The sequence below is a fragment of the Streptomyces iakyrus genome (assembly GCF_000717055.1).
GTDB classification, from domain to species: Bacteria; Actinomycetota; Actinomycetes; order Streptomycetales; family Streptomycetaceae; genus Streptomyces; species Streptomyces iakyrus.
Genome location: NZ_JNXI01000025.1, coordinates 1 through 98,464 on the forward strand (window position 1 = coordinate 1; position 98,464 = coordinate 98,464).

The window sequence follows — 98,464 nt, forward strand, 5'->3', positions numbered from 1 at the left end:
AGGTACTTGAGCCGGTCACGGACCGCGATCCCGGAAGGGCCGGGCACCACGAACGGCGCTCCGATCTTCCGCAGGCCGCTCAAACCCTCACCCCCGTCCTGCGCCGGTCGACCCATCCCTCAGCGCGTTCAACGACCCCCACGCGCAAAGGTCACACATTCGACAGAGGAACTCTCGTTCACACGCATGAGGCCGCACCTTCCGCAGCCCGGACACTCACTCATGCGCACCTGAACACGCCTACGCACAGTCAGCCGCCAGCAGTTCACAACCCCGTTCCGCCCGCTGGCACTCTGAGTCAGGGCTGCCGCTGCCCCGCCGGGTCGTCGTCGCCGACGACGGGATGCGGGCCGCCGTCGCCCACCGGCTGGCCTGTGAGGGCACCGCGCTGCTGTGGCGCGGAGATTTCCACAACGCCCGTCAACTGCTGCGTGCCCTGGATCGCCGTGTCGGGCGGAGCGCGCCCGATGGGGCGGGCCCTCCGGCCGAGGTGTTTCACGCGCGACGCCGCTTCCGTGCCCACCGCGCCCGCGTGCTCGGCAAGCTGCTCGTCCTGCTGGAGGACGACCACACCCTGGCGCTGCGCCGCGCCCCGGATGTCCGCCGGGCGTGCGACGAGGCATACGGGGCGCCGTCCGGGCGGCCGGTCGCCGTCGCCCTCACGGAACTGCTGGGCGTGATCGGCGCCCGGGAGTGGCGGGAGAAGGGCGTGCACGTCCCGGCCCTGGGGGCGCGGATCCACCCGCACTACGGGGTGTTCGCGCCGACCAGGAGCGAGTACGTCGATCTCGTCGCCCGGGCGCCCCTGCCGTGCGGCGGTGCCGTGCGGACGGCGTTCGACCTGGGCCCCGGCACCGGCGTGCTCGCCGCCGTGCTGACCCGACGCGGGGTGGGGCAGGTGGTGGCCACGGACGTCAGCGCCCGGGCGCGGGAGGGCGCCCGGGCGAACCTGCGGCGGCTGGGGCTCGCGGAGACGGTCCGCGTCACCGGTCCCGGGCTTTACCCCGAGGGGAGGGCCGGCCTCGTCGTCTGCAACCCGCCCTGGGTTCCCGCCCGGCCCGCCTCCGACCTCGACCTCGGGGTCTACGACGCGGGCGGCGGCATGCTGCGCGGCTTCCTGGGCGGGCTCGCGGGCCGGCTGGAACCCGGCGGTGAGGGCTGGCTCGTCCTGTCCGACCTCGCCGAACGGCTCGGGCTGCGCGGCCGGGAGGAGCTGATGGCCGCCGTGGCGGAGGCCGGGTTACGGGGCGCCGGCCGGATGGACACCCGGCCGCGGCACGCACGGGTGCGGGACACCGGCGATCCGCTGCACGCCGTACGGGCCGCCGAGGTCACGTCACTGTGGCGGCTGGCGGCGGTGTGAGCCCTCTACGGGTGCGCCGGCCGGGTGAAGCGCCCCCGGTGGAAGAGCAGCGGCTCGGACGGATCGTCCGCCGTGCCGAGGGCGTTCACCCGGCCGACCACGATGAGGTGGTCGCCGCCGGTGTGGACGGCGTGGATCGCGCAGTCGATCCACGCCACGGCGCCCGCCAGCCGGGGCGAGCCCGACACCGGCGCGGCGTCGTAGGCCACGCCCGCGAACTTGTCCGCGCCGCTCACCGCGAAGGCGCGGCACAACTCGCTCTGGCCTGCGCCCAGGACGTTCACGCAGAACACCCCCGCCCGCGCGATCCGCGGCCACGTCGACGACGTACGGCCGACCATGAAGGCCACCAGGGGCGGGGCGAGGGAAAGGGACGTGAAGGACTGGCAGGCGAAGCCGGCGGGGGAGCCGCCGTCGGCGTCGGGCGGTGCGGTGACGACCGCCACGCCCGTCGCGAAGGTGCCGAGGACGCGTCGGAACTCACGCGGGTCGAGTGGTGCGCGCTCGTCCTCGGCGACGCAGCGCAGATCGGGGCGAGGCAGCGCTTCGACGGGCGCCGGGGCGGGTGTGCGGTTCGACCTGAGGTAGCGGACGGCGGCTTCCGCCATCCCTGCTTGTCCCATCACATCCGTCATTGAAGCTGACGGCCCGTCAGATAGGAAGGGTCAGCGTCCCTCGAACTCCGCGCTCCGCCGCTCCACGAAGCTCCGTACGCCCTCCTGGGCGTCCGCCGTCGTCATGTTGATCTCCTGCGCGGCGGCCTCGGCGGCGAAGGCGGCGGCGCGGTCGCTGTCGAGGGAGGCGTTGACGAGCTGCTTGGTCAGGGCGAGGGCCCGGGTGGGGCCGGAGGCGAGGCGCTCGGCCCAGGCGTGTGCCGTCTTCTCCAGCTCCTCGTCGCGGACGACCCGGTTGACGAGCCCGAGGCGTTCGGCGTCCGGTGCGGTGAGCGCGTCGCCGAAGAACATCAGCTCCTTCGCGCGCTGCGGGCCGATGAGGCGGGGCAGGAGGTAGGCGCCGCCGCCGTCGGGGACCAGTCCGCGCCGTACGAACACCTCGATGAAGCGGGCGGATTCGGCCGCGAGGACCAGATCGCAGGCGAACGCCAGCTGCGCGCCGAGACCGGCCGCCGTGCCGTTCACCGCCGCGATCACCGGCTTCTCGCAGTCGAGCACGGCGCTGATCAGCTGTTGGGCGCCGGTGCGGAGGGTGCGGGCGACATCGCCCGCGAGGCGTTCTCGGGACGTCCCGGTGCCCCGGAGGTCCGCTCCGGCGCAGAAGCCACGGCCCGACCCCGTGATCACGACGGCTCGTACCGCAGGGTCCGCCGACGCCTCGGACAGCAGCCGGACGATCTCGTCCCGCTGGTCCGGCGTGAGGGCGTTGAGCGCCTCGGGCCGGTTGAGGGTGAGGCGGAGGACCTGGCCGGCTGTCGCGTGCAGAACGGCCGGCATCAGCGGCACACCGCCAGCGCGTCCAGCGCCACCGCGCCCTGCCCCTGCGGCAGGACCATCAGCGGGTTGATGTCCAGCTCGGCCAGCTGGTCGCCCAGTTCCAGGGCCATGCGCTGCACGCGCAGGACGACCTCGACCAGTGCGTCCAGGTCCGCCGCCGGGCGCCCCCGGACGCCGTGGAGCAGGGCCCGCCCGCGCAGCCCGGCGATCATGTCCCGGGCCTGATCCTCCCCGAAGGGCGGCACCCCCACGGCGGTGTCGCGCAGCACCTCGACGAGCACGCCGCCGAGTCCGACGGTCACGGTCGGCCCGAACAGGTCGTCGTGGGCGACACCGACGACCATCTCGACGCCCTGCTCCACCATCTGGCAGACCAGGACACCGTCCAGGGCGACGTCCTCGTAGCGGGCGATGTCGGTCAGCTCCCGGTAGGCGTCGCGGACCTGGCTGGCCGAGGTCAGCCCGACCTTCACCAGGCCCAGTTCGGTCTTGTGGGCGATCCGGGCCCCGGAGGCCTTCATCACCACCGGGTAGCCCACGAGCCCGGCCGCGCGGACGGCCGCCGCCGCGCTGGTCACCAGCTGCTCGCGCGGGACGCGGATGCCGTACGCCCGCAGCAGCTGCTTCGCCGCGTGCTCGCTGAGCTGCCGGCCGGGCTGCATCAGGGCCTGCGCCTTGCGGTAGGACGGCGACGGGGTGCGCGGGGCCTCGTCGAAGGGGGAGCGGTAGCGGGACGTGAAGCGGTGGTGGGCGAGGTAGGCGCGGACGGCGGTGAGGCAGTTGCCGACCGTGCGGAACGTGGCCACCCGGGAGGAGCCGAGCAGGACCTCGCGGTAGGCGGCCTCGGTGCCGACCGGCGAGCCCCACACCACGCAGACCAGCTTGTCGGTCTGCTCGGCCGCGTCCACCAGGTCCCGGACGAGCCGGTCGCTGAGCGGGGGGAACGGCCCGGTGACCGGGCAGATCAGCACGCCGACCTCGGGATCGCCGAGGATCGCGTCGATGATCTTCCGGCCGCGTTCGTCCCCCACCGGATGCCCGCCGTTGTCGACCGGGTTGGCGACGCTCAGGTACTGGGGTATCCACTGGTGCAGCTCGGCCTGCCTGGCCTCGGACAGCACCGGCAGGCTCAGGCCCGCGGCGGTCGCCAGGTCGGCGACGTGCGCGCCCGTGCCGCCCGAGATCGAGTAGACGACGACCCCGTCCGCGCGCGGCGGCCGGGCCCGGGCCAGCAGGGCGGCCGTGTCCTGGAGTTCGTCCAGCCCGTCGACCCGGATCACGCCGTACTGGCGCAGCGCCGCGTCCACCACGGCGTCCGCGCCGGTGAGTCTGCCGGTGTGGGAGGCGGCCGTGCGGGCGCCGGTCTCGGTACGGCCCACCTTGACGGCCACGACCGGGACTCCACGCCGGGCGGCGCGGTCGGCGGCGAGCAGGAAGGAACGTCCGTCCTTCAGCCCTTCCAGGTAGCAGGCGATGGCGCCGACCTCGGGCTGCTCGGCGAACCAGGAGAGGAAGTCGGCGCTGTCCAGGTCGGCCTCGTTGCCGGTGGGGGCCCAGTGGGAGACGCGGATGCCCAGCTCCTGGAGGGCGAAGACCGGGCGGCCCTGGTGGCCGGACTGGGTGATCAGCGCGATCGCCGGCCCCTGAAGGTCGTCACGGAACCGCTCGAAGGCGTTGAGATTGGTGTTGGGCCCCAGCAGCCGCAGCCCCGACCGCTCGACGGCGGCGGCCAGTCGCAGCTGGGCGGCCTCGCCCTCCGGCCCGGTCTCGGCGAACCCGGAGGCGAAGACCACCGCGAACCGCGTCTTGGCCTCGGCCAGTTCCTCGATCACCGGGAGGGGGTCGCCGACCAGCACCACCGCAAGATCGACCTGCTCGGGCAGGCCGGCGACGGACGGGGAGCAGGGGATGCCGAAGACGGACGGCCGAGTGGGGTGCACCGGGTGGAGCCGGGCACCGACCCGCTCCGCCCAGTCGAGGAGCTGCCGCGTGATGCCGGTGCTGGGGCGGCCCTCGGCGTCCGAGGCGCCGATCACGGCGACGGACCGGGGGTGGAAGAAGCGGTCCAGGTCGGGTACTCCGGCGTGCAGCGGCCGGCCGCTGACGTCCAGGTCGCCGTCCTGGGCGGGCCTGCCGTGCACGACGGGCCCGGACCGCTCGCCACAGGCGATGGCCCGGGCCCGGCGGGAGTCGGTGGTGAGGGTGCCGTGGGTCGATCCAAGCATCGTTTCCGCCCGCTCCTGTGAGACAGCCGCTAACTGACGCACTGTCAGATTACTGAACTGATGCGACGTCAGGAACTGGGCGGACGAGCGAAGTTGTGCGGCCGCCTCACCGGGCGGGGTGGTTTGTCAGCCCGGCAGCCGGGACACGCTCCCCGGGCCGGACCTCGCGACGGCCTTGGCGATCTTCACCGCGTCCAGTGCCATCTCACGGAGGTTGCCGCTGATCGGGTTGGTGAAGCCGGTGAAGTGCAGACCGGGGGCGGCGGGTGGGGTGCGGGCGCCGTGGACGACGGGCCTGCCGCGGTCGTCGAGCACGCCGAGGTGACCGACCAGGCCCTCCAGGGCACGGACGTAGCCGGTGGCGGCGATCACCACGTCCGGGGAGATCCGGGTGCCGTCGGCCAGGGCGATCTTGCCGCCGTCCTCGAAACCGTCCACAGCCGCCACGATCTCCACCCTGCCCTTGCGCACGGCGTCGATCAGGCCGACGTCCTGCACCGGGACGGCCCCCTCCTTCACCCGCGTGTACAGCCCGGTGTCCGGACGCGGCAGCCCGTGCGCCGACAGGTCGGGCAGGGCCACCCTGGCCTGCACCCGGGAGATCCGGTCGACCAGGCCGACCGGCAGCCGGCGGACCAGGACGCCGCTGTACTGGGCGGCCCAGCCGGCGGTGGAACGGCGCACGATGTGGGGGACCGTGCGCACCGCGAGCCGGACCCGCGAGGCGCCGCTCTCCACCAGGTCGACGGCGATCTCGGCGCCGGTGTTGCCGACCCCGACGACGAGGACGTCCCGGCCGGCGTAGGGCGTGCCGCTGCGGTAGTCGCGGGCGTGCAGGAACTCGCCGGTGAAGGCGGACCGGCCGGGCCAGTCCGGCACGCGCGGGGTGTGGTTGTAGCCGGTGGCGACGACCACCGCAGCGCCGGTCAGCTCCCGGCCGCCGGTGGCGTGCAGCAGCCAGCCCGTGCCGTCGGGGGTGCGCTCGACGCGGGACACCTCGACGCCGGTGACGATCTCCAGGCGGTGGTGCTCGGCGTACTTCTCCAGGTAGCGCACCACGTCGTCCCGGGACACCCACCGCCCGAACCGGCGCGGCATCGGCAGCCCGGGCAGGGCCGAGAGGCGTCGGGTGGTGTGCAGGTGCAGCCGGTCGTAGTGGCGGCGCCAGGACGCCCCGACGCGGTCGGACTTCTCCAGGACGACGGCCCGTATGCCCCGGGCGCGCAGCGCGTACGCGACGGCGAGCCCTCCGGGGCCGCCGCCGATGACGTAGACGGGGCGGTCGGGTGGGGGCTGCGCGGAGGCGTGTGTGGGGGGTGTGGAGTCGGCCATGAGCGGGAGCGTAATCACGGGACCGGTTGATGGGTCTCGGTCAAGACCGGAATTGGTTTCGGATTGATCACGGCTGTAGGGGGACGGGGTGGGGCTCGTGGCGCAGCGGGTCCGGTTGTGGCGGGGTGGTGATCGTTCCTGGCGGGGGCGGGTGGGGCGGCTGTGATGATCCACCGGAGGAAGCGCGTCCGCGGGCCTTGCGGTCCCCAAAAACTGACGTACCGTCAGATTGTATGGACACGATCTGGCTCACCGGAGCGCAATGGCTGGCCGTGCTGCGGATCGGGCTCGGGCTGTGGTGGCTGGAGAGCTGGCGGCACAAGGACCGCAAGGCCTGGTTCGAGCGGGGCACCGGCATCGCCTGGGCGGCCGGCATAGCCGCCGAGCACCGCTGGAGCGCCGTCCGTTCCGGTTTCGAGGCGGTCGTCGCGCCGCGCCCGCGCGTGATGGCGTACGTCGTCGTCTACGCGGAACTGGCGCTCGGCCTGGGCCTGATCACCGGCTTCCTCACCCCGGTCGCCCTGGCCGGCGGGCTGCTCCTCAACGCCCTCTACTTCACGCTCATGATCCACGACGTCGCCGAACAGGGGCAGAACGCGATGATGGCGCTGATGTCGGTGGTCGCGCTGTTCGGGATGTCCTGGCAGACCTGGTCGCTGGACAGCGCACTGGGGCTCTTCTGATGGCCGGCCGCTTCGACCTGCCCGAGCCCGACGCCTTCACGCGGACGTACTGGGACGCGGCCGCCGGGGGCAGACTGCTGATCCGCCGCTGCGGGGCCTGCGGCCGGGCCCACCACTACCCGCGCGAGTTCTGCCCCCACTGCTGGAGCGAGGACGTGACCTGGGAGACGGCGAGCGGCCGCGCCACGCTCTACACCTGGTCCGTCGTCCACCGCAACGACCTGCCGCCGTTCGCGGACCGCGTGCCGTACGTCGCCGCCGTGGTCGAACTCGCCGAGGGCCCGCGGATGATGACGCAGATCGTGGGGGCGGCGGTCCACCGGGCCGGGCACGCTCCGGACCTGTCGGGCGGAGCAGAGCTGGAGGTGGTGTTCCGGGAGGGGATCCCGGTGTTCCGGCCGGTGCCGACGGACTGAAGAGCCGGCGTCCGGGGATCCAGGCGCCCAGGAGTCCGGGCCCGCAGGGGCAACCGTGTTCTTCCCGGCAGGGCATCCCGGATCGCGCCCCAGGGGATTGAATGGGACCCATGGCCCCCATACGCGACCACTCGATGACCGGCCCCCACCCGGAACTCCGCGGCCACGGCCTCCTCCTGCGCCCCTGGGACGCGGGGTCCGGTGCCGACGTCGACACGTGGCTGCGCGGGCTGCGGGATCCGGAGTTCCGGCGCTGGAACACCCCGCTGCGGCCGGTCACGGACCGGGCGAGTGCGCGCGAGTCGCTGCTCGCGCGGGCGCAGGCCGCCATGGAGGGGACATCGGTGTCGTTCCGGGTCGCGGACGCGCGCAACGACGCCCCGCTGGGCCACATCGGCGTCAACGAGATCAAGTACCACCTGAAGGTCGCCCGGGTCGGCTACTGGGTCCTCCCCGAGGCCCGCGGCCGGGGTGTCGCCACCCGGGCGCTCCTGCTCGCCGCCCGCTGGGCCCTGACGGAACTCGGCATGCACCGGCTGGAGCTGGACCACGCGGTCGGTCACGACGCGTCGTGCCGGATCGCCGAGAGATGCGGGTTCCCGTACGAGGGGACCCTGCGCGGCGCGATCTTCCAGGAGGAGCGGCACGACGCGTTCCGGGACGCCCACCTGCACGCCCGCCTGGCCACGGATCCGGAGCCGGCGGACCCGTGGGGAGAACCGGGTGGACGGGACGCGAACATGTGACGTGCGTCACCGCCGATGGGCGATCAGTCCGTCCCGCACCGCAGGTCTACCTGTTGACCGCAACATCACCGCGGCACCACCGCAGAGCAGAAGGGACCGGCCGGCATGACCGCACCCGTGAAGGGCCCCGCCAGTTACTTCCCCTCGATCGAGAAGAAGTACGGCCGTCCGATCGCCGAGTGGCAGGAGCTCATCCGCACCTCGCCGCTGACCCGGCACATGGAGCTCGTCAACTGGCTCAAGACCGAACACGGCCTGGGGCACGGCCACGCCAACGCGCTGGTGGCGCACACGCTCGCCGGGGGCGAATCCGCGTGAGCCGAGCGGCCCGCCGAAAATTCGGGAGAGCCCGGGCGGCCCTGGACGGCACCATGAACCATGGACACCGACACCGACACCGACACCGAAGGCAACGCCCCTACAGATAAGGGCCGTTGGTACGTCAGCCGTGACCTCGACGACTTCCTGACCCGCGCGGGCGCCTTCCTCCGGTCCCGGCCGGCGCTGCACACCGTGCCGTTGACGGTCACGGAGAACCTGCGGACGCGCGGCCGGAGCGTGTACGGGGAGGGACCACCGGAGTTCGGCGTGCTGGAACGGGGCGGAGAGGTCCGGGCGGCCTTCTTCCGAACCCCGCCCCACTGGCTGAACGTCACGGCCCTCACCCCCGGGGAAGCCGACGCCCTCGCCGCGCGACTGGCCGCCCTCGGCCGGAACCTGCCCGGGGTGAACGCGGAGTGCGGCACCGCGGGCGCCTTCACGGAGGCCTGGCAGCGGCACACGGGCGCGACGGCGGCCCTCCGCCAGCACCAGCGGCTCTACCGGCTCGGCACCCTGACCGTGCCCGGACCCGTGCCGCCCGGCCGCCCCCGGGTCGCCGTCGAGTCCGACCGTGAGCGACTTGGGCGCTGGCACGACGAGTTCAGTGAGGCCGTCGGCCTGGGTACCGTCCGCGACTCCGCCGAGTGGGCGGACGCCCGTATCGACAGCGGCGGCATCACCTTCTGGGAGACCCCCGACGGCACTCCCGTCGCCATGGCCGGCACGAGCCCCCGGGTCGCCGGCCAGGTCCGCGTCACCACGGTCTACACCCCGCCCCACTTCCGCGGGCGTGGCTATGCGGGCGCGGCGACGGCCGAGGTCAGCCGTGCCGCACTGGCCGCCGGGGCGGACGAGGTCCTCCTCTTCACGGACCTGGCCAACCCGACCAGCAACGGCCTCTACCAGCGCATCGGGTACCGGCCGGTGGCGGACTTCGAGGTGTACGACTTCATGCAGGGGGAGGGGGGACGTGACGCTGAATGAGCGCGCTGTGCTGCTCAACGAGCTGGCCCAGGGCCTGCGCCCGCAGCCCCTGGGGCTCGCATGGTTCGAGGGCCTGGCCGAGGACGAGCAGAGCGAGGCGCTGATGCTGCTCCGCGAGTTCTGCGTCCAGGCCCGTGCCACCGCTGAAGACGCCGCGGAAGCGATCCGGGGCTCGGGCCTCCGGCCGACCCACACCCCGTCGGTGCTGATCCTGGCCGGGCGTATCGACCAGCAGCTGGGAAAGGTCGCCGCCTTGCGGCCGCGGCATGAGCGGATCAAGGCGTTCCGTCTGCTGGTCCACATCCTGGGCCTGGCGGACGCGCGGCGCCGGGAGCAGTACTGCGCCGACGGGTGCGGTCACGACTGGCATCGGCTGGGCGGAGACGCCGGCGGAGGTGCCCTTCAGGCAGCCGCCCGGGGCACCACCCGGATGTTGAACGTGTGGGAGCCCAGGCCGTTCGCGATGCCCATGAAGAGCAGGGCGAAGTGCTCCTGGCCGCGGGCCGTGGTGATGCCGCCGATGTCCAGCTGGGACGAGGCGGGCCAGCCGAGGTCGGTGAGCAGGCGGCCGGTGGTCCGTTTGGCCTCGGGATCGTCGCCGGAGAGGAAGACGGTGGTCGGGCCGGCCAGGCCGTCGGGCGCGGTCATCGCCGTCGAGTCCATGGTGCACAGGGTCTTGACGACAGGGGTCTGCGGGAAGGCCCGCTGGATCTGTTCGGCCAGGCTGCTGTTGAGGTGCGACAGCTCTGTGTAGTCGTCGGAGAGACCGACCCCGACGTCGATCAGCAGCGTGCCGGCCAGTGCCGGTGCCCCGAGGGAGCGGAGCAGGTCCAGGGAGACGGTCCCCGGGGTCGCGTTGACCAGTACCTCCGCATGGGCCGCCGTCTCGTCCAGGCCTGCCACGGGCAGCCCCAGGTCCGTTCGTTCTCCGGGCTTGCGCGAACCGAGGAGGACGTCGTGTCCTGCCGCGCGCCAGCCGTGGGCCAGGGCGCGGGCGACGTTACCGGTGCCGAGAAGTCCTATACGCATGGTTCGACGCTAACCGGCACCGCGGTCCCGAGAATCGGACCGCGGGACCAACCCGCCGGAACCAACGGCCTAGGCCTCAAGTCCTCGTCGAACGCCGCCCGTTGGCGGATGCCTCACGGCCACAGCAGCTCCCGCGACCACGCCTCGCCCCGCTCACCCTCCCGCCGGTAGCGGAGCCGGACGTGCCGCCGTCGCGCGTCGCCCTGGAAGAACTCCACCTCATCGGCCCGCAGCCGGTACAGCGTCCAGGACGGCACCGGCGCCTCCGGTTCCCGAGACGCCCGTTCCCACGCCGACTCCGAGGCCCGGGTCAGGTCGTCCAGCGAGGGGAGGACCTCGCTCTGCCGCCCGGTCAGCGCCGCCGCCAGCGCCCCGGTCGAGCGGGCGTGCAGGTCGCCCTGGGCGTCCTCGGAGGGGGCCGCCGTCACGGGGCCGCGCACCCGCACCTGGCGGCCCAGCACCGGCCAGTAGAAGCCGAGCGCGGCGTACGGGCGTCCGGCGAGGTGCCGGCCCTTGCGGCTCCCGGCGTGGGACGCGAAGGACCAGCCGTCGGCGTCCGCGCCGTGCAGCATCACGATCCGTACGTCGGGCAGGCCCGACTCGTCCGAGGTCGCCAGCGACATGGTGTGCGGTTCCGTCTGGCCGGCCGCCACCGCCGCCGCGAACCACTCGGTGAACAGGGGCAGGGGAGCGGCCGGGGCAGCGGCGGGCTCGAAGGCGGGCAGGTCCGTGACCTCCGGGTCCCAGACCCGGAGTGACCTCAGCAGCTCGTGAAGATCGGTTGCCATGCATCGATTGTCACCGGTTGCGGCGACCCCGGGGGTATGCGCGTGTCACGCCTGCCCGGGTATGGCTCTGTTCACGATTTTCGACAGCGGTTGTTCACCATCTCGGGAGGCATCCGGATGGGCCCTGGGGCCGATGTTTACGAGAACGGGAGTCACCTCCTGAGCCCGCCTGCCAGCCGGGCCGAGGTGAGCGTCGGCCGGCCTCACGTCCGACGTCATCGCGCCCCGTAGGGTGGTCTGATGTTCGATCGTTTGGAGATCAGGGTGTTGCCGCCGGGACCCCGGTTCGCTGCCCAGTTGCGGCTCTGGGTCAACGGCGAGGACGTGGTCAAGGCGGTGGTCGGCGAGGGCGGCCGCGGACCGTACGCGGCTGATGCGCTGCCGGCCGGCACTCCCAGCCCTCTCCGGGCGACCAGCGACGCGCGCCGCCTGGAGCTGGGGGAACCGGACTGCACCGGCGGCTGCTGCGGCTTCCTGACTGTGGTTGTGCAGCGGTTCGGGGAGATCGTGCAGTGGTCGGACTGGGAGGTTCCGTTGGAGACGGGGATGACAGCGCCCTACCCGCCGCCGGAGCTCCACTTCGATGCGCGTCAGTACAACGCCGAAGTGGCCCGCGTCGAGGCGGGCCGTTGGTGGCAGGGGCACCCGTAGCTCAGCCCGGCGCGACCCGTCCGGCTGGGGGCTCACCGGCCTCGCGTCCTTGATCAACGGGGACCGCGCCAGCAGGCCCAAGTGCTGTCGAAACTCGTGAGCATTCCGGTCAGGCTGCTAGCGCCAACCGCCTCCCAAACCGATGTACAAGCGCTGTCCCTTCTCGTGAACAAAGCCATGAGGGGTGGACGCCAGTGCCCACCCCTCACATGTGTGACACGCCCGCCCTCTCGCCACGAGGGCTGCGGTGCAGAGGACGGCCGGGCATCTGTGGGACGGGCCCGGCGGGTAGTCAACCGGGTTGTGGGTCGCCGGTTGTCGCCGGCGTGGCGTGCAGATGGCTCAGCCGTGCCGCTTCGTCGTCGCGGAAGGCCGTTACCTCGCGGCAGCGCTGGCTCATCACGAACTCGCCGAGCGGCACGCACAGGTCCATGCGCTGGATGCACACGCCGACCATGAACGGGCCGTCCACGGCGCGGTACAGCCGGACCCCGTAGTACCCCTCCTGGCAGTCGTCGGGGTTGTTGAAGCGGCAGTCGGTGCACGTCTCGGGTAGGCGCACGGGCCGGATGCTCTTCGCGTACAGCGTGCGTCCGTCGGGCAGGCGGTAACGCACCCGCTGGTCCGATGCCCCGGCCGTGATGATGCGGCGGACCGGCACGGCGCCCAGGTGGTCGACGACATCCTGCATGGCAGCCAGGGAGGCGCCTCCGTCTTCCAGCGATACGAGCATCCGGACCACGACGGATCGGCCGTGCTGCTCGATGGTGCGGAGTACGCGGTCGACGTGGCCACGGTCGGGGATCACGATGTTGGCCGAGACCTTGATGCCGTGGGCGGTCGCGGTCTCGATCGTCGCGTCGAGGGCGGCCAGCTTGCGCTCGGCGAGCTTCGGCGAGGCGAGACGTGGGGCTTGGACGGCAGTGAGTTCCGCCGGTGTGGTGCCGAATACGGACAGGTTGATGCGGTCGAGGCCAGCGGCCGCGGCGGCGGGCAGGACCGCGGCGCCGTTCTCTCCGTTCGAAGTGAGCCCGACGGTGAGGCCGAGGCGCCGGGCGATGGTGATCAGGCCGGGCAAGTCGGGGTGCAGCGTCGGCTCACCGCCGGTGAAGTGGACTTCGTTCGTCGGGAGGCTGCCGCGCACGGTGGCGAGGGCCAGGGCGAAGTCCGTGTCCGCGGCGATCCGGTCGGGCAGGAAGTCCGCGCCGTTGGTGCGGAGGTAGATGGACACGCGTCCGGTGCTACCCGGTGCGGCAACCGGTGTTCCTTCGTTGTGGCAGAACGAGCAGGCCAGGCCGCATGCGTCGATGATCTTCACGCGTACGGTGCGGTCGGGTTTCACTTCCACCGGCACGTCGTTCAGGTCGTGCATGGTGCCCCCCTTCTCCGGGCCGGTCGGGGCGCGGTGCCCCGGCCGGTGTCGCAGGCGCCGGCCTACTCGAAGCGCAGGTCGGCCATGGAGTCCAGGTCGATTCCGTACAGGCTGTAGACCTTGGTGGTGTTGATCGAAGTGAGCCGGCCGTGGCCGATGCCCAGCGTGGTGGCGGCCGTCCACACCTGGGCTTCGTCGTCGGCCTCGATCTCCAAATACGGCGGGATGCGGGGCCATTCGTCGACCTCCAGGCGGACGGCGCCGAGGGTGTACGAGGTGCGCCGGTTCTCCTGGTAGCTGCGCGGCGTCAGGCCGGTGAGCCGCAGCAGTGCGGCGGCTTCCTCGAAGCTGTCGACGGTGACCTCGGTCTCGTGGGTCCCGTCGACGGCGTCCGTGGTGATCTGCTTGACGCAGAGGGTGGTGTCGGTTCCGGTGTCGCGGAGCCGCACCCAGCGGCCGGGGACGGCCGGGATGGTGTCGTACACGTATCGCCGCATGAGGCGCGTGCCGGTCGTGCAGGTGCCGCCGGCCTCGGTGATGAGCTGCGCGATCTTCGCCGGGTCGACGTCGAGGGCTTTCGCTTCGTACTCAATGCCTGCCATGAGGTCTCCGATCGCTGGTCGCTGCTGGTGTCCAACGACCGTGCAGCGTAAGGGGCCGGAGCCGGACAACGGCCCCCACGGGGCCTGGGCTACAGGCGGGTACCGACGGCGATCGTCTCGTTCTCTGCCAGCAGTAGGATCGCCCGAAGGATGATCGGCAAGCGGCGGTCATCGAGATCCCGCACGGCGGCGAGGGTAGTGATGCCGATGCCGAACATCGACAGGACCAGGCCGAGGAACGATAGCTGCTGCTCGTCCAGGCCGAGGCCGTACTGACGCCCCGACAACCCCTCGAAGCTCACCTTCGCGCCGCGTCTGGCGTCGACGATCAGGGCGCGCCGGACAGCCGGGAGCTCCAGGATGGTCCGCTCTTCGACCAGCGCCTGCACGGCCGCCTTGTCGCGTGGAGTCTTCGCCGTGCGGCGCAGCTGCGCGCCGAGCCGCTGGAACGCCTCCTCCGGGTCAGGAGGGTCGCGTACGGCGGTCTTCGCCTCGGTGATGGTCATGCCGATGCCTCCGCCGGGCGTCGGTACCCGCCAGGGCCGAAGGCGGCGGCGAGTACGGCGCAGTCAGTGAGTTCGCCCGTTCCGTCCGGGCGCGTGAACCAGAAGCGGCCGCACGCAGGCCAGCCCGTCGGCGGGCAGTGCAGCGGCCAGCCAGCCGGCTGCACGGTCACGGCCCGCAGGTCGGCCAGATCCTCGACGGTATCGAGCGGCACGAGCCACCAGGTCGTGTCCGAAGCCGGATCGGCGACGACCGGCCTCTGGCGCTCGGAAGGGATCCGGTCGTGTGCCTGCATGCTCGCGATGAGCGGGGCCTCAGCTACCAGCTTCGAGGGCGACCGGCACGCCCGCCTGCGCCTGGTGCGCGCCCTTCCGGACGGGATCGGCGCCAGCGCCTCAAGGCTCCACGCCTCACGTACGAGATCGGGGTGCTCGGAGCAACCGGCAAGCCACGAGTCCCCCGCCAGGTACCGCTCGGTGTACTTCAGAAGGGCCATGACCGGGACGCTACGGAGGTCGATCGCACCTCCGCGCAGCGATTGCGCGCGATTGCACACACGGCTTGGAGGCTTGTTTCCTGATTGCTCAAGTGAGGTCGAGAGAGGCCCTCGCGCGGCCGATCAGGCGCCGCGCCGGCGCCCCGTACTCGGCGGCCTCGGAGAGCCAGTCCCAGGCCCGCTCGTACAGCTGGACGTCATCGTCACCGGTGAGCCACAGTTCCTCGCTGATGGTCTCGACGATGACGAGGCGCCGGTCGTAGATCCAGAACGCGTGAGGGGCGGTGCGGCGCAGCTGGGTGCCGAAGGGCAGGATGCCGAGTTCGATGCGGCGCTGCCGGACGAGGTTGTACAGCCGGTCGAGTTGCTCGGCCATCACCTCGACCGGGCACGAGCGGTGGTACAGGGCGGCCTCGCAGACGAGGAAGCGGAACGTCTTCGCTGGGTTGTACAACGCTTCCTGACGGCGCATACGCGTCTCGACGGCCGCCTCGGTGGTGGGCTGGATCCCGCGGAACTCGGCGTTGCTGTCGAAGATGACCCGCGCGTACTCGGGGGTCTGGAACAGGCCCGGTATGCGGGAGACCTCAAGCCCTCGGATCAGCGTCGTGTGCTCGGTCTGCCGGACGGCGATCTCCTGCCGACCGCGGTGGCCGCCCGCGAGCTGCCGCCGCCACGAGCGCTGCCGCTGCTTCATGTCCAAGCCGGCGAGCAGGCCGTGCAACTCAGGCTCGGCTTCCGGGCGGCCGACTGCGTTCGCCCAAGCGGTCAGATCGGCACGAGTCGGGGTCTGCTTGCCGTTCTGCAGGCGGGAGACCTTCGACGTCTGCCAGCCCAGCCTGCTGGCGATGTTCTTTCCGTCCAGGCCGGCCTCGGTGCGCAACTCTCGCAGCCGCGCGCCGAGGGCCTCCCGCGCGGTCTGAAAGTCGGTGGTCACACAGTCGAAGCTACCCGCTTCGCAAACTCGGCCGTAGGTACCGCGTGATGCCAGGCGGCGTCCCGGGCCTGGCAGGCTGCGAGCACCTCGGCGGGGTCCTCAGTGACGTACACCCCGAGGGTGGTGTCGTCCTCGTCGAACGCGAACCGGGCCATGATCTTCGAGTCGAACAGCCAGAAGTCATGGTCCGGCAGCCGCAGGGCTTGGGCCTCGCTGCGCGGGAGGTGGCGGATGTCCTCCCCGGCGTCGACGTTGCTGGGCGCGCGAGCCAGCAGGAACTGCTGCCCCTGGGTCAGGGGCTCGTCGACCAGGCGCACCCGCTCGAACCGCTTTCCGTTCTCCACCTGGGCGCGGACGTTCTGCCGCCACGCGTTGGCCGGCTCGGCGGCGACGTCCTCGCCCGCGAGCCACTTCGGCCAGAGCGGAGCCTGGCGGTCGGAGGCGTAGCCCCGACGGGTCTCCAGCCGGAACGCGGTGTGCCGGAACTCGCGGAACAGGTGAGAGATCGAGGCGAACGGCTGGAGCTCGGGCGCAGCGCTGCGGGGCGCGTATCGGGTCAGGAGGCTGCGGGGGACGCGGACGAACGTCTCGGACGGCTTGACGTCCCGTAGCTGTACGAGGTGCTGGGGGTCGGTTTCTCGGTCACCCTGCACGAGGATCTCGTCCGTGCCGTCGATCTCGTACAGGGTGGGGCAGTCACCGTCATCGCTGGTGGTGCCGAGGAACCTGAGTGCCATGTCGCCTCCGAGCCCTGGTGGGTTGGATCCCCAGGATGCGGGGTCGTTGTGTGGCGGCGCTCCCGGATTGCGGCAGATTGCTGGCCGTGGGTGTCGGCTACGGATTGCTCGCAACCATCCGTCTCCTCCGGGCTCAGTGTGCTCGGTACGATCCGTCCACTAGTTTCAGGAGGGGGGACGTCATGGCGACGTTCAACGTGCGTCCGGACATCGACGCGGCGGCCGAGAAGCTGTCCAGCACTGTAGGTGCGAAGCGTGAGATCCAGCGGCTGCCGGAGGTGCTGTGGGAGGGCGAGACCGTAGAGATGCTCGCCACGGGGGTGTACGGCAAGGGCAACGGCCTGCTGGCGATGACGAACCATCGGCTGATCTTCTACTTCCATGGAGTGATGTCCCAGAAGGTCGAGGACTTCCCCTACAACCGCATCAGCTCGGTGCAGTGGTCGGGCGGCATGCTGATGGGGACGCTTACGGTGTTCGCCTCGGGCAACAAGGCTGAGATCAAGCAGGTGCCCAAGGACCAGGGGAAGACGCTCGCGGATCAGCTTCGGCAGCGGATCTCGGGCGGCGCACCGAGCTCCCCGGCTCAGCCCGCTTCTGCCGCTTCGCCGGCCGGGGACATCGCCTCGCGGCTGGCGACCCTGGACCAGCTGCGTGCGGCTGGTGCGATCACGGACGAGGAGTACCGGGACCGCCGGACGAAGATCCTCGACAGTCTGTAGGCGGTACGACGAGTACGACGAGCCCCCCGGCCGGGAGGACCCAGCCCAGCCGGGGTTTCATGGTGTGTCCGTGGTACCGAGCCGTCAGACGGCGTCGGGCGGAACACAAGCCACTGCGACAGGCTTGATGACTGCCCTTTACGGCATCCACGGAGCTGGTCCGGTGCGGGTCGCCCACGCGGCGAGGGCACTCTCATCGAAGAGCCGGATGCCGTGGTGCCCTGCATACTCGGCCGCTGGCCGGGTGAAGACCGAGGTGGTGACGACTGCGGCGATCTGGGCGCCGTGGACGCTGTAGCAGGTCCCTCCGAACCGCTGGAGATCTGGCGAGCCGACCTTGGTGGTGGGACCGTACCGCTTGCACTGGATGACGATCCGCTGGCCGTCCGGGGCCGTGGCGACGACATCGGCGCCCAGATCCCCAGCGCCTCCCACCACTTGGACGCCCGAGCAGCCGTCTCGCTCGCAGAGGAAGGCGATGGCGTGCTCGAAGTCGCGCGGGTTCATCGCGTGATAGCGAGCCACCTCGGTGGACTGCAACGTCCGAACGTGCTGAAGCTCGGCTGCTTGCCGGGCTCGGCGTTTGCCGAGTGCGACACCGCCGCCGACGAGGGGTAGGACGAGGAAGAGGGCGCCGATGCCGTTCCCGTCTGCCCAAATGAGCAGGGCTGCTGGGAGGAGGACGATGGCGGCTGCCGCGAATAGGCAGTTGGCGGCCCCGGTCGGCTGGGACGGTCGTGTGAAGTGCTGTGTGGGCGCGCCCATGGTTCCCCCCAGGGATTGTGCAAGGTGGGGATGCTATCGGCCTGATAGCGAGGTGGGCACCGACTACGGCAGTAGAGACCTCCCTCTGGATCCACTCACATGGGTAGCGGAGTCGGCCAGCTCCAAGACTCACCTGCCCGCGCTGATCAAGCGCGGCGAGTCGCCGGTGAAGGTGCTGCCCCCGTCCCGGGCCGGAACCGCGTCATCACCGAATCGCTCGTACGGCTACTGGAAACGCGGCTCGTGGGTTCCAGCTGGTCAGCGAGAACCGGCCCGCCGCACTGATCAGCTTGTTCTTGCGGGAATTCGGACCTGTCAGGATCCAGATGTCGCCGCCGGGCTCGTACCGGTACCAGATCGGCACCGCCAGGGGCGTGCGGCCCGCCCCTCACCCCGCCCCCAGCACCACCGTCCCCGACGAGCAGAACCAGCCCCCCGTCCCCGACGCCACGGCCAGGCGCGGCAGCGTGCCGTCGCCTCTCCGCACCTGGCGCTCCCCGCACTCCCCGCGCAGTTGCCGTACCGCCTCCACCAGCAGGAACAGCCCCCGCATCCCGGGGTGCTGCGCCGACAGCCCGCCTCCGTCGGTGTTCACCGGCAGCTCACCGCCCTCGACCCGCAGCCGCCCCTTCTCCACGAACGCCCCGCCCTCGCCCTTCGCGCAGAAGCCGAGGTCCTCCAGTGTCACCAGGGTCATGTAGGTGAACGCGTCGTAGATCTCGGCCACGTCGATCTCCGACGGCCGCACCCCCGCCCGGCCGAACGCCAGCCGCCCGCTCACCGCCGCAGGCGACACCGTGAAGTCCGGCCACTCGGACAGCGCCGCGTGCGAGACGCACTCCCCGGCCCCGAGCACCCACACCGGTGACGTACGGCAGTCCCGTACGTACTCCTCTGCCACCAGCAGTACCGCCGCCCCGCCGTCGGACCGCACACAGCAGTGCAGCTTGGTGAAGGGGTCGGCGATCATGGGGCCGGCCAGGACCTCGTCGACCGTGACCGGGGTGCGGAACATCGCCTCCGGGTTGAGGGCCGCGTTGGCCCGGGCCTGCACCGCCACCTCCGCCAGCTGCTCGATCGTCGTGCCGTACTCGATCATGTGGCGGCGGGCCGCCATGGCGTACTTGGCGATCAGGGTGTGGCCGTAGGGGACTTCGAACTGCAGGGGGCCCCGCGTGCCGAAGGACAGGGTTCCGGTGCGGCGGCCCGCGCGGACGTCGGCGCGGGCCGTCGAGCCGTAGACGAGCAGCACCGCGCGGGCGTGCCCGGCCGCGATCGCGTCCGCCGCGTGGGCCGCCATGACCTCCCAGGTGGAGCCGCCCACGGAGGTGGAGTCGACCCAGGTGGGGCGCAGGCCCAGGTACGCCGCGACCTCGACGGGCGCCAGGGTGCCGAGGCCCGCCGAGGCGAAGCCGTCGATAAGCGTGCGGTCCAGGCCCGCGTCGGCCAGGGCGCGGCGGGCCGCCTGGGCGTGCAGGGCGTACGGCGTCGCGTCGTCCACGCGGCCGCAGTCCGAGAGGGCCGCGCCGACGACGGCCACTTTCCTCCGGGCCACCATGTGTCTGACGGTACATCAGATCTGGGTGGGCGCGGCAGGGCTCTGGGCTTCCCTGTTCTGTCGCCCTAATATGACGCACCGTCAGATGCGGAGAGAGGTGCCCCATGGACGCCCGCTTCACCGACGAACAGGACGAGATCCGCCGCACCCTGCGCGACCTGCTCGGCAAGCGGTGCGGTCCACAAGAGCTGCGGGCCGCCGTCGACACCCCGGCCGGACACGACCGGGTCCTGTGGACCGCCCTCGCCGGACACCTCGGGCTGCCCGGACTGGCCCTCCCCGAGACCTGCGGCGGAGTCGGCGGCTCGGTCACCGAACTGGCCCTGGCCTGCGAGGAGACGGGCCGGGCCCTCGCCCCCACCCCCCTGCTGGCCACGGCCGTCCTCGCCGCCCCGCTGCTGCTCGCCCTCGGCACCGGCGCCCAGCGCGCCGGGCTCCTGCCGCGCATCGCCTCCGGCGACCTCACCGCCGCCCTCGCCGTACCGGGGCCCGCCCTGGCCACCGCCCTCGCGCTCACCGGCCACGACCGGCGCGGACAGTGGGCCGGCGGGGGGCGGGCCGGGGGCGTACAGGCCCGGCGGGCGGAGGGCGGCTGGCAGGTGTACGGGCAGGTCGACCAGGTGCTCGACGGGCACTGTGCCGAGCTGCTCCTGCTCGCCGCGCACACCGGGGGTTTCGCCCGGTCGCGCGTGCTGCTCTTCCTCGTGCGCGGGGACGCCCCCGGCCTCACCCGCGTACGGCAGACCGCCCTGGACGCCACCCGCCCGCAGGGCCGGATCCAACTGCGCGACACACCAGCCGAGTTGCTGGGAGACGAAGCCGCCGACGCCCTCGCCGCCCTGGCCCGGCTCGGCGACACCGCCGCCGCCTGCCTCGCCGCCGAGGCCGTGGGGGCGGCCGCACGGGTGCTGGAGCGGACCGTCGAGTACGTGGGGCGGCGTGAGCAGTTCGGCAGGCCGGTCGGCTCCTTCCAGGCGGTCAAGCACCGGCTGGCCGACGCCTACGTCCAGGTCCAGGCGGCCCGGTCGGCGGCGTACTACGCGGCCTGGGCCGCCGCGGCCCCGGCCCCCGGGGCGGAGACGGCCGGCCCTCTCGCCCTCGCCCAGGCGCTCGAAGCGCTGCGCCGCGCCGCCGCCGAGGGCGTCCAGCTGCACGGGGGCATCGGATTCACCTGGGAGCACGAGGCTCACCTGTACTTCAAGCGTGCCGCGGGCGACGAGCTGCTGTTCGGGCCGGTGCACCGGCTGCGGGCGCAGGCGGCCGACGCGGCACACGTCTTCGAGGAGGCCGGCACATGAGGGGCGCGCGTGTGGTGCAGAAGGTGTCGTCGACCAGGGGCTTCGCGCGGATGGCACCGCACGTGGTGCCCGCCCTCGACCGGGCCGTCCACCGGCTCACCCGGGGAAAGGTGCTGCTCAGCGCGCAACTGCTCCCCGGTGTGGTGCTGACCTCCACCGGGGCGAGGAGCGGACTGCCCCGTCGTACGCCCCTGGCCTGCATGCCTCAGGACGGCGGGCGCTGCTGGATCCTCGTCGGGTCCAACTTCGGGCGGCCCGGGCACCCCGCCTGGAGCCACAACCTGCTCGCGCACCCCGACGCGGAGATCAGCTGGAAGGGCCGGGACGTCCCGGTCACGGCCCGGCTGCTGGCGGGGGAGGAGCGGGCGGCGGCGTGGCGGGCGCTGCTGGCGTTCTGGCCGCCGTACGCGGCGTACCAGGCGCGGGTGGAGCGGGAGATCCGGGTGTTCCGGCTCGTGCCGAGGCACGAACACGCGACGGGCGGCGGTCCACCTGCGTGAACCACCGCCCGCCAGACAGGACTTGGATGCGTAAGAGGCCGTCGCGCCGCGCTATTTCGTCGGCTTCCGGCCGGTGACGCCCAGGTGCACCAACAGGGCGAGGTTCGGTTTCAGTTCGGCCTGCTTCACGCCCCAGGAGGAGAAGCCCTTCTGGTGGGAGGCGACCGCCGCGAGCATCGCGACCAGTGAACCGGCGACGGCCGCCGGGTTCACGTCCTTGTCGACCCTGCCCTTGGCCTGGAGCTCGGCGACGGCGTCCGCGAGGGAGTTGTTCACCGAGTTGAGGATCTTCATCCGGAGTTTGTAGAAGCGCTTGTCGCCCTCGGCGGCACCGAGGTCGACGACCCGGAGGATCGCGTCGTTCTTGCGCCAGAACTCCAGGAAGCCGTCGACGAGTTCCTGCGCCGTCTGCCAGCCGGCCTTGCCGGCCCAGGAGCGGCCCTCCAGGAGCTCCGTCAACGCGGCGCCCTCGGTCGCCATTTGCTCGGCGATCTCCAGGACGGCGCCCTCGACATCCGGGAAGTACTGGTAGAAGGTCGCGGGCGAAGTGCCCGCCTTCCGGGCGACATCGATGACTTTGACGTCCCGGTACGGGGAGGAGCTGAGCATCTCGCTCAGGCAGTCGAGCAGCTTCTGCCGGGTCGCCTGCCCACGCCTGCCGGCCACGCGGCCGTCGACGGTACGCACTTGTCCTGTCATGCCGTCAGCTTACCGAGGCGCGATCGGGGCGCGATTCGGCCGACTGCAAATGGGGTGCGGGGGAGTGCGACGGTTGTGTGCCTGGTCTGCGGGTTGCGGCGGTCGCGGTTACGTTGGCGGCATGGCCGAAAACAGGGCATCGGTGTACGGAGAGGGCGTCCCCTGCTGGGTGGACGCGCAGCTTCCCGACGTCGAGGCGGGCAAGCGGTTCTACGGTGAACTTTTCGGGTGGACCTTCGAGGACTGGTTCGGCTCCTTCGCACAGGCGCTGAAGGACGGTGAACCCGTGGCCGCGCTCGTCCGCAAGGTGGACGGCCGGCTGCCCACCGTCTGGACGGTGTACTTCGCGACCCCGGACGCGCCCGCCCTGGCCCGGCGCATCCGGGACGCGGGCGGGCAGATCGTCTCGGCGCCGGTACCCGCGGGAGAACTGGGCGTCACCGCGCTCGTGACCGACCCCGAGGGCGCCGTCTTCGCCCTGTGGCAGCCGGAGGAGCACCCCGGCTTCGGCAGGCGGCACGAGCCGGGCACCTTCGCCTGGGCCGAGCTGTACGCCCGCGACACCGAGGCCGCCAACGCCTTCTACGGCGATCTCTTCCGGGAGGCCCTGTTCGGACCGGACGCCGAGCCCGATTTCGGCCGCGCCCCCGTCTCCGACGTCTTCCCGGCGCAGATGCCGCCGCACTTCCTCGTGCACTTCGCCGTCGAGGACGTACCGGCGGCGCTGGAGGACGTGCGGCGGCTCGGCGGCCGGGTCCAGGCGCCGCCGTTCGAGACCTCGTACGGCGAGGTCGCCGTCGTCACGGATGATCAGGGGGCGTCCTTCGCGCTGCTGCGCCGCTGAGCAGGCATTGTTTGGTCATCTTTTGATCACTTATCCTGCGAGACATCCCAATTGTCACCGGGTTCGCAACCAGGGCTCCGGCCAGGAAGAATCAGGGTGCGTGCCGCCATGGCGGTGCGGTGGTGAGACGCTGCACGGGGTCGCGTGGAACATGTGGCTTTGGCGCGGCTCGTACGGGGAGGTGGCAGGCAGAGTGGTGGATCAGCTGACGCAGCACGATCCGCGGCGGATCGGGCCGTTCGAGGTGCTGGGACGGCTGGGTGCCGGCGGCATGGGGCTGGTCTATCTCGCGCGTTCGGCGTCCGGCCGGCGCGTGGCGATCAAGACCGTCCGGACGGAGCTGGCCGAGGACCAGCTGTTCCGGGTCCGCTTCACGCGTGAGGTGGAGGCGGCCCGCGCCGTCTCCGGCTTCTACACGGCCGCGGTCGTGGACGCCGACCCGCGCGCCGCCGTGCCGTGGCTGGCCACCGCCTACGTCCCCGCGCCCTCGCTCGAAGAGATAGTGAACGACTGCGGCCCGATGCCGGCCCAGGCGGTGCGCTGGCTGGCCGCGGGCGTGGCCGAGGCGCTCCAGTCCATCCACGGCGCGGGCCTGGTGCACCGCGACCTCAAGCCGTCGAACGTCCTCGTCGTGGAGGACGGGCCCCGGGTGATCGACTTCGGCATCGCGTCGGGCGTCTCGAACACACGTTTGACGATGACGAACGTCGCCGTCGGTACGCCCGCCTACATGTCCCCCGAGCAGGCCAAGGACTCCCGCAGCGTCACCGGCGCCAGCGACGTCTTCTCCCTGGGCTCCATGCTGGTCTTCGCCGCCACCGGCCACCCGCCCTTCCACGGCGCCAACCCGGTCGAGACGGTCTTCATGCTGCTCCGTGAGGGCCCGGACCTCGAAGGACTCCCGGACGAGCTGCGGCCGCTCATCGAGTCCTGTATGCAGATGGACCCGACGGCCCGCCCCAACCCGGCCGACCTCCAGGCCCAGCTGGCCCCCCACCTCTTCGGCTCCGGCTCCGACGACAGCGGCACGGCCTCCGCGTGGCTGCCCGAGCGGGCCGTGGGCCTGATCGAGTCCCGCCGCAACGGCCGCCCGGCCGGCAAGCCCGCCCCCGGCGCCGGCCGCAGCGGCGGCGGACGCCCCGCGCCGGGCCCGGCGCCCATCCCGCCCCCGCCCGCGCACGACCCGGTCGTCCCCTCGCCCGCCCCGGCGCCCGCACCGTCCCCCAAGCTCTCGGCTTCGTTCCAGCAGGGAGGCGCCCCCAGCGGTCCCGACACCGGCCCCGTCCGGCTGGCCGGCGCCAAGGTGCCCATCGGCCCGGGCCCGCGTGTCGCGGACGTACGCGCCGCCGCCGTGCAGGCGCCGGCACCGGAGGCCGCCCTCGCCGCCTCCTGGTCCAAGCCGCGCCCGGGCGTCAACGGCACGGACCCCGCCGTGGGCCCCGCGGTCGCCGCGCCCCCGGCCCCTGCCGCGCCGCCCGAGCAGGCCGGCGGCTGGCGGCCCTGGCGCTTCCGCATGTCCAACGACGTCTGGGGCACGCCCTCGGTCGCCGGCGACCTGGTCTACGTCACGTCCTTCGAGGTGCACGCGCTGGACGTGGCCACCGGCCGCCGGCGCTTCAAGACCCGGGACGTCGCCTGGTCCATGGCGGTCGCGGACGGCCGTATCCACGCCTCCGACGGGCCCACGCTGTTCGCCCTGGACGCCCGGGAGGGCGCCGACCTCTGGCGCCTCCAGACGGACGCCTGGGTGTACACGCTCAAGGCCGACCGCGGCACGGTCGTCACCGGCACCCGCGGCGGCGGTGTCCAGGGCTGGGAGGCCTCCAGCGGCCAGAAGCTGTGGGAGGTCACCGGCTGCCAGTCCGACTTCGAGTCCCCCGAGGCGGGACCGGCCCTGCACGACGGCACGGTGTACGTGTGGCAGGACGCCCGGCTGCGCGCCCTGGACGCCCGCACCGGCGACGAGCGCTGGTCGTACCCGATCGGCGACGCGGCCTCCTGCGGCGGCGTGCCGATCCGGCTCACCCAGGCCACCGACGGCTATGTCTACGTCTGCGCCGGCACCCGCGTCCTCGCCCTGGACGTGGCCGCCGGGCACGTGAAGTGGCACTTCGAGGCCCCGGCCGTGTTCCTCTGCCCGCCCACCTTCGTCCCCGGCCCGGCCGTCACCGGCGGCGGCATCTACCTCGCCGACTATCTCGGCACGGTCTACGCCCTGGACGCCACCGACGGCCGCGACCGCTGGCGCATCGCCACCGAGTCCCGCTCCTGCGTCGACCCCGTGCTGGTCGCCGCCGGCCATGTCCACGTGGGCAGCGGCAAGGGCCTCTACACCCTCGACGCGGTCACCGGCACGCCCAAGTGGCGCTTCCAGGCGGGCGGCGACATCGTAGGCGCGCCCTCGGTCGCCGAGGGCCGTATCCACTTCGGCTCCACCGACCACCTGCTCTACACCCTGAAGGCCGACGACGGCCGGCTCCGCTGGAAACTCGCCACCGGCGGCGAGATCACCGGCTCCCCGGTCGTCCGGGACGGGGTGGTGTACGCGTGCAGCAAGGACCGCTGCGTGTACGCACTGGACGCGGAGAAGGGCACGGGCACGGCACGCACCGCCTGACGCGCACCGCCCGACCCTCCCGGGACGGCCGTCGTCACGGCGTACGGAAGGGGTGCTCCGGACGGCGGCCGCCGCTCGCCGGGGAGCGGCCGTGCACCGCTCCCCTCCACGACGCTACGCCGGGTACGGGCCGGTCGCCACGCCACGGGACGCCCGGCGGCGGGGCGTCAGCCCCGCAGTTCCGTCAGGAAGTCGATCAGCGCCTCGTTCACCTCGGCGGGCCGCTCCTGCTGCGTCCAGTGGCCGCAGCCCGGCAGCACGAGCGGTTTGCGGCGCAGGTCCGGCATCAAGTCCGGCAGCCGCTCGATCAGTTCCGGCGTCCCCGGGAAGGCCGGGACCAGGTCGCGGTCGCCGTACACGTACAGGGCGGGCGCGGTGACGACCGCGCCCTGCCAGGGGGCGGTCAGCTCCCAGTTGCGGTCCAGGTTGCGATACCAGTTGAGCGCGCCGGTGAACCCCGGCGCGAAGCTCTCGGTGAGCACGTCGAGGTCCTGCTCGGTGAGCCACGCGGGCAGCACCTCGGGGTCCGGCGCGTCCGTGAGCCAGCCGCGCTCCAGGTCGACCAGGGCCTGCTCGGGACGCCCGGCGTCCGGCGCGTCACCGGAAGCGGAGTACAGCAGCTTGCGCAGGGTCGTGCGGGCGTCGGCGGCGAACTCGGCGTCCGCGGCCCCCGGCCGGCTGAAGTAGTTCCAGTAGAAGCGGCCCTCGAACCGCTCCTGCATGGTCTGCAGCGGAGGCCGGTCACCGCGGAACGGCGGCGGCACGCTCAGCCCGGCCACCCCGCGCACCACGTCAGGCCGCAGCAGCGCGGTGTGCCAGGCCACCGGCGCGCCCCAGTCGTGCCCGACGACGAACGCCCGCTCCTCGCCCAGCGCGTGGACCAGCCCGACCACGTCCCCCACCAGGTGGAGGATGCTGTACGCGGCCACGTCCTCGGGGCGGTCGCTGCCGCCGTACCCGCGCTGGTCGGGCGCGACCACCCGGAAACCGGCCTCGGCCAGCGGCCCGAACTGGTGCCGCCAGGAGTGCCAGGACTCCGGGAAACCGTGCAGCAGCACCACGAGCGGACCCTCGCCCTGCTCCGCGATGTGCAGTCGTATGCCATTGACGTCGATCATCCGATGCTCAACCACGCCCCGAGCATACGGGTGTAGTGGTAAACGACTTCACTCGCGCAACCGGTACTCCCGCGACCGCCCGGCGAACAACCGGGCCTGCCGCTCACGCGCCGCGTTCCCGAGTGCGATGAGATGCGGGGCCTGTGCGAACCCCTGAGCCCGCCCCGCCTCACACGCCGCCCACAGCGCCCGCACGGTCCCCTGCACGGCCTCGGTCGGATACCCGGCGAGGACGGTGGCGCACGCGGTCGCCGCCGCCAACGCCCCGCCCTCCGGCACGAGTTCCGACACCAGCCCGATCTCGTACGCCCGCCGGGCCGAGATCCGCTCCGCCGTCCCCATCAGCGCCATCCGCGCGACCTCCCCGTAGGGCATGCGCTGTGCCATGAGGACGGACTCGTAGGCGCTGACCATGCCGTACGTGGTGTGCGGGTCGAAGAACGAGGCGGTGGTGTCCGCGACGACGAACTCGGCCTCGCCGAGCAGGTAGAAGGCCCCTCCGCACGCCATGCCGTGCACGGCGGCGACGACCGGTTTCCACAGGTCGTTCGCCTTCGGCCCGATACCCAGCAGCGGATCGTCCTGCGCGTAGGGCGAGTTCGGCTGCGGCACGACGGCGTCCCGGTCGATGCCGGTGCAGAAGGCGCGCTCCCCGGCCCCGGTGAGGACGATCGCCCGCACGGCGTCGTCGAACCGCAACTCGTGCCAGGCGGAAACCAGTTCGTCGGCCATGGCGAGGTCGACGGCATTGAGCCGGCCGGGCCGGTCGAGCGTCACGACGGCGACCCCGCTGTTCCGGTCGGCCCGTACGAGCACCCCGCTCATGACCGCTCCGGGACCCACTGGGGGAGGCCGTCGTGGAAGACGGCCCGCACCCGGGCGCCGATGCGCAGGCGTTCCGGCGGGAAGGAGCCGAGGGACTGCCCGGCCCCGGTGACCAGATTCCCCACCAGCCGGATCCGGGGTGCCTCGTCCAGCTCGACGACGACCACGTTGTACGGCGCCTGCGCGGCGTAGTCGGGCAGCAGCGGCGGATGGGCGACGACGTACGACCAGATCCGGCCCCGGCCGGACACCGGACGCCACTCGCTCGCGAAGGACTGGCAGTGCGGGCAGCAGGGCCGGGGCGGAAAGCGGAGTTCTCCGCAGTCGCCGCAGGCCTGGACGCGGAGTTCGCCCTGGGCGGCGTACTCCCAGAACGGGGCGCCGTCGGCGTCGGGGACGGGACGCAGCATGGGGTGCTCCTCAACTCCTCAGCAGCAGGGCGGAGGTCGGGACCCCTTCGCCCGCGGTGACCAGACAGGCGGAGGCGCCCGGCACCTGCGCGGTACTGGTGCCGCGCAGCTGCTTCACCCCCTCGTTGATGAGGTTGAAGCCGTGCACGTAGGCCTCGGACAGCCCGCCCCCGCCGGTGTTCACCGGCAGCAGCCCCCCGGTCTCCAGCGCCCCGCCCTCGGTGAACGCCCCGCCCTCACCGCGCCCGCAGAAGCCGTAGCCCTCCAGGGAGAGCAGGACCAGGGGCGTGAAGGCGTCGTAGATCTGGGCGACGTCGACGTCCTCGGGGGTCAGGTCGGAGTGTTTCCACAGGTGCCGGGCGGCGCTCCAGGCCGGGCCGGTGAGGGGGTCGTCGTTCCAGTAGTTGACCATGCCGTGGTGCTGGGCGGGGAGCGACTGGGCGGCGGAATGGACGTAGACGGGCCTGCGCCGGCAGTCGCGGGCGCGCTCGGCGGAGACCACCACACACGCCAGCGCCCCGTCCGTCTCCAGGCAGTTGTCGAAGAGGCACAGCGGCTCGCTGATCCAGCGGGAGCTCATGTACATCTCGCGGGTCAGGGGCCGGTCGTACATGATCGCGGCGGGGTTCTGGTTGGCCCGGTTGCGGCAGGCCAGGGCGACGTTGAACAGGTGGTCGCGGGTGGCGCCGTACTCGTGCAGGTAGCGGCGGGTGAGCATCGCGATCTCGTCGGCCGGCCTCAGCAGCCCGAACGGCCGGGTCCACTGGGCCGGGGTCGGGAGCTGGACGGTGGTGTTCGTCCAGGGCCGGGGCCCGCTGCCCCGCTTGCGGGACCGCCAGGCCACCCCGACGCTCGCCTGTCCGGCCGTGATGGCCGCGGCGAGATGGGCGACGGTGGCGCACGAACCCCCGCCCCCGAAGCCGACCTTGCTGAAGAAGGTGAGGTCGCCGAAGCCGCAGGCCTTCCCCAGCTCCACCTCGTCGGTCTCCTCCATGGTGTAGGAGGCGAGGGCGTCGACCTCGCCGGGCGCGATCCCCGCGTCGTCGAGGGCGACCAGGACGGCCCGGCAGGCGAGGCTGCGTTCGTCCTCGGGGAGCCGTTTGGCGAAGGGCGTCTGGCCTATGCCGACGATGGCGGTGGCGTCCTTGAGGGCTCCCGATCCTGCTGCCATGCTGCGCGCACCTCCGGGCCCGAACGGTCGCTGACAGGCCGTCAGATTACAGATAATCTGACGGGTAGTCAGCTCCTACGTCACCGGGAGGCGCGCTGTGCGAGCGGATACGGCAGGGGGAAGCGTTCCGGACCTGGTCAGGGCGGCGGCCGAGCGGTACGCGGACATCGAGGCGGTCGTCGAGGGCCGGACCCGCGTCACCTACGCGGAACTGGGCGCACGCGTCGAGCGCGCGGCGGCGGCCTGCATGGCGACCGGGGTCGAACCGGGCGACCGGGTCGGCATCTGGGCCCCGAACACGCTCGACTGGATCGTCGCAGCCCTGGGAGCGGTCTCCGCGGGCGCGGTGCTCGTGCCGTTGAACACCCGGTTCAAGGGCGCCGAGGCGGCGGACGTACTGCGCCGCAGCGGCACCCGGCTGCTGTTCGTCACCGGCACGTTCCTCGGCGCCTCGTACGTGGCGTCCCTGCGCCGGGCGGCGGGAGACGGCCCGGGCACCGGCCCCCTGCCCGGCCTGCCGGAGCTGCGGCACGCGGTCGTCCTCTCGGACGACGCCCCGGCCGGCTTTTCGACCTGGAAGGACTTCCTGGCGAGCGGGGAGGGGACGGGGGCGGCGGACGTCCGCGACAGGTCTGCGGCCGTGCGGGGGACCTGGCCCTCGGACATCATCTTCACCTCGGGCACGACGGGCCGCCCCAAGGGCGCCGTCATCACCCACGAGCAGACACTGCGGGCGTACGGCATCTGGAGCGACCTGGCGGGCCTCACCCGGGGCGACCGCTACCTGATCGTCAACCCCTTCTTCCACACCTTCGGCTACAAGGCCGGGGTGATCGCCTGCCTCATGCGGGGCGCGACGATGATCCCCCAGCCCGTGTTCAATGTGACCACGGTCCTCGCCAACATCGCCGCCGAGCGGATCTCCGTACTCCCCGGCCCCCCGACCCTCCTCCAGTCCCTCCTGGACCACCCCGCGCGGGACGCCCACGACCTGACGGCCCTGCGCCTGGTCGTGACGGGAGCGGCGGTCGTGCCGCTGCGCCTGGTGGAGCGGCTGCGCACCGAACTCGGCATCGGCACGGTCCTCACCGCCTACGGCCTCTCCGAGGCGAGCGGTGTCGTCACGATGTGCCGGCGCGGCGACGACCCGACGGTGATCGCGTCCACGTCGGGCCGGGCCATCCCCGGCACGGAGGTACGGGTCGTCGACCCCGAGGGCCGGCCCCTGGCACCCGGCCTGCCCGGCGAGGTCCTGGTGCGCGGCTTCCACGTCATGAGCGGCTACTACGAGGACGAGCGGGCCACCGCCGAGGTGCTGTCCCAGGACGGCTGGCTGCGCACCGGCGACATCGGCGTCCTGGACGCCGCGGGCAACCTGCGCATCACCGACCGCCTCAAGGACATGTTCATCGTCGGCGGCTTCAACGCCTACCCCGCCGAGATAGAACAGCTCCTGGGCCTCCATCCGGACGTGGCGGACGTGGCGGTGATCGGCGTACCGGACGCCCGGCTCGGGGAGGTCGGCAGGGCCTACGTCGTACGGCGCCCCGGCGCCCTGCTGACCGCCGACGACCTGATCGCCTGGTCCCGCAGGGAGATGGCGAACTACAAGGTCCCCAGAAGCGTCCGGTTCGTCGCGGAACTGCCGCGCAACGCGAGCGGGAAGGTCGTGAAGGGCGCCCTGCGGGATCCGGTCACCGGCTGACCGGCAGGGCCGGGGTGCCGGTGACGGACATCATCAGGGAGTACAGGGTGGTGTCGGCCGCGATGAACAGGCGGTTGCGCCGGGCGCCGCCGAAGCGGACGTTGGCGACCGTGCCGGGCACCAGGATGCGGCCGATCAGCGTGCCGTCGGGGTCGTAGCAGTGCACGCCCCCGGCCATCGCCGCGGCCCAGAGCCGCCCCCGGTCGTCGAACCGGATGTTGTCGAAATTGCCGTTGCCGCACGTGGCGAAGACATCTCCGCCGGTCAGGCTGCTGCCGTCCTCGCCGACGCCGAAGACGCGGATGTGGTTGGCGACGCTGTCCGACACGTACAACTGCCGCTCGTCCGGCGAGAAGACCAGCCCGTTGGGCCCCTGGAACCCGTCGGCGGCCAGCCGGACCTCGCCGCTCGTGGGGTCGAGGCGGTAGACGTTGCGGGCGCCGATCTCGCTCTCGGCGCGATGCCCCTCGTAGTCGGTGGCGATCCCGAACTCGGGGTCGGAGAACCAGATCGACCCGTCCGACTTCACGACGGCGTCGTTCGGGCTGTTGAGCCGCTTGCCCCGGAACCGCTCGGCGAGCACGGTGACCGAGCCGTCGTGCTCGGTCCGGGTCACCCGCCGGTTGCCCTGCTCGCAGGTGATCAGGCGGCCCTGGCCGTCCAGGGTGCTGCCGTTCGGGTAGCCGGCGGGGGAGCGGAACACCCCGACGGCCCCGGTGGTCTCGTCCCACCGCAGCAGCCGGTCGTTCGGGATGTCGCTCCACACGAGGTACCGCCCGGCGGGCACGTACACCGGCCCCTCGGCCCACCGGCACCCCTCGTACAGCGTCTCCAGCCGCGAGTCCCCCGCCTGACACCTGCCGGTCCGGAACCGCTCGTCGAGGGTCTCGTAGAGGTGGGGCTGCTCGCCGGGCATGGGGGCCGCCTTCCGGCTCGGAGGGTGATCTGCGCGGACCCACTATCGCGCGGGCCGGCCGACGGCGCACTACGCCGGGCCGATCACACCCAGGGTCGGTATGGTAAGCGGTATGGCAACGAAGAAGTACACCGTGACGCTGCCGGAGGAGCTCGCCGAGGAGATCCGGCAGGAGGTCGGGTCCGGTGGCTTCAGCTCCTATGTGACACGGGCCATAGAGCGTCAGCGGGAGCTGGACAGGCTCGGGGAACTGGTGGCCCGGCTGGAGCACGAGCACGGCCCTGTCACCGACGACGAGCTCGCGTCGGCCGAGGCCGAGCGCAGGGAGTTCGAGCGTCATTTCACCGAGCAGGGCACGGTGGCCGGCGAGCGGGACCGGAGGGCGGGCTAGTGGTGCCGTCCTGCTACGTGCTGGACTGCGAGGCGTTGTCCCGGACCGTCCTGGGGGACCGGGTGATGCTCGCCCGGCTCAAGGACGCGCACCGTTCCGGCATCCGCGTCGTGACCAGCTCGATGACGCTGATCGAGGCCTGCCACGGCCGGGTGAGGCGCGAAGCCTGGGCTTGGGCGATGTCGCGTGTCGTGGTGGAACCCGTGACGCGGGAGGTCGCCGACGCCGCTGTCTCCCTGCTCCAGGAAACGGGCCTGCACGGCCACAGGTACGCGATCGACGCGGCCCTGGCCGTGATCGCGGGCCGGCAGCCCGCAGGCGCGGTGCTCTTCACGTCCGACGAGGACGACATGGGGAAACTGTGCGGGCCGGGCGTGCGGGTCGTTCCGCTCTGATGCGACGCCGATGCCCGCGGACACACCTCGGCCGCGACGGCTCCCCCTCCGCGCCGTCGCGGCCGAACCCCGTGTAACGGTGGCTTACTTCGTCGGCTTGAACGGCTCCGACGTGGCGTGCAGGTCCTTCGTCTCCAGCGGCTCGCCGGTGGCGTGCAGGTCCTGCTTCTTGACGGCGCCCTCGTCCGTGGCGTGCGGGTCCTTGGTCTCCAGCGGCTCGTCCGTGGCGTGCAGGTCCTGCGGCTTGAGCTCGTCGCCCATGATCGTCAACTCCCCTTGGCGTGGAACAGGCAGTGAGGTCGGCGGGCCCGCCCGGTCACTCCCCCGAGGGTGGCCGGGCAGGCCCGCCCGGGCCGCTCGCCCCGAAACCGGAGCGAGGCCCGTGCGGTGACCCGTCTGCCCCCCGACGCGACGGATCGACTGCGTCCATCATGGCGTGGGGGGATAAACGAATGATGAACGCCTCGGCGGAGCCTCAGGCCGCCTGCACCGGGGACAGCAGCGCACGCACCTCGGCGGCCTCGGGCGAGCCCAGCTCCTCGTAGATGCCGGCCGCTTCCTGCCAGCACACCTGGGCCCGGCCGGTCTGGCCGATGCCGCTGAGCGCGCGCCCCAGGACCGTGAGGACGTTGCCCCGCCGCCACTCCCCGCCGATCCCGCGCAGCACGGTGAGCGCCATCTCGGCGTTGGCGGCCGCCCGTGCCGCGCGCCGGGCGGCGAGATCCACCTCGGCCAGCCGGAACAGGCTCATGCCCTCCCAGAGGCGCTGCCTGCTGTCGCGGAACACCTCCAGGGCCTCCTGGAGCCGGGCGGCCGCGTTGCCCAGTTCGCCGCTCTGGGTGAGAGCGAGCCCGAGGGCGTAGCGGGCGTTCGCCCCGCGCATCGAGTTGCCCATGCCGTCGTAGATGTCGATGCCCTCCTGGGCCAGCGCGACCGCGCTCTGGGTCCGCCCGGTCGCCAGGTGGATCCGGGAGAGGTTGCACAGGGCGGCGGCCTCGCCCGGGCGGTCGCCCAGGGCCCGGAAGTGCTCGATGGCCCGGGAGAGGTGCTCCTCGCCGTCCGTGTGCCGGTTCTGGTAGAGCGCGATGATGCCGCGGGCGTTGCGCGCCCAGCAGACGGGGAGCAGGTCGTCGGACTCCTGCGCGAGGCGGATGGCCCGTTCCGCCTCCTCCTCGGCCCGTTCGAAACGGCCGCCCACGTGGTGGACGTTGACGAGCGTCATCAGCGCTCGTGCCTCCGCCCGCCCGAGGCCGTGCGAGCGGGCCGCGCGGACCAGCGCCTCGGCCGTCGCCTCGTACTCCTTGGAGTTGGCCCCCGACTCGGAGAGGTCGTGCGCGGCCCACAGCATGTCGATCGCCCGGGGGAGGGTCTCCGGCCGCCCCGCGGACTGCCGTACGCAGGCGAGGAGGCAGATGGCCTCCGCGTACAGCCAGTCCTGCGCGGCGTGCCGGTCGTCGAACCGCAGCCCCGGGTACGTCGTGGGCTCCAGATGATCCACCAGCCGGTCCCCCGGCCGCTCGATCGCGTACACGCCCGCCGCCGACGCCAGGTAGAAGTCCAGCAGCCGGGACAGTGCCGATCCCCGCTCGCTCGGGGGCAGTTCGTCCCGTTCGGCGCAGGCACGCGCGTAGAGCCGGACCAGGTCGTGGAAGCGGTAGCGGCCGGCGGCGGCCGATTCGAGGAGGGAGGTGTCCACGAGGGACTCCAGCAGGTCCTCCGTGTCCTCGACCGGCAGGTCCAGGACCGCCGCCGCTGCGGCGAGAGAGATGTCCGGGCCGTCCGCGAGGCCCAGCAGGCGGAACGCGCGGGCCTGCGCGGGTTCCAGCTGGCCGTAGCCGAGCTCGAAGGTGGCCTTGACGGCCAGGTCGCCGGCCTGGAGTTCGTCCAGGCGGCGGCGCTCGTCGGCGAGCTTCGCCGCGAGGACGGACACCGTCCAGGTGCGGCGGGCCGCCAGCCGGGACGCCGCGATGCGGATGGCCAGCGGCAGGAAGCCGCAGGCCGCCACGACGTCCAGGGCGGCTTTCCGCTCGGACGCCACCCGCTCCTCGCCCACGATCTTCGTGAACAGCGCCAGCGCCTCGTCCGGGGACATCACGTCCAGGTCGATCAGGTGGGCGCCCGCCAAATCCACCATCCGCGTGCGGGAGGTGACCAGCGCGGCGCAGCCGTCCGTGCCGGGCAGCAGGGGGCGTACCTGGGCGGCGTCCCGGGCGTTGTCCAGCAGGACCAGCACCCGGCGCCCGGCCAGGACCGAGCGGTAGAGGGCCGCGCGCTCCTCCAGGGAGTCGGGGATCGCCGAGTCGGCCGTGCCGAGGGCGCGCAGGAAGGAGCCCAGGACCGTCTCCGGCTCCGCCGCCCGGGCGCCCGCGCCCTGCAGGTCGACGTAGAGCTGCCCGTCCGGGAACGCCGTGCGTGCCTGGTGGGCCACGTGCACCGCGAGGGTCGTCTTGCCGACGCCGCCGATCCCGGCCAGGGCCGAGACGGCCATGACCCGGCCCTCGGCGGAGGCGAGGATGTCGCCGAGTTCGCGGACGAACGCCGAGCGGCCGGTGAAGTCCGGGACGGTGGCGGGCAGTTGTGCGGGGCGCACCGGGACCGCGGCCGGCTCGGGGGCCGGGGAGGAGGGCTCCGCCAGCGACGGGTCCGCCTGGAGGATCCGCTGCTGCAACTCGCTCAGGCCGGGGCGCGGGTCCACGCCGAGTTCGTCGGCGAGCAGACGCCGGGTGTCGGCGTACACGGCCAGTGCCTCGGCCTGGCGGCCGCTGCGGTAGAGCGCCAGCATCAGGAGCTCGCGGAGCCGCTCGCGCAGCGGGTGGGCCGCGGTGAGGGCCGTGAGTTCGGAGACGGCCTCGGCGTGGCAGCCCTGCTCCAGGTCCATGTCCAGGCGGGATTCGAGGAGTTGCAGCCGCCACTCCTCCAGTCGCACCCGCTGGGCCTCCGCGTAGGGGCCGGGCACTCCCGCCAGGGTCTCCCCGTCCCACAGCGCGAGGGCGCGGCGCAGGGTCTCGCGGGCGCGGCAGAGGTCGCCGGCGGAGCGGGCCTTCTCCGCCTCGGTAGCCAGGTCCTGCGCGACGGCGAGGTCCAGGGCGCCCTCGGTGAGACCGCGGACCGCGTAGCCGCCGGACTCGCTGACCAGGACGGCGGTGGTGCCGCCCGGCCGGCGCCCATCGCTGCCCTGGTTCAGCACCTTGCGCAGGCGGGAGGCGTACGTCCGTACCGCCGCCAGTGCCTGCGAGGGCGATTCGTCGCCCCACAGGGCGTCGATCAGCTCCGCCGCCGTGGCCGTCCGGCCCTCGCGCAGCAGCAGGGCGGCGAGCAGGGCGCGTTGCTGGGGGGATCCGGTGGCGACCGGCTCGTCACCGCGCCAGGCACGCACGGGGCCGAGCACAGTGAAGCGCAGGCTCACAGACCCGGCCGGCCCCTCCGGGCCGGCCGTCGCCCTCGCGGCCGGCTCCGGCGATGCCGGCGTCGAGTCGGAGTCGAAACGCCGCTGCTCCGGTACGCGCGGCACACCGTTCGGTACACCGTCCATGCAGTCCCCCTAGACATCCTGAGCAACCACGCCAGTTTGCCTTGTTGACGGTGGATACGTCAGCCGTGGGAGACACCGATCACAGGGCGGCGCACGGGAGTCCACGAGTTCTGCACACTCTCTCCGCGCACACCAGGCCAGGCCGAGTGGATCACGCCATCACGTCCGGAAGCAGCCCATGTCCGCGTAGCTGACGCACCGTCAGATCAGCGCTACCGTGAGCGCCATGGACACCCACGACAGCACATTTCCGCTGATCATCTCCGTGGACGACCACACTGTGGAGCCCGCGGGCGTCTGGCAGGACCGGCTTCCGGGGAAGTACCGGGGTGTCGGACCACGGATCGTCCGGGCCCCGGTGAAGGAGATGACGTTCCTCGGGGGCCGTTTCAAGCCGGTCATGGGGCAGCCCGGGGACGACGGGCCCGTCGGGGACTGGTGGGTCTACGAGGAGCTGCGGCGGCCCCTGACCCGGCTCGACACGGCCGTCGGGTACGGCAGGGACGAGATCCGGCTGGAGGTCATCACCTACGAGCAGATGCGGCCCGGGTCCTACGACGTCACCGAGCGGCTCGCCGACATGGACGTCAACCACGTCCAGTCCGCCCTGTGTTTCCCGACGTTCCCGCGCTTTTGCGGCCAGACCTTCACCGAGGCGAAGGACCACGAGCTGGGCCTGCTCTGCGTACGGGCCTACAACGACTGGATGGTGGAGGAGTGGTGCGGACCGGACGCGCAGGGGCGGCTCATCCCCCTGCCCATCGTCCCGCTGTGGGACGCCGGGCTGGCGGCCGCCGAGGTCCGGCGCAACGCCGCCCGCGGGGTCCGTGCCGTCGCCTTCTCCGAGATACCGCCGTTCCTCGGACTGCCCTCCATCCACACCGACGGCTGGGACCCGTTCCTCCAGGCCTGCGACGAGACCGGCACCGTCATCGCCATGCACATCGGCTCCAGCAGCCGCATGCCGTCCACCTCCCCCGACGCCCCGCCCGCCGTCGGCTCCACCATCACCTACGCCAACTGCTGCTTCTCCATGGTCGACTGGCTGATGAGCGGCAAGTTCGAGCAGTTCCCGAACCTCAAAGTCATGTACGCCGAGGGGCAGATCGGGTGGATCCCCTACATCCTGGAGCGGGCCGACGTGGTGTGGGAGGAGAACCGCGGCTGGGGCGGAGTCGCCGACAAGGTGCACCGGCCACCGTCCGAACTCTTCGCCGAGCACGTCTACGGATGCTTCTTCGACGACGCCTTCGGCCTGCGCAACCTCGACTCCATCGGCGTCGGCAACGTCCTCTACGAGACCGACTACCCGCACTCCGACTCCACCTGGCCCAAGTCCCGCGAAGTCGGCGAGGCGCAGATGGGGCACCTGGAGGAAGACGTGGTCGAGCGGATCGTGCGCGGCAACGCCATCGAGCTGCTCGGGCTGACGGAGGAAGGGCTGTGGCCGGGCGGCGGCGGTGGTGCGCGGTGAGCCTCCGGTACGGGATGCAGCTCCCCGTCCAGTCGCAGAGCACCCTCTACGCCGAGGCGTGGGAGGCGGAGGCCGGACCGGACGACCTGCTGGAGATCGCCCGCGCCGCCGACTGGGCCGGATTCGACTACCTGGCCAGTTGTGATCACGTCGGCATCCCCCGCCGGCTGGCCGCAGCGATGAGCACCGTCTGGTACGACCCCGTCGCCACCCTCGCCTTCCTCGCCGCCGCCACCGAACGGGTCCGGCTGCTCAGCCACGTCGCGATCGTCGGGCTGCGCCACCCCCTGCTCACCGCCAAGCAGTACGCCACCCTCGACCACCTCAGCGGAGGCCGGCTGGTCCTCGGGGTCGGCGCCGGGCACGTCCAGGAGGAGTTCGAGGCACTGGGCGTCGACTTCCACGGCCGCGGGGCCGTGCTGGACGAGTGCCTCGACGCCCTGCGCGCCGCCCTGGGCCCCGACGAGTTCCCCGAGCACCACGGCAAGCTGTACGACTTCGCCGGGCTCGGCCAGCGGCCCCGGCCGGCGCAGGACCGGGTCCCCGTCTGGGTCGGTGGCAGTTCCCCCGCCGCCGTACGCCGGGCCGCGCTCAAGGGCGACGGGTGGCTGCCGCAGGGGGATCCGAGGGACCGGCTGCCCGGGCAGGTCGCCCGGATCAGGGAACTGCGTGAGCAGGCCGGGGTGCGGGGCGCGTTCACCGTGGGTGCCATCGCCGAGCCGCTGTACGTCGGCACGCCCCGGTGGGAGGTGGGGCGCCGCACCCTCACCGGCGGGCCGCGGGAGCTCGCCGAGTCGCTGCGGGCCTACCGGGCGATGGGTGTGCACCAGATCCAGGTGCGGTTCCGCAGCCGGAGCCGCAGCGAACTCACCGACCAGATCGCGGCGTTCGGCGCCGAGGTCGCCCCTGAGCTGTGAGGAGACCCCATGGGCAAGCTCGACGGACGGGTCGTCATCGTCACCGGCGCCGCACGCGGCCAGGGCGAGCAGGAGGCCCGGCTGTTCGCGGCCGAGGGGGCCCGGGTGGTCCTCACGGACGTGCTCGACGACCAGGGCGAGGCCCTCGCGAAGGAGATCGGCGCGCGGTACGTCCATCTGGACGTGGGGCGGGAGGACGACTGGCAGGCCGCCGTCACGGCCACCAAGGAGGCGTACGGCCACGTCGACGGGCTCGTCAACAACGCCGGCATCCTGCGCTTCAACTCCCTCCTCGACACACCCCTCGACGAGTTCATGCAGGTCGTGCAGGTCAACCAGGTGGGCTGCTTTCTCGGCATGAAGACGGTCGCCCCGGAGATGGCCGACGAGGGCACGATCGTCAACACCGCCTCCTACACAGGCCTGACCGGCATGGCCGCGGTGGGCGCATATGCGGCGACCAAGCACGCCGTGGTGGGTCTGACCCGGGTCGCCGCCCTGGAACTGGCCGGGCGGGGCATCCGCGTCAACGCCGTCTGCCCGGGGGCGATCGACACGGCGATGTCCAACCCGGCCCTGCTCGACCCGGACGCCGACCCGGAGGAGACGGCGCGCGGCCTCGACCGGCTGTACCGCGGGCTCGTGCCACTGGGCAGGGTCGGGCGGCCGGAGGAGGTGGCCCGGCTCGCGCTGTTCCTGACCTCGGAGGACTCGTCGTACATCACGGGCCAGCCGTTCGTGATCGACGGCGGGTGGCTGGCGGGCGTCAGCGTCATTTGAACGCTGTAGCTGACGAAGCGTCAGCTATTGACGGCTCCGGAGGCCGGTGGAACAGTCGGAGCCATAAATCTGACGGTTCGTCAGAACTGACCGTGGGGCGGTGAACCTCCTTGGAATTCGGCATCTTCGTTCAGGGATACGTCGGCAAACGGGCCGAGACCGACCCGCTCGCCGAGCACAAGGCGCTGATGGAGGAGACCGAGTACGTCATCCAGGCCGACAAGTCCGGCTTCAAGTACGCCTGGGCTTCCGAGCACCACTTCCTGGACGAGTACTCGCACCTGTCCGCCAACGACGTCTTCCTCGGGTACCTGGCGCACGCGACCGAGCGGATCCATCTCGGCTCGGGGATCTTCAACCCGCTCGCCCCGGTCAACCACCCGGTGAAGGTCGCCGAGAAGGTCGCCATGCTCGACCATCTCAGCGGCAACCGCTTCGAGTTCGGCAGCGGGCGGGGCGCCGGATCGCACGAGATCCTCGGGTTCATGCCCGGGATCACCGACATGAACCACACCAAGGAACTCTGGGAGGAGACCATCGCCGAGTTCCCCAGGATGTGGCTCCAGGACGAGTACCAGGGCTTCCAGGGCAAGCACTGGTCGCTGCCGCCGCGCAAGGTCCTGCCCAAGCCGTACGGCGGCTCGCACCCGGCCATGTGGTACGCGGCCGGGTCGCCCCCGTCGTACGCCATGGCCGCCAAGAAGGGGCTCGGCGTGCTCGGCTTCAGCGTGCAGAAGGTCTCCGACATGGAGTGGGTGCTGGAGCAGTACAAGACGGCGATCGTGGACGCGGAGCCGGTCGGGGCGTTCGTCAACGACAACGTGATGGTGACGACCACGGCGATCTGCGCGCCGACCCATGCGGAGGCCGTGCGGATCGCCGCGAGCGGTGGGCTGCACTACCTGCCCTCGCTGGTGTTCCGGTACCACGACACCTTCCCGCGGCCCGAGGGGTTCCCGGTGTGGCCACAGACGCTGCCGGAGTACACCGAGGAGTTCGTGGAGGCGCTGATCGAGGAGGAGTTGCTGATCTGCGGGGATCCGGACGAGGTGCTGCGGCAGTGCAAGCGGTGGGAGCAGGCCGGGGCGGATCAGCTGAGTTTCGGGTTGCCGGTGGGGGTGCCGAAGGAGGAGACGCTGCAGACGATCCGGCTGGTCGGGGAGTACGTGATTCCCAGGATCGATACGGATCCCGTTCATCGGACTTCGCGGTTCCGGAGTGCCGCTTGATCGCCTCGGCGGGTGCGGCGTTCGTTGTGGCTTGTCGCGCAGTTCCCCGCGCCCCTGAAAGGCGACCAACCCGAAGGAGTTGAGCGGGCATGCTCGATCACGTCATCAAGGGCGCGACCGTCGTGGACGGGACGGGTGCCCCGGCATACACCGCCGACGTCGGCATCCGCGACGGGCGGATCGCTGTCATCGGTCGGCTCACCGAGGAAAGCCGAACCACCGAGGACGCCCGTGGCCTCGTCCTCACCCCCGGCTTCGTCGACCCGCACACCCACTACGACGCCCAGCTCTTCTGGGACCCGTACGCCACGCCCTCGCTCAACCACGGGGTCACCACCGTCGCGGGCGGGAACTGCGGGTTCACGCTGGCGCCGCTGCACCCGGACCGTCCCGAGGACGCCGACTACACGCGGCGGATGATGTCCAGGGTCGAGGGCATGGCGCTGGTGGCGCTGGAGGAGGGGGCGCCCTGGAACTGGCACTCCTTCGGGGAGTACCTGGACGCACTGGAAGGGCGGATCGCCGTCAACGCCGGGTTCATGGTGGGGCACTGTGCGCTGCGGCGGTACGTGATGGGGCCGGACGCGGTAGGCGGACAGCCGAGCCAGGAGCAGCTCGCCGCGATGGTGCGGCTGCTGCGGGAGGCCATGGACGCCGGGGCGTGGGGGCTGTCCACGACCCAGTCGAGCAGTCACTCCGACGGGGACGGGCAGCCCGTCGCCTCACGGCATGCCCAGCCGGCCGAGCTGCTGGCGCTGTCGCGGGCCGTGGGGGAGTGCGAGGGTACGCAGATCGAGGCGATCGTCGCGGGCTGTCTTGACCAGTTCAGCGACGCTGAGATCGACCTGTTCGTGGAGATGAGCGCGGTGGCGGGGCGGCCGCTGAACTGGAACGTGCTGACGATCGACGCGGCCGTTCCCGAGCGCGTGCCCCGGCAGTTGCTCGCGAGCGAGCAGGCGCGGAAGGCGGGCGGCAGGGTCGTGGCGCTGACCATGCCGATCCTCACGCCCATGAACATGTCGCTGGGGACGTTCTGCGCGCTGAACCTCATCCCCGGGTGGGGGCCGGTCCTCGGGCTGCCCGTGCCCGAGCGGATCGAGAAGCTGCGCGACCCGGACGTGCGGGCCGAGCTGCTGCGGCGGGCCGACTCCAAGGAGGCGGGCGTCTTCCGGCGGCTCGCGAACTTCGGGCGCTACGTCATCGGCGACACCTACAGCGAGGCGAACGCCGGGCTCACCGGGCGCGTGGTGAAGGACATCGCCGAGGAGCGCGGGCAGGAGCCCTTCGCCTGCCTGGTGGAGATCTGCGCCAACGACGGGCTGCGCACGGTGCTGTGGCCGATGCCGACCGACAACGACCCGGCGTCCTGGGCGCTGCGGGCTCAGACCTGGCAGCACGAGGACGTGCTGCTCGGCGGGTCCGACGCGGGCGCCCACCTGGACCGGATGTGCGGGGCGCCGTACACGACCCGGTTCCTCGGGGACTGCCTGCGGGGGCGGAAGCTGGTCGGTCTGGAGCAGGCCGTGAAGATGCTGACCGACGACCCGGCCCGGCTCTTCGGGCTGCGCGAGCGGGGGCAGGTGCGCGAGGGCTGGCACGCCGACCTGGTGCTGCTCGACCCGGGGCGGATCGACGCGGGCCCGGCCACCCTGGTACACGACCTGCCGGGCGGCAGCCCGCGCCTGGACTCCCGGGCGCTGGGGGTGCGGGCCGTGTGGGTCAACGGGGTCGAGGCGATCCGGGACGACGTGGTGACCGGGGCCGTTCCGGGCCGGGTGCTCCGCTCGGGGCGGGACACCGAGACGGTGAGCACGCGGTGACGGCACGGCAGCCGCTGTTCGTCGGCGGCTCCTGGGTGGAGCCGGACGGCGGGCACTACGAGGTGACCGACCCGGCGACCGAGGAGACCGTCGGCTGGGCGCCGGAGGCCTCGCGGGACCAGGTGCTCGCGGCCTGTGCGGCGGCCCGCGAGGCCTTCGGACCGTGGTCGCGCACCGCACCGGAGGAGCGGGCCGCGGTCCTCGGCCGGGCGGCGGGGATCATCGCCGCCCGGCGAGAGGAGTACGCGTCACTGGCTCAGGCGGAGACCGGAGCGACCTTCGGCACCGCGCGCGGCATGCAGGTCGGCGTCGCCGCCGCCCGCTTCCGGCGCTACGCGCGCGTGGAGCCCGCCGAGTGGGCGATCACGCCCCAGATCAACGAGGCCGGGCCGATGGGGAAGGCCGGTGTCGTGGGCGCCCTGGCCGTCCGGCAGCCCGTCGGGGTCGTCACCTGCGTCACCTCGTACAACAACCCCTGGGCCAACCCGGCCGGAAAGGTCGCGCCCGCCCTGGCCATGGGCAACACGGTCGTGGTGAAGCCGGCCCCGCAGGATCCGCTGTCGGTCTACCGGATGGCGCAGGCGCTGGAGGAGGCGGGTGCGCCGCCGGGCGTGGTGAACATCGTGTCCGGCCGGTCGACCGCGGTCGGCGAGGCGGCCGTGGCGTCGCCGGACGTCGACATGGTCAGCTTCACCGGCTCCACGGCGGTCGGGCAGAGCATCGCGGAGGTGTGCGGGCGCGACATGAAACGGCAGTTGATGGAGCTGGGCGGGAAGGGCGCCGCGGTCGTCTTCGACGACGCCGACCTCCGCTCGGCCGTCGCCGGCATCGGCACCACCTTCTCCTTCTACAGCGGCCAGATCTGCACGGCACCGACGCGCGTCCTGGCGCAGCGCGGCATCCACGACCGGCTGGTGGAACAACTGGCCGCCTACGCGGACCGGTTGAAGGTCGGAGACCCACGCGAGCCGGACACCGTCGTCGGGCCGGTGATCTCGGCGGCCCACCGGGAGCGGGTGGAGTCGTACGTCGAACTGGGCCGGAAGGAAGGCGCGGTGGTGGTGGCGGGCGGCGAACGCCCGGACCTGCCCCGTGGCTTCTACGTCGCGCCGACCCTCCTGGCGGACTGCACCAACGATATGCGCGTGTCCCGCGAGGAGATCTTCGGGCCGGTGGTGGCCGTCGTCCCCTTCGACGACGAGGAGGAGGGCATCGCGCTCGCCAATGACACCGACTACGGGCTCATCGACTACGTCTGGTCGGGCGACGTGGCCCGGGCCTTCCGGGTGGCCCGGCGGCTGCGGGCCGGCGGGGTGGGCGTGAACACCGTCGGCCGCAACATGGAGGCGCCCTTCGGCGGCTTCAAGAAGAGCGGCGTCGGCCGGGACGTCGGCTCCTACGCGCTGCACGCCTACAGCGAGGTGCAGGCGATCGTCTGGCCGGGCTGACGCAACTCCTCAGCCGTCCAGGTCCACCCGCACCGTCAGCAAGTTCGTCCCGAGCGCCCGCACCCCCAGGCTGTTGACCCGGGGCAGCCCCCGCAGCCGCGCCACCGGATCGTCCTGCGGCATCAGATGGGCGGTGCCCTCGTGCCAGCGCCCGCGGATCCGCACCCGTACCCGCGGATCCGCCTTGATGTTGCGCACGTACTGCGACCGTTCGCCGAACTCCGACACCAGCCAGAAGGAGCCGCCGACGCGGCGCCCGCCCACCGGTGTCCGGCGGGGCTGTCCCGAGACGCGGCCCGTCGTCTCCAGGACCGTCTGGAGGGGCAGGCGGCGCAGGAGCGGGTTGAGGCGGCGCTGGACGGCGGTGGTCGCGCGGAACCTCAGGTCGGTGCGGCGGGACATCGGCTGCGGGTCTCCTTCGCACGAAGCGCTCACGGTTTCTGCAAGGGATCCTGCTTCAATGATCCCCCACGCGGCAACGAGGAGAGCGGGTGGCTGCGGATGCGGATCGTGACCTGGAACTTGTGGTGGCGCTTCGGGCCGTGGCAGATGCGGCAGAAGGCGATCCTCACGGCCCTGCGGGAGCTGCGGCCCGACATCGTCGGACTGCAGGAGGTGTGGGCGGCCGGAGGCGAGAACCTCGCCGAGTGGCTGGCCGGTGAGCTGGGCCTGCACTGGGCCTGGGGCGCCTCGCCCGCCCCCGAGCGCTGGCAGCGGCGGATCGGGGACCCCACCGTCGGCATAGGCAACGCCGTGCTCAGCAGATGGCCGGTTCTCGACCAGGACGTACTGCCGCTGCCCGCCCCGGCCGACACGGACGACGGCCGCCTCGCCCTCTACGCCCGGCTGGCCGCCCCCGGTCACGAAGTGCCCTTCTTCGCCGCCCACTTCACCTCCGCCCCGGCCGCTTCGGCGGTCCGCTGCCACCAGGCCGCCGCGCTCGCCGCCTTCGTCGCCCGGCACCGCGGCGACACCCACTTCCCGCCCGTCGTCACCGGCGATCTCAACGCCTGGCCCGACTCCGACGAGGTCCGCCTCCTCGGCGGCTACAAGACCGCCCCGGCCGTGCCCGGCCAGGTCCTCCTCGACGCGTGGGAGTACGCCGCCCCGGCCGCCCCCGCCGCGACCTGGGACACGGCCAACCCGTACGTGGCACGCACCCTGGAGCCCAGCGTGCGCATCGACTACATCCACGTGGGCCCACCCGGCCCCGGCGGACTCGGCCACGTCCGCGCCGTACGGCGGGCCTGCGACGCCCCGGTCGACGGGGTGTGGCCCTCCGACCACGCGGCGGTCGTCGCCGACCTGGGGACCGACACCGCCTAGTCGCGCCCCAGGAAGACCGGATTGGTGAACGCCGCCAGCGGCCCGGGGAGCGGTCCCGCGGCCGCCTCGTGGCGCAGTTCGGCCCGGACGTACGCCGCGTACGACGGTGTCGTCCGCCACTCGACCACGCCCGAGCCGGCCACCGGCAGCGGGGCGCCGGTGTGGACGACGCCCTGGTCGGTGACGAGGCGGACCGTGCAGCGCGGGGCGCCGGTGACCTCCAGGCGGACGGTGACCGGGGTGTCGCGGCCGACGGTGAGCCGCTCGCCGATGCCCGCGTGCTCGCCGCGTCCGCCGGAGGCCCGCAGCGACAGCGCGACCCGCGCGGACTCGGCGACGTAGGAGCGCCCCGCCCGGATGCCCTCCTGGATGGCCTCCCGGGTCAGATCGTCGGCGAGGACGACCGTCTGGGGGCTGCCCACCGCGTCCGGGGAGCGGTGCGCGTCGCTGCTGCCCATGGCCGGGATCCAGTCCCGCCCGTCCCGCACGGACGCCACCAGCATGCTGTCCCAGTCGGCCAGCGCCACCTCGTCGTCGGGCGTGTAGGGGCCGTTCCACACCTCGACCGCGTCCGCCTCGCCGAAGCCGAACTTCCAGTTGCAGCCGATGCAGGTGGCGTGCGGGTGGGCCGGGACGACCAGGCCGCCGGCGCGGCGGATCTGCCGGGCGAACCGGCCGAAGCGGTTGTCACGGGCCCGGTAGCGCCAGTCGACGAAGGTGCCCGGGTCGGTGCCGAGCGCGACCACGTGCCCGTTCCTGGTCGTGACCTCCTCTCCGAGCATGACCAGCAGGTCGTCCCCGGCCACGTCGGCCCAGTGCGCGTGCGCGGCGTGCGTGTTGTGCTCGGAGGAGTTGATGAAGTCCAGGCCCGCAGCCCGGGCCAGCTCCCCGATCTCGGCGGGGGTGCGGCGGCCGTCGGAGTGCCAGGAGTGCAGATGGCAGTCGCCCCGGTACCAGGCCCGCCCCCGCCCCTTGGCCCGCTCCGGCGGATACACCGGCTCGACGGCCTCACCCGGCGCCCCGTACGTCAGCGTGACCGTGATCTCGTACGACAGGCCCTGCGGGGCGACCGTGTACGGGCCGAGCGCGATGTGCCAGGTGCCCTCGCGCACCGGGCCCGGGAGGTAGCCGGGCGTCGCGTCGTCCGCGCGGATGAAGAACTCCGTGCGCGCCCCGCCCGACCAGCCGCGGAAGCCCCGGCCGCCCAGCTCGGTGCCGCGGTCGTCGAAGACGCCGATGTCGAGGGCGTTGCCCAGGGTGCCGGCCGGGACGGACGGCCGGTCGTAGGTGTAGGCGACCTTCAGCTCCCGGACCCCGGCCGGGACCTCGACGGGCACGTACACGAAGTCCGGGGAGCCGGGCGGCAGCGTGCCGCGCACGGTCCTGCTCTCCTGGTCCCCGTCGGCCGCTGAAGCGAAGCTCACGCTTCCCAACGTAAGCGCGGCCGCCGCTCCCGTCACGAACAGGGCGCGCCGGCCGAGCCCGCCGTGGCTGTCCTCGCACATGCTGCTGCTCCCAAGGTGTCGTCGGTGACAAGGCATGGGTGGTGCAGGGGTTGCGTGCAACCCTGGTATTCAGCCGTGAACGCCCGCGCACGGGAAGGGGATCGGCGGTTTTCGCCGAAACGGCGGCCGCCGAATGCCGACCGGTCGGTATCGACAGTCGACTCTCCCTCGGGTACAGATGAGCCATGCGCATCGCCGTGACGATCTTCCTCACCGACGAGACGATCACTCCGACCCGGCTGGCCCGGGAGCTGGAGGACCGCGGATTCGCCGGGTTGTACCTGCCCGAGCACACCCACATCCCCGTGGAGCGGACCACGCCGTACCCGGCGGGCGGTGAACTGCCGCCCGAGTACGGCCGCACCCTCGACCCCTTCGTGGCCCTCGGCCAGGCCGCCGCCGTCACCGAACGGCTCGGGCTCGGCACGGGCATCACGCTCGTCGCCCAGCACGACCCGATCGACCTGGCCAAGCAGGTCGCGACCCTCGACCACCTCTCCGGCGGCCGGTTCACGCTCGGCCTCGGCTTCGGCTGGAACGTCGAGGAGGCCGCCGACCACGGCGTGCGGTGGAGCACCCGGCGCGAGCTGGTCCGGGACCGGATGGCGCTGATGCGCGCCCTGTGGTCGGAGGAACCGGTCGCATACGACGGGGAGTTCGGCGGCGTCCGGGCCAGTCACGCGTATCCGAAGCCCGTGCAGAAGCCGCGCGGTCCCGTCGTGGGCCCGCGCACGCTCGTCGGCGGGGCCGCCGGGCCCAAGCTGTTCTCCCACATCAGCGAGTACGCCGACGGCTGGCTGCCGATCGGCGGCCGGGGCCTCGGCGAGTCGCTGCCGGTCCTGCGCGCCGCCTGGGCCGACGCCGGCCGCGACCCCCAGGCCCTCCAGGTGGTCCCCTACGCCGTCCACCCGACCCCGGGCAAGCTCGCCCACTACGCCGACCTCGGCATCGAGGAGGTCGTGGCGCAGCTGCCTCCGGCGGGGGAGGCGGAGGTGCTGAAGACCCTGGACGGCCTGGCCGCCCACCTCTGACAACTTCCCGGCCCGGCAAGCCGGTTGGCGCCCCTCTACTAAACTACCGTTCAGTTCACCACGGGGGGAGAGAGCGTCATGCGGCTTGCCTGGTTTTCCTGGCTCCTGCGTCATTTCACCGAGTACGGCTACAGCCAGGGGCTGCTGCGTGCCGCGATCGGCACGACGGCCGTGCTGGTGACCGCCGCGCTGGTCTGGTTCGCCCTGCACCGGAACAGACCGGCCGCCGTGGCCGCCGCCTGCTTCGTCTCGGCCCTGGGCATCGGCTGGCTGGCCTTCCACTGACGGGGCTGCCCCGAGCCTGATCAGCGCACTCGTATGCTCGAAGAATGACGACTTCCGCGACCTCCGGAACCGGACCCACCGACAACTCCATGCGGCGCGCCCTGAAACGGGCCAGGGACGGTGTCTCGCTCGACGTCGCCGAGGCGGCGGTGCTGCTCCAGGCCCGGGGTGAGCAGCTGGAGGACCTGTCGGCCTCGGCCGGCCGGGTGCGGGACGCGGGGCTGGCGGCGGCCGGGCGGCCGGGCGTCATCACGTACTCCAAGTCCGTCTTCATCCCGCTGACCCGGCTGTGCCGCGACAAGTGCCACTACTGCACGTTCGTCACCGTCCCGGGCAAGCTGCGCCGGGACGGGCACGGGATGTTCATGTCGCCGGACGAGGTGCTGGACATCGCCCGCAAGGGCGCCGCCCTCGGCTGCAAGGAAGCCCTCATCACCCTCGGCGACAAGCCGGAGGACCGCTGGCCGGAGGCGCGCGAGTGGCTCGACGCGCACGGCTACGACGACACCCTCGCCTACGTCCGGGCCATCTCCGTCCGCATCCTGGAGGAGACGGGCCTGCTCCCGCACCTGAACCCGGGCGTCATGAGCTGGACCGACTTCCAGCGCCTCAAGCCCGTCGCGCCCAGCATGGGCATGATGCTGGAGACCACCGCGACCCGCCTCTGGTCGGAGCCGGGCGGCCCCCACCACGGCTCTCCCGACAAGGAGCCCGCCGTGCGCCTGCGGGTGCTGGAGGACGCCGGGCGGTCCTCCGTGCCCTTCACCTCGGGCGTCCTCATAGGCATCGGCGAGACCTACGAGGAGCGCGCCGAGTCGCTGTTCGCGCTGCGCAAGGTCTCCCGCGCCTACCACGGCGTCCAGGAACTGATCATCCAGAACTTCCGCGCCAAGCCGGACACCGCGATGCGCGGCATGCCCGACGCGGAACTGGACGAACTGGTCGCCACGGTCGCCGTCGCCCGGCTCCTCATGGGGCCGAGCGGCAACATCCAGGCCCCGCCCAACCTCGTCGACGACGAGTACGAGCGGCTGATCGGCGCCGGCATCGACGACTGGGGCGGGGTCTCCCCGCTCACCATCGACCACGTCAACCCCGAGCGCCCCTGGCCGCAGATCGAGCAGCTCGCCGAGAAGTCCCGGGCCGCCGGGTTCGAGCTGCGTGAACGGCTGTGCGTGTACCCGGAGTTCGTGAAGCGCGGCGAGCCCTGGCTGGACCCGCGGCTGCGCCCGCACGTGGCAGCGCTGGCCGACCCGGAGACCGGCCTGGCCCGCCCCGAGGCCCTCCCGCAGGGCCTGCCCTGGCAGGAACCCGAGGAGGTCTTCGTCGCGTCGGGCCGCACCGACCTGCACACCTCCATCGACACGGACGGCCGCAGCTCCGACCGCCGGGACGACTTCGACGAGGTGTACGGCGACTGGGGCGCCCTGCGCGAGGCCGCCGCCCCGGGCATGACCCCCGAGCGCATCGACACCGACGTGCGCGAGGCCCTGCGCACGGCCGCCGACGACCCGGCGAGGCTCACCGACGACGAGGCGCTGGCTCTGCTGCACGCGGACGGCCCGGCGCTGGACGCGCTCGCCCGGGTCGCCGACGACGTGCGCAAGTCGGCCGTCGGCGACGACGTCACCTACATCGTCACGCGGAACATCAACTTCACCAACGTCTGCTACACGGGCTGCCGCTTCTGCGCCTTCGCCCAGCGCCGCACGGACGCCGACGCCTACACCCTCTCCCTCGACCAGGTCGCCGACCGGGCCCAGCAGGCCTGGGAGGTGGGCGCGGTGGAGGTCTGCATGCAGGGCGGCATCCACCCGGACCTGCCGGGCACGGCGTACTTCGACATCGCGCGGGCCGTGAAGGAACGCGTCCCGGGCATGCACGTGCACGCCTTCTCGCCGATGGAGGTGGTCAACGGCGCGACCCGCACCGGCATGTCCGTCCGGGAGTGGCTCACGGCGGCCAAGGAGGCGGGCCTGGACACCATCCCGGGCACGGCCGCCGAGATCCTCGACGACGAGGTCCGCTGGATCCTCACCAAGGGCAAGCTGCCCGCGGCCGACTGGATCGACGTCGTGACGACGGCCCACGAGCTGGGCATCCGGTCGTCCTCGACGATGATGTACGGGCACGTGGACCAGCCCCGCCACTGGCTGGGCCATCTGCGCACCCTGGCCGGCATCCAGCAGCGCACCGGCGGCTTCACCGAGTTCGTGACGCTGCCGTTCGTGCACACGAACGCGCCGGTGTACCTGGCGGGGATCGCCCGCCCGGGCCCGACCATGCGCGACAACCGGGCGGTCACGGCCATGGCCCGGCTGCTGCTGCACCCGTACATCCCGAACATCCAGACCAGTTGGGTGAAGCTGGGCACGGAGGGCGCGGCCGAGATGCTCCGCTCGGGCGCGAACGACCTCGGCGGGACCCTCATGGAGGAGACCATCTCCCGCATGGCGGGCTCGTCGTACGGGTCGTACAAGTCGGTGAAGGACCTCATCGCGGTGGCGGACGCCGCGGGCCGTCCGGCCAGGGCCCGCACCACCCTGTACGGGGACGTCGCCGAGGAGCGGCAGCGGGCGGCGGCCGCGTCGGACGGGCACCTGCCGGAGCTGCTGCCGGTGCTGGACTGACGGGCTACTGGCCTCCGGCGTCGGCCGGCTGATGCACCGGCAGGGTGCGGCGGGCCGTGGCGCCGGGGGCCGCGGTGGGCGGTGCGGTCCTGCCGCGGCCCAGCCAGAGCAGCAGCAGGCCGAGGGTGCAGGCGAGTGCGGGCCAGTAGACGTAGCGGAAGTCCGTCGCGGGCATGATCGGCAGATAGCCGAGGATGTAGGCCGCCGAGCTGATGCCCAGCGCCCGCACGGGCAGGGCGAACAGGCCCCGGCCGGGGCGGATCGCCAGCACCAGCGCGACCGTGAGCCAGAACCAGCCGCGGAACAGCCACGGCACGTCCTCGATCATGCCCTTGACGTACGTGCCGAGCGCGTCCTCCAGCCGGGGGTGCGCCACTGCGATGCCCAGGTCGTTGCGGGTGATCCCCGCCTTGTACGCGTAGTCGGTCTCGAACAGCAGGGTCGTGAAGAGCAGCAGGCGGTACTGGAGATAGCCCGGCACGTGCCCGCCCATCTCGCGCAGCCACAGCGACGTGATCGCGCCGGAGTCCCCGCGCAGCCCGTCGGCCGGGCGCCGGTAGCAGGCCCAGTAGGCGTCCGAGAGGGCGCCGACCCGCTCGCACTCCCGTGCGGAGGCCACGAGCCGGTCGCGCAGGGCGGGCGGCACGTCCGCCGACCGCAGCTCCTCCACGCTCAGCACGTGCACGAGGTCGTCGAGCATGATCTGGGCGCCCTGCTTGGTCTGGAGCGGCGCGGCGAACAGGGAGATGGCGGCGGCGGGCACGGCGAGCCCGGCCACGAGGGCCGCCGTGCACGCCACCCACGTACGGCGTCCGGGCCTGCCCCACAGGGCGAGGACCAGCATGACGAAGACGGGGGCCGCGGCCACGACGGCGTTCTTGCGCACCAGGATCGCGTAGGCGAGGAACAGCACGCCCAGCCAGAGCAGGCCCCAGCGCAGGGCCGGGCGAGGCGCGCCGTCCCGCAGCAGCAGGCCGGTGAAGGCGACGGCGCAGGCGGCCAGCAGCGCGAACGCCGCGTGTACGTCCTTCCACACCACCCCGGCGAAGTTCAGCACGAAGGGCGCGAGCCCCACGCCGAGCACGGCGAGTGACCCACTGCGGCTCCGCGTCAGCTCCCACACGCACCGGGCCAGCACCCACAGCGCGCCCCAGAGGACGGCGGACTGGAGGACGAGCATCGACGTGACCGACCCGGTCAGGGCGATGAGCGCCCGCCACACCAGGCTCAGCACCGGTGGATGCCAGTCGGTCAGGGGGGCCTTGCCCTGGGCCTGCCGGAGCTGGTCGAGACTGTCGGGACTCAGGAACCCGGGGGCGAAGACGAGGACCGTGGCCAGGCAGCAGAGCGCGGCGACGGCAGCCAGACCCCAGACCCAGCGCTGCGTAGGCGCCACCAGCGGCTTTTGTCCCATATGCCGGATGTTAGCGGCTCAGGATGCGACGAAGACGTAGCGCCGGTAGGCGTAGAAGCGGAACAGGGTCGAGAGGACCCAGCCGAGGATGCGGGCCGTGTTGTCGCTGAGCGGAGAGTCCAGCCCGAGCAGGTGCCGGGAGGCGAAGACCGTGCCCGCGGTGATGGCGAGCCCGACCCCGTTCGCCACGAGGAACAGCACGAGTTCGTGGGTCATCTTGTCGCGGTGCCGGCCGCGGTAGGTCCAGTAGCGGTTACCCACCCAGCTGAAGAGCGCGGCGGCGGCCGTCGCGATGACGGACGCCTGCACGGGAGCCGTCCGCATCACCCCGCCCTCCGCGCCGCCGGGCAGGCCGAAGACGAGCAGGTTGTAGCCGCCGTTGTCGACGACGAAGGCCAGGGCCCCGACGACGCCGAACTTGGCGGCCTCGCGCCAGATGCCCTTGATGGCGTCGCGCGCACGCAGCGTCACAGAGTCGAGGACCGGCACACGGCGAGCGTAACGACCGGGCGTGCCCCATCCGGTCAGGCGCGCTCATATCGCACTATGTCCGACTGTATGAGGTGCTGATGTATGAGGTGCTGACGGTAGGCGGAACCGGTCGAGGGAGGAGTGGTCGTGGAAACGACGATCGCGTGTGTCGTGCCCTGCCACAACGAGGAGGCGGCCGTCGGCAAGGTGGTGCGCGACCTGCGCGCGGCCCTCCCCGAGGCCGTCGTCTACGTGTACGACAACGCCTCCACCGACCGCACCGTGGAGGTCGCCCGGGAGGCCGGCGCGATCGTCCGGCAGGAGAACCGCAAGGGCAAGGGCAACGTCATCCGCCGCGCCTTCGCCGACGTCGACGCCGACGCGCTGCTCATCATCGACGGCGACGACACCTACGACGCCTCCCGCGCCCGCGACCTGGTGGACCTGCTCTTCGAGGGGCCGTACGACCAGGTCGTCGGCGCCCGGCGGGTGACGGCCGACGGGGCCTACCGGGCCGGGCACGCGGTCGGCAACAAACTGCTCACCGGGGCGGTGCGCTCCCTGTTCGGCAACGACGTGACCGACATGCTCAGCGGCTACCGGGTCTTCTCGCGGCGCTTCGTGAAGTCCTTCCCCGCGCTCGCCCGCGAGTTCGAGACCGAGACCGAGATGACCATCCACGCGCTGCACCTGCGGCTGCCCACCGCGGAGGTCCTCACCGACTACCGGGTCCGGCCCGCCGGCGGCGAGAGCAAGCTGCGCACCTACCGGGACGGCTGGCGCATCCTGCGGGTCATCCTCGACCTGGCGCGGCGCGAACGCCCCTCGCTGGTCCACACCGTCCTCGCGGGCGTCCTCGCCCTGGTCTCCCTCATCCTCGGCATCCCCGTCATCGCCGACTTCGTCGAGACGGGCACCGTGCCGAGGGTCCCCACGGCGATCCTCGCCGCCGCGATCATGACCATCGCGGCGCTCGTGCTGCTCGTGGGCTACATCCTCGAATCGCTCATGCACATGCGCCAGGAGCAGACCCGGCTGGTGCACCTCTCCTACCCGGCCCCGGTGCGCCCGCCGCGCTACGCCGCCCGCGGCGCCGGCACGGGCCCGGTCCCGGTCCGCAAGACCGCCCGGGACACCCCCTGAGGGAGCCGAGGGGCCGCGGGTGCGCAGTACGATGATCGGAACCCCGTTCCGACGCGGGGTCCCGTGACTGAGGAGATGCGTGCCGGTGCCTGCCCGACTTCCTTCGTGGGCCTGGGTGACCGGGCTGACCGTGGGAGCGATAGCCGCGGTGACGGTCCTGGGCGTACAGGCGGACCGGGGCTCGCACCCCACCGCCGCCTCGGCCAAGCCGAGCAGTACGGCCTCGGCGCAGCCCACCCCCACGGCGTCGGCCCCGGCGCGGGTGCCCGACGGCTCCGGTACCGGCCGGCGTGTCGTCTACTCCCTCGGCGAGAAGCGGGTGTGGCTGGTCGACGCGAGCGAGGCGACCCGCCGCACGTTCACCGTCTGGCCGGGCTCGGTCAGCCCCGACCCCGGCACCTACACCGTGTCGTCGCGCAACGCGGGTACGACCGGCTCGGACGGCGTCCAGATCGAGCACATCTTGTACTTCGCCGCGAAGGACGGGGTGTCCGTCGCCTTCTCCAACGCGGTCGACGGGGCCTCACCGCCGCCCGCCGCCTCCGGCACCAAGACGGGCGGAGTCCGGATGCGGAAGGCGGACGGCACGGCACTGTGGGCGTTCGGCACGGTCGGCACGACCGTGACCGTGGTCAAGTGACGTGCACCTCGGGCTGAGGCCCGAGGAATCCGGCCTTCTCGATCGTTGCTCTCCCTCCCCGAGCTCTCGACCACGGCGCTCCGTCCTCCTTCGGCGCGGGCGGTTGTCAGTCGACGGAGGCCATGAAGTCCAGCATCCTGCGGTTGATCTCCTCCGCGTGGTCGATCTGCGGCCCGTGGCCCGTGCTGGAGATGATCTCGGCCCGGGCGCCGGGGATCAGGCGCGGCACGCGCTCCGCCTGCCGCTGCGGGTGCACGAGAAGGCTCCGCTTGCCGAGCACCAGATAGAGCGGCGTCCGGATGGTTGACAGCTCCTCCTCGGACAGCGGCAGCGGCGCCGGGCGACGTATGCGGTAGGCGCGGACCGCCGTTCGGATCATCGCGCGCAGTTCCGGCACGACGAGGACCGGCTGTTCGAGCCAGGCGGCCAGTCGCGGGCGGAGCGCCTTGGGCGCGAAGGTCGCGAAGAGGCTGGCGAAGATCCAGACGAAGAAGCGCAGCCCTACCTTCTCCAGGCCGCCGGGGTCGAGCAGGGTGACCGAGGCGAGGCGGCCGGGTCCGCGGTGCGCCTGGTTCAGGGCGAGCCAGCCACCGTAGGAGGAGCCGACGAGGTGGACGCGGTCGAGTCCGAGCCCGGCGAGCGTCTCGTCCAGCCACTGCGCAGCCCGTTCGGGCCGGTGGATGGGTTCGCGCTGGACGCTGCGGCCGGGATCGCCCGGGGTGTCGATCGCGTAGACCGGGCGGTCCGCGCTGAGGGCAGGGGTGTTCGGGTACCACATGGCGGAGCAGGAGCCCGCTCCGTGCACCAGGACGACGGGGGTGCGGGATCGGGCGGCGTGGTGCGCGGGGCCGTAGCGGTAGACGTGCGTGGTACCGAAGGACGTCTCCACGTCCTCTTCCGAGAGCGGGGACGCCCCCAGTGCGTAGACCGCATCGCAGGCCGTCAAGTAGCGCTCCCGCCAGGCATCGCTCACATAACGGCCGACATCGGCCCGGGTGCGGGCAGCGGTCTCGGACATGACACCTCCGGCGTTCGGTTTTGTGATACGAACGTACCATGACGTTGGTACAGCTGTATCATCCAAGGCCACCATGAGGGCCGTAGCGGGAACGACGAGCGGAGAACCGGCCGATGCCCAAGCGCGTGGACCACGCAGAACGGCGCACCGAGATCGCCGAGGCCCTCGTCCGGGTCGCCGGCCGACGCGGACTGCATGCCGTCGGGATGCGCGAGGTGGCTGCGGAGGCGGGCGTATCGCTGCGGCTGGTGCAGTACTACTTCCAGACCAAGGAGAAGTTGCTGCTCTTCGGGCTCGAGCTGCTGGCGGAGAGATTCGGGGAGCGGGTCTCCGCCCGGGTCCGGGCCGCCGGGGACGCTCCGGGTCCGCGCGCGATGATCGAGGCGCTGCTGATGGCGGCGCTGCCGACGGACGACGAGAGCCGCACCTTCCACCACCTCTACACGTCCTACGCGGTTCTGGCCGTGAACGACCCGGCGCTCGCGGCCCAGCCCTTCATCAAGAACCCCGACGCCGCAGAGGACGCCCTGACCGAACTCCTCCGGCAGGCTCAGGAAGCGGCACTGCTCGAACCCGGTGTGGACGCACGGCTGGAGGCAGCCGGCTTGCTTGCCATGTCTGCGGGACTCGGCACCGGCGTCCTCGTCGGCCAGCGCAGCCCGGAGTCCGCGACCACCGTCCTGAGCCACCACCTGAACCGCATCTTCCGCACCGGTGATGCGGTCCGGACATGAGTGACCGGAGTCCGGCAGCCGTGGAGCTGAAGACCGCCCGGCTGGTGCTGAGACGCCCCACCACAGCCGATGTCGACGCGATCTTCGCCGTCCACCGTGATCCGGAGGCCTGCGCCCACAACCCGTCCGATGCGCTCGCCCGGCTCGAGGAAGCGGAGGCGCTCTACCGGCGGTGGGACGACCAGTGGCAGCAGTACGGATACGGGTACTGGGTCGTCCGGCACCACGGCTCCGCTCGGCAGCTGGGTTTCTGCGGGATCAAGCCCATGGAACTGCACGGGGCCCCGGTCCTGAACCTCTTCTACCGTTTCGCCACCTCAGCCTGGGGCCAAGGCTTCGCCGGTGAAGCCGCAAGCGCGGTTGCCGCCTGGGCATCCCGTCACCTTCCCGGCCTCCCGCTGATCGCCCGCGTCCGACCGGCCAACGTCGCGTCTCAACGCGTGGCGGTACGCGCCGGGCTCAGCCGAGCACGGCATCTCGACACGGAGGGATATGACGGCTTCGACTGGATCTACATCGCCCGGCACGCGAACAGCGCCGAATGAATTCCCGTAGCGGCAGCGCTCAGTTGGCGGGCGCCTCCGCACGCGGGGCCGGCAGCTGGTTGACGATCAGCACGACTCCGCTGAACAGGAAGACGCGCGTCGCGGCGTCCAGCCCGTTCCAGTCCTCCGACTGCCACATCGAGAACCACTCGCCGCCGATGCCGATGAACCCGGCCCCGAACAGCAGCATCACCATCAGCAGCCCGTACGTGGACATGCGCCGGGCGCGCACGTCATCGCGTCTGGCCCACAGCCAGCTCCCGTATATGAGGACCAGCGCGGCGACGGTCTCCCAGACGATGATCGCGACGTAGGCGGCGTCCTGCAGCCCCCGGCTCGTGACGGCCCGCCACATCAGGTCCTCGTCCTTGAACGTGGTGTCCATGGCCAGCACGTGCCGGACGAACTGCTGATTGGTCCCGAAGTCGGTGATGTTCCCGAAGGCGACGAGCGCCATGTAGAGGGCGATGGTGGCGGTGAGCAGGGTGGCGGCTAGCGACAGGGCGCCGCGCGGGGTGGAGGGTGTGGAGGTGGCCATGCAGATCATTCTCCCCAGTGGCCGGGGCGGACGCGACAGAATGAGACCGAAGCCGACCGTGCGACACGAGGGGACGTCACGATGGCCCAGGCGCGACCGTCGATGCAGGAGCTGATCCGGCAGCGCACCCGGGCCGGATTCGTCGGCAGGGGCGCCGAACGGGCCCTGTTCCGGGCGAACTTCGACACCGCCCTGCACGACGAACGCCACCGCTTCCGCTTCCATGTGGAGGGCAACGCCGGTGTCGGAAAGACCTTCCTGCTGCGGGAGTTCGAGCAGATGGCCCGCGAACAGGGCGCTGTGACGGCGTACATCGACGACAGCGCGGGCAGCGTGCCGGAAATGATGGCGGAGATCAGTCGCCAGTTCGCCGCCCAGGGGCGGCGGTTGAAGGAACTGGACCGGCTGCTCGCCGCCCACCGCGAACGCCGGCACGAGGCCGAACTGGCCGCGCTGGCCGTTCTGGACACTCCGCCGGAGGAGGCCGGACCGTCCGCGGGCGGGAGGATCGTCGCACGGGCCGGGGTCGTCGCCGCCGGGATGGTGCCCGTGGTCGGCCCGCTGGCGGGCATGCTGGACGCGGAGCAACTCGCCCACGTAGCCGACCGGTTGCGCGCGAGTCTCATCGACCGCTTCCGCAACCACGAGGACCTCCAGCTGGTCCTTGCTCCCGAGCAGGTGCTCACCCCGGTCCTCCTGCGCGAGCTCGCGGACACGGCCGCTCCCTGGATCGCCCTGTTCCTGGACACGTACGAGCGGACGGGCCCGTATCTGGACCCGTGGCTGCACGAGACGATGACGACGGAGCGCCACGGCCCCCTGCCCGCCACCACGGTCGTGGCCACGGCCGGCCGGACGCCCCTGGACGCGGCCCGCTGGGGCGGGCTGGCGGACTTCGTGACGGAACTCCCGCTCGCCCCCTCCACGGAGACGGAGGCACGTGCCCTGCTGGCCGCCAGGGGCGTGACCGCCGAACCGGTCGTCGCGGAGGTGCTGCGCCTCACCGGCGGCCTCCCCGTCCTCGTCTCCACCCTCGCCGAGTCCCGCCCCACCGACCCGGACGACGTGGGCGACCCGAGCGCGACGGCCGTGGACCGCTTCCTCAAGTGGGAGGAGAACCCGGCCCGACGGGCCGCCGCCCTGGCCTGCGCGCTGCCGAGATGGCTGGACGGCGACGTGTTCCGGGCGGCGGCCGACTGCCCGCAGGAGGAACGGGAGCCCCTCTACGCCTGGTTGCGGGACATGCCGTTCGTCGGCGAGCGCGGCGGGGGACGACTCCACTACCACGACGTCGTACGGGCGCCGATGCTGCGCGCGGAGCGCCACAGGTCGCCCCGGGAGTGGGCACAGCGGCAGTGCCGCCTGGCCGGGTCGTTCGGAGCCTGGCGCGAAGAGGCCGGGGCGGCCGCGGCATCGGGGAGCTGTGGGCGGACGAGGCGTGGCGGGAGCTGCGGCTGGAGGAGACGTACCACTCGCTGTGCGCGGGGGACCGGGACGCGCTGCCGCAGGCGTTGCGGGACTTCGTCCGCATGCGAGGCGGGCGTGGCCGGGCGGTGGGCCCGCATGCTGGTGGACGCCGGAGCGGACGCGGACGCGAAGCCGGTGTCCCGGTGGGGCAGCGAGCTGACGACGGCCCTCGACACGGAGGGCGTCGGTGCCGAGCTGGGCCTGCTCCTGCGCCGTGCCGTGCTCGACGCTCCGGCCCAGGCCCGGGCCCGCCTCGTGCGGGGCGACGAACTGCGCGGCGAGGGCGCGTACGCGCAGGCCCTCACCGAGTACGACCGGGCCGTCGAGCTCGATCCCGCACTGGCCGCCGCCTACCGGCACCGGTCCGGGATCCGGGGTGACCTGGGCGACCACGACGGGGCGATCGCCGACCTGGACCGGGCCGTCGCACTGGAACCGGACAACGCCTGGTACGTCGCGCTGCGCGGCGAACACCACCGGATCGCCGGACGGGACGCCGAGGCGGTCCGGGACCTCACCGAGGCGATCCGCCTCGACCCCGCGCTCGGGTTCGCCTGGGCCTCCCGGGGCGCCACGCACGAGCGCGCCGGAGAACCGGACGCTGCCCTGGCCGACCTGGAGCGGGCGCTGGACCTCGACCCGGACTACGCCTGGGCGCTCGCCCGCCGCGCCCGGGTCTGGCGTGCCCGGGGCGACTCCCACCGCCAACTGGCCGACCTCGGCCGGGCGCTGGCCCTGAGCCCCGACTGGCCCTGGGCCCGCTGCGAACGGGGCGACGCGCTGCGCGCCGCGGGCCGCGACGAGGAGGCGGTCGCCGACCTGGACATCGCGCTGGCCCTGGACCCCACGTACACGTCGGCCTACGCGAGCCGCGGCGAGTCCCTGGCCCGACTGGGCCGCCACACGGAGGCTCTGGCGGACCTGAACCGGGCGGTGGAGATGCGCCCGGGCTACGTCTGGGCCCTGTGCCGCCGGGCCGTGCTGCACGCGGTCATGGGATGCCCGGAGCAGGCCAGGGCGGACGTGGCACGCGTCCGGGACCTGGATCCCGAGGCACTGGAAAGGTTCGCGGACGTCAGCGTCCTGCCGTGAACTCCACGAACTCGGACCAGGCACCGCCGGTGAACGCCAGCCGGGCGCCGTCCTTGTTCTTGGAGTCACTGAAATCAGCACCCCCGTACACCACTTCGCGATCCAGCTGTCCGCCACTCGCAGGGGTGCCCGACTGGCTCGCCTGCTCGCCGAACGCCAGCTCGACGAGTGGGGTGAGGCGTACGACGCCGCCGCGCAGGTGGTGGCGGAGCTGGCGTCGAACGCGGTGCTGCACGGACGCGTCCAGGGCAGGGATTTCCGGCTGGCGCTGCGGCTGCGCGCCGACCGCACGCTGCGTATCGAGCTCACCGACGCCCGAGGTGACCGGATCCCACGGCTCCCGGAACCGGCCGCGGACGACGCGGAGACCGGCCGCGGGCTGCGGATCGTCTTGGCGTACGCCCACCGCTGGGGCGTGCTGGAGGCGGCTGCCCACGGCAAGACGGTGTGGGCGGAACTGGCTCTGGAGAAACCGGACTTGCCCGGCCGCGGGGTCTAGGGTGATCCGATGGACGTGGGGGCGGTCTTGATTGCCGTGGCCGGTGTGGCGGGGACGCTGGGAGGTGCTCTGCTCACCCAGCGCGGGGCCGAGAAGGCCAAGCGGCGTGAGCTGGAGATGGCGCAGGCGCTCCAGGAAGCGCGCGAGAGCCGTGAGCTGCGGCGCCGGTGCTACTCGGAGCTGCACCGCGACGCACGGCAGTTCTGCACGGCGCTCAGCCGGCATCTGTACGTCATGCGCGACCGCACGCCCGGTGACGAGGACGTCCAGGCGCTGGAATCCGCGAAGGGCGCGTACCGCGACCGCTGGTCCGAGGCGCTGATGATCGCGCCCGACGGCGTGATCGCCCCCGCGCAGGAGGTGAACCGGGCCCTGAACAAGGTCTACGGGCACGTCAAGCGCCTGGAGCAGGGAAACCCGCGGCCCGGTGAGGACCTGCACGCAGCGGCGGTGGCGCAGCACGGCATCTGGTCCCTCGTGGCGGACATGAGGGACGCGATGCGGCGTGACCTGGGGGTGGCCGGGGAGGCCGGGGTGCGGTTGCGGTCCTCCTCCGAGGTCGCCGACGCCCTGCTCCACGACTTCGAGGAGCCGGACCGCACCCCGTGACGGAGACGCCGGAAGCGCTCAGCGCAGCCGGTCCACGTACATGTCCGTCCCCGGCACCGTCGGGACGAACGGCGCCACCAGCTCCACCCTGCCCAGCCCCGATTCCGCCACCGCCGCGTCGAGGCCGGTGAAGTACGGCTCCCAGCACTCCCCCGGGTCGGTCTGGAGGAACCACAGGAGCGTCAGGCGGGTGTCGACGCCCTCGACCTGTTTCACGTAGGTCATGCGGTCGCCCGGGAGGGGCGTCGGGCTGAAGACCGTCACCAGGGCTGCCGGAGAGCCCGCCAGGCGCTTGGGGAGGTGGCGGGTGCGCAGCCACTCCAGGAGCGGGGCGCGCTGCTCGGGGGTGTCCGCCTCGACGACCTGGAGGACCAGGCCCGCGTAGGGGTGGTCGAGGGCGTGGACGTCCCGCGGGCCGGCCGCTCCGTCGCGGTACACCGTCGCCTCGTGGTTCTGGAACGCCGTGAGGACGTGCGTGCGGTCGTGGTAGACGCGGGCGTCCCGGTTGAGGCGCTTGTTGACGGCGACGGTCCAGCGCATGTGGTCGTCGTAGCGGCCGGCGGTGATCCAGTACGTGGAGAGGTAGCAGCCGGCGGTGACGGGCTGGGCGATCGCCGACTTCTCGGGGTAGCGCAGGAGTTGGAGGTCGCGGGTCGCCACCCAGCGGCGGCCCGCCTGCATCCAGGGCATGGCCATCGCGCCGGCGTAGTAGTGGTCGTCCTCGTACCAGCGGTTGTACGCGTACTCATGGCCGGGATGCGGCTCGACCATGGTGATGAGGGCGTGCCCGGGGTGGGTGCCGTAGGGGCCGACGGCGGCCAGTTCGGCGTACAGCTCGCTGCGGGTGTCCTCGCTCATGCTCTTCCCCTTCGTCGGTGGCTGACCCATACTCTGACGCTCCGTCAGATGTAGCGCCAGGGTTCCGCTCCGGGGAGGTCCTGCCATGTCACTGCTCGCGGGGAAGACGGTCGTCGTGTCGGGGGTCGGGGCCGGGCTCGGACGGCAGGTCGCGGCGGCCGTCGTGCGGGACGGCGGGCGGGCCGTGCTCGGGGCCCGCACGGAGGCGAGCCTGGCGAAGACGGCCGCCGAGGTCGATCCCGGCGGGGTGTGTACCGCGTACCGGGTCACGGACATACGCGACGAGGCGCAGTGCGAGGCGCTGGCCCGGCTGGCGCGGGAGCGGTTCGGCGGGATCGACGCCGTCGTGCATGTGGCCGCGCTGGACAGTTACTTCGGCGGGCTGGAGGACGCCGACTTCGAGTCCTGGCGGTCAGTGCTCGACGTGAACCTGCTGGGCACGCTGCGGATGACCCGGGCCTGTTTGCCGTCGCTCAAACAGGGCGGCGGATCCGTGGTGTTCGTCGGGACGCAGTCCGCGGTGGCGGCCCCCTCGCAGGTGCGGCAGGCGGCGTACGCGGCGTCGAAGGGGGCGCTGACGAGTGCGATGTACTCGCTCGCGCGGGAGCTGGGACCCCACCGGATCAGGGTCAACACCGTGCTGCCCGGCTGGATGTGGGGGCCGCCGGTGCAGGCGTACGTGCAGTTCGCGGCGCAGTCGGAGGGGGTGCCGGAGGCGGTCGTCCTGGAGCGGCTGACTGAGCGGATGGCGCTGCCGGATCTGGCCACGGACACGGATGTGGCCGACGCGGTGGCGTTCCTGGCGTCGGACAGGGCACGGGCGATCACAGGACAGTCGTTGCTGGTCAACGCGGGGGAGCTGATGCGTTGAGTTCATGTGGATGAACGGCGACCATCACACAGAACTTCTTTACCTCCCTTTGACCTGACGATCACTTGTCGTGTTCACGCGGCAGCGCCCACGATGAGCGCCGGGCTGATCCCTGGGAGGGCGCACATGAACGGTCTCGACTGGGCCGTGCTCATCGGCTACTTCGCCGTGATGGTCGCGATCGGCGTCTGGTCGCACAAACGCGTCGACAACGTCAGCGACTTCTTCACCGCCGGCGGCAAGATGCCGTGGTGGCTGTCCGGCATCTCGCACCACATGTCGGGCTACAGCGCGGTGATGTTCACCGGGTACGCGGGCATCGCCTACACCTACGGCGTCACGTCCTTCGTCACCTGGTCCTTCCCCATCGCCCTGGGCATCGCCATCGGGTCGAAGCTGTTCGCCCCGCGCATCAACCGGCTGCGCTCCCGGCTCCACGTGGCCTCCCCGCTGGAGTACCTGAAGAACCGCTACGACCTCAAGACGCAGCAGGCGCTGGCCTGGTCGGGCATGCTGCTGAAGATCGTGGACGTGGGCGCGAAGTGGGCGGCGATCGCGACGCTGCTGTCCGTCTTCACGGGCATCTCCCTCAATCAGGGCATCCTCATCACCGGCACCATCACCGCCGTCTACTGCACCATCGGCGGGCTCTGGGCGGACGCGCTGACCGAACTCGGCCAGTTCGTCATCCAGTTGCTGGCCGGCATCGCGATGTTCGTGGCGGTGTTCGTACGCCTCGACGATCACGGCGGCTTCTTCGGCGTCTGGGACTCGCCCGAACTCCAGGGCCACGAGAAGCCCCTGGTCGGCGAGTACGGCACGGTGTTCCTGCTGGCGTTCCTCTTCATCAAGCTCTTCGAGTACAACGGCGGCATGCTCAACCAGGCCCAGCGCTACATGGCCACGCCGAACGCCAAGGAGGCCGAGCGGTCGGCCCGCCTCTCGGCGATCCTCTGGCTGATCTGGCCGCTGGTGCTGTTCTTCCCCATGTGGATGTCACCGCTGCTGGTCGAGTCGCAGAAGCCGGACGGCTCGGACTCCTACGCCCTGATGACCGAACAGCTCCTGCCGCACGGCCTGCTGGGCCTGGTCATCGTCGGCTTCTTCTCCCACACCATGGCCATGTGCTCCTCGGACGCCAACGCCATCGCCGCCGTCTTCACCCGGGACTGCGCGCCGGTGATCTGGGCACGGGCCCGGGCCTGGAACCAGAGCCAGGGCCTGCGGGTCGCCCGCATCGCGACGGTCGTCTTCCTCGGCCTGTCCATGGCGGCGGCGACGCAGGTCAACTCCCCCGCCTTCAAGGACATCATCACGGTCGTCATCAAGTGGGTGGCCGGTCTGATGGGCCCGATGGCGATCCCGATGATGCTGGGCCTGCTGCGGGCGTTCCGCCGCTCCGGCCCGACGGCGGCCCTCGTCAGCTGGTCGATGGGTCTGCTCGCGTTCTGGCTGGTGAACTACCCGATCAGCTGGAACGTCGAGGGCGGCGTGCCGCTCCAGTACCAGGTCTCGATCCCGCTGGCGGTCTCGCTGGTCCTGTACATCCTCGTCGGCTACATCCGCCCGGAGGACACCCCGGAACGGCTGGCGATCATCGAGCGCATCAACACGGACGACGACGGCACGGCGGCGGCCACGATCCCGGCTCCGGCCGGACCGGCGGACGAGGTGGTCCGGACGACCGGCAGGGAGTGACCCGCCGACGCCGCCCGGCTCGGGTCGTGTGAGGCCGGTTCAGGCCCTCGGGTAGCGGGCGAGCCAGCCGGGGGACGAGCCGGCCGGGCCGTGCAGGGCCGGGCCCTGGGTCATCTCCATGGCGAAGTCGTCGGCCAGTTCCAGGATGGTCGGGCGGCCCTCCAGCTCGGCCAGCCAGGCCGGCGGCAGTGCGGTCTCCCCGTGCAGCGCGCCGAGCAGCCCGCCGGTCAGCGCGCCGGTGGCGGCGGACGGGCCGTCGTGGTTCACGGCGAGACACAGCCCGTGCCGGACGTCGGCCGCGACCAGCGCGCAGTACACGGCCGCGGCGACCAGCCCCTCCGCCGTACCCGCCCCGCTCAGCTCGGCCACCCGCTCCGGGCCCGGCATGCCCTGCCGCACGGCACCCAGCGCATGCTGCAACGCGTCCGACACCGGCTGGTGCCCCGGCCGGGCGGCCAGCAGCCCGAGGGTCCGCTGCACGGCCGCATCGAGGCTCTCGCCCAGCGCCAGCGCATGCACGACCACGGCGTACGCGCCCGCCGCCAGGGCCGCCGTGGGATGGCCGTGGGTCTGCGCCGCGCACTCGACGGCGAGCTGGGCGACCAGCTGCGGCTCCCAGCCCACCAGCAGCCCGAAGGGGGCCGACCGGGCGGCGGCCTCGGGCCCGGCCTCACCGGGGTTCTTGGGCGCCTCCGGCGTCCCCATGGTCTCGTCGCCGAGCCCGAGCAGCAGCGCGCGGCTGGGCTCCCGCCGCGCGTACAGCCACTCCTCCCGCGCCAGCCACCCGTCCTCCTTGCGGCGTTCGTCGGGCCCCCAGTCACGCTGGGTGGCGGCCCAGCGCAGATACGCCCGGTGCAGGTCGGTCGGCGGGTGCCAGGCGCCGGTGTCCCGCCTGACCTGGGCCCGTATCAGCCCGTCGACGGAGAACAGGGTGAGCTGGGTGAGGTGCGTGACGGCGCCGCGTCTGCCGAAGGCGGGGGCCAGGTCCACCAGGCCCTCCGCCCCGTGCGCCTCCCGTATCCCGTCGATGGTGAGCCCGTCGACCGGCGTCCCCAGTGCGTCTCCCACGGCCACGCCGAGCAGGGTCCCGCGCACCCGGCTGCGGAAGTCCTGCTGCTCTGTACGGCCCCAGACGGCGCCGGCAGTCGCACCCACCTAGACCTCCCCGGGGCACCGTCCATACGTACGACAGCTCAGCACTGTAATCGAACGGGAAAGGTGTTCAGAGGGGTGATGCGGGCCGGGCCCACCGGATCAGCGCAGCTCCTCCGGGCACGGCGTCCCCCGCGGGAGCTGGTACGGCGCCGCCAGACGGTACGTGCCGGCCTTCGGGGCCAGCAGCTCCGTCCACTTGTCGCCCTGCGCGTCCTCCTCCGTCTCCGCGAGGCAGCCGTTGACGTTCACGTACGTCTTCGGCTCGCCCTCGGGACGGTTCCTGGACTCCTCCGTCTCCTGCGGCGGCTTCAGGCTCTTGCCCTCCGCGTCGACGATGCTCAGCCACGGCGAGTACGGGATGCGGACCAGGATGCGCCCCGCCTTCTTCACCTGGAGGACCATCTCGCCCTGCTCGGCCCGGTCGACCACCGTGTTCGGCTCGGCCAGCGGGGTCGGGGCGCTCACCTTGAACAGCTGCCAGGTGGCGTCGCCCCAGATCTGCGTCAGGTACGGCAGCCCGCGCCGCACCAGCGCCCGCTCCCGCTGGCCCCCGTCGCCGTCCGGCTCGCCCTTCGGCAGCACGACGTAGTGCACCGCCCAGCGCTTCAGCCACTCGTGGTAGTTCGCCGAGTTGAGGGTGTCGTCGTAGAAGAGGGGGTTGCGCTCCATGTCGGCCTGGCGGTTCCAGCCGCGGGCCAGGTTGACGTACGGGGCGAGCGCGGAGGCCTCACGGTGGGAGCGGGCCGGGACGACCTCGACCCGGCCCTTCTCGGCGCCGACCTCCTGAAGCTCGTTGACGAGCGGCGCGAGCTCACGCGACCAGGACGCCGCCGGGGCCGTGTGCACGATGTCGTCGACCGTCTTGAAGCCGATCCACACGCCGAAACCGCACAGCGCCACGACGGCCGCGTACCACTTGCGGCTGCGCGGCACCGTGAAGGGCAGCGCGGCGACCAGCGCGACCCCGGCGAACAGCATCGCCAGCCGGGTGATGTTCGACCCGATCTGGGAGCTGATCAGCCACACCAGCACGACCCCCAGGCCGTACACCGCGGCCGTGAGCCGGACCGTCTTCCACTCCCGCGGGACCAGCACGTAGGCGAGGACCGAGAACGCGAGCGGCAGCAGCACCGAGCCGATCATCATCGGCTGTGTGCCCGAGAACGGGAACAGCCACGCCGACACCGCCACCACCGCGGTCGGCGCAAGACCCAGCGCCCACGCGCCCGGCCGCCGCTTTTGCAGGAACAGCGCCACCGCCACCAGGCCCACGAACAGGCCCGCGACCGGCGACGACATGGTGGCCAGCGCGGCCAGCGGCGCCGCGCTCAGGGCCTTCGCCCAGCGCTTGTAGCGCCACCGGTACGGCCAGCAGAACACGACGGCGACCGCGCCGAGCGCGAACATCATGCCGAGACCGAACGTCACGCGCCCGGACACCGCGTTGCAGAACAGCCCGAACACACCGGCCAGCGACGCCCACAGCGGGTTGAGGACGGAGCGGCTGCGCAGGAGGAGCAGGGTGAGCAGACCGGCCGAGACCGTGCCCGCGATCATCATCGTCGTCCGCACACCCAGCAGCGACATCAGATACGGCGACACCATGCTGTACGACACCGGGTGCATCCCGCCGTACCAGGCGAGGTTGTACGCCGAGTCCGGGTGCCGGCCGACGAACTCGGCCCACGCGTCCTGCGCGGCCAGGTCGCCGCCGCTGTTCGCGAACGTGAAGAACCAGAGGATGTGCAGCGCCGCGGCGAGGCCGGTGACGGACAGGACGGGGTGCCGCAGCATCCGCTCACGCAGCGCCAGTACCGGAGCGGGCCACTCGAACCGCGGGCCGCCGCCCTCAGGCGCGTTGCTCCCGGGCGCGCTGTCTTCCGGTGTTTCGGGCAGGCGTATTCGCGGGCCTGATACCGAGCCCGGTTCGGTGTCGTCTGCGCGTGTCGGCTCCGCAGTGGCCACTCGAAGGCACTCCCCGTGTCCCGTCTTCTGTTCTCGGTCTGTCCCGGTTCGGGACGCTAGCACGCACCCCGCCGGGCGGCGCCCGGACGGGCCGTCACCGGCGGAGTGCGGTGGTGCGGGTGGCGCCCCGGGTCAGCCGAGACGTGTGAGCTTGGCCGCGAAGTCCGGCTCCACCAGGTCCTTCTGGAGGGCCACCGGGACCTTCACGGCGCTGGTGGTGCCGTCACCGACGGTGAGCGTGCCCACCTTCGTACCGGCCTTCGCCGTGTGCGGCAGGTCGTCCGCGGCGAACGTCAGCTTGACGGACAGGCCCGCCCAGCCGACGGCCGTGACGTCCTTGGTGACGGCGACCGGTGTACGGCCGCCGAGACCGTCGTCGGCGTACCCGACGACGTCGCCCTTCTTCAGGATCGTCGCCGACTCCAGCGCGCCCTGCGCGGCCCGGATCAGCTTGTCGCCCTCGTGGAGCGCGGCGCCGAGGATGGTGTTGTCCGGCCCGCCCGCGGGCTGGCGCACGACCGCGCCGATGATCCGGCGGGTCTCGCCGTTCACGTCCTTCTTGGCCGCGAAGACGAGGTTGCCGAGCGCCGACGTGGTGGTGCCGGTCTTGATGCCGGTGACGTCGTTGTAACCGACCAGGCGGTTCCAGTTGTCGTGCTTCTTCCCCTTGTAGTCGACGTACGACATCATCGCCGCGACCTCGCGGAACACCGGCTGCTGCATGGCGGCCTTGGCGAGCTTCACCTGGTCGACGGCCGTGGAGACGGTCGTGTTGTTCAGGCCCGACGGGTCGGTGTACGTCGTGTTCTTCATGCCGAGGTCTGCGGCGGCGTCGTTCATCTTCTGCACGAACGCCTTCTCGGACCCCGCGTCCCAGCGGGCGAGCAGGCGCGCCACGTTGTTCGCGGACGCGATCAGGATGCTCTCCAGGGCCTCCCGCTCGGTGATCCTGTCGTCCTTCGTGACGTCGACGGTGGACTCCTGGCCGGCGTCGGACTGGTCCTGGGCGGCCTGGTCGATCAGGATCTTCGGGCCGTCCGCGCCGCTCTTGAGCGGGTGATCGCGCAGGATGACGTAGGCGGTCATGACCTTGGCGACGCTCGCGATCGGGACGGGCTTCTGCTCGCCTGAGGAGCCGAACGTGCCGATGCCCTGGACGTCCAGCGCGGCCTGGCCCTTGGTGGGCCAGGGGATGTCGACCTTGCCGCCCTCGAAGGTGTAGCGGTCCTCGGCGGTGAGCTCCAGGGTGGGTGAGGGCAGCGGGCGCACGCTCTGCACGACCGCGAAGACGACCACCAGCAGCAGCACCAGCGGCGTCCAGATCTTCACCCGCCGGGCCGCCGTCCGCAGCGGGGTCTCCGGGGGCGGCGGGGTGTTCGTCAGCTCGGCCAGCAGATCCAGCGGCGGCTTGGGCGGCAGCGGCTGCTGCGTGGTGCGCTCGGGGCCGACGGTGGGGACGGGCGCGGTGGCTTCGGCCGGGGCGACGGGCTTCTTCGTCGCCGGGTCGTCCAGGGGCTTGAGCGCGACGAACTTGCTGGTCCGCTCGGCGTCCTTCTCCGGGACGTCCTTCTTCGGCGCGTCCGTCTTCGGGAGGTCCGACTTCGGGAGGTCCCTGGCCGCGCCCCCGAGCTTCAGCATGGTGGTGGGCTGATCGACCGGAGGCCGTACGGCCTTGAAGACGGCGGTGGGCTGGTCGACGGGGGGTTCGGCGGGGGTGTCGTCGGTGTCGTCGGCGTCGTCGCCCGACGCGCCGGTGACGTCGTCCTCGGCGTCGGTGGCGGCCGCGGCGTCCGTGGCCTTCGGGCTCTTGACGTCGTTGTCGGCACCGGGCTCCGAGGGCGCGGAGTCCTCGTCGTCGGTCCGCTCGTCCGCCTCGGCCTCCGCCTCGGCCTCAGCCTCAGCCTCCGCCTCGGCCGTGTCGTCGTCGGCGTTGGCGGAACGGTCCGCCTCGGGCTCGCCGGCGTCACCCCGGCCCGCCCCGGAGCCCTCGGACGCCGCCTCTGGGGCTTCCTGGGCGTCCTCGGCGTCCGTGCCGGCCTCAGCGGGCTCGTCGGCCCGGTCGTCCTCGGCGTCGGCCTCCTCCGCCTTCTCAGCCTCCTCGGCCTTCTCGCCCTTCCCCGCGCCCTCGGCGGCAGCCGAATCGCCCTCGTCCGCCGACGCGACCCACGCGGCGACGGCATCCCGCAGCCGCCCGTCACTGCCTTCGGACTCCTCGGAGCCCTCGGACCCCTTCGCCTCCTCGGGGGAGCCGGAAGCGTCCTGCCCGGCGTCAGCCGCCGTGTCCTCGGCGTCCGAGTCGCCGTCGCCGTCGGCCCGCTCGGCCTCGTCCTCGGTCTTCTCCGCCGTCCGCGTGGACAGGACGCGGGTCGCCGTGTCGGAACCGCCCCGCGCGGCGGACCTCTCCGGGTCCCGGGCCACCGCGAGCCGCGGGTCGGCGACTTCGCTCCTGGCCTCCGGAACCGGACTCGCGCTCCCCGACGTCTCTCGTGCCGACGACTCGCGCTGCTTCGACCTGTCGGGGGACTCGCCCGCCACCGATGCCTCCTCCTCGCGCCGCATGCCCCGCGTGCGCGTACCGAACCGTGAACCGCCGCCCGTGACACCGCTCCGGCGCTGTCCGAACCATGTACCAGTGTCCTGTGTGCGGGCCAAACCCATCCGGTAGACGAGAACGACATACCTACTGGTTCCACTACGAACCGGTCACGCACCCTCGACAGACCAATGTGAGAGGGGTCACCCTGTCTTTCATCCACGCGGGGAGGCATGGATGGGCAGGAGCCGCAGAACACTTCCGGAGGAGCTTCTGCTGCTGGCGTTGGACCCGGCCACGGGTACCACTGCACAGCCGCAGTCGCTCGACCTCGGTCTGGCCGGAGCACAGCTAGTAGAGCTGGCGCTGGCCGGACGGATAGCCCCAGACGGGGATCGTATCGCCGTGGTGGCACCACGGCCGACTGGAGATCCAACGTTGGACTGCGCGTTGGAGCTGCTGCGAAGGCGTGGCGCTCCCGTGCGGGCAGTGAACTGGATTGGCGGGCCGCGACTGGGGCTGCGCCAGACCTACCTCTCGCATCTGGAGCGGTGCGGCATGGTGCATGCCGTGGCCGGCCAGATGTGCGGAGTGCTGCCGACGACTCGCTACCAGGCGACGGACACCGAGATCAGCCGGGAGATCAGGGCCCGGCTGGACTCCGCGATCCGCACCGGCGTACCGCCGGACCCGCGGACCGCGGCCCTCGCGGCCCTCGCTCACGCGGTCGGCCTCGGCAAGCACCTGTACCCGGGCAACGAGGGACGCTCCTCTCGCTCCCGGCTCAGGGACCTGATCAGGCACGACCCCATGGGCGGTCTCGTCGCGCACGCGGTGATGGACGTCCAGAACGGCGTCGCGGCCCAGCCGCGCCGCAGCCCGGCACCGTCCGGCCGTCAGGCGGCCGGCCCGGCCAGGCCCGCACCGGAACCCGCCCGCGGCGTTCCGATGCAACCGCGCCACGGGAGCATGGCCCGCGCCGTGGCCCACTGAGCCGCGCCGCACCGCAAGACCCGGGCGCCGCACGACCTACGACCGGCACACGCACCACGGGACCCACGACCCGGTCACGGGAGCCGCTGTCCGAGCGGGGTGGAGAGAGCGCACACTCTCTCCGCCCCGCTCGGCGTGCCGTGTCGTGTCCGAACTGGCGTGTACCCGTCGCATATCCACCGTTTCCCAGCGGTAGTAAGCACCTTGGTGGCAGTCTGCACAACAGCAGATACGCAAAGTAGAGGCACGCAGCCGGAGGTGCACGTCCCGTGGCGTCCAATGTCAATCCCACCGTCAGGCGGCGCCGGCTGGGCCAGGAGCTCCGCAGGCTCCGTGAGCTCAAGGGCATGACGGCCGAAGAGGTGGCCGAGCGGCTGCTGGTGTCGCAGTCGAAGATCAGCCGTCTGGAGAACGGGCGGCGCAGCATCAGCCAGCGTGACGTGCGCGACCTGTGCGGGGTCTACGAGGTCGAGGACCAGCGGATCGTCGACTCGCTGATGCAGATGGCCAAGGACTCCCGGCAGCAGGGCTGGTGGCACGCCTTCGGGGACATCCCCTACAGCGTCTACATCGGCCTGGAGACGGACGCCGAGTCGCTCCGGGTCTACGAACCCCAGATCATCACCGGCCTGTTGCAGACCCGTGCGTACGCCGAGGCCATCATCCGGGGCGGTTCGCCCGAGGCGTCGGAGGCGGACAACGACAAGCGCGTCGAGGTCCGGCTGCGCCGGCAGGGCCGGATCACCGCCGAGACGGAACCGCTGCGGCTGTGGGTGGTCCTGGACGAGGCCTCCCTGCACCGGATCGTCGGCAGCCGGCCGGTGATGCGCGAGCAGCTGGAGCACCTCATCGAGATGTCGCAGCTGCCCCACATCACCGTGCAGGTCCTGCCGTTCGAGGTCGGGGCGCACGCGGGCATCAACGGCCAGTACTCGATCCTGGAGTTCGCCGACGCGGCCGACTCCAGCGTCGTCTACATCGAGGGCGTCACCAGCGACCTGTACCTGGAGAAGCCGCTCGACGTGCAGAAGTACACGGTGATGTACGAGCACCTGCGGGCCCAGTCGCTGAACGTGGACCAGTCGCGGCAGCTCATCGAGCGCGTGGCGAAGGAGTACGCGCGCTGAGCAGCCGCCGGAGGATGACCTTCCATCGGGCAAAGCGCGGGATGCTACACCCCTGACACGCCTGACTGGAAGTCTCCCCTGGAATATGCCATCCAGTCGAGTGAATGACTGCTCCGAACGAGGATGTTGGCGAGTAGCGTCGATCACGCCAACCACCAGCACGGGTTGGCGTAAACGCAACTCGCAACGGAGCGAACATGGCAATTCGTCTGGGCGCCACGGAAACGTGGACGACGTCCTCCTACACCAACAACAACGGCGCGTGCGTGATGGTCAGGTCGACCGTCGACGAGGCCCTGGAGCTCGGGGACACCAAGATCCCCGAGGGCCCCAAGCTGGCGTTTCCCGCCGCCGCGTGGAACGCCTTCGTGGACTCGGTCAAGGCCTGACCCAGCGAGACCGCACCACGAGCACCACCGACAGAGCCCTCTCGACCAGCATCGCCGTCCTAGCCGAGAGGGCTCCATGGTGCCCACGGGCCTGAGCAGGCCCCGGGGGGATCAGCTCACCGGGAACGCCACGTCACACACCAGGTCCTCCGGTCCCGTCGCCGCCCAGTCCGCGAAGTAGAGCTCCCGGCCGGGGCCGGTCGGCGTCAGCCCCTGCGCCGCCATCCACTCCTCCACCGCCTCGAACGCGGCCAGGATCTGCGGGTACGCCACCTGCGCCTTGGTGATCCTGGTGTACGCCAGCCGCCGGGCCGGCTCCACCCGTACCGCCGTCTCCCACGCCCGCCCCCGCCGCTCGGCCCAGACCCGGGCCGCCGCCTCGTCGGCCACCGGCACACACGCCTCCGCGGGGCCGTCGCTCTCCGTCGACACCTCCGCGTAGTAGGCGACGTAGGGCACCCCGGCCACGCCTCCGCACTCGCGGGCCGCCTCCTCCAGCCGGCCCAGCGCCGCCCCGATCCACGCCGGCAGCTCGTCCGCGAGCGTGTGCCGCTTCTCGCAGATCACCGCCTGCGCGGGTGTCTCCACCGTTTCGACCGTGAACTTCCCGTACATCTCGGAGCTCCTCCCCGACAGCCGTCCACGGAGGTACTCGGCGAGCGTCCGCTGCCCCGCCACCCGCGCCTCGACGTCCGCCCAGTACGTACCGAGCAGATCGGCGGCCCGCGGCCCGTCACCGGCCGCGACCACCTCGGCGATCCGGGCGAGCGGCATGTCGAGCTGCCGCAGCATGGCCACGAGCCGGGCCTGTTCCACCTGGCCGGCACGGTAGTAGCGGTAGCCGGTCGCCTCGTCGACATGCGCCGGCGCGAGCAGACCGAGCCGGTCGTACAGCCGCAGGGCCTTCGCCGAGAGGCGGGCGCGCGCGGCGAACGCCCCGATGGTGAGCAGTTCCAGATTCCGTTCCGGTCCGTCCACCACGGCATCCTCCGTCATCGGGCGGCTCTTCCGCCCGACGACGAGGACGCTCGGGCCTGCCCCAGGGGCAAGGTCAAGCGGAAGGGCGTCAGGCCAGCTCGGCCTCGATCGCCGCCACGACCTCCGCGGAGTCCGGCTCGGTCTGCGGGGAGAAGCGGGCCACGACCCGGCCGTCGCGGCCGATGAGGAACTTCTCGAAGTTCCAGCGGATGTCACCGCTGTGCCCCTCGGCGTCCGCGAAACCGGTCAGGCGGTCGTACAGCGGGTGCCGGCCCTCGCCGTTCACGTCGACCTTCTCCGTCATCGGGAACGTCACGCCGTACGTCGCCGAGCAGAACTCGGCGATCTCGTCGGCGCTGCCGGGCTCCTGCCCGAGGAACTGGTTGCAGGGCACGCCGAGGACGGAGAAGCCGCGCGCGGCGTACTGCTCGTGGAGCTTCTCGAGGCCCGTGTACTGCGGGGTCAGGCCGCACTTGGAGGCGACGTTCACCACGAGCACCGCCTTGCCCGCGTACTGGGACAGGTCGGCCGGGCCGCCCTGCAGCGCACCGATCTCGACGTCGAGGGGAGAGGAACCGTTGGTAGTCGTCATGCCTCAGACCCTAGCTCCGGCGGATTCCGGGCCGGTGCCGGCCCGGGGCCGGGCCTCGGTGGCCTCCACCAGGACGTGCCCCGCCGCCGTCCGCGAGTACAGCACCGACCGGCCCGCCCGCCGCCGTTCAACCAGACCGGCGTCCAGCAGCACCCGCAGGTGCCGCCCGACCGAGCCGAGCCCCTGCCCGGTCACGGCGACCAGCTGGCTGGTGCTCAGCGGCGAGCCGAGCCGGACCAGCACACCGGCCCGGGCCGTGCCGAGCAGTGCGCCGAGGCTCGCGGGCACGGGCCTGCCGCCCGGGTCGGCGAGTGCCCCGGCGCACGGGTAGACCAGCGCGTACCGGTCCGAGCCCTCCCAGGCCACCCAGCCGATGCGCTGCGTGGTGATCGGCACGAACACCAGCTCGGCGCCGGACAGCTCCCGCGGCGGGTACTCCTGCGCGTTCACCTGGAGCCGGTTCTCCCCGAGCCACTGCGTCCCCGGCCGCAGCGTGTCCAGCGCGCTCGCCCAGCCGCCCCGGCTGACCTGCGCGGTCCGTGCGACCACATCGGCTTCGAGGATGTGCCGGCGGTGCGGCCAGTACGGCCGCACCGCCGTGGTCCAGACGTATGTCAGCAGGTCCGCGGCACGCTCTGGGAGGTCGTCCCGGTGCAGCACCGCCGGGACCGGGCCGCGCAGGGAGACGGTGAGGTCGGCGCGGGCCGCCGCCGGATCGGCCGTCCGCACCCGCGCGACCCCCTGCTCGAAGGGCTCCCCGTCACGCGGGGCGGGGGAGAGGAAGTCCGCCGTCCACTCCTGCCCGATCCCGGCGTGGACCAGCTGCGCGGTCACCGGGTCCCGGGCCAGCCGCCGCCGGTAGGCCGGCAGATGGGCGTCGAGCCACCGCCGCTCGCCGGGATGCGCCGCGTCGGCCGCGTGCAGCAGCCGCAGACTCGCGAACACCTCGGCGAACGGCGAGATCACGAACCGGCTCCCGGCCAGGGTGTCGGCGCTGATCTGCCACCAGCCCATGAGCCACCCCCTTCGCGAGGCTCGCGAGGTTTCGCGTCTGCGCGAAACAATAACCACGCGATCAGGGACCTCGAAGACTCCGCGTATGCGCAGCTACCGCGAACTGTTCCGCACGCCCGAGTTCACCCCGTTCTTCCTGGCCGCGTCGGCGCAGACGGTCGCCCAGACCATGGGCGGGCTGGCCCTGGGCACCCTGGTCTACCGGGCCACCGGCTCACCACTGCAGTCGGCGGTCAGCATGTTCGGCTCGTCGCTGGTGCAGGTGCTGGGCGCGACCCTCCTGCTCTCCGCCGCCGACCGGCTGCCCCCGCGCGCGGCGCTGACGGTCCTGCCGCTGCTCTTCGCCGCGGCCACGGCCGCCCTGGCCCTGCCCGGCCTGCCCGTCGGCTGGCTCTTCGCGATCGTCCTCGCCAAGGGGCTGGTGGAGTCGGTGGGCGGGGGAGTGCGCTGGGGCCTGCTCAACGAGATCCTCTCCAAGGACGGCTATCTGCTCGGCCGCTCGGTGTTCAACATGATGAGCGGCGTCATGCAGATCGCCGGCTACGCGGCGGGCGGTGCCCTCGTGACTCTGCTGTCCCCGCGGCTGTCCCTGCTGGCCGCCGCCGGGCTGTACGGCACGGCGGCCGTCGTCGTCCGCCTCGGCCTGACCCGCCGTCCGCCCCGTACGACGGGCCGCCCCTCGGTGGCGGCGACCTGGCGCGCCAACGCGCTCCTGTGGTCCTCCCGGCCCCGCCGCCAGATCTATCTGGCCCTGTGGATCCCCAACGGCCTGGTCGTCGGCTGTGAATCCCTCTTCGTCTCCTACGCCCCCGACTCCGCCGGCACCCTCTTCGCCTGCGCCGCGCTGGGCATGCTCGCCGGGGACGTGCTGGTGGGCCGCGTGCTCCCGCCGGGCCCGCGCTCCCGCCTGGGCTTTCCGCTCCTGCTGCTCCTGGCCGTCCCGTACGTGGTGTTCCCGCTGCAACCGGCGCTTCCGCTCGCGGCGGCCGCGGTCACGCTGGCCTCCGTGGGGTTCGGCGCGGGACTCGTGCAGCAGGAGCGACTGGTGGCCTCTGTCCCCGACGGGCTCACGGGGCATGCCCTCGGGCTGCACTCGGCGGGGATGCTCACGATGCAGGGGGTGGCGGCGGCGCTCGCGGGGTCGGTGGCCCAACTGACCTCCCCGGCCGCGGCGATGGCGGCGATGGCCGTGGCGTCGGCGGGGGTGACGCTGCTGCTGACGGTCGCGGCGAAGCGGGAGGAGCCGAGGGCGGTGAGCCGCTGAGGGGCTCTCAGGAGGGGGCGTCGCCGAGGACGGAAACGGGGACGGAAACGGGGACGGCCGGGGCCTCCACGAACACCTCGGGGACCTCGTTGTCCACGACGACCCTCGACAGCAGAACGGCCAGCCGGTCCCGCTCGGTGCCGCTCAGCCCGGACGGCAGTGCCTCCATACGCCGACAGGTCTCGGCGTAGAACTTTCCGGCGAGCGCGGCCCCTTGGTCCGTCAGCCCCACCCGTACGGCCCGTCCGTCGCGCGGGTCGGCCTCCCGCCGTACCAGCCCTCGCCGCACGGTCCGGTCCACCAGCCCGGTCAGACTCGACTTCGCCAGCCCGAGCGTCTCGCCGAGTTCGCTCATGCCGTACGGCCGGGGCATCAGCACACACAGCAACTGCCCCTGGTGCGGCGTCAGTCCGTACGCCCGGCTGGCCTCCGCGTACACCCCGTCGACCAGGAACGCCGCACGCACCAGCGCGGCGACGACCCCCACCTGTCCGGCTGCCCCGTTCCCCATCGGGTCAGGGTACCGACCGGTCTGTCGCGGTGCCGGGGGGTGCGTCACTCGTCGTCCGGGGCCTCGCCCTCGATGAGGCGCTCGGCGATGTCGTCGGCCCACTCCTGGGCCCAGCGGCGCAGCCCGGCGACGGCCGGGGCGTCGAGGCCGGCCACGGTGAACGCCCTGTCGTCGAGCCAGTCCGTGCCGGTCAGCCGGGCCTGGAGGTCGGTGAGGTCGAAGGTGTCGGGGGCGTGGCGGCGGCCGAGCTCTTCGAGTTCGGGGTGGCTCCAGCGGGCCGAGGCGGCGTGCACGTCGACCAGGTCGCGCGCGAGTCCGCGGTCGGCCAGGTCCCGCACCCGGGTGCCGAGGAGGTCGTCGAGGGAGAGCACCGGGCCGAGCTCCGTCTCCACGGGCGGGCGCCACAGCACCTCCTTGTGCAGGGCGACCTCGCACTCCACGCCGCTCGCCGCGTCGGTGACGAGGAACTGCGCGGACAGCGGCCCGGCCTCCAGGGTCTGCACGAGCCAGCCCCGCCCGACCAGCCCGGTACGGACGGTGTCGGCGATGGTCTCCATCGCGGCCGGGTGCTCCGTGGCGGCGTCCACGTCCGGCCCGACCCGCTCCAGGAGCCCGTGCGCCAGCACGGCGTAGCCGCCGGCGAGGACGAGGGAGTAGGCCTCACCCACCGCGAGCAGATCACCGAGGAGCCGGCCGGCGGGCTCGGGGACGGGGGGAGGGGCGGGCATGTCCTGATTATCGCGTGGGGGCGGGCGGGGGCCGGGATGACCGACCCGGACGGGTGACGGACGGAGGCCGATCCTGCTCAGGGGCGCGGGGAACTGTGCGACCAGCTCCCACGGCGCCGCACCGGACCACGTACACCCGCCTACGGCTTGCGTCCCACCCCGCAGTACGCGTCGACGGCACCGGTACCGGCGTCACCCAAAGCCCCGGGTCGCCACTCGGGAACCCTCACCACCCCCGGCTCCACCAGCTCCAGCCCGTCGAAGAACCCGGCGATCTCGGCGACCGGCCGGACGTAGTACGGCACCGCACCGCTCGCGTTGTACGCCTCCGACGCGGCGATCATGCCCTCACTGGTCGCGGTGCTGTCGCTGATCACCAGGTGGCTCCCGGCCGGCAGCCCGGCCATGAGCCGCCGTACCAGCTCACGGGCCCGCTCGTACTCGGCGACATGGCCCAGGGTGTTGAGGATCATCAGGCCGACCGGCCGGGAGAGGTCGAGCGTGCCGGCGGCGGCCTTCAGAACGGCCTCCGGGTCGTACAGGTCGGCGTCCAGGTACGCGGTCCTGCCCTCGGCCGTGCTGGTGAGGAGGGCGTTGGCGTGGGCCAGCACGATGGGGTCGTTGTCGACGTAGACGATCCGGGCGTCCGGAGCCACACGCTGGGCCACTTCATGCGTGTTGTCGGCGGTGGGCAGTCCGGTGCCGACGTCCAGGAACTGCCGTACGCCCTGCTCACCGGCCAGGTACTCGACGGCCCGCCCCAGGAAGCGGCGGCTCGTGACCGCGACGTCGACGAGCCCCGGGAAGATCGACTTGATCTGGTCGCCGATCTCGCGGTCGACCTCGTAGTTGTCCTTGCCGCCGACGAAGTAGTTCCAGAAGCGGGCCGAGTGCGGCTTGGAGGTGTCGATGCGGTCACGCAGGCTGTCGTCGGACACGGCGGGGCCTCCTGGGGGGCGGGGAAGGGGGGACCGGCCCCCAACCTAGGCGAACTTCCCCATGCGATACGGGCGTTGTCTCTCCGCCCGGACGCCTGCCGCGCGGTTTCGGCCATGACCGGCCCGCTGCTACACCCCGCGGGAGGCGATCCCGCCCAGGTCGCCGCCGCCCTCGTGCCCGTGGCGCTGGGTGACCAGCCAGAACGCCCAGGCGAGGGCCCACAGCAGCAGCCCGGCGGCGACCGGGGTACCGAAGATGATCAGCAGTCCCGCGCCGATGTTGGCCCCGATGCCCCCCGCGGTCAGGATCCGCCACCCCACCCCGAGCATGAGACCGAGCACCACCAGCGGCCCGAGCACCCCCCACCACCGCCGGTCCATCGCCCCGCGCAGCGTGCCCCGCACGAGCACCGCCGCACCGGCCACCGCCAGCACCAGCGCGAGCCCCCCGGCGACGGCGGCCACGCCGTCCCCGATGTCCCACGGCTGAAACGCGTAGTCGAGCTCACTGGCCGGCAGCCCGTCGTAGTTCTGCTGCCCCATCAGCCCCCAGGCCGCCACAGGCACACCACCGACGAGCGCGGCCCCGGCCGCCACCATTCCCCGAATAGTCATACGCCCAGGATCAGGGGGCGGCAGGGGGCCGTCATGAGCACGCGTACTCAGGAAGACCCGGGGGCGCACCCGGGAGGCCCTGCGCGAGACGCTGCTCCGGGTGGCGTCGGAACGGCACGCGAACCGTGTCGGTGGCGCCGCCGGCAGCGGGCCGCCCTGCTAGGACCCCCCGCTCGTGGCGCGACGGCCCGGGGGTCGTCGCGCCGACGGTCAGGACGGGGCGACCGCGTGTCCCGTCCGTGCCTGGTCCAGCCGGGTCAGGTGCGGGTGTAGCTGTGGTTGGCGACCTGTCACGGCCCGACCCTGATACTGGAGTTGCCGCTGCTCCGGTACCCCTCGGTCGCCATGATCATGTAGTACTTGAAGTTGCCCAGCGGCATCCCGGCCCGGGCCCACGCGTCGAAGTGGTTGCCGGCCGTGATGGTGCCGCCGGTGCGCTTCGACTGCCGCACGCTCCAGTACTGGTCGAAGGTGCGCACGCCCTCGACGGACGGGGCGTTGTACCGCGTCGTCTTGTAGATGTCGTACGTGCCGCCGTCGCTGGTGACGGTGCCCTTGTACGTGCCCGTCGGCCGGTAGGTGCCCCAGTTGTCGACGATGTAGTACTCCACGAGCGGGTTGGCCGTCCAGCCGTAGAGGGTCAGGTAGGCGTTGCCGGACGGGTTGAACGTGCCCGAGTACGTCACCGTGCGCCGGGCGCCGGTGCTCCAGCCCTTGCCGGCGACGAAGTTCCCGGTGTTGCGCCAGGACGTGCTGTAACTGCCGCCGGACGACAGGGTCATGGAGACCGTGCCCGGCGCGTCCGTCCAGAACGAGTAGTAATAGCCGTTGTTGGTGCCCGTCTGGTTGGTGGTGACGACGGTGTCGGCGTGCGCGGTGCCCGGCATGGTGAGGGCCGCGACCGCGACCAGCAGCATGGTGCAGGCGCTGCTGATGAGCAGCCGGAAGCGGCCTGGTGACTCCTTCATGGGGTGCTTCCTCCTCGTCCTCGTGGGGTGGTCGATGGGGGAGCTCTGTCCTCCGGAGTGTTGGCCGAGCCCTGTCAACTGTCAATGGTTTCGGCGTCTCCTGCGAAATGTTCGAGGGTGAAGGGAGACTGCGTATGGCGGGAGTTCGCCCTGTTCAAGCGGGATTTCAGGGCTGACCGGCCGCGAGTGCGGTTGCCCTGCCTGTCCTTCGCTCTCGCGGAGGAGATGATTCCGTTCGTCGAATGTTTCGGACCTCTTCCGGACGGATCAAGCCGCAGCCACGCTGCGGCCCGCCTGGTGCGCGGAGAGCGCCGCGCGGTCCCGCAGGGCTTCATGCACCGCCATCAGCGCGTCCCTGCGGCGCTGGGCGGGGTCGTCCGGGAGGTGCGTACCAGGTGAAGTCGTCGCCCACGGGCCGTGAGGGCGGAGGCCGTCACAGCTCCTTGAGACGGGCCTTGAGCAGGCAGAACTCATTGCCCTCGGGGTCGGCCAGCACGTGCCGCTGCTCCTTGCCGGTCTGCCCGATGTCGGCCGGACGCGCCCCGAGCTTCAGGAGGCGTTCGAGCTCGGCGTCCTGATCGCGGTCGGTGGGGTTGACGTCGATGTGCAGCCGGGTCTTGCCCGGTCCCGGCTCGTCCCGGCGGCTCAGGATGATCGTCGGCTGAGGCCCGCCGAACCCCTCGCGCGGCCCGATCTCGACAATACGTTTTCTCGAACCATGACGACGTGGTGGGGAGTGGGCGGCCATCCCTCACGGGGCGAGTTTCTCGCCCGGAGATAGTGTGCCGACCATGGGTTTGGATCAGGACGGCGTGCTGCTGCCGCGGCTGCGGCCGGTCGGCGTCGCGCGGCGAGCGGTGACGTTCGGCTCGCTGGGCGTGGTACCGCTCATGGTGGTGACCTTGAGTATCGATCGTCACAGCGATCGAGAGGAATTCCTGGCCGTCTTCAGTGCTGTTGGTCTCCTCGGTGCGATCTTCCTTGTGGTCGGTGCCGGCTTCTGGTGGGCCAGTGCGGGAGACGTCCGGCGTCTGCGGGACTGGGGCACCGTCACGACGCAGGGCGAGGCAGCGACCCTGGTGGGCCCGCTGTTCCTGCGCTCCGGGCTGTTCCTGCTCGTCCTGGGCGCTGCCGCTTTCGGCTTGTACCACCTCGTGGCGACCGCACCTTACGGCAGCCGGTTGCACGGCTAGAGCGCCCAGGGCCTTTCCATCAGCGGCTACCGGGTTCATTCGCAGTGCTCCGGCCTTCAGGCCGGGGGGAAGCGAATCGTGGTGGCGACGCGGAGCGTCGCGGTGTCGTCCCGGCGGAGCCGGGGGGGCACGCCACGGTGACATCTCGCGCATACGGTCCCGACGGCCGGTGAGCTGTCGAGGAAGCTGATCACCGAGGCGAAGCGGACAGCCGGGCGGTCCTGGCTGGGGGAGGTCTCCGCGGTGGTGCTCCAGCAGTCCCTGCGGGACGCCGAGGCCGCCTACCGCAACTTCTTCGCCTCACTCAAGGGCGCCCGCAAGGGCCCGAGACTGGGAGCGCCCCGTTTCAAGTCGCGCAAGGATGCCCGGCAGTCGATCCGGTTCACCGCCAACGCCCGCTGGAACATCACCGACAGCGGCCGTCTGAACCTGCCGAAGATCGGGGCGGTGAAGGTGAAGTGGTCGCGCACCCTGCCCGCCACCCCGTCGTCGGTCACCGTCGTCAAGGACGCGGCGGGCAGGTTCTTCGCCTCCTTCGTCATCGACACCGACCTGGATGCCGACACGATGCGGATGCCCGCAACCGACCGCACCGTCGGCATCGATCTCGGCCTCACGCATTTCGCCGTCCTGTCCGACGGCACGAAGATCGACTCCCCGCGTTTTCTGCGGCGCGCGGAGAAGGAGCTGAGGAAGGCACAGCGGGAGCTGTCCCGCAAGCAGAAGGGATCGAAGAACCGGGCCAGGGCCCGCCTGAAGGTCGCCCGCGCCCACGCCAAGGTCGCCGACGCGCGCCGTGAGTTCCACCACCAGCTCTCCACCCGGCTGATCTCCGAGAACCAAGGGATCGCCGTGGAGGACCTGTCGGTGGCGGGACTGGGGCGTACCAGGCTGGCCAAATCCGTGCACGACGCCGGATGGTCCTCGTTCATCGGCATGCTGACGTACAAGGCGGAACGGTACGGGCGCACCCTGGTGAAGATCGGCCGGTTCGAACCGACCTCCCGGACCTGCCACGCCTGCGGCGTCGTGGACGGGCCCAAATCCCTGAACGTGCGGGAATGGACCTGCAGCGCCTGCGGCACGGTCCACGACCGGGACCACAACGCCGCGATCAATGTGAAGACGGCCGCCGGACTGGCGGTATCGGCCTGCGGAGCGCCGGTAAGACCGGAGCGATCCCGGCACAGCGTGAAGAAACAGGAAGCCACGGATTCCCGACCGGAAACCGTGCCGCGTAGCGGTCACGGCAACCGGTGGAGATGGCCAGAATCCTCGTCCCTTCAGGGCGAGGAGCATGTCAGTCCAAGTGGTCGCGCACGACATCGAGGAACGCCCTGCGGCTGGGGCGAATGTAGGCCCAGACCTTCTCGTCCTGCGGCTCCTCCGGGTCGTCGGGGCCCTTTCTGATCACGTCCTGGACGTCGTACGCCAGTCGGCGTGCCGCCTCGTTCACCTCGGACGCGCACAGCATGTGGATGGTCTTCTGCGCTACCCACATCCTGTCGATGGACTGTTTCGCCCGGGCCTGCCACTGCTCGTCGGCCAGTCGGTGGTGGTAGCGGTCCACGGCGACCCGCTCGGCTTCCTGCACCGCGGACAGGAAGTCGACCAGGTGGGCGACGCGTTCGTTGCGACGCGCCTCGGCGCGTTCACGAGAGCTGCGCCGCACTTCGGCCCGCTCCGAAGCGCGGCCCAGCGAGTACTGGGCCAGGGTCGACACGAGGCCACCGAGCACAACGCCGATGAACGGCAGGAACGTTGTCGAGGTCACGGCTCACTGTGACACTCGCACGGCAGGTGTCGAGGTTCTTCCGGATATGTCATGCGAGGCGTCCGCGCATGGTGTAGCGCTCCTGACGTGGCTACTCGGCGCCATCCGAACGACGTCGGAGCCGGTGCCCGACGGTCAGGTGCCATCGGAGTTCACCGTCGTGCCATGCGTTGGTGGGGGTGAGCCCGGCGGCGGTGGCGACGGCGGCCGACGCCCGGTGCTCGGGGTGGATGTGGGCGGCCACGGCGTCCACCGGCTGCCGAGCGAGCCAGCCGACGACTCCCCGGGCCGCTTCGGCGGCGATGCCCCTTCCCTGCCACGGCACCCCCACCACCCAGGCGACCTCGGCGACGGTTGCGTGGCCGGAGGGGCCGACCGTCGCCTGGACCGTGCCCGTCAGGCAGGGCTCGTCGCGGAGCCGGATCACCCAGTTCAGCCAGGAGACGGCCGGATCGGGAGAGCCCGCGGTGATGCGCTGGTAGCGCGAGCGCAGGGCCTGCGGGGTGTCCGGAGTACCGCCGATGAAGGTGTGCAGGGCCGGATCGGACAGCACGGCGGCCATCTCCTCGGCGTGCTCGACACGTAGCGGCAGCAGGTCCAGCCGCCCGGTGCTGATGGCCTGCGCGGCGAGGGCGCTCACGCCGCGACCGCCCCGGCCGGCCACCCGCTCGATCCGGGCGAAGTGGGGCAGCCACGCAGCCACGATCGGCATCGCCTCGTCGTCGCGGGGGTCCACGGCCATGGGCTCAGCCGATCAGAGCCCGTCGGCGAGGTCAAGTCCGGCGAGCGGGGCCGCCCACCGGCGTGCCATGGTGAGTCTCGCCGATGACCGGTTGGCGCGAAGGGGGATGGCGTGCGGCTGTCGCGGGACATCACGGGGTGGGCCTTCGTCGTGGAGGCGGAGGGCGTCCGGCACGCAGGCCTGGCGGTGGGACTGTCCGGCATCAGCCCGTTCACCACCGGCGACGGGTCCGGAGGCAGCCTGTTCGCCCGCGCCAACGGCCGGTGGGGCCTCCCGGTGCTCCTCTCGCTGAACGAACTGCCCTTCGGCCACCCCGTCGACCACAGGTGGCGTGTCACCCAGGATGATGGAGGCGTGCTGTCCGTCATCGGCCCGGACGGCGCACACGGCCCAACTCGCCACCCGTGCCCGGCATCCCCACTACCGTGACTGGGGAGCGTTCACCTACCTGCACGGCCGGAGCGAAGGAGTGGCATGACCGAGGTCCGGTTGCACGAGGTCGAGCTCCTGCCGGAGCGCACACTCGGCGGCCCGTCCGACGACGAACCGCTGCGCGGCAGGCTCACGTTCGGCTGGGACGTGCTGCCCGCCGACCACGAGGGCGTGCCGGCGGAGTGGGCGTCCTACGTCAAGGCGACGCCCGGCCGCGCTTTCCGGCAGCTGCTGATGGTGTGCTCGTTCCGTCCGGAGACACCAGCCGGCAAAGGCGCCTTCCGCCACGCATCCTTGGGAGTGGCACTGTCACACCCGACGGCGGGGAACAGCCGGTAGCGCGGCTGATCGACCCCGGGGAGCGAACCCGCCCTGTCGCCGGCTCCGGCATGGGCATGAGCTTCACCGTCCATGCCGGTGTGCTGGAGGTGGGCGTGGAGAAGCCGCCCGGTGCGGGGTCGCAGAGGGACGAGTGGATCGTCCGCGGCCACGGCTCGTCCCAGCCGGACCCCCAGTGGGAGTTCCGCCGGGTCAAGCACTATCCGCTGACCGGCGACCACCCGGTGGCCGCCCTGGTGGAGCTCGTGCCCGACCGCCTGAACAGGGCGGAGGTACTGATGGCGGCGGAGCTGGAACACCGCAGCTGGGGGATACGCCGCTATCGCGCCCGACTGACACCGTCGGTTCAGGCCATCGTGCTGGCCGGGTGAACCCGTCCCGTCCGCCGCTCAGTGACCGGCGGCGAGCACTGTCGCGAGGCCCTCTCGGAGATCGTCGACGAAGTACTCGGGAACCTCCAGCGACGGGAAGTGCCCTCCGATGTCGGGCGACCTCCAGCGGACGATGTTCCGGAACCGCTCCTGTGCCCAGGGGCGTGGAACCTTCTCGATGTCGCGGGGATACATGGTGATCGCCGACGGGACGTCGACCCGAAGGCGGGGGTCCAGCGAGTTGTGGCTCTCCCAGTAGATGCGGGCCGCCGACGCGCCGGTCCGCGTCAGCCAGTACAGCGTGACGTTGTCGAGAATGCGGTCTCTCGCAATCTTCTCGAACGGGCTGTCGTCGGTGTCTGACCACTCGGCGAACTTGTCGAGGATCCAGGCGAGAAGCCCGACCGGTGAGTCCACGAGCGAGTAGCCGATGGTCTGCGGCCGGGTCGCCTGCTGCTTCGCGTACGCCGCGCGGTGGCGCCAGAAGTCGCGGGTCTGCACGGTCCACTGGCGCTCGACCGCGGTCAGCCCCTCCGTGGTCAACCCGGGCGGAGCTTCCGCGAACGTCGTGTGAATGCCGAGAACGTGCGCCGGGAACCTGCCGCCGAGAACCGTCGTGATGTTCCCGCCCCAGTCGCCGCCGTGGGCTGCGAACGTGCTGTAGCCGAGCCTCCCCATCAGTTCCACCCAGGCGGCCGCGATCTTCTCGGTACCCCACCCGGTGGTGGCCGGCTTGTCGCTGTGACCGAAGCCCGGCAGCGACGGGGCCACGACGTGGAACGCCGGCGCGTCCGCGTCTTCCGGATCCGCCAGTTCGTCCACCACGTCGACGAACTCGGCGATGCTGCCCGGCCAGCCGTGCGTCAGGAGCAGCGGAACGGCGTCCGCGCGTGCGGACCGGCGGTGCAGGAAATGTATGCCCAGGTCATCGATGGTCGTGCGGAACTGGCCGATGCGGTCGAGGCGCTCTTCGAACGACCGCCATTCGTACCCGGTGCGCCAGTAGTCCACGACGTCGACGAGGTCGGCGAGCGGAACGCCCTGTGCCCATCGGCGAGCGCCGGGCGCGGCCCCGTGAACCGTCTCCGGCTCCGGCAGCCGCGCCGCGGCCAGCCGAGCGCGCAGATCGTCGAGATCGGCGTCCGTTGCGCGGGCTTCAAACGCTTGTACGTCGCTGGTCGGGCGGGGCATGAGGACCTCCTGGCCATCGCGGAACCGGCTACGACCTTTCACGAACCGTCTAAGCCGGTTCTAACAGCTTTCCCGGTCATGACGCAACCGGCTAAGGTGGTTCCATGCGTGCCGGCTTTCCTGACTTCCGCCTCGGCAAGGTGCTGGCGACCAGCTTCACGGGGACGTTGTCGGAGCGTCATGGCGAGGCCGTGGAGCGCATTCCCACGCCGCAGCGACTCATCGACTGGCTGGCGGTGAACGGCCTCGCCGTCGAGTCCTGCACCCCTGCCCAGCTCGACCGCGCTCGGGAACTGAGGGAGTCGATCCACGCCGCCGCGACAGCGGCCGCGACGCAGAACGCCCTCCCCGCGCCTGCCGTCCACGTCATCAACGACTGCAGCGTTCAGGGCCGGGCCGCGGCGATCCTGACCCCCGAGGGCGAGCGGCGATGGCGGCTCGGCTCGGCTTCAAGCGTGGAAGACGCCCTCAGCGTGATCGCCGCCGACGCGGTCAGCATCATTGCGGGCGAGCGCGACGGAAAACTGGCCCTCTGCGCATCACCGACCTGCCGAGCCGCCTTCTTCGACACCAGCCAGAGCCGCACGCGCAGATGGTGCGACATGAACACGTGCGGGAATCGCCAGAAGAAGGCACGCTTCCAGGCCAGCCGGCGCAAGAAGCTCGGAACGGCGGACTGACGGCCTCGACCGAACCGGCCTACGGGCTTCACCGACACCGTTCGGGGAGGGGCGCCATTTCGCCCCGACGGACCTTCAGCCGTCGGCGCGGCCTCGTCGCGGTCGTCGGGAGACAGTCCCAGTCGGCGGTGACGCTATACGCTGCGGGTCTGTGACCGGAATCGATCTTGCCAACGGGATAGTCGGGGCCGTCCTCGGCATCATCTTCGCCACACTGTTCCAACAGCCGCTCCAGGACGCCTGGTTCACGATCCGGCGCCGATCTGCCACCACCGTGCGCAGTCTGACGTATCGCTCGGGCGGCGCCCCGCTCTCCTCGTGGTCGACCTTCTCGATCGGGCCGCTCCACACGTCGGCGCTCGTCGTCGAGGGCGACGGCGAGCAGGCCATCGCGCCGGAGTCGGTCCGGGTCCAGGTACTGGAGGGGGAGGTGGTCCTCCCTGAGGAGATGGCGCCGTGGCGGGCGGAGATCGAAGAGGCGGAACAGCGGGCCGAGACCTCCGGCACCCGGGTGCGCATCTGGAACGGCCCCCGCTATGCCGTCGAGGGCCTGGAGATCTCCCGCACCACGCTCGAGGAGCACGCCGACGTCCGACTGCGGCTGCGTCCCACCGACTACTTCACCTTCCTCGCAGCGCAGCAGCTCGACCGCAGGCTTCCCGACGGGACCACCCCGAGGGAGCGCTACCTCGACCCCGACCGGCCCTTGGACGCCCCCGCCTTCCTGCAGTGCAGCTTCGGCGTGAACGTGGCGGTGGTCACCGCCGACCACCTGCTCGTCGTCAGCCGACGAGCCGACCATGTGCGCTCAGGGCCCGGCCTATGGGGTTCCTCGGTGAACGAGGGGCTCTCCCGGCACATCGACTCGGCGGGCCGCAACGCGCCCGACCTCCACGACGTCGCGCGGCGCGGCATGCGCGAGGAACTCTCCCTTGAGCCGCACGAGTACACGCTCACGATGCTGGCCTTCGTCCTGGATGTCGACCGGCGTCAGTGGAGCGCCCACTTCACCGCGCACCTCACCGGTCTGACCGGCGACGTCCTACGCTCCCGCATCTCACGCGGCGTTGCCGACCGGTGGGAGCACCAGAGCATCGAGTACGTGCCGTTCCGCCCGGCGGACGTGGTTCGCCACCTCCTGCGCCCGGACCGCGTCCGTCGCTGGGCCCCGGTCGCCCCGGCCCTGTTCCACCTGGCCCTGGTGCACACCCACGGCCGCAGCGCTGTGGAACGCGCCGAGGCCCAGGCCGTCCGGCGTCTGCGCTGAGCGGCCGCGTCCGGGCCGCAGGCTTGTCTCGGTGAGCCGTTCGGCGGCGCCTACTACCAGGCCAAGGACAGGCTGCGCTGACCCGATGCCGGCGGCGGCTGTTGGCGACGCGGCGGCGGGGGCTTTTCGCTCCGGGCCTCGGTTGTCGGCACGAGGCGCGCCATCCGGAACCGGGAGCCGTACGAGGGCGTTTCGTCCCCGGCCTGGACCGAATCCCTGTGCGCCTCGCACGCCACCCTCGCCGACACCCCTGGCCCGGCTTGCGGTACGCCTGCTGGACGGGCCGCGAGTCGCGCGACGGGGTGCCCTGCACTCCGCGGCTCATGCCGGCAGGCCCCGGGGTGAAGCTCATGGGCGCGGCACAATGCCTGCCCCCTGACCTTCGGGCTGCTAGGGCAGGTCGCGACGGACCAACGCCTGAGCGAACGGTTCTCCGCTGGCCCGGGCGTAGGCCATGCGCTCGCGCACCTCGCCGAGGGTGCGAGGGCGGTAACCGGGGCCGCCGCAGCAGCTCTTGTGGAAGCGCACACCGGCGTGCAGCAGCACGGAGAGGATGCGCCAGGCGGCGGTGTCCCGCCTCTTGGGTGCCGCGAAGGCGGAGCCGACGTGAATCAGCGGCCCGGCGCAGCGTGAACAGACCCGGTCGTGGTCGTGGTAACCGGGGTAGGGCTGCTTGTACGAGGCCCGGCAGGGCAGGCAGACGTACGAGGTCTTTCCATGGGCCATGCGGCAAGGGTAGAGCCGCCGCGGGGCCGGGCTCGACGGATTATCGGCGTACTGCGCGGGCTCTTCATCGGTGGTGGGGCCGCGTGTGGCCTGACGAGCGCTTCCCTGAAGCCCCGATACCGGGGCTAGGGACAACGGCCGTTGTGGCTGCTGTACTTCCGTGCTGTACCGGGCGCAGCAGCTACCCCGCTCGTTCAAGGATCAAGTCACTGCGGATGGGCTTGGCTCGCCATATGGCTGCCAGCTGGGGATAGGACTCGATGAGGCGGCGGATCCTTCCGAGCGCCACAGCCCTGGGGGAGCCGATCTCGTCGAAGTCGACCCCGGTGTCTTGATGGCCGAGGCTGTCGAGATCAGCCCAGGCCGGGTCCTCTCCGAAGATGAGCTGTAGCTCTACCTGCCAGTGCTCGGGCTGCCCATAGGGATCGTCACGCTGACCCACCTCGGTGACGGCAAGCTGCCGCCCGAAGGACAGCGCGGGCTGATCGTCGTTCCAGTCCCACCTTCCCCACTGGACGATGAAGCCGTCACCGTCGTTCTCGGGCCTCTCGATCCCTTCGATCTCGATCTGGAGAAACTCTCCGAAGGCATCCCATGCAGCTTGGACATCGCGTACAGCGACGGGCTCGACTCCATGCTGCCTCAAGATCCGCGCGAACGTGTGGACGCTTGACCGCCAAGGGATAGGCACGCGGGATGCTATCGCGATCAACGGTTCACCGAACGGGCCGACTCGGGAAGGGCTTGGGAGGCTGCGATCACGCGAGGCTGAATCAGGCGCTGCCCTGCGTAGACGGCTGACCTGCACTCTCACAGGTGCCGTCGGCTTTCACCGTGATCCCCTGCTCGGTCTGGAGTGGTAGTGGTGCTGAGCTTCGACGTCCAGGAAGTGATCAGCTGCCCACACTCCCTTCCTGGGCGTCGTCCGGGATGCCCGGCTGCTAGCGTCCGGCACCATGTGGGCCCAAGAGATCGTGACCGGCCGGCCGGCTTGGCGGCACACCCCTTCCGGAGTGGTCTTCCGGGCCGTCCCCGGTGGGACGTTCCTGATGGGCCTGTCCGACGCGGAACTGGACGCGGTTCGTGCCATAGAGCGATCCAACGGCGCCGATGAAGACCTCGAATCGTTCTTCGCCGGTGCCGTCCAGGCCCGGCCGGTACGAGAAGTGCGGGTCGAGCCCTTCTTGATCGCCCGACATCCTCTTACGGTGGCGCAAGCACGGCACTGGCTGCCCGAGTACGAGGACAGCTTCGCCGAATCAGATTCAATCACCGCCCGCTTCGAGGACGACTTGGACGACCTGCTTGAGGCGTTGCCCTTCCGGCTGCCCAGCGAGGCGGAGTGGGAGTACGCGGCCCGGGCAGGCACGACCACTCTGACCTTCCGCGGGGACGAGAGGCCGGACGAGGATCAAGTGCTCGACGACTTCGCCGACGAGGAGCGCACTGCAGCGGCTGAAAACGCCTTCGGACTGGTGGCCATGGGCTCGGCGAACGAGATCTGCGCTGATGTGTGGATCCCGCATTTCACGGACGCGCCGACGGACGCACGCCCCCGCACCGGCGACGGACTGCGGGTGGTGCGTGGAGGTGGCGGCGACCTCTCTCCGTGGCAGGGCTGCGACGAGTGGCTGCTGTTGCTCTCTGCCACCCGCGACGAGTTCCAAGACTTCACCGCGGTCCGCCCGGTTGCACCAGTGCCAACCAGTTAGGAGCAGGACCTGGATTCAGCAGGGCCAACTCCGAGAATTGCTGGAGGTGGCCCCTTACTGAACTGGTGCCCCCGGCAGGGTTCGAACCTGCGACACCCGCTTTAGCAGAGAGGGCGGAGTCTCCTGCCGGTGGCCTGCGGCTTCGATACCCAAGGCATCCGGCAGTGGCTCGTCTGCGGGTCACCCTTGTTGACCGGGGCTGACCCCTGCATCTCGCACGGTTGTGGCACGTCGTCGTCCTTGTATCTCAGCCGACGACAATCAGAACTCGCGCACCCTCAGCCCCCATGCAGTCAGCGTCCGCAGCCGACCGGCCCGCGAACAGAGCGCGAACCAGACGAGGCCGCTGAGATGCCATCCGTCCAATGAGGCAAAAGTCGGCGCGGCAGGTGCAACCAGCAACCCACCATCGAACCAGCCCGCGGCCGAGACACGATGAAGCCCCGACCGTGCTCTGCGGTCGGGGCTCGTCACACCTTTAGGTGTCGGAGTGCGTCAAGGCCCTCGCCGGATCTGCTCTCGTGATCCGTGTCAGTGGCCGATGAGCCTGTGAAGCGCTGGAGTGCTGGCCACTCCCGCCGTCAGGCCGGCCAACACCGCTCCGGCCGCGTTGCCAGCGCTGAGGTAGGTCAGCACTCCTGCGGCGGAAGCGATCAACGCAGCGACCACAAAGACCAGGGCGGCATGCCCCGTCAGGAGGGGTCCAGTCTCGTCAACTGGCAGCTGCTGACCCTCCGCAGGGGTTAAACCACCCCGTTCCGACAGAAAGATCTTTACCACGGTGTTTGCTACGCTCCGCATGGAGCCTCCTTTTCCTAGGTGGGGTTTCACTGATCAGCGAGGTGATGACTCGCTGGTCGACCGGCCGGGCGGGTGATGACCGCTCGGCCGGGCGCGTTCTGGACGGTACAGACTTTCCGGCAAACGAAACCTCAGGGTTGCAATTCGCGGGGTCGGTACCGCGCGCAGGGCTTGGAACCTAACTGAGCGATGCCAATGAGACACAACATTTGCGGCTAGATCCGGAAGTGCAGGGGGAGCTCTCTCCGGCCGACCTCGTACCCTTGGTCAGGGGTATTACCGCCGACGCGGCAGGATCTGACCTGCCGACATGCACCCGTGCATACATGCTCGAGAGCATGTCGATCACCTTTCAAGTTGACCGGAAGTCTGCGAAGCGTCCTTCTGGTCACCCTCGCCGACTACGGGCACCTGGCGGAAGCAGCTGATGTCCCAAGATGAATGTTGGGAAAACCAGGGTCCCCAGCCCCGGCAGCCTGCGCCACGACCTGCGGGGAAGCTTCCGGGTTGCTTCTCGATCACCAATATCGCTTCTCCAGCGCTCCTGCCCGCCGAGCCTTGACAAGCTGGACGCTTCAAGCCCGGCCGTTTGCTTTCCTGGAACCTACTGGACAGGTAGGTATGAGACACGAAGTTAACGGCAAGATCCGGCTGGCCTGTGAGGCGCAGACCAGGTGGGCCAGACTCCGGCCGAGGCGACTCTTATAACTTGCTTGGCCAGCACTTTTGTATGAAGTCGCGCGCAAGCTACCTGCACGGTTTCCCGTAGGCAAGCGACAAACTATGTTCAGGCGACGACCCATTCAACAGGGCATCCTTTCCGGCAGATCGGATAACTCGGGCAAACTGAAACTGAGATGGTCGTAAACGGCCGGAACTCGTCGGAAGAACTGCCGGCTCGTGCGGTTGCAGGACAACCCTCCATGAGCCTGCGAGGTCTGACCAGGAAGGCCCTCTTCCTATACATAGGGTCAGGAGTTCCGCTTTTCGTCGTGACCTGCGGAAACTGGGCTACCCGACATCGGAGAATTTTCGACGGAGAGGCTAGCCGGACTCCCGGGCGTACGCGCGAACGGCCCCACACCCAGAGAGGGCGCGGGGCGCTATGTGTGTCGCCTCCTTCCCGTCCTGCCAACCGCTACCGGTTCCTCGGTACTCGGAGACCGGGATGGGCTGCACACTTTCGCGCATCCTTGTGCGGTAGAGCAGGCCGTCTGGTGGCCTTCGCCCGTATGGAGACGTCGTCGCGGATCGGCGCGGGGCCATGATCCGGGGCGGTGGGGTGGGGGTCTCCGGCTCCTCGGGAGAGGACCCCGAGCGGACGTAGTGGCACGCGTGTGGCACGACCTCGGATACATACAAAGAAGGGCCAGCCTGGGAGGGAACCCCTCCTAAGCTGGCCCTCTTCTCCGTGCCCACGGCAGGATTCAAACCTGCGACACCCGCTTTTGAGTTCGATTGCAGCTCAGTGCGACCTGCCGGCAGGGAGCCGCTGACCGCTTGTGGATCCGGCGCCAACCGTCGCTGTGTGCCACCGTTCGCCGACGTTGATGTCAGTTGGTGATGTCAGGCCGACAGACGACCCTACCGTGATCTGTTGGTCCACCGTCATACTTGCCTCTATGGGGGACAACAGTTGGTGGGTTGGCGTGCTCACTGCGCTTACTGCCATCGGGGCCAGTTGGGTCACCAGCCGGGGAAACACGTCTTCAGCACGAATTGAAGCTGAAGTCAACGCGCACGCTAGCCATGTTGCGAAAGTGCGTGACGAAAGGCGGCGAGCGTACAGCGAGATGAGCGCGAGCGCCCATGCGTTAGCTGAAGTGTTCTGGCGTATGGTGGAAGTGGACCGATCTGTGGACAATTCGCGGAAAGCGGAAATCATAAACGAGATGCAGATTGCATCCAGGAAGGCGTTGGGCGGGGTTACCAAAGCGAGTACAGAAGTGTACCTTCAAGGACCCGAACCAGTGGCCAAAGAGGCGCGAGCTCTCCAGCAAGCTGCAGTTGCATCTTTTTGGAAGCTCGGAGAAATCGGTGACGCGCGTGGTGATCAGCGAAACCAATACACCCTCGCCTACCAGGCTTTCCGAGCCCAGCATCATCGGTTTATCGATGTTGCCCGTGCAGGGTTGGAGGTCACGTAGAAGCGTAGGGTACTGGCATCTCTACGTCTCTCACTCAAGAGTCCCGTCAGTTGGCTACGGGTGGTGCAAGCACGGTTTTAGGAGAGAGGCTGGGGCAATGGGTCGGTGACCTGCCGCTTCGTGGACCGAGCTGGCGGGCACGGACGCACCCGCCAGTCACCCATGTTGACCGCTGCTGACTCCTGCATCTGGCACGGCTGTGGCACGGCGGTCTGTTCGGATCGAAGTAACTCAGTTGAGGCTTTGGGGTGATGACATCCAGGCGAAGGCGTCGGCTGTTCGGGTAGCCAGCGATCCACGCTGCCAGGAATCGGTTATGTCGGTCCAGCGGCCGAGTCGGGCGCTGCGCGCGCCGTGTTCTGCTGCTTGGTCATAGTAGAGAGTGAACCTGTAGACCCTGCCTTCCTCGGAAATCACCTGGCCGTCCTCGTGATCGGGGCCCTCCTGCAAGAGGTCAACGACGATCGTGCGGTCCGGATCAAGCCGCTGAGCCTTCAGAAGCTCCCGCAACCGGATCCACAGGTCGTAGTCGCTGGTCCGCAGGAGACCGGTGTACTGAACGACGATGCTTGACACCATGACCTCATGATCGATCCGGAAAGCGGCGAAGGGAAACCGGCCGCTGAGAAGCTGGCGGTAGCCATCAGCTTGGGAAGCTTGAATCATCTGTGGCTGGTTGCCGGACTGACCTGCGGCGGAGCGGCTATGGGGACTGGTCGGCGACCTGCTCCCGCCATTCCCCGTGGTTCCCCGCAGGATTTGGCACGGTTCTGGCACGGTGGGGCCTCGGTCGGGTGCGGCCTCGCGGTCACCGACCATGCGCTTAGAAGATGCGGGCACACCGCAGCTGGCGGGACCAGCGGGTTCAAGGGGGTTCCGTGACAGGCCGTCGGGTGTTGTCGCCGTTCGCGCTCGTTGCCGTCTGCGTTGCGTAACTCACGCCGATGGCTGACCGCACTCGGGTAGCCCGATAGGCCCTAGATGGGATGTGTGAATGCGCGAGGCAACGTCTATTCGTAGATGTCGGCGTTGGATTTGAGCAAAATAGCACCCGACACCGGGCAGACATCGGAGTCGCTGCGTAGGTCGGCCGACACGTCCGTATCCCGGAGAGCGCACTGAACGCCTTTATCGACGCCCATACGGTGCAGCCGATCGACCACCGGCGTAGCTCCCTGCGGAGGGCTGCCTGATGGCCAACAAGAAGGGAAGATGACGGGACTTCGGCTCGGTCCGGCAGCTTCCGTCGGGCCGTTGGCAGGTCCGCTACCGGGACCCGGAGACGGGACAACTGCGCCCGGCGGAGAAGACCTACCCGACCAGACAGACGCCCAAGTCGCGCTGACACACATCGAGTCGGACATCACGCGGGGGCAGTGGTCGGACCCGGACGCCAGGGCAGTGAACTTCCAGGAGTAGGCCACCGCGTGGCTGCGGGACCGGAAGCTCGCTGACCGGACCCGTGAGCGGAACGAGTCGGTGATGCGGCTGCACATCCTGCCCACCTTCGGAGCCGGGAGCGTGGCCGACGTGACAACGGCCCGGGTGCGTAGCTGGCGCGGCAAACTCCTCGCTGCCGGCATCGGGGAGCCGACGGTGGTCAAGGCGTACCAACTGCTGCGCGCTCTGATGAACACCGCCGTGGACGATGAGCTGATCCGCCGCAACCCGTGCCGCATGAAAGGTGCGGACCGCTACGACGTGCCCGAACGGCCTGTTCTCACGGTGGCAGAGGTCTTCACCGTGGCCGACTCGATGGCGCCGCGCTATCGGCTGCTCGTGCTCTTGGCGGCCTTCACCACTCTGCGGTTCGGGGAGCTGGCGGCCCTGCGGCGTCGGGACATCGACCTGGAGGCGCTGACCGTCACCGTGCGCCGTGCCCAGGCCGAGTTGCAGGACGGTCGGCTCTTCGACAAGGCGCCGAAGTCCGCGGCCGGGGTGCGCTCCGTTGCCCTTCCCGGCCGAACTCCTCGACGCGGTCACGCACCACCTGGAGCACTTCGCCGCTCCCGGCCGTGACGGGCACGTCTTCGTCGGGCCGCAGGGTGGGCAGTTGAGGCGCAGCAACTTCCGCGACGACTGGGTCAAGGCCCGGAAGGCAGCTGGCGTCACGGCCGAACTGCACTTTCACGACCTACGGCACACGGGCAACGCGCTCGCCTCCACGGCCGGGGCCAGCACGCGGGAGCTGATGACGCGGATGGGGCACAGTAGCTCCCGAGCCGCGCTGATCTATCAGCACATGACCAGCGACCGGGATAGGGCCATCGCGGACCGCCTTGGGGCCATGATCCGGGGTGGTGGGGGAGCGACCTCCGACGCCTCCGGCGAGGACCCTGCAGGCCCGTAGTGGCCCGCCCTGAAACGCCGAAGGGCCAGCCCGGGAGGAAACCCCTCCTGGGCTGGTCCTTCTCTCTATGTCCCGGCCGGATTCGAACCTGCGTGGCATCGAAGCCACGGGTCGCCTGTTTCCTCCGATTCGCCCGCGATGGCGGTACGGACATGGCAGCCTATGAGCGGCAATGAAAGGACCGGAGATGCCCATTCTCTTCTTCGCCGCCGCTGGTGCCCTCTTTGCAGGCGGAATTGCAGGTGGAGCCGGCGGAGGGTGGTACCTGTGGAGGCGTGGTCAGCAGGAAGCGGCCAAGCGGCTGCAGCATCAGGACGCCGAGGCCGCGAAGCAGGCGCTTAGGGATGCCACTGACCTTGCTGACCTGCGTAGCAAGGCGCAAGAGGCCGGCTTGAACCCGGATGAGGTCGTTGCCGGATACGAGACGTTGCGAGACTCACAGTTGTCTCCTGAGGACGTGCTCCAGGGGCTGAGCCGGGCTGCCATCACCGGTTGAACAACTTCGCCTCGTCGTACGATCTTCCGCATTTCGCGGTGTTCGTGAGCGGCGGTCACTCACGCAGCGATCATGCTCATCTGGGCCCGGCTTGTCGGCTGCGGATGCTTCCGACTCATTGGTGCGTACTGGCACGCTTGTGGCACGACCCCTGACATGACGAGGGGCCAGCCTGGGAGGAAACCCCTCCTGAGCTGGCCCTTCTGGCTGTGCCCCCGGCAGGATTCGAACCTGCGACACCCGCTTTAGGAGAGCGGTGCTCTATCCCCTGAGCTACGAAGGCAGTGGCATCGGACGCAAGCAGCGTCACGCCTGTGGTCTGGGAGGACCACAGGCGTCAGCGTACCGGATGCCGGTCGGGCGGGTGTGGGGGTCACGTCAGAGGGGTGGGCCGGGACGGTGGGGGTTCAGGACGGCGGGACGTGCGTGAAGCGTGCTGCCGTGTGGAAGTCCGTCTGGATGCGCGTCGCCGTCACCGTCAGTTCCGGGAGGAGGTCCGTCACGCACTCCCCCGGGGTGCGGCGGCTGGCGTGGAGTGCTGTGTTCAGGGCCGCCACCACCCGGCCCGACCGGTCGCGGATCGGGACCGCGATCGAGCGGAGGCCTTCTTCCAGCTCCTCGTCCACCAGGGCGTATCCCTGGGAGCGGACCGAGGCCAGGGCCGCGTCGTCACGGGTGTCCGCCAGCAGGACCCTGCCCAGTGCCGTCGCGTAGGCCGGCAAGCGCGTGCCCACCGTGATGTGCACGCTCATCACCCGGGCCGTGGTCACCCGGGCCGTGAACTGGATCTCCTTGCCGGAGTCCGACAGCACCGCCAGTGACGTCGACTCGTGGATGCGGGACGTCAGGTCGGCCAGGTGGGGCTGGGCGATCTCGGACAGGTTGGTGCGGGACAGGGGCGGGAAGCCGAGGGAGAGGACTCGCGGCGTCGGGGTGAAGGTGCGGCCGGCCGGGGCCACCAGGCCCAGGTGTTCGTAGGTGATCAGGGCCCGGCGGGCCGTCGCCCGGGCCAGGCCCGTCGCCCGGGCCACCTCCGTCAGGGTCAGCTCCTCCCTGCCCTCGCCGAAGGCCGTGAGGACGGTCAGTCCCCGGGCCAGGGATTCGATGAACTCGCGGCCCAGTTGCTGCTTGGAGGCGCCCGTCCAGAGCGCCAGGTCCGCGGGAGGCGGGCCGGGCTCGGGGGGCGGGGTGTCGCGCAGTTCGCGTTCCATCGCCTCGACCGTGGACCGCAGCCTCGGGAGGAGGGCCGTGCGCAGGTCGTGCGCGGTGTGGCGGCTCGTGTGACTGACCACGCTCGCCACGCTCGCGATCCGTCCGTCCGCTCCCGGGGTGCGGATCGGTACCGAGATCGCCACCAGACCCGGCTCGATCAACTGGTCGTCGAGGGACCAGCCGTTGGCGGACGCCTCTTCCGTGCGGCGGACGAAGGCGTCATCGTCCCGCGCGTCCGGTCTGTGGGTCCGTGGCGGTACGGCCGTGAAGGACAGGTCCCTCGGGTCCGCCGCCCTGCGGTCACGCCAGCGCTGCCAGTCCGCAGCCGTCCACTCCGTCGCGAACAGCGGTCCGGGGGCGGTGCGTTCGGCCGGGAGCAGGTCGCCGATGCGGAAGCTGAGGGACATCGCGCGGCGGCGGGTCGCCTGGTGGATGAAGCGGATGCCGTCCTGGTCGGTGACCGCGAGGGAGACCGACTCGTCCAGTTCGTCTGCCAGGGCGTCCGCGTGCGGCGAGAGCAGAGCGGGGAGGCGCAGGGCCGACAGGTAGGCGTTGCCCAGTTCCATCAGGCGGGGGGACAGGTGGACGTCCCGGCCGTCGAAGCGGACGTAACCCATGCGGGCGAGGGTGGCCGTGATGCGGTCGACCGTGGAGCGGGCGAGGCCGGTGGCGCGTTCCAGGCCGCTCAGGCTCAGTGTGCCGTTCGCCTCCGTCAGCTCCCGCAGCACCGCGATGCCCCGGATGAGGGGAGCGACCGCCTCCGCGGGGACGTTCCCGTCGGTACCAGTACCAGTACCAGTAATCGTCTCGGGCATGGGCTTCGCTGGCATCGGTTCTCCGGTACGGCGGCCGCTACGACCATGACAGCCGGTCGGCCGCGACGACCGCGACGGTCGCGGTCACGCCCACCGTAATCCGGAAAGCGCGGCCGGGTGGCCGGGGGCCGGTGGCCGAGGGCGAGGGCCTGGGGCCAAGGGCCGGGCGGTGACCGTCCCCACAACCTCGCGCGTGCCGCGGCCGCCCCCCATCGGCACCAGCGCCCCCACCCCCCTACCCCCTCGTCACCCGCAACCCATACCCCTCCTCCACACCGACCCCCGCCGCCCCCGCCAAGCC

Annotated in this window: 94 protein-coding genes, 1 tRNA gene and 6 pseudogenes; 51 read left to right on the top strand and 50 right to left on the bottom strand. The window is 71.4% G+C overall.

Annotated elements, in window-relative coordinates:
• Nucleotides 1-265: 265 nt before the first annotated feature.
• A pseudogene (locus tag OO68_RS32710) lies at nucleotides 266-1,363 on the top strand (methyltransferase); the annotation flags it as partial.
• 5 nt (nucleotides 1,364-1,368) lie between these two features.
• On the opposite strand, the gene OO68_RS32715 reads toward OO68_RS32710, so the two are convergent.
• From OO68_RS32715 to OO68_RS32730, 4 genes are all read right to left on the bottom strand, one after another.
• The gene (locus tag OO68_RS32715) at nucleotides 1,369-1,986 is read right to left on the bottom strand and encodes a flavin reductase family protein (RefSeq protein ID WP_245237254.1); all 618 of its coding nucleotides are present in this window, start codon (nucleotides 1,984-1,986) and stop codon (nucleotides 1,369-1,371) included.
• A 42-nt stretch (nucleotides 1,987-2,028) separates the two neighbouring features.
• Nucleotides 2,029-2,814 (bottom strand): enoyl-CoA hydratase/isomerase family protein, encoded by a 786-nt coding sequence (locus OO68_RS32720; protein ID WP_033312914.1) that lies wholly within the window; start codon nucleotides 2,812-2,814, stop codon nucleotides 2,029-2,031.
• Nucleotides 2,814-5,039, bottom strand: coding sequence for an acetate--CoA ligase family protein (locus tag OO68_RS32725; RefSeq protein ID WP_033312837.1), 2,226 nt, complete (start codon nucleotides 5,037-5,039; stop codon nucleotides 2,814-2,816). The genes OO68_RS32720 and OO68_RS32725 overlap by 1 nt, the downstream gene beginning before the upstream one ends.
• 126 nt (nucleotides 5,040-5,165) lie before the next feature.
• Nucleotides 5,166-6,371: a flavin-containing monooxygenase gene (locus OO68_RS32730; protein WP_033312838.1), complete on the bottom strand. Its 1,206-nt coding sequence runs from the start codon at nucleotides 6,369-6,371 to the stop codon at nucleotides 5,166-5,168.
• A gap of 233 nt (nucleotides 6,372-6,604) precedes the next feature.
• On the opposite strand from OO68_RS32730, the gene OO68_RS32735 reads away from it, so the two are divergent.
• From OO68_RS32735 to OO68_RS47865, 6 genes and pseudogenes are all read left to right on the top strand, one after another.
• Nucleotides 6,605-7,054, top strand: a complete 450-nt coding sequence (locus OO68_RS32735) for a hypothetical protein (protein ID WP_033312839.1) — start codon at nucleotides 6,605-6,607, stop codon at nucleotides 7,052-7,054.
• Entirely contained in the window at nucleotides 7,054-7,470 is a 417-nt protein-coding gene (locus tag OO68_RS32740; RefSeq protein WP_033312840.1) for a Zn-ribbon domain-containing OB-fold protein, read from the top strand. Before OO68_RS32735 ends, OO68_RS32740 begins: the two co-directional genes overlap by 1 nt.
• Before the next feature lie 110 nt (nucleotides 7,471-7,580).
• Complete coding sequence (locus tag OO68_RS32745) at nucleotides 7,581-8,216, top strand: GNAT family N-acetyltransferase (RefSeq protein ID WP_033312841.1); 636 nt, start codon at nucleotides 7,581-7,583, stop codon at nucleotides 8,214-8,216.
• Between the two features lie 105 nt (nucleotides 8,217-8,321).
• The gene (locus OO68_RS32750; RefSeq protein WP_033312842.1) at nucleotides 8,322-8,534 is read left to right on the top strand and encodes a DUF4287 domain-containing protein; all 213 of its coding nucleotides are present in this window, start codon (nucleotides 8,322-8,324) and stop codon (nucleotides 8,532-8,534) included.
• A 60-nt stretch (nucleotides 8,535-8,594) separates the two neighbouring features.
• Complete coding sequence (locus tag OO68_RS32755; RefSeq protein ID WP_033312843.1) at nucleotides 8,595-9,521, top strand: GNAT family N-acetyltransferase; 927 nt, start codon at nucleotides 8,595-8,597, stop codon at nucleotides 9,519-9,521.
• Nucleotides 9,522-9,528: 7 nt separating this feature from the next.
• Nucleotides 9,529-9,834: pseudogene (locus tag OO68_RS47865) on the top strand (DUF5958 family protein); the annotation flags it as partial.
• Between the two features lie 89 nt (nucleotides 9,835-9,923).
• On the opposite strand, the gene OO68_RS32765 reads toward OO68_RS47865, so the two are convergent.
• Together OO68_RS32765 and OO68_RS32770 are read right to left on the bottom strand one after the other, a co-directional pair.
• Nucleotides 9,924-10,550, bottom strand: coding sequence for an NADPH-dependent F420 reductase (locus OO68_RS32765; protein WP_033312845.1), 627 nt, complete (start codon nucleotides 10,548-10,550; stop codon nucleotides 9,924-9,926).
• 113 nt (nucleotides 10,551-10,663) lie between these two features.
• On the bottom strand, nucleotides 10,664-11,338 hold the full coding sequence (locus OO68_RS32770) for a pyridoxine/pyridoxamine 5'-phosphate oxidase (protein ID WP_033312846.1): 675 nt from the start codon (nucleotides 11,336-11,338) through the stop codon (nucleotides 10,664-10,666).
• A gap of 240 nt (nucleotides 11,339-11,578) precedes the next feature.
• Between OO68_RS32770 and OO68_RS32775 the strand changes: the two genes are divergently transcribed.
• Nucleotides 11,579-11,989, top strand: a complete 411-nt coding sequence (locus tag OO68_RS32775; protein WP_033312847.1) for a hypothetical protein — start codon at nucleotides 11,579-11,581, stop codon at nucleotides 11,987-11,989.
• Between the two features lie 292 nt (nucleotides 11,990-12,281).
• On the opposite strand, the gene OO68_RS32780 is transcribed toward OO68_RS32775, so the two are convergent.
• The 6 genes from OO68_RS32780 to OO68_RS32805 form a co-directional block, all read right to left on the bottom strand.
• Entirely contained in the window at nucleotides 12,282-13,361 is a 1,080-nt protein-coding gene (locus tag OO68_RS32780; RefSeq protein ID WP_033312848.1) for a radical SAM protein, read from the bottom strand.
• Nucleotides 13,362-13,423: 62 nt separating this feature from the next.
• On the bottom strand, nucleotides 13,424-13,963 hold the full coding sequence (locus tag OO68_RS32785; RefSeq protein ID WP_033312849.1) for a class IV adenylate cyclase: 540 nt from the start codon (nucleotides 13,961-13,963) through the stop codon (nucleotides 13,424-13,426).
• An 89-nt stretch (nucleotides 13,964-14,052) separates the two neighbouring features.
• Nucleotides 14,053-14,469: a hypothetical protein gene (locus tag OO68_RS32790; RefSeq protein WP_033312850.1), complete on the bottom strand. Its 417-nt coding sequence runs from the start codon at nucleotides 14,467-14,469 to the stop codon at nucleotides 14,053-14,055.
• On the bottom strand, nucleotides 14,466-14,963 hold the full coding sequence (locus tag OO68_RS44560) for a hypothetical protein (protein ID WP_051814889.1): 498 nt from the start codon (nucleotides 14,961-14,963) through the stop codon (nucleotides 14,466-14,468). The genes OO68_RS32790 and OO68_RS44560 overlap by 4 nt, the downstream gene beginning before the upstream one ends.
• An 88-nt stretch (nucleotides 14,964-15,051) precedes the next feature.
• Complete coding sequence (locus OO68_RS32800; RefSeq protein ID WP_033312851.1) at nucleotides 15,052-15,900, bottom strand: helix-turn-helix domain-containing protein; 849 nt, start codon at nucleotides 15,898-15,900, stop codon at nucleotides 15,052-15,054.
• Complete coding sequence (locus OO68_RS32805; RefSeq protein WP_033312852.1) at nucleotides 15,897-16,637, bottom strand: DUF6879 family protein; 741 nt, start codon at nucleotides 16,635-16,637, stop codon at nucleotides 15,897-15,899. The genes OO68_RS32800 and OO68_RS32805 overlap by 4 nt, the downstream gene beginning before the upstream one ends.
• A 182-nt stretch (nucleotides 16,638-16,819) precedes the next feature.
• On the opposite strand from OO68_RS32805, the gene OO68_RS32810 reads away from it, so the two are divergent.
• The gene (locus OO68_RS32810; protein ID WP_051814890.1) at nucleotides 16,820-17,359 is read left to right on the top strand and encodes a PH domain-containing protein; all 540 of its coding nucleotides are present in this window, start codon (nucleotides 16,820-16,822) and stop codon (nucleotides 17,357-17,359) included.
• A gap of 138 nt (nucleotides 17,360-17,497) precedes the next feature.
• On the opposite strand, the gene OO68_RS47870 is transcribed toward OO68_RS32810, so the two are convergent.
• From OO68_RS47870 to OO68_RS32820, 3 genes and pseudogenes are all read right to left on the bottom strand, one after another.
• Nucleotides 17,498-17,899 carry a restriction endonuclease gene (locus OO68_RS47870; protein WP_403549532.1) on the bottom strand — a complete coding sequence of 134 codons (402 nt, stop codon included), beginning with the start codon at nucleotides 17,897-17,899 and terminating at the stop codon, nucleotides 17,498-17,500.
• 484 nt (nucleotides 17,900-18,383) lie between these two features.
• A pseudogene (locus OO68_RS47875) lies at nucleotides 18,384-18,512 on the bottom strand (pyridoxamine 5'-phosphate oxidase family protein); the annotation flags it as partial.
• Nucleotides 18,513-19,682, bottom strand: a complete 1,170-nt coding sequence (locus tag OO68_RS32820) for a thiolase C-terminal domain-containing protein (RefSeq protein ID WP_033312853.1) — start codon at nucleotides 19,680-19,682, stop codon at nucleotides 18,513-18,515. It abuts the pseudogene before it with no gap.
• Between the two features lie 104 nt (nucleotides 19,683-19,786).
• Between OO68_RS32820 and OO68_RS32825 the strand changes: the two genes are divergently transcribed.
• Nucleotides 19,787-20,980, top strand: coding sequence for an acyl-CoA dehydrogenase family protein (locus OO68_RS32825; protein WP_033312854.1), 1,194 nt, complete (start codon nucleotides 19,787-19,789; stop codon nucleotides 20,978-20,980).
• The gene (locus tag OO68_RS32830; RefSeq protein ID WP_033312855.1) at nucleotides 20,977-21,480 is read left to right on the top strand and encodes a nitroreductase/quinone reductase family protein; all 504 of its coding nucleotides are present in this window, start codon (nucleotides 20,977-20,979) and stop codon (nucleotides 21,478-21,480) included. Before OO68_RS32825 ends, OO68_RS32830 begins: the two co-directional genes overlap by 4 nt.
• Nucleotides 21,481-21,531: 51 nt before the next feature.
• Here the strand turns inward: OO68_RS32830 and OO68_RS32835 are convergent, their stop codons facing one another.
• Nucleotides 21,532-22,179: a TetR family transcriptional regulator gene (locus OO68_RS32835; RefSeq protein WP_167345935.1), complete on the bottom strand. Its 648-nt coding sequence runs from the start codon at nucleotides 22,177-22,179 to the stop codon at nucleotides 21,532-21,534.
• A gap of 121 nt (nucleotides 22,180-22,300) precedes the next feature.
• On the opposite strand from OO68_RS32835, the gene kbpA reads away from it, so the two are divergent.
• Entirely contained in the window at nucleotides 22,301-23,023 is a 723-nt protein-coding gene (gene kbpA / locus OO68_RS32840; RefSeq protein ID WP_209442645.1) for an AfsK-binding protein KbpA, read from the top strand.
• A 193-nt stretch (nucleotides 23,024-23,216) separates the two neighbouring features.
• Complete coding sequence (gene afsK, locus OO68_RS32845; protein ID WP_033312857.1) at nucleotides 23,217-25,640, top strand: protein serine/threonine kinase AfsK; 2,424 nt, start codon at nucleotides 23,217-23,219, stop codon at nucleotides 25,638-25,640.
• A gap of 167 nt (nucleotides 25,641-25,807) precedes the next feature.
• Here afsK and OO68_RS32850 read toward each other — a convergent pair whose 3' ends face one another.
• From OO68_RS32850 to OO68_RS32865, 4 genes are read right to left on the bottom strand one after another with little or no spacing between them, the layout of a single operon-like run.
• Nucleotides 25,808-26,758 (bottom strand): alpha/beta fold hydrolase, encoded by a 951-nt coding sequence (locus OO68_RS32850; RefSeq protein ID WP_033312858.1) that lies wholly within the window; start codon nucleotides 26,756-26,758, stop codon nucleotides 25,808-25,810.
• Nucleotides 26,759-26,806: 48 nt separating this feature from the next.
• Nucleotides 26,807-27,583, bottom strand: coding sequence for an enoyl-CoA hydratase/isomerase family protein (locus OO68_RS32855; protein WP_033312859.1), 777 nt, complete (start codon nucleotides 27,581-27,583; stop codon nucleotides 26,807-26,809).
• Nucleotides 27,580-27,993, bottom strand: a complete 414-nt coding sequence (locus OO68_RS32860; protein WP_033312860.1) for a Zn-ribbon domain-containing OB-fold protein — start codon at nucleotides 27,991-27,993, stop codon at nucleotides 27,580-27,582. Before OO68_RS32860 ends, OO68_RS32855 begins: the two co-directional genes overlap by 4 nt.
• 10 nt (nucleotides 27,994-28,003) lie before the next feature.
• Entirely contained in the window at nucleotides 28,004-29,164 is a 1,161-nt protein-coding gene (locus OO68_RS32865; RefSeq protein ID WP_033312861.1) for a lipid-transfer protein, read from the bottom strand.
• 97 nt (nucleotides 29,165-29,261) lie between these two features.
• Here OO68_RS32865 and OO68_RS32870 point away from each other — a divergent pair, with 97 nt between their 5' ends.
• The gene (locus OO68_RS32870; RefSeq protein ID WP_033312862.1) at nucleotides 29,262-30,869 is read left to right on the top strand and encodes a FadD3 family acyl-CoA ligase; all 1,608 of its coding nucleotides are present in this window, start codon (nucleotides 29,262-29,264) and stop codon (nucleotides 30,867-30,869) included.
• On the opposite strand, the gene OO68_RS32875 is transcribed toward OO68_RS32870, so the two are convergent.
• Entirely contained in the window at nucleotides 30,859-31,785 is a 927-nt protein-coding gene (locus OO68_RS32875) for an SMP-30/gluconolactonase/LRE family protein (protein ID WP_033312863.1), read from the bottom strand. The two genes, OO68_RS32870 and OO68_RS32875, sit on opposite strands and share 11 nt — an antisense overlap.
• A 112-nt stretch (nucleotides 31,786-31,897) precedes the next feature.
• Here OO68_RS32875 and OO68_RS32880 point away from each other — a divergent pair, with 112 nt between their 5' ends.
• Nucleotides 31,898-32,176, top strand: a complete 279-nt coding sequence (locus OO68_RS32880; RefSeq protein ID WP_033312864.1) for a hypothetical protein — start codon at nucleotides 31,898-31,900, stop codon at nucleotides 32,174-32,176.
• Between the two features lie 65 nt (nucleotides 32,177-32,241).
• Complete coding sequence (locus OO68_RS32885) at nucleotides 32,242-32,571, top strand: hypothetical protein (protein ID WP_403551771.1); 330 nt, start codon at nucleotides 32,242-32,244, stop codon at nucleotides 32,569-32,571.
• A gap of 84 nt (nucleotides 32,572-32,655) precedes the next feature.
• On the opposite strand, the gene OO68_RS47005 is transcribed toward OO68_RS32885, so the two are convergent.
• Nucleotides 32,656-32,832 carry a hypothetical protein gene (locus tag OO68_RS47005; RefSeq protein WP_167345936.1) on the bottom strand — a complete coding sequence of 59 codons (177 nt, stop codon included), beginning with the start codon at nucleotides 32,830-32,832 and terminating at the stop codon, nucleotides 32,656-32,658.
• Between the two features lie 214 nt (nucleotides 32,833-33,046).
• Complete coding sequence (afsR, locus tag OO68_RS32890; protein WP_033312865.1) at nucleotides 33,047-36,103, bottom strand: SARP-family global regulator AfsR; 3,057 nt, start codon at nucleotides 36,101-36,103, stop codon at nucleotides 33,047-33,049.
• A gap of 226 nt (nucleotides 36,104-36,329) precedes the next feature.
• Between afsR and OO68_RS32895 the strand changes: the two genes are divergently transcribed.
• The 6 genes from OO68_RS32895 to OO68_RS32920 all read left to right on the top strand — a co-directional run bounded on the left by OO68_RS32895 (nucleotide 36,330) and on the right by OO68_RS32920 (nucleotide 43,771).
• The gene (locus tag OO68_RS32895) at nucleotides 36,330-37,577 is read left to right on the top strand and encodes an amidohydrolase family protein (RefSeq protein WP_033312866.1); all 1,248 of its coding nucleotides are present in this window, start codon (nucleotides 36,330-36,332) and stop codon (nucleotides 37,575-37,577) included.
• A 14-nt stretch (nucleotides 37,578-37,591) separates the two neighbouring features.
• Nucleotides 37,592-38,494, top strand: a complete 903-nt coding sequence (locus OO68_RS32900) for a TIGR03619 family F420-dependent LLM class oxidoreductase (protein WP_033312919.1) — start codon at nucleotides 37,592-37,594, stop codon at nucleotides 38,492-38,494.
• Nucleotides 38,495-38,503: 9 nt separating this feature from the next.
• Complete coding sequence (locus OO68_RS32905) at nucleotides 38,504-39,274, top strand: SDR family NAD(P)-dependent oxidoreductase (protein ID WP_033312867.1); 771 nt, start codon at nucleotides 38,504-38,506, stop codon at nucleotides 39,272-39,274.
• A gap of 110 nt (nucleotides 39,275-39,384) precedes the next feature.
• The gene (locus tag OO68_RS32910; protein ID WP_033312868.1) at nucleotides 39,385-40,503 is read left to right on the top strand and encodes an LLM class flavin-dependent oxidoreductase; all 1,119 of its coding nucleotides are present in this window, start codon (nucleotides 39,385-39,387) and stop codon (nucleotides 40,501-40,503) included.
• Between the two features lie 89 nt (nucleotides 40,504-40,592).
• Nucleotides 40,593-42,323, top strand: coding sequence for an N-acyl-D-amino-acid deacylase family protein (locus tag OO68_RS32915; protein ID WP_033312869.1), 1,731 nt, complete (start codon nucleotides 40,593-40,595; stop codon nucleotides 42,321-42,323).
• Entirely contained in the window at nucleotides 42,320-43,771 is a 1,452-nt protein-coding gene (locus OO68_RS32920; RefSeq protein ID WP_033312870.1) for an aldehyde dehydrogenase family protein, read from the top strand. Before OO68_RS32915 ends, OO68_RS32920 begins: the two co-directional genes overlap by 4 nt.
• A gap of 9 nt (nucleotides 43,772-43,780) precedes the next feature.
• On the opposite strand, the gene OO68_RS32925 is transcribed toward OO68_RS32920, so the two are convergent.
• A complete protein-coding gene (locus tag OO68_RS32925) occupies nucleotides 43,781-44,173 on the bottom strand; it encodes a nitroreductase/quinone reductase family protein (protein ID WP_033312871.1) in 393 nt (130 codons plus the stop codon).
• Nucleotides 44,174-44,272: 99 nt separating this feature from the next.
• Between OO68_RS32925 and OO68_RS32930 the strand changes: the two genes are divergently transcribed.
• A complete protein-coding gene (locus tag OO68_RS32930) occupies nucleotides 44,273-45,097 on the top strand; it encodes an endonuclease/exonuclease/phosphatase family protein (protein WP_033312872.1) in 825 nt (274 codons plus the stop codon).
• On the opposite strand, the gene OO68_RS32935 is transcribed toward OO68_RS32930, so the two are convergent.
• Nucleotides 45,094-46,602: a CehA/McbA family metallohydrolase gene (locus tag OO68_RS32935; protein WP_033312873.1), complete on the bottom strand. Its 1,509-nt coding sequence runs from the start codon at nucleotides 46,600-46,602 to the stop codon at nucleotides 45,094-45,096. The two genes, OO68_RS32930 and OO68_RS32935, sit on opposite strands and share 4 nt — an antisense overlap.
• Nucleotides 46,603-46,787: 185 nt before the next feature.
• Between OO68_RS32935 and OO68_RS32940 the strand changes: the two genes are divergently transcribed.
• The 3 genes from OO68_RS32940 (at nucleotide 46,788) to OO68_RS32950 (ending at nucleotide 50,548) form a co-directional block, all read left to right on the top strand.
• A complete protein-coding gene (locus tag OO68_RS32940; RefSeq protein WP_033312874.1) occupies nucleotides 46,788-47,633 on the top strand; it encodes an LLM class F420-dependent oxidoreductase in 846 nt (281 codons plus the stop codon).
• Nucleotides 47,634-47,711: 78 nt separating this feature from the next.
• On the top strand, nucleotides 47,712-47,918 hold the full coding sequence (locus OO68_RS32945) for a hypothetical protein (protein ID WP_033312875.1): 207 nt from the start codon (nucleotides 47,712-47,714) through the stop codon (nucleotides 47,916-47,918).
• A gap of 44 nt (nucleotides 47,919-47,962) precedes the next feature.
• The gene (locus OO68_RS32950; protein ID WP_033312876.1) at nucleotides 47,963-50,548 is read left to right on the top strand and encodes a bifunctional FO biosynthesis protein CofGH; all 2,586 of its coding nucleotides are present in this window, start codon (nucleotides 47,963-47,965) and stop codon (nucleotides 50,546-50,548) included.
• A 4-nt stretch (nucleotides 50,549-50,552) separates the two neighbouring features.
• On the opposite strand, the gene OO68_RS32955 is transcribed toward OO68_RS32950, so the two are convergent.
• Both OO68_RS32955 and OO68_RS32960 read right to left on the bottom strand, forming a co-directional pair.
• Nucleotides 50,553-51,962, bottom strand: coding sequence for a hypothetical protein (locus tag OO68_RS32955; RefSeq protein ID WP_033312877.1), 1,410 nt, complete (start codon nucleotides 51,960-51,962; stop codon nucleotides 50,553-50,555).
• A gap of 18 nt (nucleotides 51,963-51,980) precedes the next feature.
• A complete protein-coding gene (locus OO68_RS32960; RefSeq protein ID WP_033312878.1) occupies nucleotides 51,981-52,451 on the bottom strand; it encodes a GtrA family protein in 471 nt (156 codons plus the stop codon).
• Nucleotides 52,452-52,574: 123 nt separating this feature from the next.
• Between OO68_RS32960 and OO68_RS32965 the strand changes: the two genes are divergently transcribed.
• A complete protein-coding gene (locus OO68_RS32965) occupies nucleotides 52,575-53,576 on the top strand; it encodes a glycosyltransferase family 2 protein (protein WP_033312879.1) in 1,002 nt (333 codons plus the stop codon).
• 85 nt (nucleotides 53,577-53,661) lie between these two features.
• Complete coding sequence (locus tag OO68_RS32970; protein WP_033312880.1) at nucleotides 53,662-54,216, top strand: hypothetical protein; 555 nt, start codon at nucleotides 53,662-53,664, stop codon at nucleotides 54,214-54,216.
• A 106-nt stretch (nucleotides 54,217-54,322) separates the two neighbouring features.
• On the opposite strand, the gene OO68_RS32975 is transcribed toward OO68_RS32970, so the two are convergent.
• Nucleotides 54,323-55,234 (bottom strand): alpha/beta fold hydrolase, encoded by a 912-nt coding sequence (locus OO68_RS32975; RefSeq protein WP_033312881.1) that lies wholly within the window; start codon nucleotides 55,232-55,234, stop codon nucleotides 54,323-54,325.
• 113 nt (nucleotides 55,235-55,347) lie between these two features.
• On the opposite strand from OO68_RS32975, the gene OO68_RS32980 reads away from it, so the two are divergent.
• Together OO68_RS32980 and OO68_RS32985 are read left to right on the top strand one after the other, a co-directional pair.
• Entirely contained in the window at nucleotides 55,348-55,968 is a 621-nt protein-coding gene (locus OO68_RS32980; RefSeq protein ID WP_033312882.1) for a TetR/AcrR family transcriptional regulator, read from the top strand.
• On the top strand, nucleotides 55,965-56,513 hold the full coding sequence (locus tag OO68_RS32985; protein ID WP_033312883.1) for a GNAT family N-acetyltransferase: 549 nt from the start codon (nucleotides 55,965-55,967) through the stop codon (nucleotides 56,511-56,513). The genes OO68_RS32980 and OO68_RS32985 overlap by 4 nt, the downstream gene beginning before the upstream one ends.
• Before the next feature lie 19 nt (nucleotides 56,514-56,532).
• Here the strand turns inward: OO68_RS32985 and OO68_RS32990 are convergent, their stop codons facing one another.
• Nucleotides 56,533-57,051, bottom strand: coding sequence for a DUF2165 domain-containing protein (locus OO68_RS32990; RefSeq protein WP_033312920.1), 519 nt, complete (start codon nucleotides 57,049-57,051; stop codon nucleotides 56,533-56,535).
• Nucleotides 57,052-57,132: 81 nt separating this feature from the next.
• Between OO68_RS32990 and OO68_RS48360 the strand changes: the two genes are divergently transcribed.
• From OO68_RS48360 to OO68_RS33005, 3 genes are all read left to right on the top strand, one after another.
• Nucleotides 57,133-59,610, top strand: coding sequence for a tetratricopeptide repeat protein (locus OO68_RS48360; RefSeq protein ID WP_063739351.1), 2,478 nt, complete (start codon nucleotides 57,133-57,135; stop codon nucleotides 59,608-59,610).
• A gap of 73 nt (nucleotides 59,611-59,683) precedes the next feature.
• Complete coding sequence (locus OO68_RS33000; RefSeq protein ID WP_033312884.1) at nucleotides 59,684-60,109, top strand: ATP-binding protein; 426 nt, start codon at nucleotides 59,684-59,686, stop codon at nucleotides 60,107-60,109.
• Between the two features lie 9 nt (nucleotides 60,110-60,118).
• Nucleotides 60,119-60,718, top strand: coding sequence for a hypothetical protein (locus tag OO68_RS33005; protein WP_245237257.1), 600 nt, complete (start codon nucleotides 60,119-60,121; stop codon nucleotides 60,716-60,718).
• 18 nt (nucleotides 60,719-60,736) lie between these two features.
• Here OO68_RS33005 and OO68_RS33010 read toward each other — a convergent pair whose 3' ends face one another.
• Complete coding sequence (locus OO68_RS33010) at nucleotides 60,737-61,576, bottom strand: hypothetical protein (protein WP_033312885.1); 840 nt, start codon at nucleotides 61,574-61,576, stop codon at nucleotides 60,737-60,739.
• A gap of 85 nt (nucleotides 61,577-61,661) precedes the next feature.
• Between OO68_RS33010 and OO68_RS33015 the strand changes: the two genes are divergently transcribed.
• The gene (locus OO68_RS33015) at nucleotides 61,662-62,447 is read left to right on the top strand and encodes an SDR family oxidoreductase (protein ID WP_033312886.1); all 786 of its coding nucleotides are present in this window, start codon (nucleotides 61,662-61,664) and stop codon (nucleotides 62,445-62,447) included.
• 126 nt (nucleotides 62,448-62,573) lie between these two features.
• A complete protein-coding gene (locus OO68_RS33020; RefSeq protein ID WP_033312887.1) occupies nucleotides 62,574-64,145 on the top strand; it encodes a sodium:solute symporter family protein in 1,572 nt (523 codons plus the stop codon).
• 39 nt (nucleotides 64,146-64,184) lie between these two features.
• Here OO68_RS33020 and OO68_RS33025 read toward each other — a convergent pair whose 3' ends face one another.
• The 3 genes from OO68_RS33025 to OO68_RS33035 form a co-directional block, all read right to left on the bottom strand.
• Nucleotides 64,185-65,300: an ADP-ribosylglycohydrolase family protein gene (locus OO68_RS33025; protein WP_033312888.1), complete on the bottom strand. Its 1,116-nt coding sequence runs from the start codon at nucleotides 65,298-65,300 to the stop codon at nucleotides 64,185-64,187.
• Between the two features lie 99 nt (nucleotides 65,301-65,399).
• Complete coding sequence (locus OO68_RS33030; RefSeq protein ID WP_033312889.1) at nucleotides 65,400-67,265, bottom strand: DUF8823 domain-containing protein; 1,866 nt, start codon at nucleotides 67,263-67,265, stop codon at nucleotides 65,400-65,402.
• Nucleotides 67,266-67,397: 132 nt separating this feature from the next.
• Entirely contained in the window at nucleotides 67,398-69,800 is a 2,403-nt protein-coding gene (locus tag OO68_RS33035) for a D-alanyl-D-alanine carboxypeptidase family protein (protein WP_033312890.1), read from the bottom strand.
• Between the two features lie 235 nt (nucleotides 69,801-70,035).
• On the opposite strand from OO68_RS33035, the gene OO68_RS33040 reads away from it, so the two are divergent.
• The 3 genes from OO68_RS33040 to OO68_RS33050 all read left to right on the top strand — a co-directional run bounded on the left by OO68_RS33040 (nucleotide 70,036) and on the right by OO68_RS33050 (nucleotide 72,307).
• Nucleotides 70,036-70,791: a GOLPH3/VPS74 family protein gene (locus OO68_RS33040; protein WP_033312891.1), complete on the top strand. Its 756-nt coding sequence runs from the start codon at nucleotides 70,036-70,038 to the stop codon at nucleotides 70,789-70,791.
• Nucleotides 70,792-71,060: 269 nt separating this feature from the next.
• The gene (locus OO68_RS33045) at nucleotides 71,061-71,918 is read left to right on the top strand and encodes a helix-turn-helix domain-containing protein (RefSeq protein WP_033312892.1); all 858 of its coding nucleotides are present in this window, start codon (nucleotides 71,061-71,063) and stop codon (nucleotides 71,916-71,918) included.
• A 197-nt stretch (nucleotides 71,919-72,115) separates the two neighbouring features.
• Nucleotides 72,116-72,307: a DUF397 domain-containing protein gene (locus tag OO68_RS33050; protein WP_033312893.1), complete on the top strand. Its 192-nt coding sequence runs from the start codon at nucleotides 72,116-72,118 to the stop codon at nucleotides 72,305-72,307.
• 111 nt (nucleotides 72,308-72,418) lie between these two features.
• Here the strand turns inward: OO68_RS33050 and OO68_RS33055 are convergent, their stop codons facing one another.
• The 3 genes from OO68_RS33055 to OO68_RS33065 all read right to left on the bottom strand — a co-directional run bounded on the left by OO68_RS33055 (nucleotide 72,419) and on the right by OO68_RS33065 (nucleotide 74,891).
• Nucleotides 72,419-73,303 carry a MerR family transcriptional regulator gene (locus OO68_RS33055; RefSeq protein ID WP_033312894.1) on the bottom strand — a complete coding sequence of 295 codons (885 nt, stop codon included), beginning with the start codon at nucleotides 73,301-73,303 and terminating at the stop codon, nucleotides 72,419-72,421.
• Nucleotides 73,304-73,373: 70 nt separating this feature from the next.
• Nucleotides 73,374-73,877: a glutathione peroxidase gene (locus tag OO68_RS33060; RefSeq protein ID WP_033312895.1), complete on the bottom strand. Its 504-nt coding sequence runs from the start codon at nucleotides 73,875-73,877 to the stop codon at nucleotides 73,374-73,376.
• Between the two features lie 3 nt (nucleotides 73,878-73,880).
• The gene (locus OO68_RS33065; RefSeq protein ID WP_033312896.1) at nucleotides 73,881-74,891 is read right to left on the bottom strand and encodes an ArsR/SmtB family transcription factor; all 1,011 of its coding nucleotides are present in this window, start codon (nucleotides 74,889-74,891) and stop codon (nucleotides 73,881-73,883) included.
• 85 nt (nucleotides 74,892-74,976) lie between these two features.
• Between OO68_RS33065 and OO68_RS33070 the strand changes: the two genes are divergently transcribed.
• Nucleotides 74,977-76,155 (top strand): MFS transporter, encoded by a 1,179-nt coding sequence (locus OO68_RS33070; protein WP_033312897.1) that lies wholly within the window; start codon nucleotides 74,977-74,979, stop codon nucleotides 76,153-76,155.
• Nucleotides 76,156-76,162: 7 nt separating this feature from the next.
• Here the strand turns inward: OO68_RS33070 and OO68_RS33075 are convergent, their stop codons facing one another.
• The 6 genes from OO68_RS33075 to OO68_RS33105 all read right to left on the bottom strand — a co-directional run bounded on the left by OO68_RS33075 (nucleotide 76,163) and on the right by OO68_RS33105 (nucleotide 80,663).
• A complete protein-coding gene (locus OO68_RS33075) occupies nucleotides 76,163-76,666 on the bottom strand; it encodes a MarR family winged helix-turn-helix transcriptional regulator (protein ID WP_078625603.1) in 504 nt (167 codons plus the stop codon).
• A 44-nt stretch (nucleotides 76,667-76,710) separates the two neighbouring features.
• Nucleotides 76,711-77,394 (bottom strand): nucleotidyl transferase AbiEii/AbiGii toxin family protein, encoded by a 684-nt coding sequence (locus OO68_RS33080; protein ID WP_033312898.1) that lies wholly within the window; start codon nucleotides 77,392-77,394, stop codon nucleotides 76,711-76,713.
• A 140-nt stretch (nucleotides 77,395-77,534) separates the two neighbouring features.
• Nucleotides 77,535-78,332, bottom strand: a complete 798-nt coding sequence (locus tag OO68_RS33085; protein WP_033312899.1) for an SAM-dependent methyltransferase — start codon at nucleotides 78,330-78,332, stop codon at nucleotides 77,535-77,537.
• 129 nt (nucleotides 78,333-78,461) lie between these two features.
• Nucleotides 78,462-78,947 (bottom strand): hypothetical protein, encoded by a 486-nt coding sequence (locus tag OO68_RS43210; protein WP_209442646.1) that lies wholly within the window; start codon nucleotides 78,945-78,947, stop codon nucleotides 78,462-78,464.
• Nucleotides 78,948-79,237: 290 nt separating this feature from the next.
• Nucleotides 79,238-79,915 (bottom strand): endo-1,4-beta-xylanase XynA, encoded by a 678-nt coding sequence (gene xynA / locus OO68_RS33095; RefSeq protein WP_033312900.1) that lies wholly within the window; start codon nucleotides 79,913-79,915, stop codon nucleotides 79,238-79,240.
• A gap of 433 nt (nucleotides 79,916-80,348) precedes the next feature.
• Complete coding sequence (locus tag OO68_RS33105; protein WP_051814893.1) at nucleotides 80,349-80,663, bottom strand: VOC family protein; 315 nt, start codon at nucleotides 80,661-80,663, stop codon at nucleotides 80,349-80,351.
• Between the two features lie 43 nt (nucleotides 80,664-80,706).
• Between OO68_RS33105 and OO68_RS33110 the strand changes: the two genes are divergently transcribed.
• Entirely contained in the window at nucleotides 80,707-81,108 is a 402-nt protein-coding gene (locus OO68_RS33110) for a DUF6336 family protein (RefSeq protein WP_033312925.1), read from the top strand.
• Between the two features lie 162 nt (nucleotides 81,109-81,270).
• Nucleotides 81,271-82,349: pseudogene (locus OO68_RS44580) on the top strand (RNA-guided endonuclease InsQ/TnpB family protein); the annotation flags it as partial.
• 59 nt (nucleotides 82,350-82,408) lie between these two features.
• Here the strand turns inward: OO68_RS44580 and OO68_RS46415 are convergent.
• Together OO68_RS46415 and OO68_RS33125 are read right to left on the bottom strand one after the other, a co-directional pair.
• A complete protein-coding gene (locus OO68_RS46415; RefSeq protein WP_051814896.1) occupies nucleotides 82,409-82,882 on the bottom strand; it encodes a hypothetical protein in 474 nt (157 codons plus the stop codon).
• A gap of 91 nt (nucleotides 82,883-82,973) precedes the next feature.
• A complete protein-coding gene (locus OO68_RS33125; protein ID WP_033312927.1) occupies nucleotides 82,974-83,522 on the bottom strand; it encodes a GNAT family N-acetyltransferase in 549 nt (182 codons plus the stop codon).
• 213 nt (nucleotides 83,523-83,735) lie between these two features.
• Between OO68_RS33125 and OO68_RS33130 the strand changes: the two genes are divergently transcribed.
• Genes OO68_RS33130 through OO68_RS47900 form a run of 3 tightly spaced genes read left to right on the top strand, consistent with a single transcriptional unit; the run spans nucleotide 83,736 to nucleotide 84,766 of the window.
• On the top strand, nucleotides 83,736-84,053 hold the full coding sequence (locus OO68_RS33130) for a hypothetical protein (RefSeq protein WP_033312902.1): 318 nt from the start codon (nucleotides 83,736-83,738) through the stop codon (nucleotides 84,051-84,053).
• A gap of 45 nt (nucleotides 84,054-84,098) precedes the next feature.
• Nucleotides 84,099-84,395: a hypothetical protein gene (locus tag OO68_RS47895; RefSeq protein WP_245237259.1), complete on the top strand. Its 297-nt coding sequence runs from the start codon at nucleotides 84,099-84,101 to the stop codon at nucleotides 84,393-84,395.
• A gap of 56 nt (nucleotides 84,396-84,451) precedes the next feature.
• Nucleotides 84,452-84,766, top strand: coding sequence for a hypothetical protein (locus OO68_RS47900; protein ID WP_245237261.1), 315 nt, complete (start codon nucleotides 84,452-84,454; stop codon nucleotides 84,764-84,766).
• An 18-nt stretch (nucleotides 84,767-84,784) separates the two neighbouring features.
• Here OO68_RS47900 and OO68_RS33140 read toward each other — a convergent pair whose 3' ends face one another.
• A complete protein-coding gene (locus OO68_RS33140) occupies nucleotides 84,785-85,957 on the bottom strand; it encodes an epoxide hydrolase family protein (RefSeq protein WP_033312903.1) in 1,173 nt (390 codons plus the stop codon).
• A gap of 104 nt (nucleotides 85,958-86,061) precedes the next feature.
• Between OO68_RS33140 and OO68_RS33145 the strand changes: the two genes are divergently transcribed.
• Together OO68_RS33145 and OO68_RS33150 are read left to right on the top strand one after the other, a co-directional pair.
• A complete protein-coding gene (locus OO68_RS33145) occupies nucleotides 86,062-86,637 on the top strand; it encodes a CGNR zinc finger domain-containing protein (RefSeq protein WP_033312904.1) in 576 nt (191 codons plus the stop codon).
• Nucleotides 86,638-86,788: 151 nt separating this feature from the next.
• A complete protein-coding gene (locus tag OO68_RS33150) occupies nucleotides 86,789-87,904 on the top strand; it encodes a hypothetical protein (protein WP_033312905.1) in 1,116 nt (371 codons plus the stop codon).
• Between the two features lie 390 nt (nucleotides 87,905-88,294).
• Here the strand turns inward: OO68_RS33150 and OO68_RS33155 are convergent, their stop codons facing one another.
• The gene (locus OO68_RS33155) at nucleotides 88,295-88,630 is read right to left on the bottom strand and encodes a hypothetical protein (RefSeq protein WP_033312906.1); all 336 of its coding nucleotides are present in this window, start codon (nucleotides 88,628-88,630) and stop codon (nucleotides 88,295-88,297) included.
• 181 nt (nucleotides 88,631-88,811) lie between these two features.
• Nucleotides 88,812-89,342, bottom strand: coding sequence for a hypothetical protein (locus OO68_RS33160; RefSeq protein WP_157852776.1), 531 nt, complete (start codon nucleotides 89,340-89,342; stop codon nucleotides 88,812-88,814).
• A 337-nt stretch (nucleotides 89,343-89,679) separates the two neighbouring features.
• On the opposite strand from OO68_RS33160, the gene OO68_RS33165 reads away from it, so the two are divergent.
• Together OO68_RS33165 and OO68_RS46420 are read left to right on the top strand one after the other, a co-directional pair.
• The gene (locus tag OO68_RS33165; protein WP_209442647.1) at nucleotides 89,680-90,342 is read left to right on the top strand and encodes a formylglycine-generating enzyme family protein; all 663 of its coding nucleotides are present in this window, start codon (nucleotides 89,680-89,682) and stop codon (nucleotides 90,340-90,342) included.
• Between the two features lie 2,423 nt (nucleotides 90,343-92,765).
• Nucleotides 92,766-93,290, top strand: a complete 525-nt coding sequence (locus OO68_RS46420; RefSeq protein ID WP_157852777.1) for a hypothetical protein — start codon at nucleotides 92,766-92,768, stop codon at nucleotides 93,288-93,290.
• A 231-nt stretch (nucleotides 93,291-93,521) separates the two neighbouring features.
• On the opposite strand, the gene OO68_RS33180 is transcribed toward OO68_RS46420, so the two are convergent.
• Complete coding sequence (locus OO68_RS33180; RefSeq protein ID WP_033312910.1) at nucleotides 93,522-93,956, bottom strand: hypothetical protein; 435 nt, start codon at nucleotides 93,954-93,956, stop codon at nucleotides 93,522-93,524.
• A 419-nt stretch (nucleotides 93,957-94,375) separates the two neighbouring features.
• Here OO68_RS33180 and OO68_RS47905 point away from each other — a divergent pair.
• The 3 genes and pseudogenes from OO68_RS47905 to OO68_RS33190 form a co-directional block, all read left to right on the top strand.
• Nucleotides 94,376-94,483: pseudogene (locus OO68_RS47905) on the top strand (DNA-binding protein); the annotation flags it as partial.
• Nucleotides 94,483-95,640: pseudogene (locus OO68_RS48820) on the top strand (tyrosine-type recombinase/integrase). The pseudogenes OO68_RS47905 and OO68_RS48820, both read left to right, overlap by 1 nt.
• Nucleotides 95,641-95,827: 187 nt before the next feature.
• Nucleotides 95,828-96,136: a hypothetical protein gene (locus OO68_RS33190; RefSeq protein ID WP_033312911.1), complete on the top strand. Its 309-nt coding sequence runs from the start codon at nucleotides 95,828-95,830 to the stop codon at nucleotides 96,134-96,136.
• Nucleotides 96,137-96,346: 210 nt separating this feature from the next.
• Here OO68_RS33190 and OO68_RS33195 read toward each other — a convergent pair.
• Together OO68_RS33195 and OO68_RS33200 are read right to left on the bottom strand one after the other, a co-directional pair.
• Nucleotides 96,347-96,419, bottom strand: a tRNA-Arg gene (locus tag OO68_RS33195).
• Nucleotides 96,420-96,543: 124 nt separating this feature from the next.
• Nucleotides 96,544-98,178, bottom strand: a complete 1,635-nt coding sequence (locus tag OO68_RS33200; protein ID WP_033312912.1) for an IclR family transcriptional regulator domain-containing protein — start codon at nucleotides 98,176-98,178, stop codon at nucleotides 96,544-96,546.
• Between the last annotated feature and the right edge of the window lie 286 nt (nucleotides 98,179-98,464).

Bases quoted from the DNA above. Each gene is read 5' to 3' on its own strand.
- kbpA (WP_209442645.1), top strand. From the start codon at position 22,301: ATGGCCGAAAACAGGGCATCGGTGTACGGAGAGGGCGTCCCCTGCTGG.
- OO68_RS32715 (WP_245237254.1), bottom strand. From the start codon at position 1,986: ATGGGACAAGCAGGGATGGCGGAAGCCGCCGTCCGCTACCTCAGGTCG.
- afsR (WP_033312865.1), bottom strand. From the start codon at position 36,103: ATGGACGGTGTACCGAACGGTGTGCCGCGCGTACCGGAGCAGCGGCGT.
- OO68_RS33065 (WP_033312896.1), bottom strand. From the start codon at position 74,891: ATGGGCTGGTGGCAGATCAGCGCCGACACCCTGGCCGGGAGCCGGTTC.
- OO68_RS32775 (WP_033312847.1), top strand. From the start codon at position 11,579: ATGTTCGATCGTTTGGAGATCAGGGTGTTGCCGCCGGGACCCCGGTTC.
- OO68_RS32855 (WP_033312859.1), bottom strand. From the start codon at position 27,583: ATGAGCGGGGTGCTCGTACGGGCCGACCGGAACAGCGGGGTCGCCGTC.
- OO68_RS33050 (WP_033312893.1), top strand. From the start codon at position 72,116: ATGGCAATTCGTCTGGGCGCCACGGAAACGTGGACGACGTCCTCCTAC.
- OO68_RS32945 (WP_033312875.1), top strand. From the start codon at position 47,712: ATGCGGCTTGCCTGGTTTTCCTGGCTCCTGCGTCATTTCACCGAGTAC.
- OO68_RS32925 (WP_033312871.1), bottom strand. From the start codon at position 44,173: ATGTCCCGCCGCACCGACCTGAGGTTCCGCGCGACCACCGCCGTCCAG.
- OO68_RS32805 (WP_033312852.1), bottom strand. From the start codon at position 16,637: ATGGCACTCAGGTTCCTCGGCACCACCAGCGATGACGGTGACTGCCCC.
- OO68_RS32865 (WP_033312861.1), bottom strand. From the start codon at position 29,164: ATGGCAGCAGGATCGGGAGCCCTCAAGGACGCCACCGCCATCGTCGGC.
- OO68_RS32985 (WP_033312883.1), top strand. From the start codon at position 55,965: ATGAGTGACCGGAGTCCGGCAGCCGTGGAGCTGAAGACCGCCCGGCTG.
- OO68_RS32940 (WP_033312874.1), top strand. From the start codon at position 46,788: ATGCGCATCGCCGTGACGATCTTCCTCACCGACGAGACGATCACTCCG.
- OO68_RS32770 (WP_033312846.1), bottom strand. From the start codon at position 11,338: ATGGCAACCGATCTTCACGAGCTGCTGAGGTCACTCCGGGTCTGGGAC.
- OO68_RS32930 (WP_033312872.1), top strand. From the start codon at position 44,273: ATGCGGATCGTGACCTGGAACTTGTGGTGGCGCTTCGGGCCGTGGCAG.
- OO68_RS33155 (WP_033312906.1), bottom strand. From the start codon at position 88,630: ATGGCCCATGGAAAGACCTCGTACGTCTGCCTGCCCTGCCGGGCCTCG.
- OO68_RS32785 (WP_033312849.1), bottom strand. From the start codon at position 13,963: ATGGCAGGCATTGAGTACGAAGCGAAAGCCCTCGACGTCGACCCGGCG.
- OO68_RS32830 (WP_033312855.1), top strand. From the start codon at position 20,977: ATGAGGGGCGCGCGTGTGGTGCAGAAGGTGTCGTCGACCAGGGGCTTC.
- OO68_RS33110 (WP_033312925.1), top strand. From the start codon at position 80,707: ATGGGTTTGGATCAGGACGGCGTGCTGCTGCCGCGGCTGCGGCCGGTC.
- OO68_RS32810 (WP_051814890.1), top strand. From the start codon at position 16,820: ATGGCGACGTTCAACGTGCGTCCGGACATCGACGCGGCGGCCGAGAAG.
- xynA (WP_033312900.1), bottom strand. From the start codon at position 79,915: ATGAAGGAGTCACCAGGCCGCTTCCGGCTGCTCATCAGCAGCGCCTGC.
- OO68_RS32935 (WP_033312873.1), bottom strand. From the start codon at position 46,602: ATGTGCGAGGACAGCCACGGCGGGCTCGGCCGGCGCGCCCTGTTCGTG.
- OO68_RS32900 (WP_033312919.1), top strand. From the start codon at position 37,592: ATGCAGCTCCCCGTCCAGTCGCAGAGCACCCTCTACGCCGAGGCGTGG.
- OO68_RS33005 (WP_245237257.1), top strand. From the start codon at position 60,119: ATGGACGTGGGGGCGGTCTTGATTGCCGTGGCCGGTGTGGCGGGGACG.
- OO68_RS32880 (WP_033312864.1), top strand. From the start codon at position 31,898: ATGGCAACGAAGAAGTACACCGTGACGCTGCCGGAGGAGCTCGCCGAG.
- OO68_RS32990 (WP_033312920.1), bottom strand. From the start codon at position 57,051: ATGGCCACCTCCACACCCTCCACCCCGCGCGGCGCCCTGTCGCTAGCC.
- OO68_RS47895 (WP_245237259.1), top strand. From the start codon at position 84,099: ATGACCGAGGTCCGGTTGCACGAGGTCGAGCTCCTGCCGGAGCGCACA.
- OO68_RS46420 (WP_157852777.1), top strand. From the start codon at position 92,766: ATGGGGGACAACAGTTGGTGGGTTGGCGTGCTCACTGCGCTTACTGCC.
- OO68_RS32720 (WP_033312914.1), bottom strand. From the start codon at position 2,814: ATGCCGGCCGTTCTGCACGCGACAGCCGGCCAGGTCCTCCGCCTCACC.
- OO68_RS48360 (WP_063739351.1), top strand. From the start codon at position 57,133: ATGGCCCAGGCGCGACCGTCGATGCAGGAGCTGATCCGGCAGCGCACC.
- OO68_RS33040 (WP_033312891.1), top strand. From the start codon at position 70,036: ATGGGCAGGAGCCGCAGAACACTTCCGGAGGAGCTTCTGCTGCTGGCG.
- OO68_RS32915 (WP_033312869.1), top strand. From the start codon at position 40,593: ATGCTCGATCACGTCATCAAGGGCGCGACCGTCGTGGACGGGACGGGT.
- OO68_RS32750 (WP_033312842.1), top strand. From the start codon at position 8,322: ATGACCGCACCCGTGAAGGGCCCCGCCAGTTACTTCCCCTCGATCGAG.
- OO68_RS33180 (WP_033312910.1), bottom strand. From the start codon at position 93,956: ATGATTCAAGCTTCCCAAGCTGATGGCTACCGCCAGCTTCTCAGCGGC.
- OO68_RS33145 (WP_033312904.1), top strand. From the start codon at position 86,062: ATGCGTGCCGGCTTTCCTGACTTCCGCCTCGGCAAGGTGCTGGCGACC.
- OO68_RS33165 (WP_209442647.1), top strand. From the start codon at position 89,680: ATGGGCCTGTCCGACGCGGAACTGGACGCGGTTCGTGCCATAGAGCGA.
- OO68_RS33015 (WP_033312886.1), top strand. From the start codon at position 61,662: ATGTCACTGCTCGCGGGGAAGACGGTCGTCGTGTCGGGGGTCGGGGCC.
- OO68_RS32955 (WP_033312877.1), bottom strand. From the start codon at position 51,962: ATGGGACAAAAGCCGCTGGTGGCGCCTACGCAGCGCTGGGTCTGGGGT.
- OO68_RS47900 (WP_245237261.1), top strand. From the start codon at position 84,452: ATGAGCTTCACCGTCCATGCCGGTGTGCTGGAGGTGGGCGTGGAGAAG.
- OO68_RS43210 (WP_209442646.1), bottom strand. From the start codon at position 78,947: ATGACTATTCGGGGAATGGTGGCGGCCGGGGCCGCGCTCGTCGGTGGT.
- OO68_RS32765 (WP_033312845.1), bottom strand. From the start codon at position 10,550: ATGCGTATAGGACTTCTCGGCACCGGTAACGTCGCCCGCGCCCTGGCC.
- OO68_RS32730 (WP_033312838.1), bottom strand. From the start codon at position 6,371: ATGGCCGACTCCACACCCCCCACACACGCCTCCGCGCAGCCCCCACCC.
- OO68_RS47005 (WP_167345936.1), bottom strand. From the start codon at position 32,832: ATGGGCGACGAGCTCAAGCCGCAGGACCTGCACGCCACGGACGAGCCG.
- OO68_RS33010 (WP_033312885.1), bottom strand. From the start codon at position 61,576: ATGAGCGAGGACACCCGCAGCGAGCTGTACGCCGAACTGGCCGCCGTC.
- OO68_RS33020 (WP_033312887.1), top strand. From the start codon at position 62,574: ATGAACGGTCTCGACTGGGCCGTGCTCATCGGCTACTTCGCCGTGATG.
- OO68_RS32905 (WP_033312867.1), top strand. From the start codon at position 38,504: ATGGGCAAGCTCGACGGACGGGTCGTCATCGTCACCGGCGCCGCACGC.
- OO68_RS33200 (WP_033312912.1), bottom strand. From the start codon at position 98,178: ATGCCAGCGAAGCCCATGCCCGAGACGATTACTGGTACTGGTACTGGT.
- OO68_RS33080 (WP_033312898.1), bottom strand. From the start codon at position 77,394: ATGCCCGCCCCTCCCCCCGTCCCCGAGCCCGCCGGCCGGCTCCTCGGT.
- OO68_RS32950 (WP_033312876.1), top strand. From the start codon at position 47,963: ATGACGACTTCCGCGACCTCCGGAACCGGACCCACCGACAACTCCATG.
- OO68_RS32835 (WP_167345935.1), bottom strand. From the start codon at position 22,179: ATGACAGGACAAGTGCGTACCGTCGACGGCCGCGTGGCCGGCAGGCGT.
- OO68_RS33075 (WP_078625603.1), bottom strand. From the start codon at position 76,666: ATGGGGAACGGGGCAGCCGGACAGGTGGGGGTCGTCGCCGCGCTGGTG.
- OO68_RS32735 (WP_033312839.1), top strand. From the start codon at position 6,605: ATGGACACGATCTGGCTCACCGGAGCGCAATGGCTGGCCGTGCTGCGG.
- OO68_RS32975 (WP_033312881.1), bottom strand. From the start codon at position 55,234: ATGTCCGAGACCGCTGCCCGCACCCGGGCCGATGTCGGCCGTTATGTG.
- OO68_RS33060 (WP_033312895.1), bottom strand. From the start codon at position 73,877: ATGACGACTACCAACGGTTCCTCTCCCCTCGACGTCGAGATCGGTGCG.
- OO68_RS32825 (WP_033312854.1), top strand. From the start codon at position 19,787: ATGGACGCCCGCTTCACCGACGAACAGGACGAGATCCGCCGCACCCTG.
- OO68_RS32895 (WP_033312866.1), top strand. From the start codon at position 36,330: ATGGACACCCACGACAGCACATTTCCGCTGATCATCTCCGTGGACGAC.
- OO68_RS33140 (WP_033312903.1), bottom strand. From the start codon at position 85,957: ATGCCCCGCCCGACCAGCGACGTACAAGCGTTTGAAGCCCGCGCAACG.
- OO68_RS32755 (WP_033312843.1), top strand. From the start codon at position 8,595: ATGGACACCGACACCGACACCGACACCGAAGGCAACGCCCCTACAGAT.
- OO68_RS32790 (WP_033312850.1), bottom strand. From the start codon at position 14,469: ATGACCATCACCGAGGCGAAGACCGCCGTACGCGACCCTCCTGACCCG.
- OO68_RS33055 (WP_033312894.1), bottom strand. From the start codon at position 73,303: ATGACGGAGGATGCCGTGGTGGACGGACCGGAACGGAATCTGGAACTG.
- OO68_RS32820 (WP_033312853.1), bottom strand. From the start codon at position 19,682: ATGGTGGCCCGGAGGAAAGTGGCCGTCGTCGGCGCGGCCCTCTCGGAC.
- OO68_RS44560 (WP_051814889.1), bottom strand. From the start codon at position 14,963: ATGGCCCTTCTGAAGTACACCGAGCGGTACCTGGCGGGGGACTCGTGG.
- OO68_RS32980 (WP_033312882.1), top strand. From the start codon at position 55,348: ATGCCCAAGCGCGTGGACCACGCAGAACGGCGCACCGAGATCGCCGAG.
- OO68_RS32740 (WP_033312840.1), top strand. From the start codon at position 7,054: ATGGCCGGCCGCTTCGACCTGCCCGAGCCCGACGCCTTCACGCGGACG.
- OO68_RS33190 (WP_033312911.1), top strand. From the start codon at position 95,828: ATGCCCATTCTCTTCTTCGCCGCCGCTGGTGCCCTCTTTGCAGGCGGA.
- OO68_RS33070 (WP_033312897.1), top strand. From the start codon at position 74,977: ATGCGCAGCTACCGCGAACTGTTCCGCACGCCCGAGTTCACCCCGTTC.
- OO68_RS32725 (WP_033312837.1), bottom strand. From the start codon at position 5,039: ATGCTTGGATCGACCCACGGCACCCTCACCACCGACTCCCGCCGGGCC.
- OO68_RS32860 (WP_033312860.1), bottom strand. From the start codon at position 27,993: ATGCTGCGTCCCGTCCCCGACGCCGACGGCGCCCCGTTCTGGGAGTAC.
- OO68_RS32875 (WP_033312863.1), bottom strand. From the start codon at position 31,785: ATGCCCGGCGAGCAGCCCCACCTCTACGAGACCCTCGACGAGCGGTTC.
- OO68_RS32745 (WP_033312841.1), top strand. From the start codon at position 7,581: ATGGCCCCCATACGCGACCACTCGATGACCGGCCCCCACCCGGAACTC.
- OO68_RS33105 (WP_051814893.1), bottom strand. From the start codon at position 80,663: ATGGCCGCCCACTCCCCACCACGTCGTCATGGTTCGAGAAAACGTATT.
- OO68_RS32780 (WP_033312848.1), bottom strand. From the start codon at position 13,361: ATGCACGACCTGAACGACGTGCCGGTGGAAGTGAAACCCGACCGCACC.
- OO68_RS32850 (WP_033312858.1), bottom strand. From the start codon at position 26,758: ATGATCGACGTCAATGGCATACGACTGCACATCGCGGAGCAGGGCGAG.
- OO68_RS32885 (WP_403551771.1), top strand. From the start codon at position 32,242: ATGCTCGCCCGGCTCAAGGACGCGCACCGTTCCGGCATCCGCGTCGTG.